The following is a 114,856-nucleotide window of genomic DNA, read 5'->3' on the forward strand; positions in this document are numbered from 1 at the left end:
CCTGCTGCTCGACACCCACCGCGAGCGCGGGCTCGACGCGATCGCCCAGGTCGACCTCGGCGTCCGCAAGCACCGTCACCGCACCCTGCGCGCGCTCGGGGCCACGGCGGCCGAGGTGCTCGACGCCGTGGTGCGCCGGTGCGTGCCCGGGCACCCGGGCGCGGACCCGCTCACGCAGTTCGTCCCCGTCGACGGTGACTGGCTCCCCGACGAGCGGACCGTCGCCACGACCGACCGCCCACCGCTCGCGACACTGCGGGCGACCGGGAGCTGACGGGGACCCTCGGACCCGGCACCTACGATCGGGTCCATGGGCAGTGCGCTGGTGTACGTCATCGTGGTCGGCCTCGTGGCCGCCGCGGTCTACCTGCTCGCTGCGTTCGTCTTCGGTCGTGGCGAGGAGCTGGCCCCGATGCCGCCCGGCGCGACGCCGACGCGGCTGCCCGCGCGGGACCTCACCGGCGGCGACGTGCGCGACCTGCGGTTCCAGCAGACCCTGCGCGGCTACAAGTGCAGCGAGGTCGACTGGGCGCTCGAACGCCTCGCCGCGGAGGTCGACGCGCTGCGGGCACGCGTGGACGCGATGGAGGGCGGCGAGGAGGCCCGCCCGGCCGTGGAACCGGCGGCGGTGTTGCGGACGAACGGGCACGCCACGGGGCAGGGCACGGGGCAGGGCACGGGGCACGACTCCGCGGACGCCGTCGTCGCGGACCCCTCGCCGACCGACCCGACCGTGCCGGCGGGGGCCGGCGGCCCCGCGACCGACGCCGACCGGCGGCACTGAGCGAGCACCCCCAGGATCGAGCGCGTGGCGATACGGACGTTGAGTGTCAGCGACGCCACGCCGCTGACATCGCAAGGAGAGACATGGCGCGACGCGAGATCACGGTGTCGGTGGACGTCGACGCGCCGGTCGAGACGGTGTGGCGCGAGGTCACCGACTGGGAGGCCCAGGGTGGCTGGATGCTCGGGACGTCGGTGAAGGTGACCCAGGGCGACGGCGTGAGCCTCGGGACGCGCCTGTCCGCGTTCACCGGCCTCGGTCCGGTGGGCCTCACCGACACCATGGAGCTGGTCGGCTGGGACCCGCCGCACCGGGCGACCATGCGGCACACCGGCAGCATCGTGCGCGGCAGCGGCGTGTTCACCGTGGTCGAGCGGGAGGGCGACGACGGCCGCGAGGGCTCGACGTTCACGATGAGCGAGCAGCTCGACCTGCCGCTCGGCCCGCTCGGGGCCCTGGGCTGGCCGGTGCTCAAGCCGGCGTTCACGTGGGGTCTGCAGCGGTCGCTCGGGACGCTGGCCCGGCGGTGCGAGAGCCGGCCGTGACCGCCGCGGTCGTCGGCACCGACGGCGTCGGGCGCTGCGCCTGGGGCGCGGGTGACGGCCTGCTCGCCGAGTACCACGACACCGAGTGGGGCCGGGAGCTGCGCGGCCGCGACGCGCTCTACGAGCGGATCAGCCTCGAGGCGTTCCAGTCGGGCCTGTCGTGGCTGATCGTCCTGCGCAAGCGGCCGGCCTTCCGCGCCGCGTTCGCGGGTTTCGACCCGGAGTCGGTCGCCCGTTTCGACGAGGACGACGTCACGCGCCTGCTCGCCGACGCGGGGATCGTCCGCAACCGCGCCAAGATCGAGGCGACGATCGCCAACGCCCGCGCCGTCCTGGGGCTCGCCGAGCGCGGCGAGGACCTCGACACCCTGCTCTGGTCGTTCGCGCCGCCCGCGCGGCAGGTGCCCCCCGCGGGGTTCGAGGACGTCCCCGCCACCACGCCCGAGTCGACCGCGCTGGCCAAGGCCCTGCGTGCCCGCGGCTTCCGCTTCGTGGGTCCCACGACGTGCTACGCGATGATGCAGGCGACCGGGATGGTCGACGACCACGTGGCCGGGTGCTTCCGCGCGATCGGCGCCGTGGGGGACGCGCAAGGCGCCTGACCGGGGCGGACACGCCCGGATGATCGCTCCGGTGTCGTGCCTGTCGGGTCCATAGGGAAGAATCGTCGCTTGTCACACGGCGCTCGCTCCCCGGCCGCCCTCGCGGGCGACACGGGGAACGAAGACGACCAGCTCGCGGAGGGAGCACGCTATGGCGGCCATGAAGCCCCGGACCGGTGACGGTCCCCTCGAGGTCACCAAGGAGGGGCGCGGCATCGTGATGCGCGTGCCGCTCGAGGGTGGGGGGCGCCTCGTCGTCGAGATGACGGCGGACGAGGCGGGCGACCTGCGAGAGGCTCTGCAGGGCGTGGTCGGCTGAGCACCCCGACCTCCGTGGGGCGCAACGGCGCCGACCCCGCCGACCCTGCGGTCGCCGCGCAGTACGCGGCTCCGGCGCTGCCCACCCCGCTCGCCGTGCTCACCACCGACGTCCCTCCCGGTGCCGCCGACATGGCGGCCACCGTGCGGTGGCGGCGGCGCGACGAGCGCACGTCCACCGACTCCACCGACTCCACCGACTCCACCGACTCCACCGACTCCACCGACTCCACCGACTCCACCGACTCCACCGGCGGCGACGATGCCGTCGAGGGTGCGCCGCCGGGCTGGCGCCCGTCGGCGGGGTCGCTCGCCGCGCTGCCCGGGGCCGCCCCGGCGAGCTGGCTCGTCGGCGTCGGTGAGGGCCGCGCGCAGGACTGGCGGGCCGCGGGCGCCGCGGCGGTCCGCGCCGTGCGTGACGCCCCGGCGAGCGCCGTGACCACCGGGGACGGGACCACCGGGGACGGGAGCGACGGCGACGAGCCACCCGAGCGCGTCGCGGTCCTGCGACCCGACCGGCCCGAGGACGCGCCGGGTTCCGCCGACGACTGGGCCGCTCTGGCCCTCGGCGTCGTCGTCGGGTCCCACCGCTTCACCCTCCGCTCCGACGCCACCCCGGCGCGGCTGCGGGTGCACGTCGACGTCCCCGCCGAGCACCACGACGCCGTCGAGCGCGCCGTCGAGCTCGCCACCGCCACCGCCCGCGCCCGGGACCTCGCGGACACGCCGTCGGGCGCGAAGTCGCCCGCCTGGTTCGCGGACACCGCGACGGCGCTGGTCGCCGACGCTGTGGACTCCGCGGGCCTCGAGGTCATCGTCCGGGACGAGGACTGGCTCGCCGCGGAGGGCTTCGGTGGTGTCCTCGCCGTCGGCGGCGGATCGTCCCGCCCACCCCGGTTCCTCGAGCTGCGCTGGTCGCCGGCCGGCGCAGGAGACCACGTCGTGCTCGTCGGCAAGGGCATCACGTTCGACACCGGCGGCATCTCGATCAAGCCGAACGCGGGCATGGCCGACATGCGCACCGACTGCGCCGGCGGCGCCGCGGTCGTGGCCGCCCTGCGCTCGATCGCCCGGCTGCGCGTGCCGGTGCGGGTCACCGGGCTCGTCCCGCTCGCCGAGAACCACGTCTCCGGGTCGGCGTACCGGCCCGGCGACGTCGTGCGCCACCGCGGCGGCACCACCACCGAGGTCACCAACACCGACGCCGAGGGGCGCATGGTGCTCGCCGACGCGATCGCCTACGCCCTCGAGGGACCCGCGCCCGACGTGGTCGTCGACGTCGCCACGCTCACCGGGGCGATGAAGGTCGCCCTCGGCGTGCGCACCGGCGGCGTCTTCGCCAGCGACCCGGGGCTGCGCGCGGCGATCGCCGCGGCCGGTGCGGTAACGGGGGAGGCGTGGTGGCCGATGCCGCTGACCGCCGACCTCGACCCGGACGTCGACTCCACGATCGCCGACGTCCGTCAGGCCCCGGGCGGGCCGGGCGGCATCGCGGCAGCCCTGTTCCTGCGCCGCTTCACCGACGGGCGGCCCTGGGCCCACCTCGACATCGCGGGCCCGGCGCGCTGCGACAGCCCGCACGAGGAGGTCGCCAAGGGCGCCACGGGCTTCGCGGCCCGCACGCTCGTCGAGTTCTGCGTCGGGCGCGCCTCAGGGGCTTCCGCAGGGGCTTCCGCAGGGGCTTCAGGGCGCTGAGGTCTCCCGCAGGGTCGCGCAGAGCAGACCCTCGGCGATCGGCAGCACGAGCGGCACGAGGCGCTCGTCCTCGCGGACCATCCGCACGGTCTCGCGCAGCGCGCCCGCCACGGCCTCGCGGCGCACCGGGTCGGCGAGCCGGCCCTGCCAGAGCACGTCGTCGACGACCACGACCCCGCCCGGGCGCAGCAGCCGCAGCGACGCCTCGAGGTCGCGGGGGAACTCGGTGGTCACGCCGTCGACGACGACGAGGTCGTAGCCGGTGTCCGAGAGCTTCGGCAGCACCTGGCGCGACGTCCCTTTGATCATCCGGACGCGGCCGGGCGCGAACCCGGCGTCCGCACACGCCGCGCGGGCCCGGACCTGACGCTCGCCGTCGGGGTCGATGCTGGTGAGCAGCCCGTCGGCGGGCATGCCGCGCAGGAGCGCCACCGTGCTCAGCCCGAGCCCCGTGCCGATCTCGACCACCGCGCGAGCCCGGGTCGAGGCGGCCAGGAAGGTCAGGGCCGCCGCGGTCGCGGGCGCGACCGGGACGACGCCCTCCGCGGCCGAGCGCTCGCGCAGCCCGGCGAGCAGCTCGTCCTCGACGAGGAAGGCCTCCGCCCGGTCGGCGATGCGGGTGCGCGCGCGAGCGGCGGCCTCGGACTCGTCGGGCCCGTCGGTGGCCACCGGGGCGCTCGCCTCCGGCTTGCGGACGGCCCGCAGCGGCCGGGACGTGCCGCGCACGCCCCCGCGCCCGCCATCACGCCCACCGGGGCGTCCCGTCGCCATTCGAGCAGGCTAGATCGAGTCGACCCCACGACGCGGCGTGCCGCGCCGACACGCCGACCACACGGTCGGGGTGAGGGTGGGATCACGCCCACCTGCGGAAACTCAGGGGCCTCTCAGCTCGACCTCACCCCTGTGACATGACGGCCCGCCAGAGTGGTGCCCACGCCGCCGGTACCCCGACCGGCCGCCGTCAGCCGAGCCGAGGAGCCCGCACCCCGATGCCCGACCGACCCGCCCCCGCCGCCGACACCGTCTCCCCCGGTCCGGTGCCCGATGGCTTCCGGTCCTCATCCGGCGTGTCCTCATCCGGCGTGTCCTCATCCGGCGTGTCCGTGCCGGGCGGGACGGCTCTCCTCGATCGTCCCGAGCACACCGCCACGTCCGACGACACCTTCGCGGCGGACACCGAGGCGTGGGTGCCGCCGACCTGGGACGACGTCGTGCGCCAGCACGCCGACCGGGTCTACCGCCTGGCCTACCGCCTCACCGGCGACGCCCACGACGCCGAGGACCTCACGCAGGAGACCTTCATCCGCGTGTTCCGGTCTCTCGCCGGCTACAAGCCCGGCACCTTCGAGGGCTGGCTGCACCGCATCACGACCAACCTCTTCCTTGACATGGTGCGCCGGCGCGCCCGCCTGCGGATGGAGGGCCTCCCCGAGGACACCGACCGTTTGCCCGGCGGGGGACCCGACCCCGAGCAGGTCTGGTCGGAGGCCCACCTCGATCCCGACCTGCAGGCCGCTCTCGACTCGCTGGCCCCCGAGTTCCGGGCCGCCGTCGTGCTCTGCGACGTGGAAGGTCTCTCGTACGAGGAGATCGCAGCGACCCTCGGTGTCAAACTGGGAACCGTGCGAAGCCGCATCCACCGCGGGCGTCAGGCCCTGCGCGCAGCGCTCGAGTCCCGTGACGTCTCACCACGGAGCTCGGCGTGATCTCCGCCCGTACCGGGGGCTCGGGCTGGTCGCGGCGGTTCACCGACGCCGGCCATCTCGCGCTCGACGCCGTCGTCGCGTTCGTCGACGACGAGCTGCCGCCCGGGCCGGCGCAGCGCGCCGCCGCGCACGTCGACCGGTGCCTGTCCTGCGCCGCCGAGGTCGCCGCCCAGCGGCAGGCCCGGCGCCGGGTCCGCGCCGCCGGCGGCCCCGCCGTCCCGAGCTCGCTGATCAGCACCCTGTGCAACATCCCCGACGCCGCCTCCGTCCCACAGGCCCCCGCGGGCCTCGCGGTGGGTCCCGACGGCGAGGTCGTCGTCGCCGCCGAGCCGGCGCGTGGCGACACCGGTCACCGTGGTCGCCGCCGGCCCCGGCGCCGGACGCTCGGCCTGCCCGTGGCCGTGAGCTCCGGGGTGGTCGTCGGCGCGGCCGCGCTCGCGGCGCTCGCCGGGCCGGCGGTCGTGTCCGGCACCGCGCCCTCCTCGGCCGCGACCGGAGCCGCCGTCCCCGCGCTGGGGGGCATCGCCCCGCACGTCACGCCCACGGTCGCGGCCGCCGACCTGGCCGTCCGCGACGACACGAGCACGTCCCCCGGTCTGCCGGGCCCCGGCGCCCCCTGACCGGACCTTCACCGCTGCGATCGCACGCTGTGACGGTGTCGACGCGTGCCGCGCCCCGAGGCTCTACGGTGGTGGGGCGATGAGCAGCACCCTCGAGCGGCCCGCCCGCCTGCCCACCCGGGACCCGCGATGACCGGACCCACTGACCCGCACGGGTCACAGCCCGACACCTCCGGCCACGACGGCGAGCAGGCGAACGCCGCCGCGTACGCCGACCGTCAGACCAACGGTCACACGAGCGGCGACGGCGCCGCCCAGGGGAACGGGCACGTGAACGGCCAGGGGAACGGGCACGTGAACGGCCAGACGAACGGGACCGCGAACGGGCCGGCGAACGGGCAGGCGAACGGGCAGGGCAACGGGCAGGGCAACGGGCAGGGCAACGGGCACCGCGCCGCCGACGAGCGCGAGCTCGCCGCGGTCTTCGGTCGCCCCTCGGGTGTCGAGGGCGGCTTCTCCGACCGCGAGAGCGGCCGCCCGCGCCCGCCCGGGCGCGGGGAGCCACCCGCCCCGGCGCTCGTCGCGGCGTTCGGACGACCGGAAGGCCCTGACGGGTCGTCGCTGCAGCGTCCCGAGCGCCGCCCGGACGCTGTGGATCCTGGCGACGAGCGCCCGGACGACTTCTGGGAGAACGAGACCGCCACCACCGATCCGTGGCGCGACCCCGACGCGGGCGCGGAGCTGGGCGGGCCGGCGCTGGGCGAGTCGCGTCGCGCCGAGTCCGCCCGGCCGGTGGGCCCGCGGCTCTCGGCCCGCGAGCTGGTGCTCGGCCGACGGGTGGCGCCCACCGCCCTCGCGCTGCTGGCCGCGGTGGCGCTGCTGCTCGGAGCGGTCGGCGGCGTGGTCGGCTGGGCCGTCGCGGGCGGCGCCGACAGCCTCGTGGACCCGGGCGCGACGCTCACCCCGGTCGAGGCCGGGCGGGAGCGCCCGCCGGGCTCGGTGGCCGACGTCGCCGGGCGCGTCGCCCCCGCCGTGGTCTCCCTCGAGCTGCAGGCCGGCAGCAGCGGCGGCACCGGTTCGGGCGTGGTGCTCACCCCGGACGGCTACATCGTCACCAACAACCACGTCGTCGAGCTCGCGGCCACCGATCCGCGCGCGAACCTCGAGGCCGTCTTCGCGTCCGGCCTGCGGGCGCCCGCGCGCGTCGTGGGACGCGACCCGCAGACCGACATCGCCGTCGTGAAGGTCGACATCGCCAATCCGGTCGTCGCGCAGCTGGGGCGCTCGTCGGACCTGCGCGCCGGCGACGGGGTCATTGCGATCGGGTCGCCGCTCGGCCTCGCCGGCACGGTCACCGAGGGCATCGTCAGCTCGGTCGACCGCCCGGTGCGTCTCGACGCCGAGTCCGCCGAGGCCAACCCCGTCATCGACGCCATCCAGACCGACGCGGCGATCAACCCCGGCAACTCCGGCGGTGCGCTGGTCGACACCTCCGGCGCCGTCGTCGGGATCAACACCGCCATCCGCACGCTCGGCGGGGGCGAGGGCGGCTCCATCGGCCTCGGCTTCGCCATCCCGATCGACGACGTCCGCGCGATCGCCCAGTCGATCATCCGCACCGGCGGCTACGCCCACAGCGACCTCGGCGTGAACGCGAAGTCGGTCACCGACGGCACCGCGGACGGCGCGCAGATCCTCAACGTTCGCGGGGGCGGGCCGGCGTCGCGGGCCGGGCTGCAGGAGGGCGACGTGGTGCTGCGGGTCGGCGACCGCCCGATCGCGTCCGCCGACGAGCTCGTCGTGGCCGTGCGCGAGCACCCGCCCGGCCAGACGATCAGCCTGGGCGTCGTGCGCGAGGGTCGCCCGCTGACGCTGCAGGTCACGCTCTAAGGGGGCCGGGATGTTCGACAACATCGGCTGGCCCGAGCTGCTCGTGCTCGCGCTGGTCGGGCTGTTCGTGCTCGGCCCCGAGCGGCTGCCCGCGGCCGCGTCCTGGGTCGCGAACACCGTACGGACGATCCGCGACTACGCGACCGGCGCGCGCGACCAGCTGCGCCAGGAGCTCGGTCCCGAGTTCGACGAGTTGCGCAAGCCCCTCGAGGACCTGCGCTCGGTCCGCGATCTGGACCCCCGCCGCGCCGTACGCCGGAACCTGTTCGCCGAGCCGCCCGCCGACGGCACGTGGAGCGGGTCGGCGACCCCCGGGACGGCGGCGCCCGCCACACCGACGGCGCCCACGAACGGCACGTCCGCCCCGGCCCCGCCGCGCAGCACGAGCCGGCCCCTGGGCCCCGGCGAGATCGCCCCGGTCGACCCGGACGCCACCTGAGACGCGTCCGTTCACCTGACCGCGCGCTGTTGTGCGAGACGATCTCGGCGCGGCGGAGGGAGTCGTCGGCCTCGAACGGGACCTGCATCATCGACTCCAGGGACGGCGCGGTGTGTCGAAACGGTCGACACCGAGATCAGCCGCGGGGGCGAGAGGTGGTCGTGTCACTGCTCACGACGGGGCTCCGCAGCTCGTACGCCGTCCGGGCCGGCTGTTACTTTCGGTAACATGCTTGCGCATCAGCGTGATCCGGTGCGCCGTCGGATGCTCGAGGCGGCCGGGCGGATCGACAGTGACCCGCGCCTGCTCGCCGCGCTCGAGTGGGCGCGCTCGCGCCTGCCCGGCGACCCCGCCTACGGCGACCCGCTCTCGACCGGCGACGACGCCGTGGGCCGTCTCGCGGCCCAGCTCGCCCCGCTGGCGGCGACCCGCCCGAGCGTGCTGCGCGAGGTCGGTCTCACCGCCCTGCAGGTCTGGCAGGCGCACGCGGGCATCGAGGAGCGCCACAGCGACGAGCACGTCGTCGTGCTGTTCACCGATCTCGCCGGCTTCTCCGACTGGACTCTCGAGGTCGGCGACGACGTCGCCGTGCACGCGCTGCGGCGCGTCGGTGCGGCGGTGGAGCCGCTCGTGCGCCGCCGCGGCCGCGTGGTCAAGCGACTCGGGGACGGGCTGATGGCCGTGCACCCGAGCGTCGCGGACGCCGTGGAGGTGGCGCTGGCCGCGCGCGACGCGGTGGGGGAGCTCGACGTCGAGGGGCACCGCCTGCATCTGCGCGCGGGGGTGCACATCGGCACCCCGCAGCAGCTCGGCGGGGACTATTACGGGCGCGACGTCAACATCGCCGCCCGGATCACCGACGCGGCCGGGCCGGGCGAGGTGTGCGTGTCGAGCCCGACCCGCGCGCTGCTGGACGGCGGGCAGTTCGCGACGTTCCCGTTGAGCCGGCGCCGCGGGAAGGGCGTGCCCGCCGACATCACCCCGTGGCGGGTCGGTCGGCGGGTTCCTGGGGGACCTCGCGGCTGAGGGGGTTCGCCCGCAGGCCCCCGGCGGGGTCGAGGCGGCCGAGGATCGCCGCGGTGACGCAGGCCAGGGACGCGACGCCTTCGCCGTCGAGCGCGTCGAAGATGAGCCGGCGGACCTCGGCGGCGTGGCCCGGCGCGGTCTGGCGGACCTTCTCCATGCCCGCGTCGGTGAGCCGTGCGACCGTGACGCGCCCGCTCTCCGGCGACGGCTCGCGCGTCACCCAGCCCTGCTGCTCCAGGCGCGCGACGACATGCGAGAGGCGGGAGAGCGAGGAGTTGACCGTGGCCGCGAGCGCGCTCATGGGCAGCGTGCGGTCCGGTGTCTCGGAGAGCATGGCCAGCGTGAGGTAGGAGAACTGGGTCAGCCCGGCGTCGCGCTGCAGTTGCGCGTCCAGCGCCGCGGGGAGGAGCGTCATCACCGCGGCGGTGCGCCGCCACGCGCGCTGCTCGTCGTCGTCCAGCCAGGGCCCCTCGTGCATGGCGCCCACATTACTTGATGCTTCAACTTATGTCAGGTACCGTCGGGAGTTGAAGGATCGAATTGTGACCGGGGAGTCGCCATGGATCCGTTCGCCACCGCCCACCCGGGTGCGGCGTTCGACGCCTACGAGCCGGCCGCCCGTGAGCGCGCCGCACTGCGCACGCCCTGGAGGCCCGAGGACGGCCCGCTGCCGGCGCTGTACGTCAGCCACGGCGCGCCGCCGCTGTTCGACGACGCGGAGTGGATGACCCGCCTCGGCGAGTGGGCCGACCGGCTGCCGACCCCGAAGGCGATCCTCATCGTCTCGGCGCACTGGGAGTCGGCCCCGCTGACGCTCTCGAGCCCCGAGGTCGGCACCCCGCTGGTGTACGACTTCGGCGGGTTCGCCGAGCGCTTCTACCGGATGACCTACACGACCCCCGACGCCTCGGCGCTCGCCGAGCGCGTGGCCGCGACCCTGCCCGACGGGCAGCCTGCCCACACGTCGCGCCGCGGGCTCGACCACGGCGCCTGGGTGCCACTGAAGGTCATGTACCCGCTGGGCGACGTGCCCGTCCTGCAGATGAGCCTGCCGACCGAGGACCCGGACCGCCTGCTCGCCGTCGGCGCGTGCCTGCGTGAGCTGCGCAGCGAGGGCGTGCTGGTCATCGGCTCGGGGTTCATGACCCACGGCCTGCCGTTCCTCACCCGCGAGATGCTCGCCGGGCAGGACACCCCGGGCTGGACCGGTGACTTCGACGCCTGGGCCGCCGAGGCCCTCGACCGCGGCGACCTGGAGACCCTGCACCGCTTCCGCGACGCCCCGGGCATGCCCTACGCGCACCCGACGGCCGAGCACTTCGTGCCGCTGTTCGTCACCCTCGGCGCCGCCACCGACCCCGAGGGCCCGGTGACCACGACGATCGACGGGACCATGTGGGGCCTGTCGCGGCGGTCGCTCCAGGTGGCCTGACGGTCACGGGAACGGGCTGGCGCGTGTCGACCCGGCGCACCATGCCGATCGGCGACCGGGGCGAGTGCCCCCGGGCTTGACCCGGGAACGACGTCGAGGAGTGAACGCCATGGCCGCCCTGGGCGGGGTGAGGCGCCGACACGCCAACTCTCGGTGACGCCGGCTGCGAGAACGCGGTACGGCGTCCTGCTCGAAGGGTCGTACCCCGCAGTGTTCTCGTCTTCTTCGTACACGACTCCGCCCTGGTCTCCTACGGCTGGGAGGACTTCTGGTCCCGCCTCTCCTCGCGGATCGCGACGCCCGGCTGCGTGGCCGGCCGCGTCGCGCGCGTCGACCGCGGTCGCGTCGCAGATCACCAAGGCCCAGCGCGCCGCCTACCGGGCGCGCTGGCGCTGAGGGCCGGGGAAGGGGAGCGAACGCGCTGTTCGCTGCTTCTAGGCGTATGAACAGCGCGTTCGCTCGGGGGATCGATCGCACGCCGGAGCGTCCGGCGGGCGCGAACGCGGACTTTGCGCGCTAAGAAGCAGCGAACGGCGCGTTCGCTGCATCAACGGCGCCGGCTGCGCGGCCGGGCGAGCGCAGCCTCTACCGGCCGGTCGGCGAGATGTTCAGCGACATCCCCGCGAGGCCGCGGGAGCGCACGGAGAGCTTCTCGGCGACGGCGCGCAGGGCGGCGCCGGCGGCCGACTCGGGCCGGCTCAGCACGAGCGGCACGCCGGCGTCGCCACCCTCGCGCAGGCGGGTGTCGATCGGGATCTGCCCCAGGAGCGGGACGTTGCCGCCGACGGACTTGGCCAGCGAGTCGGCGACGACCTGCCCGCCGCCCGAGCCGAACAGGTCGAGCTTGGAGCCGTCGGGCATGTCCATCCACGACATGTTCTCGACGACGCCGGCGAGGCGCTGGCGGGTCTGCAGGGAGATCGCGCCGGCGCGCTCGGCGACCTCGGACGCGGCCTGCTGCGGCGTGGTGACCACGAGCAGCTCGGCGTTCGGGATCAGCTGCGCGACCGAGATGGCGATGTCGCCGGTGCCCGGGGGCAGGTCGAGCAGCAGGATGTCGAGGTCGCCCCAGAAGACGTCGGCGAGGAACTGCTGCAGCGCGCGGTGCAGCATCGGGCCGCGCCAGACGACCGGGGTGTTGCCCGGGGTGAACATGCCGATCGAGATGACCTTCACGCCGTGGCTCTGCGGCGGCAGGATCATGTCGTCGACCTTGGTCGGCCGTTCCTCCGTGCCGAGCATGCGCGGCACCGAGTGGCCGTAGATGTCGGCGTCGACCACGCCGACCGACAGGCCCTTCTCGGCCATCGCGGCGGCGAGGTTGACCGTCACCGAGGACTTGCCGACCCCGCCCTTGCCGGACGCGACCGCGTACACGCGGGTGAGCGATCCCGGCTGGGCGAACGGGATGACGGGTTCGTCGGTGTCGCCGCGCACGGTCTTGCGCAGCTCGCGGCGCTGCTCGTCGTTCATGACGTCGAGCTCGACCGACACGGCCGTGACCCCGGACACCGCGGACACCGCGTCGGTGACCCGCTGGGTGATGGTCTCCTTCATCGGGCAGCCGGCGACGGTCAGGTAGACGGCCACCTCCACCTTGCCGTGGTCGAGGACGTTGATGTCCTTGACCATGCCCAGCTCGGTGATCGGCTTGTGGATCTCGGGATCCTCGACGCCGGCCAGGGCGGACCGGATCGCGTCGACGGATGGTGCTGCGGCCATCGGACCCTTCTCGGCTTCTCGGCGTAGGTCGGTCCCGGGGAGTCGGCGCCCCGCGCCGGGACCGGGGACGGGCCCTCCAGCGTGCACCGGAGCCCCGTCAGCTGCTCCCCATGCTACGTGTCGCCTCCCGCGCACCGGCGGGCCCGCGGAGCGTCGCCCGTCACTCCGGGGTCACACGTGCTTCACGCGGCGTGCACCCAGCTCGGGTCAGTGCCCGTTGCGGTGGGGATCCGGGTCCGGCGAGGTCCCGGTCCGGCTCTGGTCGAGCACCCGCGCGAGCGCCTGCTCCAGGTTGCGGGCCACGGCCCGGTCGACGGCACGGGCGACGGCCTTCTCCAGCGCCTTGTCGGTCTTGTCGGCGCGGTCGGGGTCGCGGGTGCCGTCCCGCACGCCACGGTCCTGCTCGAGCTCGCCGCGCAGGTAGTCGCGGGTGACGACCTCGCCGAGCTGCAGGCGCATCGACGCCAGCTCGCGGGCGAGGTACTCGGTCTCGGCCGAGAGGCGGGAGGCGCGCGTGCGATCCTCCTCGAGGGACACGCGGTCGCGGTCGTCCTGCCGGTTCTGCGCGAGCAGGATCAGCGGCGCGGCGTAGGCGGCCTGGGTCGAGAACGCCAGGTTGAGCAGGATGAACGGGTACGGGTCCCACCGCAGGCTGATCGCGAAGACGTTCAGCGCGATCCAGGTCGCGACGATGACCGATTGCCACAGCAGGAACGTGCCCGTCCCGAGGAAGCGGGCGAGGCTCTCGGCGACGCGCGCGAACCACTCGGTGTCGACGGTCAGGCGCAGGCGGCGGGTGCCCGCGGGCTGGTCGAGCCGCCGCCGGGAGGTCGCCTCAGGCACGGCCGCCTCCCGTCACCGGGGCGGGCGCGGAGGATGCCGCCGCCGGCGTCGGTTCGGGATCGGGCTGCGAGCGCCAGTCCTCGGGGAGCAGGTGGTCGAGGACGTCGTCGACGGTGACCGCGCCGACCAGGTGCCCGGCCTCGTCGATCACCGGGCCGCACACGAGGTTGTAGGTCGCGAAGTAGCGGGTGACCTCGGCGAGCGTCGCGTCCGGCCCGATGCGCGTGAGCTCGGAGTCGAGGACGCCGGCGACGAGGTCCGAGGGCGCTTCGCGCAGCAGCCGCTGGGAGTGCACGCAGCCGAGGTAACGCCCGGTCGGCGTGGCCGTGGGCGGGCGGCAGACGAACACCATCGAGGCCAGCGCCGGGGTGATGTCCGGGTTGCGGACGTGGGCGAGCGCCTCGGCGATCGTCGCGCCGGGCTGGAGCACGATCGGCTCGGGCGTCATGAGCCCGCCCGCGGTGTTCGACGAGTACGTCAGCAGGCGCCGAACCGGCTCCGACTCCTCGGGCTCCATCAGCCCGAGCAGCTCCTCGGACTCGGCTCCGGGGAGGTCGGCCAGCAGGTCGGCGGCGTCGTCCGGATCCATCTCCTCGAGCACGTCGGCGGCGCGCTCGGTGGACAGGTGGCGCAGCAGGTTCTGCTGCTCGGACGACGGGAGCTCCTCGAGCACGTCGGCGAGGCGCTCGTCGCCCAGGCCGTCGGCGACGTCGTGGCGACGGCGCTGCGGCAGGTCCATCAGAGCGTGCGCGATGTCGGCCGGGCGCATGTCCTCGAACGTGGACAACAGCTGCTCGGTGCCCTGCCCGGTCTCGTCGAGCGAGAGCCCGGAGATCGCCGGCCACGGCAGCACCTGGATCGGGCCACGACGGCCCAGGCGTCCCACCAGCTCCCGCACGGCCACGCGGGTGACGAGCCAGTCGCGGCTGCGCTGGTGCTCCATCAGCACGTCGACGACCTGCGCGTCCGCGTCGTGGTCGACCACCCGGACCCGCGCGTCGAGCATCTCGCCGACGACGAGCACCTCGTTCGGGCGCTGGGCGAACGCCCGCAGGTTGACCTGTCCGGTGGCGAGCGTGACCGCGGCCGCGTCGATGGCGGTGACCCGCAGCATCGGCACGAAGATGCGCCGGCGCGAGCCCACCATGACGACGAGGCCGAGCACGCGGGGCGGTCGCGGGCCGACCGACACCGCGCACACCGCGTCGCGCACGCGCCCGATCCGCTCCCCGTCCGGCCCCAGGACGGGCAGCCCGACCATGCGGGCCACGAACACCCTGGCCATGGCGGTAGTCACGTCAGCAGGCTAACCGCCATCGGGTGCCGAGCTGGATCGAGTCACCTCTGAGAGGGTCGCCACCTCGGTCGATGCGCCGCGGGATCGCGTGCCAGCATCGGCCGGTCCTGGACCGGAGTCGCCCTGCAGCCGTGGAGGTCAACAGCTCGTGAGTGTGGAGAACCGCCCCCGCCGGTCGTGTCTGGCGGTGCCCGGGTCGAGCCAGAAGTTCATCGACAAGGCCCGGACCCTGCCCGCTGACCAGATCTTCCTGGACCTCGAGGACGCCTGCGCCCCGCTGGTGAAGCCCGAGGCCCGCAAGACGATCGTGGCGGCGCTCAACGAGGGCGGCTGGGAGGGCAAGACGCGCGTCGTGCGCGTCAACGACTGGACCACCGAGTGGACCTACCGCGACGTCACCGAGGTCGTGGAGGGCGCCGGGGCCCATCTCGACGCGATCATGCTGCCGAAGGTGCAGACCCCCGAGCAGGTCCACGCGCTGGACTTCCTGCTCACCCAGATCGAGAAGACCATGGGCTACGAGGTCGGGCGCATCGGCATCGAGGCGCAGATCGAGAACGCCCGCGGCCTCAACAACGTCGTCGCGATCGCCGAGTCGTCGCCGCGCCTGGAGACGATCGTCTTCGGCCCGGCCGACTTCATGGCCTCGATCAACATGAAGTCGCTGGTCGTCGGCGAGCAGCCCCCCGGCTACACCGAGGGCGACGCCTACCACTACATCCTCATGCAGATCCTCATGGCGGCGCGGGCGAACGACCTGCAGGCCATCGACGGCCCCTACCTGCAGATCCGCGACGTCGACGGCTTTCGCCGCGTCGCGAACCGCGCCGCGGCCCTGGGCTACGACGGCAAGTGGGTGCTGCACCCCGGCCAGATCGACGCCGCGAACGAGACGTTCTCGCCGTCGCAGGAGGACTACGACCACGCCGAGAACATCCTCGACGCCTACGAGTGGTTCACCTCGGAGGCCGGCGGCGCCAAGGGCTCCGCGATGCTCGGCGACGAGATGATCGACGAGGCCTCGCGCAAGATGGCGCTGGTCATCGCGGGCAAGGGGCGTGCCGCCGGCATGACCCGCGGCGAGCGCTGGACGCCTCCGGAGAGCTGACCCGATACTCGTCGGTAACTTCTAGGACAGCAGGAGCACCACGCATGGCACGCCTCGCCCAGACCGCCGGCCTGACCGATGTGCAGTCCGAGATCCTCTCCACCGTCCGCGACTTCGTGGACAAGGAGATCATCCCGCACGCGCAGCAGCTCGAGCACGACGACGTCTACCCGCAGGACATCGTCGACGGGATGAAGGAGATGGGCCTGTTCGGGCTCATGATCCCGGAGGAGTTCGACGGTCTGGGCGAGTCGCTGCTGACCTACGCGCTGGTGGTGGAGCAGATCGCCCGCGGGTGGATGAGCGTCTCGGGCGTCATCAACACCCACTTCATCGTGGCCTACATGCTGCGCCAGCACGGGACGCCGGAGCAGAAGGCGCACTACCTGCCGAAGATGGCGACCGGCGAGATCACCGGCTCGTTCTCGATGTCCGAGCCCGATCTCGGCTCCGACGTGGCCGCGATCAAGACCAGCGCGAAGGCCGACGGCCCCGGACCTGAGGCTGACTACGTGGTCAACGGCGCCAAGATGTGGCTGACCAACGGCGGCTCGTCGAACCTGTCGGCGGTGCTGGTCAAGACCGACGAGGGCGCCGAGAAGCCCTACCAGAACCTGACGACGATCCTCGTCGACAAGGAGCGGGGCTTCGGCAAGGTCGCCGAGGGTCTCAGCATTCCCGGCAAGATCGACAAGATGGGCTACAAGGGCGTCGACACCACCGAGATGGTGTTCGACGGCTTCCGCATCCCGCGCTCGCAGGTGCTCGGCGCGGCGCCCGGCAAGGGCTTCGCGCAGATGATGGACGGCGTCGAGGTCGGGCGCGTCAACGTCGCCGCCCGCGCCTGCGGCATCGCGATCCGCGCCTTCGAGCTCGGCATCTCCTACGCCCAGCAGCGCTCCACGTTCGGCAAGCCGATCGCGCAGCACCAGGCGATCTCGTTCAAGCTCGCCGAGATGGCCACCAAGGTCGAGGCGGCGCACCACATGATGGTCAACGCCGCCCGGCTCAAGGACCGCGGCGAGCGCAACGACGTCGAGGCCGGGATGGCCAAGATGATCGCCTCCGAGTACTGCAAGGAGGTCACCGAGGAGTCGTTCCGCATCCACGGCGGCTACGGCTACTCGAAGGAGTACGAGATCGAGCGCCTCATGCGCGAGGCGCCGTTCCTGCTCATCGGCGAGGGCACCTCGGAGATCCAGAAGACGATCATCAGCCGCGGCCTGCTCAAGGACTACAAGCTGCGCTGACAGCGGTACCGTCCTTCGTCACACCGCCGACCGGCTCGGGCACTCCTGGGTCGCTCGCGGCGTTGAGCTGATCGAAGGACCGTACGAGGACAGCGAGGGATCGTCGTGACTGCGCCGTTCACCGGGAACCGCCCGGGCGCCCAGCCGGGGCTGCCCAACCTCCCCGAGCCGCCGTCGGGCTGGCCAGTGGGCTCCTACGCGAAGTACGAGGAGGCCCAGCGCGCGGTCGACCACCTCGCCGACAATGAGTTCCCCGTCGCCGACGTCACCATCGTCGGCGTCGACCTCATGCTCGTCGAGCGCGTCATCGGCCGTCTGACCTGGGGCCGCGTGCTCGCCACGGGCGCCGCGTCCGGCGCCTGGCTGGGCCTGTTCGTCGGCCTGGTGCTCTCGCTGCTCGCGCCCGCCGGCGGTATCGGCGGCCTCGGCGCGATCCTCACCGGCCTCGTCATCGGCATCGTGTTCGGTGTCGTCTCCGGCGCCATCACCTACGGCGCCTCCCGCGGCCGGCGGGACTTCACCTCGCAGAGCCAGCTCGTGGCCGGGCGCTACGACGTCCTGTGCCAGCCCCGCAACGCCGAGAAGGCGCGCGACATGCTCGGCAAGCTCGCGATGGGCACCGACGGCTGAACCCCCTCCGTGCGAGCGATGCGGCATCGCTGGCATGTGACGCCAGGATCGCCACAGTCTCGCTGGCGCGACACGCCGAGAGCATCCCGTGTCGGGACCTCGCACGTCGATCAGTCGCGGCGCGCAGGTCGCCGACGACGACGCCGAGGGGACGTGGCCGTGGGCCCAGCTCCGCTCTGTGGGCGTTCCCCGGAGGCGGCGCCGGTCAGGTCGTGATCGTCCGATCGCGGCGGTCGGCGGCAACCTCGCGATGGGCACCGACGGATGGGTCTCGCGCGTGCCGACACACGCTCACATCAGTCTGCCGCGGCGCGCAGATCCGTGGGGAGGTCCGCGACGCCGGGTTGCCCGCTCACACACACGAGCGGTGCGCACTCGGACCCGAGCAGGTCGGCGGACAGCGAGACCAGCACGGGACCCTCGCAGACCGACGACGGCGGCGTGGCAATCTCCTCGGGGTACGGCGATCATCTACCGGCGGCCGACTCCTACGTTCTGTCCGGATTCCCGTTACAGCCAGCGGTTCTTGCGGAACGTCCGCCAGAGGACGGCGCAGATCGTGAGGATCACGAGGATCGCGGCCGGGTAGCCGAACTCCCAGTGCAGCTCGGGCATGTAGTCGAAGTTCATGCCGTAGATGCCGGCGAGCATGGTCGGCACCGCAAGCAGCGCGGCGTAGGCGGTGATCTTGCGCATGTCGTTGTTCTGGCGCAGCGTGATCTTGGCGAGCACGGCGTCGACGAGCGTCGTGAGCAGCTCGTCGAACGAGGCGACGCGCTCGGCCACCGTCGCGAGGTGGTCGTCGACGTCGCGGAAGTAGCTGCGCACCTCCGAGGGCACGAGCGGCGAGTAGCCCTCGGTCAGCCGGCGCATCGGCGGGACGAGCGGGGTCACCGCACGCCGCAGCTCGAGCACCTCGCGCTTCATCAGGTAGATCTGCTCGGCGCCGACCTCGCTGTAGGGCGCGAAGACCTCGGTCTCCATGGTGTCGATGTCGCCCTCCACGCCGTGGGCGACCTCGAGGTAGGCGTCGACGATGTGGTCGGCGACGGCGTGCAGCACGACCGCGGGTCCCTGGGCGAGGTGCTCGGGATCGGCCTCGAGCAGGTGGCGCACGCGACGCAGCCCGGAGTGCTGGCCGTGCCGCACGGTGACGACGAAGTCCTTGCCGAGGAAGACCATGAGCTCGCCGGACTCGACGATCTCGTTGGCGGTGGTCGGCGACGCGTGCGCGACGTACCGCATGGTCTTGAACACCGAGAACAGCATGTCGTCGGCGCACCCCGAGGCGTTCGCCCCGCTGTAGCGCTCCATCTTCGGGCGCTGGTGGGCGTGCACGGCGTCCTCGACCGCCAGCGGGTGCAGCCCGAACACCTCGGCGATGTCCTGGATCTGCTCGGCGTCGGGCTCGTGCAGCCCGATCCACACGAAGCCCTCTTCGCGGCGGCGGACCTCCGCGATGGCGTCGCGGTGGTTCCAGCGGCCCTCGAGGCGCTTGCCGTCGACGTACACCGCGCAGTCGACGACGAACGCCGCGAGCGGCACGCGCGGCACCCGTGTCTCCTGCGCGCGGGGACGGCCCGGGCGAATCACGCGGGATCCGGCGTTGCGCAGCGTGGGCAGGGAAGGCATGGCGACCTCCGGGGACCGGACGGTGTGACGGGGGCTGTTGGCACCGTGCTGGCAGGCGCCACCGCGTCCCTCCCGGAGAACCCGCGGGCGCTCAGCGCGCGGTCGTCACCGGACAGGGGACGCGGCCCGTACTCGGGGGCAGGGCGTCGGCCCTGGTGCAGGAGTCGTCCACGTCTCACCTCCCTGGCCTCGCGCGACACGACCTCGGACGATCCGCCATCCTAACGACCGCCGTCGGCGCTGTCGGAACGAGGAGTCACACGTCTCGGGAGCGCCGACGTCGCGACCACCGACGTTCAGGAGGCGTTCCCGTGCAGTTCGGCCGGTACTTCGAGGAGTTCGAGGTCGGAGCGACGTACAAGCACTGGCCGGGCAAGACGGTCACGGAGTACGACGACCACCTCTTCTGCCTGATCACGATGAACCACCACCCGCTGCACCTCGACTCCCACTACGCCGAGGGCACCCAGCAGGGACGCAACGTCGTCGTCGGGAACTACGTCTACTCGCTGCTGCTCGGGATGTCGGTCGCCGACGTGTCGGGCAAGGCGATCGCGAACCTCGAGGTCGAGTCGCTGCGCCACGTCAAGCCGGTGTTCCACGGCGACACGATCTACGGCGAGTCCACGGTGCTGGACAAGAAGGAGTCGTCGTCGAAGAACGACCGCGGCGTCGTCCAGGTCGAGACGATCGGCTACAACCAGGACGGCGTCGTCGTGTGCATCTACCGCCGCAAGGTGATGGTGCCCAAGCGTCCCGCCGGGCCGGGCACCGACGGCGCCCCTTCCGCCGAGACCCTGGCCGAGGCCGAGCAGCCCCGCCGCCCCGTCCCGCAGCGGGACTGATCCCTCGCGCCAAGGAGTCGCGCCAAGGAGTCACGCCAAGGAGTCGCGCCGAGAGATGCGGCAGTCAGCGCTCCTCCCTCGCGCCACCTACCGATCGTCGGCCGATCTCCGGCGCAGCGTGCCGCGGCAGGCAGTCCCAGCCGCGCAGCGCGACGGTGAGCCCGGTGACGAGCTCGCCGTCCGCATCGAGCGCGGCGTAGGCGGCGCCGTCGACCCACCGCGCGTCGGCGGCGTCGTCGCCCGCCCGGGGCTCGGCCGCGGCGTCGCACTCGTCGGACAGCCGGCAGCGGAAGTCGTGGATCGCGAACGTGCGCCCGTCCGGCGCGGGCCGGCGCACCTGCCCGACCTCCTCGCCGACGACCACGTCGAGTCCGGTCTCCTCGGCGACCTCGCGTGCCGTGGCCTCGCGCACGGACTCGTCCGGCTCGACCCTCCCGCCCGGCAGCGACCAGCGCCCGGCCTCGGGGTCGTGGGCGCGGCGGATCAGCAGGAGACGGCCGCGCGGATCGGTGACGATCCCCCCGACGCACAGGACGTCGCCGGACCGGGGGATGGCGTCGGGGGGCGGGTCGGTGGGCGACGCGCCCGGGTCGGCACGGGGATCACCCATCGTCACACGAGATCACACTAGTATCACCCGGGACGTCGGATGACCGTCTCGGCTCGGACGATCCATACTGCCCACGACACAGCGACGACCATCGCGAGGGACACCTGGTGAACGCGAAGAAGATCGGCATCATCGCGGGCGTCGCGTTCGCGCTCTTCTTCGTCATCTCCCAACCCCAGGGCTCGGCGGATCTGGTGCTCAGCATCCTCACGATCCTGGGCGATGCGGCGGCATCGGTGGTGGAATTCATCCGCGCGCTGTTCTAGGTCCGGAGGTCCCGACGTGCTGGCACCCCGCGAGGTCGACGAGTACGTCCTGCCCACCGAGCGGCGGGTGATCCGTTTCCGGCGCCACTGGGCGGTCATCGTCAGCGAGGTGCTGCAGGCCGTCGTCCTGTTCGTCCTGCTCGCGCTCGGGGCGGCGTTCCTGCCGCAGAACGTCGTGCTGGACAACCTGTTCTGGTACGGCGCGCTGCTCGTGCTGCTCAAGACCAGCTACAAGGTCAGCGAGTGGTGGGTCGAGAAGGTCGTCGTCACCGACAAGCGCGTGATGCTCACCAAGGGGATCTTCACCCACCAGGTCGGCATGATGCCGCTGACCAAGGTCACCGACCTGACGTTCGAGCGCACCCTCAGCGGCCGCATGCTCGGCTACGGGACGATGGTCATCGAGTCCGCCGGTCAGATCCAGGCGCTCAACCGCATCGACTTCCTCCCGGACCCCGAGGAGGTCTACGAGGCGATCTCCGAGCTCGTGTTCGGCGACAAGCGCCAGACCCGCTCGTACACGCTGCCGGGGAGCGGTTTCGGCGGTGCCCGGGCCCGTCGGCGCTGACACCCGCCTCGTGACGATCGACCTCCACACCCACTCCACGGTCTCCGACGGCACCGAGAGCCCGGCCGAGCTCGTCGCGACGGCCGTCGCCGCGGGCGTCACGGTGCTGGCGCTGACCGACCACGACACCACCGCGGGCTGGGCGGAGGCCGCCGCGGCCCGGCCGCGTGGTCTGACGCTGCTGCGCGGCGCGGAGTTCTCCGCCGACAGCGCGGACGGGCGGGGCGGCACGGTCACCGCGCACCTGCTCGGCTACCTGTTCCGGCCGGACCACCCGGACATCGTCGCCGAGCAGGAGCGGGTGCGGGGCTCGCGGCGCGAGCGGGTGCGGGCGATGGGGGACCGGATGGCGGCGGGCGGTCTGCCGATCGACGGCGAGGCGCTGGTGGCGCGGTTGCCGGGCGACTCGCCGGCCGGCCGGCCGCACATCGGGCAGGCGCTCGTCGAGGCCGGGGTCGTGGGCTCGGTGCCGGAGGCGTTCGAGGAGCTGCTGCGCAAGGACGGCCCGTACTACGTCGAGAAGGACAACACGCCGATCGCGACGGCGATCGCCCTGGTCAAGGCGGCGGGCGGGGTCGCTGTCTTCGCGCACGCCTTCGCCCGCCGCCGGGGACCGTGCGTCGATGCCTCGGTGATCCGCGACCTGGCGGCCGCGGGCCTCGACGGCGTCGAGGTCGACCATCCCGACCACGCCCCGGAGGACCGCGCGGCCCTGCGCGCGCTGGCGGCCGAGGAGGGTCTGCTGGTCACCGGCTCGAGCGACTACCACGGCGCCAACAAGACGACGCCGATCGCCGTCGAGACGACCGCGCCGGCGGAGCTCGCGAAGATCGTCGGGCGCGCGACGGGCGTCGAGGTGCTCGCGGGCTGAGCTCGGCCCGGCCCCTAGGGTGGAGGCGATGAGCATGCAGCTGGGTCTGGACGGCATGCCCGCCCGCCTGGTCCGCGTGACCCCGTCGCGTCTCGCCACGTGGGAGGACTGCCGACGCCGGTATCGCCTGACCTACCTCGACCGCCCGGCAGTGCCGCGGGGTGGTGCGCGGGCGGCGAGCACGCTCGGCGCGGTGGTGCACAACGCGCTGCACGCGGTGTTCGGCGAGCCGCCGGCCCGGCGCAGTGGCGCCCGCGCCGCGGTCGAGGTCGACCACCGCTGGTCGTCGGAGGGCTTCCGCGACGACGACCAGGCCGCCGTCCACCGCGAGCGCGCCCGCACCTGGGTGGCCGACTACGTCGAGCGCCACGCCGTCCCGGAGGCCCCGGAGCCGATGGGCGAGGTCGTGGGGCTGGAGCGCTGGCTGTCGGCCCCGGCCGGCGCCATGGTGGCCGAGGGGCGCGCCGACCGCCTCGACCTCCGTGGGGACGAGGTGGTCGTCGTCGACTACAAGACCGGCCGCCACGTCCCCGACGCCGACGACGCCCGCGGCTCGCCCGCGCTGGCGCTCTACGCGCTCGCGGCCCGGCGCACGCTGCGGCGCCCGTGCCGTCGCGTCGAGCTGCACCACCTGCCGAGCGGCACCGTCGCGGCCGCCGACCACGACGAGGCCGGGCTCGCGGCCCACCGCGAGCGTGCCGAGTCCACCGCGGTGGCCCTGGGCGCCGCGGCCGATGCGTTCGAGGAGGATCCCCGGCGCGCCGAGGACCTCTTCCCCCCCGCACCCGGGCCGCGCTGCGGCGCCTGCGAGGTCCGGCGCCACTGCCCCGAGGGGCGCGCCGCGGCCCCGGCCGAGCCGGCGTGGTCGGGGCTGGCCCCGTGAGCTCCGCCGAGCGCGCCGATCCGGGCGAGCCCGACGACCTCGGCGACACCGGCGACGCTGGCGACGCCGGGCCCACGCCGCCCCGCTCGTGGTCGCCCCACGAGGCGCCGACCCCGCCGCGCGGCCGCGACGAGGTACCCGGCGTCACGTCGACGGGCTCCTGGGTGTCGCCGGAGCGCTGGACCTCGCCGGCCGGGGTGCCCCGCGCCGCGACGCGCCGGGAGCGCTCGCGCGGCGCCGGGCGCCCGACGCCCCCGGGCGGGTTCGCCACGGGCTCGTTCGCCCGCCGACCCGACCCTCCCGAGCGTCTCGTCGGCACCCGGCGGCGCCTGGTCGCGCTGGCCCGGGTGCTCGCGGGCGGGCTCGTCGTGCTCGCGGTGGTCGTCGTCGTGGCACCGTGGTTCCTCGGCGGACCGGGGCCGGGCGCGGACACCGTGATCGGGCACCTCGTCGGCGCCGCCGCGGCGGTCGCCGGTACGGCCGTCGCCGCCCACCGCCGCACCTCGCCGGTCGTGGCCCTCGTCGCGGCCGCCTCGGTGCCGGTGATCCTCTTCCTGGTGCTCGCGCTCGTCTGGTGGCGCTGAGCCGCCGGATCGAACGGGGACTTTGCGCGCCTAGAAGCAGCGAACAGCACGTTCGCTGCGAACCACGCCCGCTCAGGACGCGTGCTCGCGCTCGCGCGCCAGGGCCTCGCGGGCGAGCGGCCCGTGACGCCAGTGCTCGGGCAGGGCGAGGACGGCGGTGCGCAGGGCACGCAGGGTGAGGGTCGCGCCGAGGTCGGTGGTCGGCACGGCCGGGACCCCGTGCAGCCGGCGCGCCCAGCGCGGCTGGAGCGCGAAGCCCAGCGCGGCGACCGCGGTCCACGCCGGGCGGGCCGGGGTGGTCAGCGTGGTGCGCAGCGACATGGGCGGCACGAGCAGGCGCAGGGAGGCGGCGCGGCTGGTGGCCGACGCGCGCAGGTCGCGCCGGACCTCGGCGACGTAGTCGGCGACCTCCGCACGGCTCGCGGGGACGTCGCCCGCCCCCAGCAGCCGGGCGGCGACGACCTGCTCGCGGTAGAACGCGTCCGCCTCGGCGTCGCTGATCGCCGCCCCGGCGCGGCGCACCGCCTCGAGGAACGAGCTCACCTCGGTGACGTGCACCCAGCGCAGCAGCTCCTCGTCGCCCGCCGAGTAGGACCGCCCGGTGACGGGGTCGGTGCCCCGGACGAACTCGTGGGCGCGGCGCACCCGGGCCGCGGCGGCGTCGACGGCGTCGCGCGAGGCGAACGTCACCGTCATCACGTACTCGGCGGTGCGCTGCAGCCGGGGCCAGAAAGCGGTGTCGAAGTCCGAGTGCTCCGAGACCCCGGCCATGGCCAGCGGGTGCAGGGCCTGCAGGAACAGCGCGGACACCCCGCCCACGCCGGCGGCCGGGTCGGCGAGCACCCGCCAGGTCACGCTCCCCGGACCGAAGTACCCGTCGTCTCCCACCGGCCGTCCCACTAGCCGAGGATGTCGTCCCGCAGCCAGGTCCGCCACGTGGGGACGAGGACGTCGAGCAGCGCCGCCGGGTTCTCGACGTTGGGCGCGTGCGCGGCGTGCGGTACCGCGGCGAACTCCGCCTCGAGCCGGTCGGCCATCGTGCGCTGCATGCTCACCGGCCAGGCGTCGTCGTCGATGCCGCAGACGACCAGGCACGGCACCCGCCGCGCGCGCACGGCGGCGACGAGCTCGGCGGTGCGGTCGTCCTCGGAGCGCAGCGCGTCGCCCATCCCCAGCAGGCCGGCGACGGTGGACCGGCGCAGGCGCTCGCGCAGCAGCTCGACGACGTGCGGGTGGGTCGACGACCACTGACCCGAGGCGTCGCGCAGGGCGATCACCTCCTCGACGCCGCGGCGGCGCAGCACGGGCTCGAGCACGTCGAGGTCGGTGCGCCGTCGGCCCATGGGCAGCTCCCCGGGGCCGGAGTCCATGAGCGTCAGGCCGCGGACCGGAGCGCCGGCGAGGACGGCGGCGCGGGCGACGAGGCCGCCGTAGGAGTGCCCGAGCAGCAGCACCCGGCGTCCGTCCTCGGCCTCCGCGGTGACGATCTCGGCGACCACCGGCCCGAGGGCGGCGGGACGGTACTCGGTCTCGCTGTCGGGGCCCGGCGACTCGTACTGCCCGGGCAGGTCGAGCGCCAGCACGCCGATCCCGGCCGCGGCGATCGGGTCGATCAGCGGCGCGAAGTCCTCCTTCGAGCCCGAGTACCCGGGCAGCAGCAGGGCCGTGGCGGGCGGTCCGCCCACCGAGGCCGCCTCGTCGGCGTCGGCGCGCAGCCCGGCGAGCGGCCCGAGCGACGACGAGATCGTCACCGGGTGGGCGGCGTGGGGGTGGCGCTGCGCCTCGCCCCGACCGGCGGGGACGGCCGCCGGGGTGGCGTCGGGTGGCCGCGGCCCCGCGCCGCCCGACGAGCCACCGTCGTGATCAGCGGCGGTGCCGGGGGTCTCGGGGCGGGCCACCTCGGTCAGTCTGCCGTATCCGGCCTGGATCCGGGCGTGTGCGGAAGGTCGCGGCTCACCCCGGCGGACGGAGGGCCACCACGGTCGAGCCGCGCAGCTCGACCAGCGTGGTGCCCGTCGCGGCGACCGCGACCGGGGTGCCGGGCGCGAGGTCGCGCGCCACCGGCACGGTGGCCCCGCGGGGGGCGCCGGTGGCCGCGTCCAGGACGGCGAGGCCGTCGGGCACCGGCACGAGCGCGACGGCGGCCGGAGCGGTCCCGGGCCACGCCGCGCCGGCGCCGAGCGTCCCCTGGACCGTCCAGCGGGGCCGCAGGTCGCCCGCGTCGAGGCCGACGGTCGCCCGGCCCGTCCACCACAGCAGCACCGGCCCGACGGGGCGGACGGTGGCCGCGAGGTCGGGCGGGTCGGTGGTGGGGCCGGCCGCGGGGCCCAGTGGGAAGACGGTCTCCGGGACGATCGTCTCGGCGTCGGACGAGGTGCCGACGACGTGCAGCGTCCCGTCCGGCGCGGCCCAGGCGGCCCGCTGGTCGGTCAGCGCCACGAGCCGGGCGCCGCGCACGCCCAGCAGCGTGCTCGAGCGCTCCTCGGGCTCCTCCGAGCTCTGCGGGTCGGCGTCGAGGACGGTGAGGCGGTCGGAGTCGTCGCCGGGGCAACGCTGGATCATCCCGATCGTGCCGCCGCCGACGGCGATCGAGCCGTTGGTGCAGTCGGCGCGGGGCTGGGCGTCGGGCGGCTGCACCGGCGTCGGGATCCGGCCCACCTCGGTGGTGAGCACGAGGTCGGAGCGCCAGGTCTCGACGTGGTCGGCGCCGGTGCCCGTGACGTGGTCGCGGTCGGCGAGCAGCCGGGTGCCCTCGCGCAGGTCGGCGTTGCGGGACGGGCCGCGGGCGCCGGTGTCGGGCTCGAGGGCGGCGACGTCGGAGCACCAGGTGCCCAGCGCCCCGTCGGTGCGGTACACCGCGAGGACGTCGCCGAAGCCGGTGCCGACGGTGCACGGGGACTCCGGCCGCGCGTAGCGCCACGCCTCCCGACCCGTGACCGGGTCGTGGCCGACGACCCCGTCCGGCCCGCCGGTGACCACGGCCGGCCCCACGGCCAGCGGCGCCGGGGTGGCCGGGCTCTCGGCCCGCCACGCCTCGGTCAGCGCGGTGGGCACCGGACCCTCGGCACCCGGCTGCAACGGGGGGGCGGCGACCTGCAGCTCGGTGTCTTGCGCGTCCCCGGACGCGAGGACGAGCAGCGTGCCCACCACCGCGGCCACCGCGAGCATCGCGATCGCGACGAGATCGCCGCGGCTGCGGCGCTCCGGGCGCGGCAGCCGGCGGTGGGGCGGACGGTCGGGAGCCCCGTGCGGGTCCCTGCTCGGATGCGGGGACCCGGACGGGCGCGCCGACGTCGGCGAGCTCACCGCCCGGAAACTACCCGGTCGTGGACGCCGCGTCGGCGCTGGTGTCGGCGCTGGTGTCCGCACCGCGCGACGCGCCGGACCCACGACCGCCGCGACGGCGACGGCGACGGCGGCCGCCGTTCTCGGAGGACTCGCCGGCCGACTCCCCGGAGGCCTCCTCGTGGCGCTCGGCGTCGGCGTCGGTGCTCCCGGAGGTGGACTCGGAGGTGGACTCGGAGGTGGACTCGGAGGTGGACTCGGGGGACGATTCGGAGGACTCGGCGCCCTCCGGCCCGGACACGACCTCGCCGTTGCGCCGCCGGGTGCGCGAGCGCGAGCGGCGCTTGCGCCCGGAGCTCTCGTCGCTCTCGCCGTCGGCGGCCTCGTCGGCACTCTTGTCGGCGTTCTCAGCGGCGCCCTCGGCGGACCCGTTGCGGCCACCCCGCGAGCGACCTCGCGACCGGTCCCGGCCACTGTCGCGCTTGGGGCCGTCCTCGGCTTCCTCCTCGGCCGGGCGGCGCCGCCGGGCGATGCGCCCGGTGGCGCCCTCGGGGATGCCGAGGTCGGCGAAGAGGTGCGGCGAGCTGGAATAGGTCTCCGGTGGCTCCGGGGCACCGAGGCCCAGGTCGTCGGAGATCATCTTCCATTTCGGCAGATCGTCCCAGTCGACGAGCGTGACCGCCACGCCGGTGCGCCCCGCGCGGCCGGTGCGGCCGATGCGGTGGATGTAGGTCTTGGCGTCGTCCGGGCACTGGTAGTTGATGACGTGCGTGACGCCGGTGACGTCGATGCCGCGGGCGGCGACGTCGGTGCAGACCAGCACGTCGATGCGTCCCTCGCGGAAGGCGCGCAGCGCGTGCTCGCGGGCGCCCTGACCGAGGTCGCCGTGGACCGCGCCGACGGCGAAGCCGCGCTCGGCGAGCTCCTCGGAGACCTTGCTCGCAGTGCGCTTGGTGCGGGTGAACACCATCGTCGGGCCGCGGTCGGTGGCCTGGAGGGTGCGGGCCAGCAGCTCGATCTTGTCGAGTGCGTGGGCGCGGTACACGAACTGCGCGGTCTTCTCGCCGATCGCGCTGGCGTCGACCTGCTCGGCGCGGATGTGCGTGGGCTGTGTCAGGAACGTGCGGGCCAGCGTGATGATCGGCCCCGGCATCGTGGCCGAGAACAGCATGGTCTGGCGGCGCTCGGGCAGCATGCCGAGGATGCGCTCGACGTCGGGCAGGAAGCCCAGGTCGAGCATCTCGTCGGCCTCGTCGAGCACGAGGCCGCCGACCTTGGCCAGCACGAGGTGGCCCTGCTGGGCCAGGTCGAGCAGCCGGCCCGGCGTCCCGACCACGAAGTCGACGCCGCGCTGCAGCGCCGCGATCTGCGGCTCGTAGGGGCGACCGCCGTAGATCGAGGCGACGCGGGTGCCGAGGTCGGCGGCCGCGCCCTCGATGTCCTTGGCGACCTGCACGCAGAGCTCGCGGGTCGGGACGACGACGAGCGCCTTCGGCGTGCCGTCGCCCGGCGCGCCGAGCCGCTGCAGCAGCGGGACGCCGAAGCCGAGGGTCTTGCCGGTGCCCGTGCGGGCCTGGCCGATGACGTCCTCGCCGGCCAGCGCCAACGGCAGGGTCAGCTCCTGGATGGCGAAGGTGCGCTCGATGCCCACCTTCTGCAGCGCGCCGACGATGGCGGGGTCGACGCCGAGCTCGGCGAAGGTGGGGGAGTCCTCGGCGACGGGGGCGCCGGCCTGGAGCGGCTCGGCGACGGGCTCGGGGTCCGGGCCGGAGTCGGGACCGGAACGGGTGTCGGTGACGATGGTCAGGGGTCTGCCTCTCTCGCGTCTCGCGCGCGAGGCTTGCTAGCTGCTCGACCACGTCCAGGGTCGGCGACGATGCACGGTTGATGCCGGAGCCCGCTCCCTCGTCGGAGCGCGGCCCCACGTCACCGGACGCGGGAGAGCCGGCAGAGGCGCCCGCACGCTCGGGTGCGTTCCACGGCGCACGACGGCGACCGGGACGGTCGGCGACGGTGCATGCCACCGCGGGACGACGTCATGGTACCGGTCGACCCGCGACCGCCGTGTCACCGCCGGGGTCGTGCGCAGCCCCTAGGGTGGTCGGCCGTGACCGACCCTGGCTCCGACCCCGGTGCGCCGACCGTCGATCTGCTCGGCGCGGTCGCGTACGGCGCCCTGACGGCCTTCACCAGGCTCGCGGCCGACGCCGCGCTCGCCCCGGACATCGCCGGGCGCGCCGAGATGGCCGCGCTCGCGGCGGTGGAGATGGCGCACGTCGAGCGGATCCGCGCCCACCTCGAGGAGCGTGGTGTGGACCTCGTCACGTCGATGGCCCCGTTCGCGCCGGTGCTCGACTCCTTCGCGGCCCGCACCGCGTCCCGCGAGTGGGGCGAGGCGCTCGTCGGCGCGTACGTCGGGCGCACCCTGGCGGTCGACCTGGTGGCGGCCACCGGAACGGCGGCCACGAAGGAGTCGGAGGGCGCCCCCGACGGCGAGCTCCTGCGCGGTCCCGACGCGGGGCGGGAGGCCGGTGGGGAGAGCGGCTTCGACGCGTTCGCCGAGCGGGCCGTCCGCGAGATCGCCGTCGACGAGCAGACGCGCGGCCGCCTCGCGATGTGGGGCCGCCGGCTGCTGGGCGAGACCCTCGCCGCGGCCGCCGAGGTCCTCGACGCGCACCCGCAGGCCGCGTCGGCGCTGCTCGGGGGCACGTCGCGGGCCGCGGTCTTCAAGGCGCTGAAGTCGCGTCACACCAAGCGGTTGGCGGCGCTCGGGCTGTGAGGCCGACCCCGCGCCGCACGGTCGACTAGCCTCGCGCGGGCACAAGCACCGGGCCGAGCGGAGGAACGCGTGGAGGTCAAGATCGGCGTGGCGGAGAGCCCACGCGAGCTGGTGGTCGCGAGCGACCAGACGCCCGACGAGGTGCAGGGGCTCGTCGACGAGGCGCTGGCCTCGAGCGGCGGCACGCTCGTGCTCTCCGACGACAAGGGCCGCCGGTACGTCGTCCCCGCCGCGCGCATCGCCTACGTGGAGATCGCGCCCCAGGAGGGCCGCCGCGTGGGCTTCGGGGTCGGCAGCTAGGGATGTGTCGGGCGCCGGGGTCTCAGCGCCCCGGCGCCCACCCCTATCCCTCCTGGCGGGGGAAACCGCCGATGCCGCGCCACGCGAGCTGGGACATCAGCGTGATCGCGTCCTCGCGCGGTGGCGACTCGGCGTCGAGCCAGTAGCGTGCCGCCGTGGTCGACAGGCCCACCAGGCCCACGGCCAGCAGGCGTGCCCGCTCCGGCTCGAGGCCCGCGTCGGTGGTGACGGCCTCGGTCACCGCGTCGATGCAGTCCGACGTGGCGCGGTCGACGAGCCCGGCGATCTCCGGCGTCGCGCGCGTGTCGGTCTCGAACACCAGGCGCATGGCACCGTCGCGCGACGACACGACGTCGAAGTAGGCCTGGATCGTGGCCTGCACGCGCGCCTTGTTGTCGGTGGTCGAGCGGATGGCCGCGCGCACGGTGCGCACCATGTCGTCCGCGGCGCCCTGCACGAGCGCGCGGTAGAGGTCGAGCTTGCCGGGGAAGTGCTGGTAGAGCACCGGCTTGCTGACGCCCGCCCGCTCGGCGATCTCGTCCATCGCCGCGGCGTGGTAGCCCCGGCTGCCGAACACCTCGCGCGCGGCTTCGAGCAGCTGCGCGCGGCGCGCGGACCGCGTCATGCGCGGGCGGCCCGCGGCGATACCGGGGTTGTCCGGAAGTCGCGCCTGCCCGCTCATGCCCCCGCCCCCGCTCCAGCTCGACCGGCGGCACCGGTCTCGGCCGCCTCGAACGCACGACCCTACTCACCGGGTGACATCCCTGCGGGCGCCGCCACGCCCGCGTCGTCGACAACGGTCGCTGATGCCGTGCGTTCAGCCGGAGGTCACCGTGACGTCATCCGCGAGACACCGCATCATGGTGCCCGTGATCGTTCGCCGCCCCGTGCCCTCCACCGGTCTGTTCCGGTCCGTACGCCGCGACGACGTCTTCTCCTCGCCCGCCACCCCGGCGCCCCCACTGGCGCCCGCGACGGCACTCGGGCCGACGGGGACGGCCGCCGACCCGACGCCGTACTGGCCGGGCCGTGAGGTGACCGTCGGCGACGCCGCCGTCCACCTGCGCGAGACGCCCGGCCCGGCCGGCGAGACCGCCGTGTACGTGCACGGTCTCGGCGGCTCGTCGAACAACTGGACCGAGCTCGCCGGCGCGCTGTCCGGCCGTTGCCGCGGCCTCGCCGTCGACCTGCCCGGCTTCGGCCGCACGCCGCCCCCGGCGTCCGGCGACTACCGGCCCGCCGCCCACGCCGCGACGCTCACGGAGTACCTCGACGACCTGCGGCGCCAGGGCACCGGCCCGGTCCACCTGCTCGGCAACTCCCTCGGCGGGGCGGTGTCACTGCTCACGGCCGCGGTGCGCCCCGACCTCGTGCGCACACTCACCCTGGTCAGCCCCGCGATGCCGGACCTGCGGCCGCTGCCCTCCCGTCTCGGCGGGCGGCGCGCGGCGCTGGCCCTGCTGCCCTATCTGGGCGCCGGTGCCCGGGCGGAGCAGGACGCACGCACGCCGCGCGAGCGCCTCGCGTGCACGATGGCGCTGTGCCACGCCGACCCGCGTCGTGTCGGCGACCGCGCCTTCGCGATGGCCGCGCAGGAGGCCGAGGAGCGGGCCGCGCTCGCCTGGGCCCCCGAGGCCCTGCACCACTCCTTCCTCGGGCTCCTCGGCACCTGGCTCTCGCCCTCGCCGCGCTCGCTGTGGGCGGCGGCCGCGCGGGTCACCGTCCCGTCGCTGGTCGTGTGGGGTGAGCTCGACCGCCTCGTCGGGGTGGACCGCGCGTCGCGGACCGCGGCCGCCCTGCCCGCCGGGCGCCTGCTGCGACTGCCCGACGTCGGCCACGTCGCGCAGATCGAGCGCCCGCAGACCGTCGCCCGGGCCGTCCTGGGCCTGATCGACGCCGCCGCCGACGGGTCGTGGCCCGCCGCCGCTCCGGAGCCCGCCCCGGCGCGGGACGACGCCGCCCTGCACCGGTGGCGCCCCCGGCTGCCGCTGGGTGTCGCCCGGACGGGAGCGCGTGGCGCTGTGCCGGTGTGAAACAGTGCCCGTGTGACCCGGCCGGCCAGGCGTCCCGCCGATGGGGAGCAGGCACCGGCCGACTCCTCTCCTGACGCCTCTCCGAGGGGCGGCGAGAGCCGGGCGAATCGTCCTGGGCGGCCCGAATCCCCGGGTCGGACCGGGGTTCGCGACCGTGCCCGCTCCCCGTCCCGCGGGAGCGGGCCACCGCGTGGTCGGGAGGCTCCCGGGCCCGGGTGGGGCCGGACGCCGCCGTCGCGGGGTGGGCGCGGCGGCGGGGGCTCGTCGGTGCTGCGCTCGTGGCGCACGTGGGTGATCCCGGCGCTCGTGGTGCTCACCGTGCTCGCCGTCGTCGAGGCGGTGTCGCCCGACGGCGACGCGGGATCGGCGTCGCCGTTGCTCTCGCCGCCGTCCGCGAGCCCGTCCCCGGTGGTCACGGAGGCACCGCGCGGCGCGGGGGAGAACACCACCATCCCGTCGGCGGAGCTGCCCGCGGGCGGCGCGTTCCCGGTGACGGGCAACGGGACGTGGCACGTCGTCCCGGGCACCACGCCGCAGGCCGGCACCGGGCGCGTCTACACCTACACGGTGGAGGTCGAGGACGGCATCGTCGTCCCCGAGGGCGAGCAGGCCTACGCCACCGCCGTCGACGCCACCCTGACCGACCCGCGCAGCTGGGTCGGGTCGGGGCAGATCGCGGTCCGGCGCATCGACACCGGCGTCCCCGACTTCCGCGTCAGCCTCTCGGCCCAGATGACCATCCGCGGCCTGTGCGGCTACTCGCTGCGCTACGAGGCGTCGTGCTGGAAGTCCGACATCGGGCGCGTGCTCATCAACGGCTCGCGCTGGGTGCGCGGCGCCGCGGCGTTCGAGGGCCAGCTCGGCCTGTACCGCCAGTACGCCATCAACCACGAGGTCGGGCACGTCTTCGACAACCCGCACGTGCCGTGCCCCGAGAACGGCGGCCTCGCGCCGATCATGATGCAGCAGAGCTTCGGGACGGCGAACGACTACCTCGCGCAGCTCACCGAGGAGAACCCGCAGGGCCGCGAGATCCCCCGCGACGGGAAGGTCTGCCGTCCGAACGCGTGGCCGTATCCACAGGGTGCCGTGGCGCCCGCGGGCTGACGTGCGGCCGTCTGGCAGGGAACATGGCGGGGACCGCGGCGGTTGTGCGTCGTGAGACCGAGGAACGAAACCGATAGGGAGTTGAGTGCCGTCATGGCATCCCTGCCGCCCCTGGTGGAGCCGGCCGCGGAGCTGACCAAGGACGAGGTCGCCCGGTACAGCCGCCACCTGATCATTCCCGACGTCGGTGTCGACGGCCAGAAGCGTCTGAAGAACGCCAAGGTGCTCGTCGTCGGCGCCGGGGGCCTCGGCAGCCCGGCGCTGCTCTACCTGGCCGCCGCCGGGGTGGGCACGCTCGGGATCGTCGACTTCGACGTCGTCGACGAGTCGAACCTGCAGCGCCAGGTCATCCACGGCCAGTCGGACGTCGGGAAGTCGAAGGCGCAGTCGGCCAAGGAGTCGGTCGCCGAGATCAACCCGTTCGTGGCGGTCAACCTGCACGAGACACCGCTGGACTCGTCCAACGCGCTGGACGTCTTCCGCGACTACGACCTGATCCTCGACGGCACCGACAACTTCGCCACGCGCTACCTCGTCAACGATGCGGCCGTGCTGCTCGGCAAGCCGTACGTCTGGGGCTCGATCTTCCGGTTCGAGGGCCAGGTCTCCGTGTTCTGGGAGGACGCCCCGAACGGGCAGGGCCTCAACTACCGGCACCTCTACCCCGAGCCCCCGCCGCCGGGCATGGTCCCGTCGTGCGCCGAGGGCGGCGTGCTCGGCGTCCTGTGCGCCTCGATCGGCTCGATCATGGTCACCGAGGCCATCAAGCTGATCTGCGGCATCGGCGACCCCCTGCTGGGCCGGCTCAAGGTCTACGACGCGCTGGACATGGAGTACCGCGAGGTCAGGATCCGCCGGGACCCGAACGCGACCGAGGTCACCGAGCTCATCGACTACGAGGCCTTCTGCGGCACCGTCTCCGACGAGGCCCAGTCCGCCGCGGCCGGCCACACCATCACCGCGGTCGAGCTCAAGGAGAAGATCGACGCGGGCGACAAGTTCGAGCTCATCGACGTCCGCGAGCCGCACGAGTGGGAGATCGTCAAGATCCCCGGTGCGAAGTTGATCCCGAAGGACAAGATCCTCTCGGGCGAGGCGTTCGCCGAGATCCCGCAGGACCGCCAGACGATCCTGTACTGCAAGTCGGGCGTGCGTTCCGCCGAGGCGCTGTCCGCGCTGCACAACGCCGGGTTCTCCAACGCCGTCCACGTGGGCGGCGGCGTCACCGGCTGGGCGCAGCAGGTCGACACCTCCCTGCCGACGTACTGAGCTGCACGGGCCCTGAACGACACGAACGCGCCGTTCGCTGCGCTAGAAGCAGCGAACGGCGCGTTCGTTTCTCTCGGATGGCGGCCTAGTGCGCGCCGGCGGTGGCCGGGGTGCGGTCGGTCGAGGTGGTGTCGTCCTCCTCGTCGTCCCCGCGGTGGGTCTCCTGCTCGATCGCGTCGCGGACGAGCGACGGATCGTCCAGCGCCGCGTGGAAGCGCTCGTCGTCGCGCTCGCCGCACCAGCCCGCGATCACCATGGTGGCGACGGTGTTGCCGATGACGTTCGTCAGCGCCCGGCCCTCGCTCATGATGCGGTCGATGCCGGCGATGATCGCGATGCCGATCGCGATCGACTCGGTGGTGTAGAACTCGCCGCCGAACGCCTGCAGCGAGGCCGCCAACGTGACCAGCCCGGCACCGGAGACGCCCGCGGCGCCCTTCGACGTCAGCAGCATCAGCGCGACGAGGCCGAGCTGGACGCCCCACGGCAGGTCCTGCCCGCCGGCCTGGGCGATGAACAGCGCAGCCATGGTCAGGTAGATGCAGGTGCCGTCGAGGTTGAACGAGTACCCCGTGGGCAGCACCATGCTGACCGTCGATCGGGATGCGCCCGCCGACTCGAGCTTCGCCAGCAGCCGCGGCAGGACGGTCTCCGACGAGGACGTGCCCACGATGATGAGGATCTCGTCCTTGATCATCCGGATCAGCTTGAAGACGTTGAACCCCGAGATCGCGCAGACCGCGCCGAGCACGACGACCACGAAGATCAGGCACGTGCCCCAGAACGTCACCATGAGCGCCAGCAGGTTGCCCAGGCTCTCGCCGCCGAGGGCGCCGACCGTGTACGCGATGCCGCCGAACGCCGCGACCGGCGCGAGGAACATGATCAGGCGGATCATGCCGAAAATGACCTTGGCGAACAGGTCGACGCCGCCGACGACGCGCTTGCGCAGCGCCGGCGCCAGCATCGAGGTCGCCGCGGCGACCAGGATCGCCAGCACGAGCACGCGCAGGATCTCGTTCTCGACGAACGGCCCGACGAAGCTGTCGGGCAGCAGGGTGTTCTCGATGAACTCGAGCGCGCCGCCGCCCTCGGAGCCGCTGGCGACGTCGGCCTGCGCCTCGGCGAGCGTCTCGGGGTCGGGCGGGATCGGCGGGAAGCCTGCGCCGGGCTGGACGATGTTGACCACGATCAGGCCGAGGCCGAGCGCGACCAGCGTCATCAGCAGGAAGTACGCCAGCGCGCGGACGGCGATGCCGCCCGCGGTGGCGAGGCTCCCGATCGAGGCGATCCCGACGATCACGGTGCAGAAGATGACCGGCGCCGTGATCATCTTGATCAGCTGGATGAAGATGTCGGGCAGGAACTTCAGGTCCGAGGCGAAGTCGGGCGTCACCAGGCCGACGACGACGCCGGCCGCGATCCCGATCACCACCCAGAACCACAGCTGGGTCCAGACCGCGCTGCGCCGCGGGGCGGTACCGCCGCCCCCGGGTGGGGGCGCGGTCGCTTCCTGGGTCGACATCGTCGTCTCCTTCCGCGGCGAGGTGGCGTGGGTCTCACCTGGCGGGTGAGGTTAGGTGCGCGTCACCCTCCGTGCGAGACCGATGGCGCGGAGTTGGGCATCAGTTGAGGAAAGGGAACAGGCGTGAAGGTCGTGCTGGTCGAGGACAGCGAGGCGGTCCGCGACGCGCTGGGCGCGGCGCTGCGCGCGGCCGGCTACCGCGTCACGCCCGTCGGCTCCGGCGCCGCCGCCCTCGAGGCGGTGACGGGTCCCCCCGCCGCCGCCGACCCGCCGGACATCGTCCTGCTGGACCTCGGCCTGCCCGACCTCGACGGCGTCGAGGTGTGCCGGCGCCTGCGGGCCCGCTCGTCGGTGCCGATCATCGCCGTCACCGCCCGCGGCCACCAGCAGGCCCGGGTGCTGGGCCTGCGCAGCGGCGCCGACGACTACGTCGTCAAACCCTTCGCGATCGACGAGCTGACCGCGCGGATCGAGGCCGTCCTGCGCCGCAGCGCCGGACACGTCGTCGCCCCGGTGGTGGAGCTGGGCCCGCTGCGCATCGACCTCTCGCGGCGCGTCGTCGAGGTGTCCGGGCACGAGGTGACCCTGCGGCGCAAGGAGTTCGACCTGCTCGCGGCCCTCGCCCGCCGTGACGGGGCGGTCGTGTCGCGCGCCGACCTGCTCGACGACGTCTGGGGTCTCGCGCCCGACGACCCCGGGCTGGAGGCGGGCCTGCACTCGCTCGAGGTCCACGTCGCCGCCCTGCGCAGCAAGCTCGACGCCCCCGGCGCGGTCGTCACCGTGCGCGGGGTCGGCTACCGGTTGGCGGCCGGGGAGGGCTGAGGCCCGTCGTCCCGCGACGCCGGCACCAGCGGCAGCGTCACCGTGAACACGGTGCCGCGGCCGTCGTCCCCGGCGCCCACCTCGACACTGCCACCGCGCCGCTCGACGACCCGCTGTACGAGCGCCAGCCCGAGCCCCCGCTCGCCCGAGCCCCGGGACTTCGTCGACCATCCCGGCTGGAAGGCCGCCTCCGGGTCGGCGAGCCCGGAGCCGTCGTCGGCCACCCGGATGACCTCCGACCCCGCGGCCGCGTGCAGGTCGAGCTCCACGACACCGCCGGTGCCGGCGTGCGCGCTCTCCAGGGCGGCGTCGAGGGCGTTGTCGACCAGGTTGCCGACGACGGTGACGCGATCGGTCGACGCCTGCTCGTCGCCGGCCTCGGCCGTCGTGAGCGCGGTCTGCTCGCCGACCCGCAGCTCGAGGCCGCGGTCGCGGGCGTCGGCGGCCTTGTCGAGCACCAGGGCCGCGAGCGCCGGGTCGGCGAGCCGGTCGCGGAGCTCGCCGTCACCGGTGGCGAGCAGGTCGTGGCTCCAGCGCTGGGCGAGCTCGCGGGCGTCGTCCTGGGCGCCGAGCTCGATGAGCGTGGACACCGCCTGCAGGTGGTTGGCGTGCTCGTGGGCGGCGAAGCGCAGCGCGCGGGTCACCGAGCGGGCGTCGTCGAGCTCACGCGTCATCGCCTCGAGCTCGGTGCGGTCGCGCACCGTGAGCACCACGTCGGGTGCGGGGCCCGCGAGCTCGGTGCGGTTGAGCAGCAGCAGGCGCTCGCCGACCAGGATCGTCTCGTCGGTGATGGGGGAGGGGTCGGCGAGGCGTTCTCGCAGGGCGGGGTCGACGCCGAGCTCGTCGAGGGTGGGCCCGGCGGCGTGCGACGCCTCCAGCGCGGCGGGCAGGCCCAGCAGGCGCGCCGCCTCGGCGTTGAGCACGACGACCCGCCCCGAGTCGGCGCCGATCACCAGCAGGCCCTCGCGCATCGCGGCCATGACGGCCTGATGGTGGTGGTGCAGCGCGGTGATCTCGCGGGGTTCGAGGCCCAGGGTGTCGCGCTTGACCCGGCGCGCCGCGACCACCGCGAGTCCCACCCCGAGCGCGATCGCCACCGCGGCCGCGAGCGCGAGGATGCCCAGCTCCCGGGCGATCCGGTCGGCCACCTGCACCCGCAGCTGCCCGACGGCCACCATCCCGACGACCGACCCGCCGGGATCACGGACGGGGACGATCGCCCGCACCGAGAGCCCCAGCGTCCCCGGGAACGTCTCGACGAGCGTCTCGCCGGCGGCCGCGGGCAGGAAGGTGCCCTGGTAGGTCTCGCCGATCCGCGTCGGCTCCGGGTGGCTCAGCCGCGTGCCGGCCGGCTCCATGACCGTCACGAACGAGACGCCGGTGCCCGCGCGCGTGGTCTCGGCCGCCGCCTGCACCCGCGCGACGTCGCGGGCGGCCACCGCGTCCGCGAGGCCGGGCGACGACGCCAGCGCCACGGCCACCGCGACCATCTTGTCCGCGGCGTCGTGCTCGATGGTCTCCCGCGTGTTCCAGGCGCTCACCCCGCCCGCGATCACCGCGGCCAGCACGACCGTCGCGATCTCCAGGGCGAGCAGCCGGCGCACCAGCGACGAGCCGCGGAAGGGTGACATCACGCGCCGACCGTCTCCTCCCCGCACCCGCGGCGCAAGCAGGACCGTGCCGGCGCCCCCGTCGTCGCCCCGTCGTCCGTCGCACAGCGCGACTGCACAGCGCGACGATCACCCTCCGTCGCCGCCGGAGCCGGTACGAGGGCGCCCGGAGCCCGGCGTGGGGTGTCGTTCCCGGTGTGTCGCGGCGTGGTCGGGACGCCCGTCCGGGCGCCGGTCACGCGTGCCCCGTGGGGCGCCGGTGTGGCCATCGCCTCCCTGCTCGGGGGCGGTGCGGGAGACAGGGCGGCGAGATCCCCGGGACGAACCGGACGGCGCGGGACGGCGTGGCACGGACCCGGCGCGGAACGGGCTCCGGGAGCCCTGGGAAGGCACCCACGCCGCGTGACGGGCAAGCCTCCGCAGATATCGTCTGACACACGACGAGGTGACGTCCGGGACACGGTCGCACCGCCGTCGGCGGGAGGGGGCGACGCTCGGTGACCACGACGGGCGCGCGGAGGAGACGGCCGCCGCGACGCTGGGGCATCTGGACGATGACCGGTGTCCTCGCGGTCATGGTGCTCACCGTGCTCACGGTGTCGGGTCTGGTGAACGCGAGCATCGGCAACGACGCGCACGCCCGCGCCCCCGAGGGGCACGACGCCGTGCCGTCGAACGTCAGCAGCGGCGGCCCGATCATCGACGCGCGCACCGACCCGGTGCGCTCGACGCGCCTGCCCGAGCGCACGATCGCGCTGACGTTCGACGACGGTCCCGACCCCGCGTGGACGCCCGAGGTGCTCGCGGTGCTCGCGCGCCACCGCGTGCCCGGCACGTTCTTCGTCGTCGGGTCGATGGTCGCCCGCCACCCCGATCTCGCGCAGCGGGTCGTCGCGTCGGGCTCCGAGCTCGGCGTCCACACGTTCACCCACCCCGACCTCGCCGGGGTCTCCGACTGGCGCCGCGACCGCGAGATCGCCGACACCGAGCTGGCGATCGCCGGCGCCACCGGCATCTCGACCCACCTCGTGCGCCCGCCGTTCTCCTCCACCTCCGACGCCCTCGACGACCCGGGCTACGGCACCGTCGTCGCCGCCGGACACCAGGGCTACGTCACCGTCCTCACCGACGTCGACGGCGAGGACTGGCAGCGCCCGGGCGTCGGCGCGATCGTGCGCAACGCGACGCCGCAGAACGGCGCCGGTGCCACCGTGCTGCTCCACGACGCCGGCGGCGACCGCGCGCAGACCGTCGCCGCGCTCGACGAGCTCATCCCCCAGCTGCAGGCCCAGGGCTACCGGTTCACCACGGTCTCCGACGCCGCCGGCCTCGGCCCGCACGGGCAGCCCGCGCCCGCGCGCGACCGCGTCGTCGGCCAGGCGCTGCTCGCGACCGTCGGCGTCGCCCAGGGCCTCGTGACGCTCATGCAGGTCGCGCTGATCGGCGTCGGCGGGCTGGTGATCCTGCGGCTGATCGTGATGGTCGTCGTCGCCCGGCGGCACGCCCGGCGCCGCCAGGATCCGGCGTTCACCTGGGGCGATCCGGTGACCGAACCGGTGTCGGTGATCGTCCCGGCGTACAACGAGGCGGAGAACGTCGAGGCGACCGTCCGGTCGATCCTCGCGAACGACCACCCGCTCGAGGTCGTGGTCGTCGACGACGGCTCCACCGACGGCACCGCCGACCTGCTCGAGGACCTCGCCCTGCCCCGCGTGCGCGTCGTCCGGCAGGTCAACGCGGGCAAGTCCGCGGCGCTCAACCGCGGCGTCGCCGCGGCGAAGAACGACCTCATCGTCATGATCGACGGTGACACGATCTTCCAGCCGGACACCGTCGTGCAGCTGGTCGCGCCGTTCTCCGACCCGGACGTCGGCGCTGTCGCCGGCAACGTGAAGATCGCCGACCGCGACCGGCTCATCCCGCGGATGCAGCACCTCGAGTACGTGGTCGGCTTCAACGTCGACCGGCGTGTGCAGGACGCGTGGGGCTCGATCTCGACGATCCCGGGCGCGGCGGGCGCGTTCCGCCGCGAGGCCGTGCAGGAGGTCGGCGGGCTGTCGTCGGACACCCTCGCCGAGGACACCGACCTCACCATCGCCCTCGGCCGGGCGGGCTGGCGCGTCGTCTACAACGAGCGCGCGCTGGCGTGGACCGAGGCGCCGGTGACCGCCGGGCAGCTGTGGCGCCAGCGGTTCCGCTGGAGCTACGGGACGATGCAGGCGCTGTGGAAGCACCGCCGCGCCCTGCGCGAGCGCGGCGCGTCGGGGCGGATGGGCCGGCTCGGGCTGGCCCACATCGGGATCTTCCATGTCGGCCTGCCGCTGGCCGCGCCGCTGGTCGACCTGCTGTTCGTCTACGGCCTGCTCTTCGGCGACCCCGCGGTGGCGCTGATGCTGTGGGGCTCGATGCTCCTGCTCCAGCTCATCGCGGGCGGGCTCGCGTTCGGGATGGACGGCGAGCCGCTCGGCCCGCTGTGGGCACTGCCGGTGCAGCAGCTGATGTACCGCCAGCTGATGTACGTCGTGCTCGTGCAGGCGGTGATCAGCGCGCTGACCGGCGCCGGCGTGCGCTGGCAGAAGCTGCAGCGCACCGGGGCGGTGGCCGAGCACCTCGCGGCGCCCCCGGTCGCCGACGGCCGCTCCCGCCCGGCCGCCGACCGGCTGCCCGCACCGGCGGTGGCGCGGGGCCCGGCGCCGGACGCGGAGCCGGCCGCTCCGGTGGAGAAGCCCCGGGGCGGCGGGCGCGAACGCTGGCTCGACCTGCTGCGGGCGATCGCCCTGCTGCGCGTCGTCACCTATCACGCGTTCGGCGGCGGATGGATGAGCATGGTGTTCCCGTCGATGGGCGTGATGTTCGCGCTCGGCGGGTCGCTCATGGTCCAGTCGCTGCGCCGCGGCAGCGCCGGTGGAGCCCTCGACGTCATCGGCCACCGCCTGCGCCGCCTGCTGCCGCCGCTGTGGTTCTTCGGGCTGCTGGCCGTGCCGGTGATGCTCTGGCACGGGTGGGCCGGACAGGACGCCGACGGCACCGTGGAGTCGCCGCTGGTGTGGTCCAACCTCCTGTACTGGCTCTTCCCGCTGGTCGACCCGCCGGGCAGCGACTGGGGCGCCGACGCGGTCGTCGGCCTCTGGTACATCCGCGCCTACCTGTGGTTCGTGCTGCTCACCCCGGTGATGCTCTGGGCGTTCCGCCGCCGGCCGATGGTGGCGCTGGCCGTGCCGGTGCTCGTCGTCGGCCTCGACGCCGTCCTCGGGTCGCCGATGGGCGAGTGGGGCGCGATCGGCCCGGCCCTCGTCGACGGCGCGACGTTCGCGGCGTGCTGGATGCTCGGCTTCGCCCACCGCGAGGGCACCCTGCGCCGGATTCCGGTGCTGGCGGCGTGGGGCGCGGCGGCGGTGCTCGTCGCCGGCGGTCTGTACTGGGCGTTCACCCACCCGGCCGGGGACGACGGTGTCGACCTCAACGACATCCCGCTCGCCCAGGCGCTCGTGTCGTTCGGCGCCGTGCTGCTCGTGCTGCGCCTGAACCCGCAGGTCGCCTGGCTGGAGCGCGTGCCGTTGCTGGGGCGGCTCGTGACGGTCGTCAACGCCCGGGCGATCACCATCTACCTCTGGCACAACGTGGCGATCGCGTTCGCGCCGTCGATCGGCGACCTGATCGGCTGGAACTCCGAGGGCCAGCACTTCCTCATCGCCGTGTGGCTGATCGTGGTGGCGGTGCTCGCCTTCGGGTGGGTCGAGGACCTGGCCGCGGGACGCTCCTCGTCCCTGCTGCCCGACGGTCGCGGCGCGGCGCGCCCCGCTCGTCGGCCCGCGGAGGGGCCCCGGCCACCGGTGATCCCCACCGACGTCGAGAACGGCGAGACCTCGGCGCTGTCGCAGGGTTCGCTGCGGGCCCGTTTCGCGCGGTTCACGGGCGCGGCGCCGGAGCCCGGGCCGCCGGCCGACCGCGTCGCCGCGGTGGTGCCGCGGCGGACCGGACGTCCCCCCGTTCCCACGTCGGCTCCGACCGGGGTGCCCATGAGTCCGGGCACCGGCCGGTACACGCGCGTTGCCGCGGGGGCCGTGCCCGGAGGGCCTTCGGGTGCTCCTGGTGGCGGGACTGGTGGCGGGACTGGTGGCGGGACTGGTGGCGGGACTGGTGGCGGGACTGGTGGCGGGACGTGGACCGGGGGGCGCGTGCCGTCTCCGGGTCCGGCCCCCGTGCCTGCTCCGCCGCCCCCGCTGCCGTCACCGACGCCCGCACCGACGCCCACCCCGACGCCCACCCCGACGCCCACACTGCCCCGGCCGTCCCGTCCTGCTCGCCCCCGTTCTGCTCGCCCGGCTGCTCCGCCGCGAACGAGCGGCCGGCCGGATCCGACGCGAGCTCCCGACGGCCCGGTGCTCTCGTTCGCCGAGGACGCGCCGAGGCCCACCGGCCGGCACGCCCGCCGCGACCAGTCGACCTGACCCCGCGACGCCCCTGACCCCGCGACGCCCCTGACCCCGCGACGCCGCGGTCTCGGCGAGCATCGTGTGCACGAGGTCGTGGTCGACGTCCTCGTGCCTGGCCATGGCGCTCGTCCTACGACGCCGTGGAGGACCGGACCAACGGCAGCGGTGTGAGGCCCGCGCGCTCGACGGCGCTCACCCCGCTCCCCGAGCCAGGAGGTCGTCGAGAGACAGTGCTCGGTGTCCCGTGAGCGTCGGGATGGCGTCGGTGACCCCGTCGAGCTCGCCGGCGGCGATGGCGGTGTAGGTGCTGACCCAGGCGTCGAGCTGCCAGCCCGGGGCCTGCCCGGCGCGGGAGGCGTACGCCTCGTCGACGGTCTGGTTCCGGAACGTCACGGACCGGCCGGTGTGGCGGGCGATGACGTGGGCGGCCTGGTCGAGGGTGATCGCCTCGGGGCCGGTCAGGCCGTAGGTCGCGCCGTCGTGGTCTCCGGGGTGCTCGAGGACCGCGGCGGCGGCCTCGGCGATGTCGTCCTGGGCGACGGCGGCCACGCGCCCGTCGCCGGCCGGTCCGCGGATGACGCCGTCGGCCTCGACGAGCTCGGGCAGGAAGTCGAGGTAGAAGTTGTCGCGCAGGATCACCGGGGTCAGCCCGCTCGCGCGGAGGTGCTCCTCGGTGGCCCAGTGGTCGCGGGCGAGCGTGAACGTCGCGTCGGGCGAGGCGCCGAAGAAGGAGATGTAGACGAGCCGGTGCACCCCGGCGGCCGCGGCGGCGTCGATGAACGTGCGGTGCTGGTCGACGCGGTCGGGGGTCTCGGAGCCGGAGACCATGAGGACGGTGTCGATCCCGTCGAGCGCGGTCCTGACCTGCTCGGGGTCGTGGTAGGCGCAGGGGACCGCGGTGGCGCCGGGGAGCCGCGGGGCGCGGTCGGGACTCCGGACGGCGAGACGCTGGGCGACGCCGCGCTCGGCGAGGATGCGGGCGACCCGACCGCCGAGGCGGCCGGTCGCTCCGGTGACGGCGATCGTCGGGGCCACGGGGTCAGTAGTACCAGGGTCACGGGTCGGGGGAGAGCCGCCACCGCGGCTCGGTATCTCAGCGAGGGTCGAGCAAGCAGAACTCGTTGCCTTCCGGGTCGCGCATCACGATGCACTCCGCGTCGGCCGGCTGGCCGATCTCGGCGCGCGTCGCCCCACGATCGATGAGAGCGGCCACGGTCGCGCTCTGGTCGTCGGCGTACATGTCGAGGTGTAGCCGGTTCTTGCCCTCCTTGGCCTCCGGCACGGTCAGGAAGAACAGCGAGGGCGACTGCTGTCCGGGCTGGCGCACCTCGACGCCGGCGGGAAGCCAGTCGACCACCTCCCAACCGAGCGTCTGCGCCCACCACTGCGCCTGCGACTCGGGGTCGTGGGCATCGATGGTCAGCGCCTCCCAGCGAATCGCCATGATCCGGACTTTACGGGCGGTGGAGCCCGTACCGGGCTCGGCGTTCGACGGCCTCGTTGTCCTCGACCTCGGCCCACTCAGCGTGTGTTCCGGTGGCGAGGCCGACGAGAGCGCATGTCGGGGGTCTCCAACCAGAGCGGCGGTGCGTCGGACGCTCCCGTTAACGGAGGGTGTCTGAGCTGCGACGACGCCGCCGGTTCAGTAGTGCCAGGGGAACGGGCTCCAGTCGGGCGCGCGCTTCTGCAGGAAGGCGTCCTTGCCTTCCACGGCCTCGTCGGTCATGTAGGCCAGCCGGGTCGTCTCGCCGGCGAAGAGCTGCTGGCCGACCAGGCCGTCGTCGGGGAGGTTGAACGCGTACTTCAGCATCCGCTGCGCCTGCGGCGACTTGCCGAGGATCTCGCGGGCCCACTGGATCGCCGTCGTCTCGAGCTCGGCGTGCGGGACGGCCTCGTTCACCGCGCCCATGTGGTGCATCTGCTCGGCGGTGTAGGTCCGGCCGAGGAAGAAGATCTCGCGGGCGAACTTCTGGCCGACCGCGCGGGCGAGGTAGGCCGAGCCGAACGCGGCGTCGAAGCTGCCGACGTCGGCGTCGGTCTGCTTGAAGCGGGCGTGCTCGGCGCTGGCGAGGGTCAGGTCGGCGACCGCGTGCAGCGAGTGCCCGCCGCCCGCGACCCACCCGTTGACCACGGCGATGACGACCTTCGGCATGAACCGGATCAGCCGCTGGCACTCCAGGATGTGCAGGCGCCCGGCGCGGCCCTTCTCGTCGGCGGACACCTCGGTCTCCGACTCCGCGTACTGGTAACCGGTGCGCCCGCGGATGCGCTGGTCGCCGCCGGAGCAGAAGGCGTGCCCGCCGTCCTTGGCCGACGGGCCGTTGCCGGTGAGGAGCACGGCGCCGACGTCGGCGCTGGTGCGGGCGTGCTCGAGGGCGGCGGCGAGCTCGTCGACGGTGTGGGGGCGGAAGGCGTTGCGAACCTCGGGGCGGTCGAACGCGATCCGCACGCAGCCCAGCTCGACGTGGCGGTGGTAGGTGATGTCGGTGAAGTCCTGATCGGGCACCTCCCGCCACTGGGCCGGATCGAACAGCGGAACGGCGGTGTCGACCATGGCCGCGAGCCTAGGAGGTGCTGCTCGCGGTGGCCGTGCCGTGGGTTCTGAGCGAGCTGTGGGTTCTGAGCGAGCTGTGGGTTCTGACCGAAGGGCACCTTCGGTCGGGTAGATGGGCGAGGGGCCCCCTTCGCCGGAACGTGGTCGGCCGAGAGGTGCCTCCCGCATGATCATCGAGCTGGTTGAGCTGGGGGAGGTGCTTCTCGTGGGGGCTGCTGGGCCGGGGTCGGTGCAGCGACCCTCCGGTGACGCGGGTGTCGCCGCTGTCGCCGGTGGGTGGTAGGATCGAACACATGAGCGAACCGATGGGTGGCGTGGAGCGGGAGGTGTTCGACCGTGCCCGCGCCCACCTGATCGTTCAGCGACGCGGCTACTACCAGCGGCTGCAGGACATCGCCGCCCTCGCCGCCCTCGCCGCCCTCGATGAGCTCGGGGTGGTCGCGGCCACGGGGTATCGCAGCCTGCCCAACCTGGTCGCCGACCGCGACAACGTCGACCGTCCCGAGGCCAAGCGGCTGGTGGCCGAGGCCGAGGACTTGTGCGCGCGCACCTCTCGGCAGGGTGAGGTGCTGCCGGCCCGGCTGCCCTGTACGGCGGATGCGCTGGCGGCGGGGTTGATCGACCCGGCCCACGTGAAGATCGTCCGCGAGGCGATGCGGCACCTGGGCGGGCTGGCGGACCCGCCGCCGCCCGGGGAGTTGGCGGGGGTGGAGGCGACGCTGGCCGAGAAGGCCCAGATACTGCCGCCGAAGATGCTGCGCCGGCTCGCCCAAGCGTTCGTGGACTTCTTCGACCCCGACGGGGCCGCCCCGCCCGACGGGGAGGGCGACTTCGACGAGCTGCGGATGCTGCGCCGCACGGACGGCTCGCTGGTGTTCAAAGGCCGGCTCGGGGACCCGCTCGAGGCGCAGAAGATGGTCGAGGTGTTCGGGGTGCTGGCCGCCCCCGCCGGCCCCGAGGACCAGCGTGGCCTCGAGACCCGCCACGCCGACGCGCTCAAAGACCTCATCGACGACGCCCGCGGCCCCCACGGCATCGCCACCACCCGCGACGAGCAGATCGACGAGCTCGACACCGCCGCCGACGCGAGCGACGCCGACCTCGGCGAGCCGGGCAACGCCGCGCCCGAGGAGCGATCCGAGGAGCGATCCGAGGAGCCGGCCGAGGAGCCGGCCGAGGGCCAGGCGCCGCCGGCGTTGATCCCCGCACCCCGCCGCCCCCGGGCGGGTCGCGGGGGTTGGACCGAGCGGCCCGGGCGGGTCCTGCTCACCGTCACCATCGACCACCGCTGGCTCTGCCAAGCCCTCCAGGACAAGGGCGGCTACGGCACCCTGGACTCCGGGCACCACGTCGACGCCGCCACCGTGCGACGCCGCCACCGTGCGACGCCGCCACCGTGCGACGCTGGGCCTGCGACGCCGAGATCATCCCCATGATCCTCGGGTCGAAGTCCGAACCCCTCGACGTCGGGCGCCGCCGGCGCACCGCCCCCGACGCGATCCGCCGCGCCCTCAACCTGCGCGACGGCGGCTGCGCGTTCCCCGGCTGCGACCGACGCCCGAGACGCTGCCAGGCCCACCACGTGCGCCCCTGGATCCACGGCGGGATCACCGCGGTGGACACCATGTGCCTGCTGTGCCGGTATCACCACCAGCTCGTCCACCACGGCCACTGGACCATCGAGATGATCGACGGCCGACCCTGGTTCACCCCACCCAGGTACATCGACACCCAACGACAACCCCGGCTCGGCGGACGAGCCCGCATCCCCACCTGACCCGCGTGCCCCGGGGCCGCCGGGACGACGACGCCCGGCACGGCCCGGATCTCGGTCATACTCCGCGCGTGGCCTACGACGAGGAGCTGGCGGAGCGGCTGCGGGACGTCCTCACCGGGCGCGACGGGATCACCGAGAAGCGCATGTTCGGCGGGCTCGCGTTCCTGCTGCACGGGAACATGGCCGTCTGCGCCGGCAGCGGCGGGGCGCTCATGGTCCGCATCGACCCGGCGCGCGCCGACGCGCTCCTCGCGCAGGACGGCGTCGAGCGCATGGTGATGCGCGGGCGCCCGCTGAAGGGCTGGCTGCTCGTCGACCGGGCCGCTCTCGACGACGCGAGCCTGCCGGGGTGGGTCGAGGAGGGCCTGTCCTTCGTCGAGTCGCTACCGGTCGAGTAGCAGCCGGCGCGCCGCGGCGCGTCCGGCCGCGGGTGCGTCGTAGCCGTAGACCCAGGACAGGTCTCCGACGGGACTGCTGTCGCCTCCGGAGAAGCGCTCGCCGTTGCGCCGGGACTGGTCCTGGATCCGGTCGGTGCGCGGTTTGCGGGTGGCCTCGTAGGCGGCGAGGCGCTCGGTCACCTCGGCCGCGCCCATCCCGCCGAGCAGGGCCGCGAGGACCGCGGCGTCCTCGATCGCCTGGTTGGCGCCCTGTCCCATGTGGGGCAGCATCGGGTGCGCGGCGTCGCCGAGCAGCACGACACCGGCTCGCGTCCAGGGAGCGAACGGGTCCCGATCGGCCAGGTCGTAGCGGTAGACGTCGGTCGCTCGGGCGAGGATCGCGGCGGCGTCGGGGTCCCAGCCCGCGTACGCGTCGCGCACCAGCTCGGGGTCGGCGCGGAACGACCACTCGTCGGCGGTCCCGGCCGGCCGGGGCACGAACGCCGCGAAGTTCAGGGTCCCGTAGCGGTCGACGGGGTAGCAGAGCAGGTGGCGGTCGGAGCCCAGCCAGGCGTTCTGGCCGGTGGACAGGTGCTCGGGCAGGCCGTCGCTGTCGACGAAGCCGCGCAGCGCCGACATCCCCGAAGGGCGCAGCTCCGGCGGAGCCGCGACGACCGTGGCGCACCGGGAGCGGAGACCGTCGGCGGCGACGACGACGTCGACCTCCGCGGAGGACCCGTCGGCGAAGCGGACGACGGGCCGCGCAGCGCCGTTCCCGGCGACGTCGACACCGACGCACTCCCGGCCGTGGTGCACGACGCCCGGTCCGAGGCCGTCGAGGACGACGCGGATCAGGTCCGCCCGGCGCGTCCCCAGCAGCCGGCCGGAGTCGTAGTGCGCGATCTCTGCGCCGTCCGCGCCGAGCAGACGCATGGTGGAGATCGGCGCACCCGTCTCGTCGAGGGCGGGCCCGAGCCCGAGCCCGGCCAGGACCCGGTAGCCGTTGCCGGCGAGCCCGAGGCCGGACCCCACCGGCGGCACGGTCTCCCGCCGCTCGTACACCGCGACGTCGACGCCCTGGCGCCGCAGTGCCAGGGCGACCGTGGCGCCCCCGATGCCGCCGCCGACGACGGCCACGCGCAGCCCCGTCACGGCGTGGGCGGACCGTCGGCGAGCAGGGCGCGCACCGCGGCGCGGTCGGGCTTGCCGATCCCGCGCAGCGGCAGGGCGTCGACGACGGCCACCGTGCGCGGCGTCGCCCGCCCGAGGCCGGGCGCGACGGCCGCCCGGAGCGCGTCGGCGTCGACACCGTCGCCGACCACCGCCGCGACGACCCGCGCCCCCCACTCGGCATCGGGCACCCCCACCACGCAGGCCTCCCGGACCCCGGACTGGGACAGCAGCACGCGCTCCACCGTCGCCGGCGCGACCTTCTCGCCGCCGGTGACGATGACGTCGTCGGCGCGGCCGAGGACCTCGAGGCTCCCGTCGGCGCGCCAGGCGCCCAGATCGTTCGTGCGGAACCCCTCCGCCAGGAAGGCCGCGCGATCGGACGCCGAGACCGCCCCCCGGTATCCCGCCGCCAGCGTCGCCCCGCCCAGACGGATGCGCCCGTCCTCCTCGAGCGTCACCGTGACCCCGTCGAGCGGGCGGCCGTCGTAGACGCAGCCGCCGCAGGTCTCGCTCATGCCGTAGGTGGTCACCACCGGCACACCTTCCGCCGCAGCGCGGGAGAGCAGGTCCGCGTCCGCCGCCGCCCCGCCGAGCAGGACGGCGGTGAGGCCGCGCAGGGCGTCGTGCGCCGCGCCGCCCGCGTCGAGGAGCCGTCGCAGCTGCGTGGGGACGAGTGAGGTGTAGGCGACGCCCGCAGCGAGAGACGCGAACGCCTCCGCGCGGAAGCCCGCGCGCAGGTCCATGGCCACGGCGGGCAGCCCGGCACGCGCCGAGCGCAGGAGCACCTGCAGGCCCGCGATGTGGTGCGCGGGCAGCGCGAGCAGCCAGCGCCCCGGCGGCCCGAGGCGCGCGTACGTCGCGTCAGCCGACGCGGCCAACGCGGCGGCCGGCAACAGGACGGCTTTCGGATCCCCGGTCGACCCGGTCGTCGTCACCACCGCGGCGATGTCGTCGTCGACCGGGGCGAGCAGGTCGGCGCGGGACGCGGGGTCGCCGGGTCCGGTCGGGAGGACGGCGGGTGCGCGGCCCCCGAGCGCCGCGAGCGCCGCGTCGCCCAGCGCGGTCGCCGCCTCGGGGCTCCCGTCGGTCGGGACCGTCTGGACCGCGCGCACCCGCTCTAGGCTAGACGCGATGACGGAAGTGAGAGTGGCCGCGCTGCCGCTGCGCACCCGCTTCCGGGGCATCACCGTGCGCGAGCTCGCGCTGGTGGAGGGCCCGGTGGGCTGGGGCGAGTTCTGCCCGTTCCCCGAGTACGACGACGCCGAGGCGCTCGCGTGGTGGCGTTGTGCCCGCGAGGCCGCGCACGATCGGTGGCCCGCGCCGCTGCGCGACCGCGTCGAGGTCAACGTCACCGTCCCGGCCGTCGCCCCCGAGCACGCGCACCGGATCGTGACGGCGTCGAAGGCGCGGACCGCCAAGGTCAAGGTCGCCGAGAAGGGTCGCGACACGGCCGAGGATCTCGCCCGCGTCGAGGCCGTCCGCGACGCGCTGGGGCCCGACGGGCGCGTGCGCGTCGACGCCAACGGCGGCTGGGACGTCGACGGGGCGGTCGCGGCGATCGGTGCGCTGACCCGGGCCGCCGGCGGGCTGGAGTACGTCGAGCAGCCGTGCGCGTCGGTCGACGAGCTCGCCGCGGTCCGCCGCCGCGTGGACGTGCCGGTGGCCGCCGACGAGTCGATCCGCCGCGCCGAGGACCCGCTGCGCGTCGTGCGCGCCGAGGCCGCCGACGTCGCGGTGCTCAAGGTGGCGCCGCTGGGCGGGGTCCACGCGTCGCTGCGCATCGCCGAGGCGATCGGGCTGCCGTGCGTGGTGTCGTCGGCGGTCGAGAGCTCGGTCGGCCTGGCCGCGGGGCTCGCTCTCGCCGGAGCACTGCCGGAGCTGCCGTTCGCGTGCGGGCTCGGGACCGCGGACCTGCTCGCCGCCGACGTCGTCGACGAACCCCTGCATCCGGTGGCGGGCTTCCTCGACGTCCCGCGCCGGCCGCCGGAGCCCGACCCCGCGTTGCTCGCGCGTTACGCGGCGGATCCGGCGGCCCGCGACTGGTGGACCGCCCGCCTGGCCCGGGTACAGGGACTCGCATGAGCGACAAGGACGACCGTCTCGATGCCGGCCGCGAGATCGTGCGCGCGAAGCAGGCGCACGGGGTGAGCTGGGCCGAGCTCGCGAAGGCCCTCGACCGGTCCCTGGTGTGGACCACCTCGGCCCTGCTCGGCCAGCAGCCCCTCGACGCCGAGCAGGCCGGGACGATCGGCGCGCTGCTCGACCTCGACGAGGAGACCGTCGAGGCGCTGACCTTCCCGCCGGTGCGCGGCGACGCGGCGCTCGACCCGACCGAGCCCGTCACCTACCGTCTCCAGGAGGCGTTGCAGGTCTACGGGTCGAGCCTCCACGAGCTCATCCGCGAGGAGTTCGGCGACGGCATCATGAGCGCCATCGACTTCACCCTCGACTTCGAGCGCGTCGAGGATCCGAAGGGCGACCGCGTGAAGCTGACCTTCAACGGCAAGTTCCTGCCCTACAAGGTGTGGTGACAACACCCGGACACGCCGGTCGGAGCTGAGGTGGTTGCCCCCTGCGTCCGAGTAGCGTGCGCAGCGTGACCGCCGCGCCCACGCAGAACTCGGCGCCCTCGTCCGGCCCGTCGGCCGGGAAGGACGAGGACGCCGCAGCGAGCGCGGCCGGACCCGACCCGCGCCTCGAGCACGGGCCGCCCGAGCACGTCCGCACCGCGTTCGGCGTGCGCGAGTCGGTGCCGCGCCCGCGCCCCGACCTCCCGGGCCCCGCCTGGCGCTGTGACGGGCTCGTGCTGCGCCCGGTCGCCGACACCGTGCTCGCCGCGTGGTCGGCGGGCGCGATCGAGGACCTCGCCGCGATCGGCGTCGACGGTCTGCGCCTCGCGCGGCCGGTGCGGGCCAGCGACGGCCGCCGGGTGGTCGCCGGGTGGGCCGCGAGCCACGACGTCGCCGGCCGCGTCGAGCCGCGCCACGACGACGTCGTCGCCGCCTCGCTGCGGCTGCACCGAGCCACCGCGCGCCTGGAGCGCCCGCGACTCGTCGACGACCGCGACGACCTGCTGGCCCGCGCCGATCGGGCCGCATTCGGCGAGCGCACGATCGCGCTCGACGCCGAGACCGGCGGCACCCTGTTCACCGAGCTCGCCCGCCGGCGCCGTCCGTTGGAGCGTCCGTCGCAGCTCGTGCACGGCGACCTGTTCGGCACCGTGCTGTTCGACCCGTCCGACCCCGGCGTTCCGCCCGCCGTGCTCGACCTCGTGCCGTTCTGGCGCCCGACCGAGTGGGCGGCCGCGGTCGTGGTGATCGACGCGCTGGCCTGGGGCGGCGCCGACCCGGGCATCATCACGCGCTGGGCGCACCTCTCGGCGTGGCCGCAGATGCTGCTGCACGCGCTGCTCTTCCGGCTCGCCGTGCACGCGCAGCACCCGTCGTGCACCCGCGAGTCCCTGCAGGGCCTGGAGCACGCCGCGCGTCTCGTCGGCAGCGTGCTCCCGCCCGCCTGAGCGCGCACGGCGGCTCGCGCCGCGCGTGACGCGTCCCGCAGGCGGGGTTCGCGTCCTCGCAACACGTGGTCATCACGGCGTAACACGCGCTTCCTAACGTCCGCCGCGAACGAGGGGTCGACGCGACGGCCCCCGCGCGGCGCGGCCGGATCTCATCCGCCGTCGCCCTCCACCACCACCGGTCGTCCGCGCGGGCACCGGGTGAGGAGGCGAGATCATGACCGCAGCGCCGGCCCAGCCGCGAGGCAGCCTGCTGCGCGGACGCTGGATCGACGACTGGCGTCCCGAGGACGAGTCGTTCTGGCGGAGCACCGGTAAGAAGATCGCCAACAGGAACCTGTGGTTCTCGGTGTTCTCCGAGCACATCGGGTTCTCGATCTGGACGTTGTGGTCGGTCCTCGTCCTCTTCATGCCGAACGCGGAGTTCGGCCTCGACGTGGCCGGCAAGTTCTTCCTCGTCGCCATGCCCACGCTCGTCGGCTCCGTGCTGCGCCTGCCCTACACGATGGCCGTCGCGGTCGTCGGAGGCCGCAACTGGACGATCATCTCGGCCGCGCTGCTGCTGGTGCCGACGGTCCTCGCCGCGGCGATCGTCGAGCCGGGCGTCAGCTACACGACGCTGATGATCCTGGCCGCGATCGCCGGGGTCGGTGGCGGCAACTTCGCCTCGTCGATGACCAACATCAACGCGTTCTTCCCCGAGAAGGCGAAGGGCGCGGCGCTGGGGATCAACGCCGGCGGCGGCAACCTCGGCGTGGCGGTGATCCAGCTCCTCGGCCTGCTGATCCTGGCCACGGCGGGCCCCGGCGTCACCGGCATCCGGATCCTGCTCGGGATCTACATCCCGCTGATCGTCGTGGCGACGCTGCTGTCCGCGCTCTACATGGACAACCTGTCCTCGGTGCGCAACGACACCGGCGCACTCAAGGAGGCCACGCGCGACGCGCACACGTGGATCCTCTCGTTCCTCTACATCGGGACGTTCGGGTCGTTCATCGGCTACAGCTTCGCGTTCGGTCTCGTGCTGCAGAACCAGTTCGGGCGGGACCCGGTCGGCGCGGCCGCGCTGACCTGGATCGGGCCCCTGCTCGGGTCGCTGATCCGGCCGGTCGGCGGCTGGCTCTCCGACCGCCTCGGCGGCACCAAGGTGACGTTCTGGAACTTCGTCGCCATGGCCGTCGCCGCGCTGATCTGCATCTGGGCGTCGAGCATCGAGTCGCTGCCGGTGTTCGTCGCCGGCTTCGTGCTGCTGTTCATCACCTCGGGCATCGGCAACGGCTCGACCTACAAGATGATCCCGGCGATCTTCCGGACGAAGGCGCTGTCGGAGGCGGGGAGCGACGTCGAGGCGGCCCTGCTGCGGGCGCGGCGCGTGTCCGGCGCGGTGATCGGCATCGCCGGCGCGATCGGCGCCTTCGGCGGCCTGCTGATCAACCTCGCGTTCCGCCAGTCGTTCCTGACGGTGCAGAGCGGCGTGCCGGCGTTCTGGGCGTTCCTCGCCTTCTATGCGGTCTGCTTCGTCGTCACCTATGTCGTCTACCTGCGTAGGGCGAGGTCGGCGATCGACCCGAAGACCGGCGCCCGGCTCTCCTACGCGGAGGTGTGATGGGCTCCCGCACGGTGGTCGTCGTCGGCCACGGGATGGTCGGTCACCGGTTCGTCGAGAGCCTGCGGCGGCGTGACTCCGAGGGCCGCTTCCGGGTCGTGCTGCTGGCCGAGGAGTCCCGGCCCGCGTACGACCGGGTGGCGCTGTCGTCGTACCTCGGCGACGCGTCGGAGGACGATCTGGCCCTCGCGGACGAGCAGTTCCTCACCGACGACCTCGTCGACGTGCACCTCGACGACCGCGCCGTCGACGTCGACCGCGCGGCGCAGGTCGTGACGACCGCGAGCGGGCGGCGTGTGCCCTACGACGAGCTCGTGCTCGCCACGGGCTCGGTGCCGTTCGTGCCGCCGGTGCCCGGTCGCGACCTCGACGACGTCTTCGTCTACCGGACCCTCGACGACCTCGACGCGTTGCGTGAGGCCGCCGAGCGGGCGACCGCCCGCGCCGGCGCCGGGCGGCGCGCGGGGGTGGTCGTCGGCGGCGGGCTGCTCGGGCTGGAGGCCGCGGACGCGCTGCGCACCCTCGGCCTCGTCCCGCACGTGGTGGAGATGGCGCCGCGGCTGATGCCGGTGCAGGTCGACGAGGGCGGGGGAGCGCTGCTGCACCGGCTCGTCGGCGACCTCGGGCTGCGGGTGCACACGGGCGTCGGTACGTCCTCGATCGTGCGAGACCACCGCGGTGGGCTGACCGTCACGCTCTCCGACGGCACCGAGCTGGACGCCGCGGTCGTCGTGTTCTCCGCCGGCATCCGTCCGGCCGACCAGCTGGCGCGCGACATCGGGCTCCCGGTGGCCGAGCGCGGCGGGGTGCTGGTCGACGGCCGGTGCCGCACGCAGGACGAGCGCATCTGGGCGGTCGGCGAGGTGGCCGCGGTCAGCCAGGAGGGGTCGCCACCGCGCACCTACGGGCTGGTGGCGCCCGGGTACGCGATGGCCGAGGTCGTCGCGGACCGGCTCACCGGCGGCGACTCCCGGTTCACCGATGCCGACCTGTCCACGAAGCTCAAGCTGCTGGGCGTCGACGTCGCGAGCTTCGGCGACGCGCACGCCGCGGCCCCCGGGGCGCTCGAGGTGCGGCTCGACGACCCGGTGACCGGGACGTACGCCAAGCTCGTCGTCTCCGACGACGCCCGGACCCTGCTGGGCGGCGTCCTCGTCGGTGACGCGTCGAACTACGAGACGCTGCGCGGGTTCCTCGGCGAGACGCTGCCCGGGGACCCGATGGCGCTGATCGCGCCCGCGTCGGACGGAGCGGTCGGCGTGGGCGTCGACGCCCTGCCCGACGGTGCCCAGATCTGCTCCTGCAACGCGGTGAGCAAGGGCGCGCTCGTCGAGGCGATCCGCTCCGGCGAGGCGTCGACGGTGCCCGAGCTCAAGGCGTGCACGCGCGCCGGGACGACGTGCGGGTCGTGCGTACCGACGCTGGGCAAGGTGCTCACGGCGTGCGGCGTCGAGGTGTCCACGGCGCTGTGCGAGCACTTCTCGCAGTCGCGCGCGGAGCTCTACGAGATCGTCATGGCCACGGGGCTGACGACGTTCTCGTCGATCGTCGGGGCCTACGGTCGGGGACGGGGCTGCGACGTCTGCAAGCCCGCGATCGCCTCGATGCTCGCGACGCTCGCAGGCGGGCACGTCCTCGACGGCGAGCAGGCCGCCCTGCAGGACACCAACGACCACTTCCTCGCGAACCTGCAGCGCAACGGCACCTACTCGGTGGTGCCGCGGCTGCCCGGCGGCGAGGTCAGCGGCGAGGGCCTCATCGTCATCGGCGAGATCGCCCGCGACTTCGGGCTCTACACGAAGATCACCGGTGGGCAGCGGATCGACATGTTCGGTGCGCGCGTCGAACAGCTGCCCGCCATCTGGCGCCGGCTCGTCGACGCGGGGTTCGAGTCGGGGCACGCGTACGGGAAGGCGCTGCGCACGGTGAAGTCGTGCGTCGGGACCGACTGGTGCCGCTACGGCGTGCAGGACTCGGTGTCGCTGGCGGTCGCCCTGGAGCTGCGCTATCGGGGGCTTCGGTCGCCGCACAAGCTCAAGAGCGGCGTGTCCGGATGTGCCCGCGAGTGCGCGGAGGCCCGGTCGAAGGACTTCGGGGTGATCGCCACCGAGACCGGATGGAACCTCTACGTCGGCGGCAACGGCGGCTTCACCCCGCGGCACGCGGAGCTGATCGCGTCGGACCTCGACACCGCGACCCTGGTGCGCACGATCGACCGGTTCCTCATGTTCTACGTGCGCACCGCCGACCGGCTGCAGCGCACGGCGTCGTGGGTCGAGGGGCTCGAGGGCGGCCTCGACCACCTCCGCGAGGTGATCATGGAGGACTCGCTGGGCATCTGCGCCTCGCTCGACGAGCAGATGGCGCGGCACGTCGACAGCTACGCCGACGAGTGGGCGGCGGTGCTCGACGACCCGGCGAAGCTGGCGCGGTTCACCTCGTTCGTCAACGCGCCCGGCGCGCCCGACCCGAGTGTCGAGTTCGTCGACCACCGCGGGCACCGCGTCCCGGCCGGCATGAAGGACGGCCAGCCGACGACGGTGCCGGAGCTCGGCTTCGGGCCGCAGGTGATCGCGGGCCCGCGTCTCCCCGTGCGGGACGCGGAACGAAGCGGAGCCGGACCATCGAGGCGTCCTTCCCAGGAGGTGGGCGTGTGACCGAGCTGCAGGACCGCACCTGGACCGCCGTGTGCCCGCTCGAGCGGATCCAGCCCGAGCGTGCGGTCGGGGCACTGGTGGACGGCGAGCCCGTCGCGATCGTGCGCACCCACGACGACCGCGTGTTCGCGGTGCACAACGTCGACCCGTTCTCGGGGGCGTCGGTGCTCTCGCGCGGCATCGTCGGCGACCTCGGCGGCCGGGCCGTCATCGCCTCGCCGCTGTTCAAGCAGCACTTCGCGCTCGAGGACGGCCGGTGTCTCGAGGACGACGGTGTCGCCGTGGCGACCTATCCTGTGCGGGTGGTGGACGGCGTCGTACAGATCGGGCATCCGTGACCGCCCCGTTGTCGGGGTGGCGCGTCGGGGTCACGGCCGACCGGCGCGCGGACGACCAGGTCGACCTGCTGCGGCGCAAGGGCGCCGAGGTCGTGCACGGCCCGACGATGCGGATCGTGCCGCTGGAGGACGACGCCCAGCTCGCGGAGATCACGCGCGGGCTGGTGGCGGACCCGCCGGCGGTCGTCGTCGCCACCACCGGGCAGGGGTTCCGGGGGTGGCTCGAGGTGGCTGCGTCGTGGGGACTCTCGGAGGATCTGCATCGGGTGCTGGGGTCGGCGACGCTGCTGGCGCGCGGCCCCAAGGCGCGCGGCGCGATCCGCGGGGCCGGGCTGCGCGAGGCGTGGTCGGCGGACGAGACGGAGTCGTCGCCGGAGGTGCTGGCGCACCTGCTGGCCTCGGGTGTCGACGGGGAGCGGATCGCGGTGCAGCTGCACGGCGACCCGATGACCGACTTCCTCGCGTCGTTGCGCACGGCCGGCGCGGACGTCGTCACCGTGCCCGTGTACCGGTGGGAGCCGCCGCCGGACCTGCCCGCGGTCGACGCGCTGATCGACGCGATCGTCGGGCGGGACATCGACACCGTGACGTTCACCAGCGCGCCGTCGGTCGAGGGGCTGGTGCACCGGGCCTCGGCGCGGGGGCTGGGTGACGAGGTGCTCGCGGCGCTGCGGTCGGGGGACGTGCTGGCCTGCTGCGTGGGTCCGGTGACGGCCGCGCCGCTGGAGCGACTCGGCGTCGTCGGCATCAGCCCGGAGCGCTTCCGGCTCGGGGCGATGGTGAAGCGGCTGGAGGAGCACGCGCGCGCGGTGGGGTCGGCGGCGGGCGCGTGAGGGCTCCCGCACTGCTGCTGCTCGCCCACGGGACGAACGACGCCGCGGGGTGGGCGACGATCGAGCGTCTCGTCGCGGCGGTCTCGGAGTCGCTGCCCGGGGTCGAGGTGCGTCTGGGCTACGCCGGCGTGGTGGGACCGTCGTTGTCCGACGTGCTGGCGGGGTTGCCGGGGCCCGTGGTCGTCGTGCCCGCGTTCCTGGCGTCGGGGTACCACGTGCGCGTCGACGTCCCCGAGCAGATCGCGGCGATCGGCCGGGACGACGTCGTCGTCGCCGAGCCCCTCGGGCCGGACCCGGAGCTGGTCGGCGCACTGCTCGACCGTCTCGCGGAGGCCGGGTCGCGGCCGGGCGACACGGTGGTCCTCGCGGCGGCGGGCTCGACCGATCCCGCCGCGCAGGAGGACCTGCGCACCGCCGCCGCGCTGTTGACCGCGCGCGTCGGGCACGAGGTGCCGGTCGGCTACATCGCGGGCGGCGAGCCACGCGTGGCGTCGGTCGTCGCGTCGACCTCGGCGCGCGGGCCCCGGGTGGTGCTCGCGACCTGGCTGCTCGCGCCCGGCGCGTTCCACCGGTGGCTCGCCCGGGCGGGCGCCACGGTCGTGGCCGAGCCGCTGGGCGACCACCCGGACGTCGTCGCCGTCGTCGTCGACCGGTACCGGGCGGCGGCATGAGCGCCCCGGCCGGCATGGCCGTGCACCTCTACGCCTCCGACGGGCGCTGGATCGCCTGGTACCGGCCGGGGCTGCCGTACGTGTGGAGCACACGGGACCGCTGGATCGGATGGTTCCCGTGGTCACGGGAGCCGACGCCGGAGCCGCGCGACGACATCCTCGACCCTGCCGACACCTACCTCGGCACGGTCGTCGGTGACCGTCTGCTCGCCCGCGTCGTGCGGAGACCGCGCGCGTTCCCGTCGCGGGTCCCGGAACCGCAACGTCCGGTCGGTCCGCCGGATGTGGAGCGTGCGCAGGCCGTCGCTCCGCCGATCGGGTTCGTCGACGTCGATCCATGGTGGCTGTTCGGCGACTGAGCGCCACCCCGGTGTTTACGAACCGTCACGATGGGGTGATGCTGTCTCCATGCTCGCCCGCGTGATCGGCACGATCGTGATCATCCTTGTGCTGTTCGCGATCATCTCGAACCCCCAGGACTCGGCGGCGACGACCCGCAACGGTGTCGAAGCGCTCGGCGACGTGGGCTCCTCGATCACCGTGTTCCTGACGAGCGTGGTCGACAGCATCGCGGTCAGCACGGGCTCGGCGCCGGCAGGCTCGTACAACTCGACCGTCCCCGCCGGCGGCGTGGAGACGGGCGACGGTTCCACCCCCACCGTCCGCTGAGTTCTCGGGGTCGTCGGACACCGGGTCGTGCGCCGGTAGTGCGAGCACCGGCGGTGCGAGCGATGCGGCATCGCTGGCATGTGACGCCAGGATCGCCACATCCTCGATATGCGACACGCCGTGTAAGGGGTGCTCAGGCTCCGCGCTCGAGGTCGTCCACGTAGATCACGTCGGGGGAGGGGAGGAGTGCGGCGACGGCGAGGCCGTCGTTGACGTCCTTCTCCACGCCGTCCGGGTCGTCCCGTGTCTGGGTCGGTCGGCTGCTCACGACCACCAGGCCGGCATCACGGAGCGATCGCCGGCGACGTGCCGTGACCTCGACCTGCTCGGAGGTCGCGAAGTGCTGCTCGACCGAGTCGATCTCCCACACGAAGCCGACCTCCTCGACGCAGGCGTCCACGACCGCGAGCAGGCGGCCGTCGGGGCGCAGGACCCGCACGTTGAACCGCGCGGGCGGTAGCCCACGAGACAGCCACCACTCGCGGCCGTCGAACTCCGCGGCCGATCGGACGCCAGCCCGGAGAGCCCGCAGGACCGATCGCGGCGCCGCCGTTCCCTTGCGGCACCCGGCCTCGAGCTCCTCCTCGAGCTGCTCGACGAGGATCATCTGTCGTTGCACGGGCTCGGCCATCAGGGCGGCGATGCTCGTCGGCTCACGCCGGCGCCGCGCCTCGTCGAGAACGGCCCGGACCAGCGGGGCGACCGCGAGGCCGTTCCGCTCCAGCGACCGCGGCGGGCGCGTCGTCCGTTCGACGAGGACGAAACCGACGCTGCGCACCTGGCGGCGTGCCGGCACCAGGACGTGGACGATGTCGTCGTCAGGCACGCGCCGCAGGCCGTGGTGCCGCTGCGCCGAGGTCCCCGTGAGCATCGCCCCGGGCCCGCAGTAGAGCAGCGCGGCGATCTCCCGCTCGCGCCGCGTCGGCGTGCCGTTGTGCAGCAGGATGGTCCCTGGCAGGAGGCGCTGCCAGGGGCCGGCGTGCCGGCACCGGCGGTAGACCGTCGTCTCGTCGATCCCCAGCGCGACGAGGGTGCGCACGGCGATCACGCCCTCGACGCTCGCCTCCATCAGCCGTTCGAGATTCCAGTCGCCGGGTCGCATGGCGTCGAGCGTCGTGTGCGGGTGTCCAACGGCGTGAGCGGGCGGTCGCGTGCTGTGGATGAGCGCCGGGGGTGGGGATGCACGGAGAACGTCGTGACCGGTTCGTTCGACCGGACGTCTCAGCGACCCGCTCCGGTTGTCCTCAGGGCTCATGGCCGGGTTCCTCGCGCTTCGCCCGGCGTGTCGCGCACCGAGGATGTGGCGATTCTGGCGTGAGACGCCAGCGATGCCGCATCGCTCGCAAAGCCCGCAGGGCCGCCGTTCGGCGGGCGAGTCACCGCGGTGAAACACGACGCGAAGGACGACCCGCTCTCGTAGTCACGAGGAAACACTTCGGAAATGGGCGGTTGGTGTGCTCGATCGCAGCGCGAGGTCGGCGAGGACCTCGCTGCTTCCCCCGCATCCCGACCGTCGGTCGGTCGCCGCCGTCGGCGGTGAACACCACTCGAGGAGAACCAGCATGACGAGCACCGAGCTCTCCGACGTCGAGAAGAAGAGCCTCGAGGAGATCCCGCACCCCTCGCTGCCCGAGGGCTCGAGCATCTACGGCGGGACGAAGGTCTTCCCCGACCTGCAGGCCGAGAGCGGCGAGTCCTACTTCACGCTCGTGCACGGCATCGCGCACGAGTCGTCGGTCAGCTTCGTCGCCGTCCTCCAGGCCACCCGCGCGCTGCGCAAGGGCTTCGATTCGGCGATGTACTTCTACGGGCCCGGCTCCCTGAACTGCCTGGCCACGCGCGGTTTCCCCACCACGGGCACCTCGGCGTTCCCCGGTGAGCACAACATCAACGACCAGCTCAAGACGTTCATGAGCGAGGGCGGCAAGGTCTACTGCTGCCGCTTCGGGCTGTCGCTGCACGGCGCCCGCGAGGAGGACCTCATCGAGGGCGTCATCCCGACGCACCCGCTCGACGTCCAGGACGCGCTCATCTACTACGCCCGCAAGGGCGCGATCATCAACTCGACCTACCAGCTCTGACGCGCCGCGGCCGGTGCGGGGCCACCCGCACCGGCCCGTGCCAGCCCCGCGTCGAGAGCCCAGGAGGTCCGCACATGTCGTCTCCGCACGATCTCGGGCTGCCGATCCGTTCCACCGTGGCCGCCCGCTCCGAAATGGCCGTCCGCGGCGTCGCGCTCGACCTCCCGTCCGACACGCCGACCACCACGACGGACCTCGGGACGACCATCCCCCTGCGCCGCCCCGGTGGCGCCGGGCCGTCCGCCGACGGCCACGTGCTCGTCGACGGCCTCAAGACCACGGTCCCGATCGACCCGGCGAGCCCCTACCGCCTGCGCAACGGGCGGCTCGTCCGGATCGGCCCCGACGCCGGCGTCACCGACCTCGGCGTCGAGGTCGACACCGTCGCCCGCCCCGCGTTCTACGACCTCGTGACCGCGGACGGCATCGCCTACGAGAAGATCGCCCGCCTGCACGGCAACGACGTCCTCGCGACGACGGTCGTGCAGACCTGCGTGCGCTACGGCGAGCAGGACCGGTGCCGCTTCTGCGCCATCGAGCAGTCGCTGGGCAGTGGCGCGACGACGGCGGTGAAGACGCCCGCCCAGCTCGCGGAGGTCGCCGAGGCCGCGGTCCGCCTCGACGGTGTGAAGCAGATGGTCCTGACCACCGGAACGAGCAACGGCCGCGACCGCGGCGCCCGTCACCTCGCGCGCTGCGTGCGCGCGATCAAGGCCGCGCTGCCGAGCCTGCCGATCCAGGTGCAGTGCGAGCCCCCGGCGCCGGAGGACCTGGCCGCGCTGCGGGAGCTCAAGGACGCCGGCGCCGACGCCATCGGCATCCACGTCGAGACGCTCGACGACGCCGTGCGCGCCCGCTGGATGCCAGGCAAGGCGACCGTTCCGCTCTCCCAGTACTGGCTGGCCTGGGACGAGAGCGTGCGTCTGTTCGGCGCGAACGCCGTGTCGACCTACCTCATCGTCGGCCTCGGCGAGGACCCCGACGAGCTCGTCGCCGGCGCCGCCGAGCTCGTCGAGCGCGGCGTCTACCCCTTCGTCGTCCCCTACCGCCCGATCCCCGGCACGCTCGCGTTCGCCGACGGCGACCCCGCGCCCGACCCGGAGCTGCTCGCCGAGGTCACCGCGCGCGTCGCCGAGGTCCTCGTGGCCGCGGGAATGCGCGGCGCCGACCAGGCCGCCGGCTGCGCGGCGTGCGGCGCGTGCTCGGCGCTGCCGGCGGCGGGGGGCTGAGCACGATGTCGCTTCTCGACGACCACTCGCTCGGACTGTGGGCCGCCGACGAGATCCTCGGCGGCCGCGCCCCCCGGCCCGCTCGCGACGTCACCATCGCCGAGGCGCCCGCCATGGACGCCCGGCACCCCGACGTCACTGCTCACCGGGCCCTGCGCCGTGCGGTGTTCGTCGACGACCAGGGCCTGTTCCGCGACTCGATCCACGGGGCCGCCGGCGACCTCGACGAGCACGACCACGACCCGCGCGCCGTCGTCCTGGTCGCCCGCGACGGCGCCGGCGAGGTGCTGGGTGGGGTCCGCCTCGCGCCCGTCGACCCGGACGCCACGCGCCCCGACCTCGGCTGGTGGACGGGCAGCCGCCTCGTCGTCGCCCCGACCGCACGGCGACGCGCCGGCGTCCGCGTCGGGGCCACGCTGGTCCGGGCGGCCGTCGCCCGCGCCGAGGCGGCCGGAGTGCTCCGGTTCGAGGCCGACGTGCAGACGGCCAACGAGACGCTCTTCCGCCGGTTGGGCTGGCAGCGCGTCCGCGACACCACGGTCGCCGAGCGCCCGCACGTCCGCATGCGCCGGCCGATGGGGCGCTTCGCCGACCTCGTCGCGGCGACGAAGGCCCCGCTCGGCGAGCTCGTGGCCGGGCTGGCCGGGTCGGGCATGCACGTCGGCGACGACGGGGCACCGGTGCCCGGCAGCGACGTCGTCGCGGCGTGCGACGCGATCCTGCCCGCCATGGTCGAGCGCGACCCGGAGTGGGCCGGGTGGTGCGGGGTGCTGGTCAACGTCAACGATCTCGCCGCCATGGGCGCCGTGCCGACCGCGCTGCTCGACGCCGTCGGCGCGCGCGACGCGTCGTTCGCCCACCGGGTGCTCACCGGGCTGCGCGCCGCCGCCGATGCCTACGGCGTGCCGGTGATCGGTGGGCACACCCAGCTCGAGGTGCCCGCCTCGCTCGCCGTCACCGCGCTCGGTCGCACGTCGACACCGGTTCCCGCGGCCGGCGGGCGTCCCGGGATGCCGGTGCGGCTCACCGCCGACCTCGGCGGCATGTGGCGTCCCGGCTACACGGGACGGCAGTGGGACTCGACGTCGACGCGCGCGCCCGCCGACCTGCGGGCGATGGTGGCGGCGATCGGCCCCGACGCGGTCGCACGGAATCCGGGCACCCGGCCGGCGGCCGCGAAGGACGTCTCGATGGCCGGGGTCGTCGGCACGCTCGGGATGCTCGCCGAGGCGTCGGGCACCGGCGCGGTGCTCGACGTCGCTGCGGTACCCCGGCCGGGCGGGGTGACCGTCGCCGACTGGCTGACCTGCTTCCCCGGCTTCGCGCTGCTCACCGCCGACGAGCCGGGCGCGCCCGCCCCGTCGGCGGGTCCGGCGACGAGCGCCGTGTGCGGGGAGCTGACGAACACCGCCGGGGTGGCCCTGCGCTGGCCCGACGGCGAGCTGACCGAGGCCGTCGCGGGCGGCGTGACGGGGCTGGGTGCTGCGCCGATGACCGAAGGGAACCACCGATGACCGTGAGGACGTTCGCCGCCGCCGCGGCGGAATTCGGCCGCGACATCGAGCAGAGCTTCGCGACGATCTCGACGCTCCTCGGGCAGGCGCGGACGGCGGGCGCCGATCTGCTGGCGCTGCCCGAGGCCGCGCTCGGGGGCTACCTGTCGTCGCTGCACGACGATCCGGCCGAGAACGATCCGGCCGGCGTGCCGCCGCAGCTCGATCTCGACGGCCCCGAGATCCGCCGGCTGGTCGAGCTGGCCGGCGACACCGTCGTCACCGCGGGTTTCTGCGAGCGCGGCGACACGGCCTCGGGCGGGCGCCCGTACAACAGCTGCGTCGCGGTCACCGGCGACGGCGTGCTCGGGCACCACCGCAAGGTCCACCAGCCGCTGAACGAGGACGCCTCGTACGCCGCGGGCGACCGCTTCGCCGCGTTCGACACGCCGATCGGCCGGCTCGGCATGATGATCTGTTACGACAAGGCGTTCCCCGAGGCGGCGCGCGCCCTGGCGGTCGACGGGGCCCGGATCGTGGTGTGCATGTCGGCGTGGCCGGCGGCGCGCACCGATCCGGCGCCGGTGCTCGCCGACGACCGCTGGACCCGCCGGTTCGATCTCTTCGACCGCGCGCGGGCGCTGGAGAACCAGATCGTGTGGGTCTCGGCGAACCAGGCCGGGACGTTCGGCGACATGCAGCTCGTGGCGAGCGCGAAGATCGTCGACCCGGGCGGCGAGGTGCTGGCCACCACCGGCACCGCGGCGGGCCTGGCCGTCGCGTCGGTGGACGTCGACGCCGCCGTGGACGCCGCGCGCCGCTTCATGGGGCACCTGCGCGACCGGCGTCCCGCGTCGTACTCCACCGCGCCGGCCGTGCCCGTCACCGCGCGGGCCAGCTAGGTCCGACGCGTGGTCCGCCTCGCCGCCGCCGCGGCCCACTTCACCCGCGACATCGGGTTCGACCTCGACCGCATCAAAATGATCATCTCGCACGCGCGGGACGCCGGCGTCGCCTTGCTGGCGCTGCCCGACGGGGCGCTCGGCGGGTACCTCACCGACCTGCGCCGCCCGGACGAGGAGTGCCTGCCGCCGCTGCTCGAGCCGAACGGCGACGAGGTGCGCTCCGTGATCGACATCGCCGGCGAGATGGTGGTCTGCCTCGGGTACAGCGAGCTGGGTCCCGACGAGGGCGCCGGGCCGGTGCGCTACGACGCGGCGGTGTGCCTGTCCGGGGACGGGATCCTCGGCCGGCACCGCAAGGTGCACATCCCCGCGGGCGTCGCGCCGCTGTTCCGGGCCGGCGACGGGTTCTCGGCGTTCGACACCCCGGTCGGGCGGATGGGCCTGCTCATCGACCACGACAAGACGTTCCCGGAGGCGCCACGGACGCTCGCGGTGGACGGCGCGGAGATCATCGCGTGCCTCTCCGCGTGGCCGACGTCGCTGACCAACCGCGCGCCGCGGATGGCGCAGGACCGCCAGGCGCGCCTGTTCGACCTCTACGACCAGGCGCGGGCGGCGGAGAACCAGGTGGTCTGGTTGTCGTCGAACCAGAGCGGGCGGCACGGGGCGCTGCATTTCCTCGGGCGGGCCAAGGTCGTCGGACCGGGCGGGGAGATCCTCGCGCGCACGTGGTCGAAGGGCGGGCTCGCGGTGGCCGAGGTCGACCTGCAGGGCATCGTCGGTGCGGCCCGTTCGGTGCTGCACCACCTGTCCGAGCGGCGGCCCGAGACGTACGGGGCCCGATGACCCCGATGACCCCGATGACCCCGATGACCCCGATGACCCCGGTGACGATGTCGTGGCACCTCCACGGCGCGGAGGGCTAGCGTGCGTGTCGCCCTGCTGACGTACTCGACCAAGCCGCGCGGGGGCGTGGTGCACACGCTCGCGCTGGCGGAGGCGTTCGCTCGGGCCGGGCACGCGGTGACGGTGTGGGCGCTCGCGCGAGGCGGCGACACGGGCTTCTTCCGGGCGGTCTCCCCCGACGTGACCGTACGCCTGGTGCCGGTGCCGGAGATCGACGGCGAGGCGGTGGGGGAGCGGATCCTGCGGTCGATCGCGTTGCTGTCGGAGGCGTTCGAGGGTGCGTACGACGTCGTGCACGCGCAGGACTGCCTGACGGCGAACGCGGTGGGTCGCTCCCGTGGCTATGGAGATCTCTGGCGGACCGTGCACCACCTCGACAGCTTCACGACGCCCGAGCTCGCGGCATGCCACGAGCGCGCGATCGTCGAGCCGGCCGGGCTGGTGTGCGTGTCGGAGGCGGTGGCGTCCGAGATTCGCTCGGGCTGGGACCGGGCTCCGACGGTGATCGGCAACGGGGTGGACGCGGCGCGCTTCGTGTCGGCGGCCGAGGCCGGGGCCGGGGAGCCGTGGCGCGCGAAGCACGGGCGCTACGTGCTCGCCGTCGGGGGCATCGAGCCGCGCAAGGGGACGGTGGAGCTGGTCGAGGCGATGGCGCGTCTGCCGGGCGTGCCGCTGCTCGTGGCGGGCGGGGACACGCTGTTCGACTACCGGGGGTATCGCGAGGAGGTCTTCGCGCGCGCCGCGGAGCTGGGCGTGGAGCCGGTCGTGCTCGGGCCGGTCGACGACACCGAGCTGCCGGGCCTGGTGGCCGGTGCGGCGGTGTTCGCGTTCCCGTCGACGAAGGAGGGGTTCGGGCTCGCGGCGATGGAGGCGCTCGCGGCGGGTGTGCCGCTGGTGACGCGCGACCTGCCCGTCCTGCGCGAGGTGTTCGCGGGCGCGGCGCGCTTCGCCGACGGCCCCGAGGGCTTCGCGCGCGAGATCGGGCGGGTGATCGAGGGCGGGGACGCCGACCTCCCGGCGCGCGCGACGGTGGGTCGCGCGCTGGCCGCGTCGCACACCTGGGACGCCGCGGCCGCCGCGCACCTGGACCTCTACCGCCGGGGTGGCGGTCCGGGCGACTGAACCGGGGTTGATGCGAGCGATGCGGCATTGCTGGCGTCTCACGCCAGGATCGCCACATCTTCGCTACCGCGACACGCCGGTGTCGGCGTGGCGCGGGACATCGCAGCCTGGCGGCCACGCCGACGTTCAACGTCAGGAACGGTGCGTCGATCATGACGTCCCGGGTCCCCGACGGACGCGGGCTGTGCTGGACTCCTTGTCGTGGACGAGGCCCGGCACGAGCGGATCCGCGCGGCGGTCGCGGCGATCCCGGAAGGTCAGGTGGCGACGTACGGCGACGTCGCGGCCGAGGCGGGTGAGCGCTCCGCGCGCCTGGTCGGGCATGTGCTGCGCGAGGACGGCGCCGATCTGCCGTGGCACCGGGTGCTGCGCGCCGACGGGTCGAGTGCGCCGCAGATCCTCGACGAGCAGCACGCCCGCCTGCGCGAGGAAGGGGTCGAGATCCGCGACGGGAAGGTCGTGCTCGCCAACCACCGCGCCGCGAGCGGGTGGAACTCCTGACGTTCGACGTCAGCGTGGCCGCCACGCTGAAGCCGCCACGCTGAACAGCCCCGCACCACGCCGACACCGGCGTGTCGCGGTAGCGAGGATGTGGCGATCCTGGCGTGAGACGCCAGCAATGCCGCATCGCTCGCAGACCCGTGCGCATCTCCCGCCGGCCACCCTCCACGCCCTTGTCGGGGGGACATGGTGGAGTGGTGCGCGTGAGCCTCCCGATGAGCGCCGAGCGCGTGCCCGAGCTCCGCCGCGCCGCGGCGTGGGTGCCGGGCGAGCTGGTGCTCGACGACGCCGCGCGGCGGGTCCTCGAGCACGACGTGGGGTTCCTGCGCGTGCTCGGCGGCCCGGGGACGGGCAAGACGACGCTGCTCGCCGAGCGCGTGGCGCGCCTGCTCCACGCCGAGCCCGACGCGCGTCCGCTCGTGCTCGTCGGCGACCGGCGGGCCGCGGCCTCGCTGCGCGAGCGCATCGCGGCCCGCAGACGGGCGCTCGACGACCAGGACGGCAACGCCCGCGCCGTCGCCGAGCCCCTGGTGCGCAGCGTGCACTCCTACGCCTTCGCCGTCCTGCGCCGCCACGCCGAGCGCCGGGGCGAGGCGCCGCCGCGCCTGCTCCCCGGCGCCCAGCAGGACGCGATGGTGCGCGAGCTGCTCGCCGGCGAGGTCGCGGGCGCCGGGGTGGCGTCGGGCTGGCCGCTGCGCATGCAGCCCGCGCTGGAGGCGCCCGCGTTCGCCGGCGAGGTGCGCGATCTCCTCCTGCGAGCCGCCGAGCGAGGCCTCGGGCCCCGCGAGCTCGCCGACCTCGGCAAGCGCCACGGCGTGCCCGCCTGGATCGCCGCCGGGCGCTTCTACCGCACGTACGAGGAGGTCACGCTCCTGCGCGCGGCGGCGGGCTCTGCGAACCCCCTGGCGAGCGCGCCCCCGCTCGACGCCGCCGAGCTGGTCGCCGCCGTGCTCGACGCCTTCGTCACCGACCCCGACCTGCTCGAGGCCGAGCGCGCCGCGGTGCGCCACCTCGTGGTCGACGACGTCCAGGACATGGACCCCCAGCAGATCGAGCTCGCCCGCGCCCTGGGGGCGGCCGCCGACGACTGGGTGCTCGCGGGCGACCCGGACTCCTCGGTGCTCGGGTTCCGCGGCGCCGACCCGGCGCTGCTGCGCGACGCCGACCCGGGCGGGCTCGCCACCGTCGTCCTGCCCGTCGACCACCGCAGCCGCCCCGCGCTGCGCGACGCCGTCGCCCGGGTCGTCGCGGCCCTGCCCGGCGCCGGCCCCGGACGCACCCGACGCGCGCCAGCAGCAGAGGAGGACGAGCGCGGCCGCGTCACCGTCGACGTCTACGCCACCGCCGGGCGCCAGGCCGCCGCGGTCGCCGACCGGCTGCGCCGCGCCCACCTCACCGACGGCGTCCCGTGGTCGCGGATGGCGGTGCTCGTCCGCAGCGTCTCCGGCTCCCTGCCGCCCCTGCGCCGCGCCCTGCTCGCCGCCGGCGTCCCCCTCGCCGTGCCCGCCGACGACACCCCGCTCGCCGCCCTCCCGGCGGTGGCCCCGCTGCTCACCGTCCTGCGCTGCGCCGCCGACCCCCAGCGTCTCGACGCCGACACCGCGCTCACCCTGCTCGCCTCCCCCCTCGGCGGCGCCGACCCCCTGGCCGTGCGCCGCCTGCGCCGCGGGCTCCTGCGCCGCCACGAGGCCGGCGGCGGCGCGGCCGACACCCCGAGCGACGCGCTCATCGTCGACGCCCTGCTCGACCACGTGCGCCAGGAGCTCAACCCCCTCGCACTGCTCAGCCCCTCGGAGGCCGCGCCGCTCGACCGCGTCGGCGGGCTCCTGGCCACGGCCGCCAAGGCCATCGCCGAGGGTGCCTCGGTGCCCGACGTGCTGTGGGCCGTGTGGGACCGCAGCGGTCTGCAACGACGGTGGGTCGCCGCCAGCGAGCGCGGCGGGGTCACCGGCGCGCAGGCCGACCGCGACCTCGACGCCGTCGTCGCCCTCGTCGAACGCGCCGCCCGCTTCGTCGAGGACCTGCCCGGCGGCACCGTCGCCGGCTTCGTCGCCCAGGCCGACGACCAGCGCATCCGCGCCGACACCCTCGCCCCCCGTGCCCCCGACGGCGAGGCCGTCGCCCTGCTCACCGCCCACGCCTCGCGGGGGCGGGAGTGGGACGTCGTCGTCGTCCCCGACGTGCAGGAGGGCGTGTGGCCGGATCTGCGACGCCGCGGCACCCTGCTCGGCGTCGAGCGGCTCGTCGACGTCCTCGCCGGCGTCCCCGACGACCCGGCGGTCTCCGGGCAGGCGCCCCTGCTCGCCGAGGAGCGCCGGCTGTTCGCGGTCGCGCTGTCGCGCGCACGGCGCGCGGTGCACGTCAGCGCGGTCGAGGCCGAGGACGTCACGCCCTCGCGATTCCTCGACGACGTCGACGGCGGCCCGCTCACCGGCGACCCCGCGGACGCGACGAGACCCCGCAGCCGCCCCGGTCGCGCGCTGGTCCTCGCCGAGCTGGTCGGCGAGCTGCGCCGCGCCGTCACCGACCCCGAGGCCGCCCCGGCGCAGCGCGACCGCGCCGCGGCGGGCCTCGCCCGCCTCGCCGACGCCGGCGTCCCGGGCGCCGATCCCGACGAGTGGTACGGCCTGCTCGCCCCGTCCACCGAGGCCCCGCTGCGCCCGCCCGGTCCGGTCGCGGTCAGCCCCAGCGCGGTCGAGACGATCTTGACCTGCCCGCTGCGCTGGGCGCTGCAGACCCACGGCGGCGACGACGGCGACTCGCTGGCGTCGGTCACCGGGTCCCTCGTCCACGCCCTGGTCCAGCGCGCCGCCGAGGGCGCCGAGGCCGGCGAGCTCGAGGAGGCCCTCGACGTCGCGTGGGCGTCGGTCGACGCGGGTGCCCCGTGGTTCTCGCGGCGCGAGCTCGCCAACACCCGGCGCATGCTCGCGAGCTTCCTGGCCTGGCGGGAGCAGACGCGCGCCCAGCTCACCGAGGCCGCGGTCGAGCGCGAGCTCGAGGTCACGGTGGCCGAGGGCGTGCGGGTGCGCGGGCGGGTCGACCGCCTCGAGATCGATCCTCACGGCCGCCCGGTGATCATCGACGTGAAGACGGGCAAGACGCCGATCTCGAAGGCCGACGCCCAGGCCCACCCCCAGCTCGCGGTGTACCAGCTCGCCACCGCGCTCGGCGCGTTCGCCGAGACCCTCGCCGGCCCCGACCGCACCGCCGCGCGCACCACACCCGGCGGTGCGCGTCTGGTCTACCTGTCCCGGGCCGGGACGCCCGCGAAGGAGCGCGTGCAGGAGCCCCTCGACGACGAGGGACTCGCCGAATGGCGCGAGCACGTCGGCGCCGCCGCCCGCGCCACCGAGGGGCCGCTGTTCGTCGGGCGCGAGAACGACGCCTGCCCGCGCTGCCCGGTGCGCACGGCCTGCCCGGTGCACGTCTCGGGGAGGCAGGTCCCGTGACGTCGATCGCGCCCGCCCGGCAGCGGGCCCCGTTGATCGACCCCGTCGAGCTCGCCGACCGCCTCGGGCTGCGCCGCCCCACCGAGGAGCAGGCCGCCGTGATCGGCGCGCGGTGGGAGCCCGCGCTGGTCACCGCGGGCGCCGGGTCCGGCAAGACCGAGACGATGGCCGCGCGCGTGGTGTGGCTGGTGGCCAACGGCCTCGTGCGCCCCGAGCAGGTGCTGGGCCTGACTTTCACGCGCAAGGCCGCCGGGCAGCTCGCCGACCGGGTGCGGCGCCGGCTGCGTGTGCTCGGTGCGTCGACGCTGCTCGACGAGCTCGACCCGACCGGCGACCGGCGCCTCGCCGCCCGCGCGGGGGAGCCGACGATCTCGACGTACCACGCCTACGCGGGGCGCCTGCTCACCGAGCACGGCCTGCGCCTGCCCGTCGACCCCGGCGCGCGCCTGCTCGCGCCGACCGCCTCGTGGCAGCTCGCCCACCGCATCGTCTCCACCTGGGCCGCGGACCTCGACACCGACCGGGTGCCCGCCACCGTGACGGCGCTGGTCCAGGCCCTGGCGGGCGAGCTCGGCGAGCACCTCGCCGACCCCGAGGTCCTGCGGGTCCACGCCGAGCGCTTCGCGCGCGCGGTCGAGGACGCGCCGCGCGCCAGGGGGCAGAAGGCCGCGCTGCCGCAGACGCTCGCCACCAAGGTCGCCGCCCAGCGCTTCCGCGCCGCCCTGCTGCCGCTGGTCGAGGAGCTGGCCGCGCGCAAGCGCGCCGAGCGCTGCCTCGACTTCGCCGACCAGATGGCCGCCGCCGCACGCCTCGCCGAGGGCCACGAGGAGGTCGGGGCCGCCGAGCGGGAGGCGTTCCGGGCGGTGCTGCTCGACGAGTACCAGGACACCGGGCACGCTCAGCGCGTCCTGCTGCGCTCGTTGTTCGCGGGCCGCAGCGGAGATCGCGAGGACACCACGGTCACCGCGGTCGGCGACCCCTTCCAGTCGATCTACGGCTGGCGCGGGGCGAGCGCGGCCAACCTGCCGCGCTTCGTCACCGACTTCCCGCGCGCCGACGGCAGCGGCGAGTGGGTCGCGGCCGCCCGCCACGGCCTGCTGACCAGCTTCCGCAACCCGCCCGAAGTCCTCGCGCTGGCCAACGGGATCGCCGAGCCACTCAGGGCGACGGGCGTCCCCGTCGACGAGCTGCGGCCCCGGCCCGGCGCGCCCGCGGGCGACGTGCGGGTCGCGCTGCACACCGACGTCGAGGTCGAGCGCGCGTGGGTCGCGGACGCGATCGCCGACCGCTGGCGTGCCGCCGCCGACGCCGGCACCGAGCCTCCGACCTCGGCGGTGCTGGTCCGCCGCCGCGCCGACATGAGCGCGCTCGCCGCCGTGCTGCGCGCCCGGGACCTGCCCGTCGAGGTCGTCGGGCTGGGCGGCCTGCTCGACGAGCCCGAGGTCCGCGACGTGGTGTCGGCGCTGCGTCTGGTGGTCGACCCGCTCGCGGGCGGTGCCGCGGTCCGGCTGCTCACCGGCGCGCGCTGGCGCATCGGCGGCGCCGACCTCTCGGCCCTGTGGCGGCGTGCGCGCGAGCTCGCGGCACCCGCGAACGATCACGCCCACCCCGCGGCGGTGGGCAGCACCGTCAGCCAGGCCGTCCCCGACCCGGTCGCCGCCGCGCTGCCCGGCGAGCACGCCGAGCGGGCCGGCCTGGTCGACGCGCTCGACGACCCCGGCCCGGCGGCGCGCTACTCCGCCGCCGGGTACGAGCGGATCCGCCACCTCGCCCGCGAGCTGAGCATGCTGCGCCGTCGGGTCACCGCCCCGCTGGTCGACCTCGTCGCCGACGTGGAGCGCGTGCTCCTGCTCGACGTCGAGACCGCCGCGCGCCCCGGGCCGACCGGGCGCGCGCACCTCGACGCGTTCGCGGAGGTCGTCGCCGACTTCGGCGCGGGCGCGGTGGCCTCGGGCGGCACGGCGACGGTCACCGCGCTGCTCGCCTACCTCGACGCGGCCGAGGACGCCGAGGACGGCCTGACGCCCGGGGAGGTCGACCCCGTGTCAGCGGCCGACCCCGCGAGCGGCGGCACCCGCGTGCAGGTGCTGACGGTCCACGCCGCGAAGGGCCTCGAGTGGGAGCTCGTGGCTCTGCCGCACGTCGTCGACAAGGTGTTCCCGGCGGCGAAGCGCTCCGGGTCGTGGCTGACGTCGGTGGCCTCGCTTCCGGTGCACCTGCGCGGCGACCGGCCCGACCTCCCCGAGCTCGACCTCGACGGCGCCGAGGACCGCAAGGAGATCCAGGACCGGCTCGACGCCCACGAGCGCGCCTTCGACGAGCGCCGCCTCGTCGAGGAGCGGCGCCTGTTCTACGTGGCGCTCACCCGCTCCGAGCGCGCGCTGCTGGTCTCGGGCCACTGGTGGGGCGAGACGGGGGACACCCCACGCGGGCCGTCGGATCTGTTGAGCGAGGTCGGAGAGCTGGTCGCGACCGGCCGCGGCGGGGTCGTCGACACCTGGGTCGAGGCGCCGGAGGAGGGGGAGCCCAACCCGATGGCCGCGGCCGTGCACGAGGCGGTCTGGCCGCTCGATCCCCTCGGGGCGCGGCGGGCGGCGGTCGACGAGGGCGCGGCACTGGTCCGGGCCGCGCGGGCGCGACACGCCGAGCCGACGGACGAGGATCCCGAAGGCTGGGCCGCCGACATCGAGGTCCTGCTCGCCGAGCGCGCCGCCGCCCGCGACCGGCACGCGCGCGTGCTGCTGCCACCGCAGCTCTCGGTCAGCCAGCTCGTCGACCTCGCCGCCGACCCCGGCGCGCTGGCCCGCCGGCTCCGCCGCCCCGTGCCGCGCCCACCCGATCCGCGCGCCCGGCGCGGCACCGAGTTCCACGCCTGGCTGGAGCGCTGGTTCTCGGCCACCGAGCTGCTGGAGTTCGACGAGCTGCCCGGCGCCGCCGACGAGGACGCCGACGCCGCCGCCGACCCCGTCGGGGCCGCGGACGCCGCCGAGCTGCGCGAGCGGTTCACCGCCAGCCGGTGGGCCAACCGCACGCCGGTGGCGGTCGAGGTGCCGTTCGAGACCGAGGTCGCCGGCACGCTGGTCCGCGGCCGCATCGACGCGGTGTTCGCCGACGCCGACGGGGGCGCGACCGTCGTCGACTGGAAGACCGGCGCCCGCCCGCGCGAGGAAGCCCTCCCGGCGCTCGCGGTGCAGCTCGCGGCGTACCGGCTGGCGTGGTCGTCGCTCTCCGGCGTCCCGGTCGAGCGGGTCCGGGCGGCGCTGCACTACGTGCGCCACGACGAGACCGTCAGCCCGGCCGACCTGCTCGACGCCGCCGGCCTGCGGGCGCTCGTGGCCGCCGTGCCCGAGGAGCAGCGCGCGCCCGAGGGCGACCCGGAACCCCCGCCGGGGACCGCCTCGGCACACGACCCGGACGCCGACCCCGACCGCGACGACGGCCCGCCGCCGGACGTCGACCCAGACCCGCGGTGAGACCCAGACCCGCGGTGAGACCCAGACCCGCGGTGAGACCCAGACCCGCGGTGAACGGGGGCATCATCGAGACGTGAGCAACACCGAGACCGCGCCGCCCGAGGTCCACTGCGTGCCGGGCGGGGCGGTGCCGCAGGTCGAGGTCCTGACGCCGCGGGAGGTGCCACTGGGCGGCCCGCGGGCGATGACCGTGCGGCGCACGCTGCCGCAGCGGCGGCGGTCGCTGATCGGCGCGTGGTGCTTCGTCGACCACTACGGCCCCGACGCCACCTCGACCAGCGGCGGCATGGACGTCCCACCCCACCCGCACACCGGCCTCGCGACGGTGAGCTGGCTGTTCACCGGCGAGGTCGAGCACCGCGACAGCCACGGCGTCCACGCCCGTGTGCGTCCCGGCGAGCTCAACCTCATGACCGCCGGGCACGGCATCGCGCACTCCGAGGTCAGCACCCCGGGAACGACCGTCCTGCACGGTGTGCAGCTCTGGGTCGCCCTGCCCGAGGACGCCCGCGACGGGCCGCGGGACTTCGCCCACCACGCCCCCGAGCCGGTCGCGCTGGACGGCGGCACCGCCCGCGTCTTCCTCGGCGCGCTGGCCGGTGCGGCGTCCCCGGTGGTCACCGCCACCCCCCTGCTCGGCGCGGAGCTGCTCCTCGAGCCCGGCGCCACGATCGAGCTCGCGGTCGACGACGCCTTCGAGCACGGCCTGCTCGTCGACGGCGGCCGCGTGACGTTCCAGGGGCGGCCCCTCGAGCCGGGCGAGCTCGGCTACCTGCGCACCGGCCACAGCACGCTGGAGATCACGGCCGGCGCCGATCCGGCGCGCCTCGTCCTGCTCGGCGGCCCGCCGTTCGGCGAGCAGATCGTCATGTGGTGGAACTTCGTCGGCCGCAGCCACGACGAGATCGTCGCGTTCCGCGCGGCGTGGGAGGCCGGGGAGCGGTTCGGCGAGGTCGACGGCTACGTCGGCCGGGACGGCCGCACCGGCGCCCGGCTGCCGGCGCCGGCACTGCCGCAGGCCACCATCCGGCCACGGGGCAACCCGCAGTGACCCCCCGAAAGCGCGGAGAGTAGCGATCACGCCACTAGAACCGGTCTTGTTTCACTCTCGGTAGCTGACTACCGTCGGACGCTCCCGTAAGGACCGATGATCGTGCCGTCGCAGTGCCGCCGCAGTGCCGTCGCGGGGCGAGTCCTCGGCCCGGAGGACGTCGGGCTGGTCACCGAGCTCGCGGGATTCGACCTCGCCCTCGACCTCGCCCTCGAGCACGCCCCGCTCGCGGTGGTCGGTGCGACGAGCGCCGAGGGCACGGGTGTGGGCGGGAACGGTCGGGGACCGGGACCGGGGGGAGTCGGGGAGGGCCCGCGGGGCCGGCGTCAGCCGGCCTCGCGGTGCACCCGCAGCGCGTGCGCGATCATCGGCACCTGCAGCGGCAGGCGCCCGAACGCCACCGCGCGCCACGGCCACGGTCGGCGCCGCCAGTCCCACGCCATCTGCACGTTCGCCGGGAACACCGCGACGAACAGGGCGGCCGCCGCCAGCGCACCCGCGCGGCGCGTCCGCGGTGCCGCGACCGCCGCGCCGACCGCGAGCTCCGCGACACCGCTCGCGTACGTCCAGAGCCGGGCCGAGCCCGGCAGCCACGGCGGGACGATCGTGTCGAACGGCTGCGGCGCGACCCCGTGCAGCACGCCCGTGGTCAGCAGTGCGCCGGCGAGCACAGCGGATCGGGAGCGGATCATGGGGCCACCCTCGCAGAGCCGGCGCCGCACCGCCCGCCGGCTCACCGTCCCACCGCGTACCCCTGCATCCCCCGTGGGTTCGCGGCGGCCCATCGCACCCCGCGGGCCCGGTCGATCCCGACCGCCGACAGACGCCCCAGCGACCACGGCCCGGTGCGCGTCACCCGGTGCCCACGGCGCTCCAGCCCGTCGACGACCGCGGCGTCCATCCGGTCCTCGACCACCGCGCCCGCGGGCTCGCGTCCGCGCGGCCAGAACGAGCTGGGTGACGACGTCGTGTGCAGCGCGGGCGCGTCGATCGCCTGCTGCGGATCGTAGCCGCCGACGAGCGTGCGCAGCAGGTAGAGCAGCTGCCATTGGTCCTGCTGGTCGCCGCCGGGCGTGCCGAGCGCGGTGACGGGGCCGCCGTCGTCGAGCACGAGCGTCGGCGACAGCGTGGTGCGCGGCTTGCGTCCGGGCGTCAGCGTCGCGGGCAGGCCGTCCTGCAGCCAGCTCATCTGCAGCCGGCTGCCCAGGGCGAACCCCAGCTCGGGGATCGTCGGGGACGACTGCAGCCACCCGCCGGACGGGGTCGCGGAGACGATGTTGCCGGCGCGGTCGACGACGTCGAGGTGGCAGGTGTCGCCCTTCGTCTCACCGGCGAGGGTGACGGTCGGCTCGCCGATGGTGCCGTCGACGGTGACGCCGGCGTCGGCGCCGGAGACCGCGAGCTCCGGGAGCACCGGGTCGCGACCACCGAGGCGCCCGGGGCGCAGGTCGGGCGAGGCGACGTCGGAGATCAGCGCGCGGCGCCCGGCGACGTAATCGGGGGTGAGGAGGTCGGCGACGTCGAGCAGGTCCGCCGACTCGCCGAACCACGCCTCCCGGTCGGCGTGCGCGAGCTTGATCGTCTCGAGCACGAGGTGCGCGCCGGGGTCGCCGACCGGATCGAGGTCGGCGTCGTCGAAGCCGTCGAGCACCGCGAGCGCGGCGAGCAACGCCGGCCCCTGGCCCCACGCCGGGGTCTTGGCGACCCGCCGCCCGCGGAACTCGCCGATGACCGCGTCGCACTCCCGCGCCCGGTAGCCCGCCGTGTCGGCGACGGTGAGCACGCCCGCGTGGACGGTGCCCGACGAGTGCCGGTGGGGCGCGCGGCACGACGCGGCGACCGCCTCGCCCACGAACCCCTCGCCCCACACGGTGCGCACCGCGTCGATCCGGGCCTCGCGGTCGGGCCCCTGCGCGGCCGCGGCGAGCCGCTCGAGGGTGTCGGCCCAGGCCGGGTTGCGCACGACGTCGCCGGGCCGCGGCGGTCGGCCGCCGGGCAGCCACAGCGCGGCCGAGGTCGGCCAGTGCTCGCGGAAGAGGTCGGCGACTCCTGCGATCGTCGACGCCAGGCGCGGGACCGCGGGCACGCCGTCGCGGGCGGCGCCGATCGCCGGCGCGAGGACGTCGCCGACATCCCACGTCCCGCGGTCGCGCAGCAGCAGGAACCAGGCGTCCACCGCGCCCGGGACCGCGGCCGCCAGCGCGCCCGAGCCCGGCACCCGGTCCAGACCCTCGGCCCGGTAGGCGGCCGCGGACGCACCCGCCGGGGCCGGGCCCTGCCCGTCGAGTACCCGCGGCGTGGGGTCGTCGGCCGTCGCGAACACGGCGGTGAGATCGCCCCCCGGCCCGTTGAGATGGGGCTCGGTGACGTGCAGGACGAACGCGGCCGCCACCGCGGCGTCGAACGCGGTCCCGCCCCGCTCCAGCACACCCATCGCGGTGGTCGCGGCCGCCCAGTGCGTCGCCGCTGCCATCCCCACCGTGCCCTCGAGCACCGGCCGCGTCGTGAACTCCGGGGGCGGGGTCCATCCCGCGGGCACGCGCATCTGTCACAGCGAAACCGAACGGTCACGGCCGAGGCAAGTACGGAGAAACAACGAGAAAGTATTGACGTAGGAGTTCTACGTGGGCAGGCTTCTCCGCAACGCCCCGAGCCCAGGAGGACCCGATGACCACCGCGACCGGCACCACCACCACCCGCACCCGCCCGGCCACCGTCGCGCTGTGGACCCTGCAGGTCCTGCTCGGGCTCATGTTCGTCGTCGGCTCCGGGGCGCCGAAGCTGTTCGGCGACGCTTACGCCATCCAGATCTTCGCGGACCTCGGCACGGGCCAGTGGCTGCGGGTCGTCGTGGGCGTCCTCGAGGTCGCCGGCGGCATCGGCCTGCTGGTGCCCCGCCTCGCCGGGCTCGCCGCCTCGTGCCTGATCGCGCTCATGGTCGGCGCCACCGGCGCGCAGCTGTTCTTCCTGTCCGAGGGTTTCTGGTACACGCCGGTGATCCTCGGAGTCCTGCTCGGGGTCGTGGCCTGGGTGCGCCGCGCCGAGATCCTGCCCCGTCGCTGACCCGCACACGTCCCGCCCGGTCACCGAACACGGTGGCCGGGCGGTGACGTGTCTGGCCTACCGTCTCCCGACGTGACCAGCACCGAAGCGACCGCCGTCCGTGCCCGCGCCGAGGATTTCGTCGCCGATCTCCAGGAGTGGCTGCGCATCCCGTCGATCTCGGCCGATCCCGGCCACCACGACGACGTGGCGCGCTCGGCGGCGTGGCTGGCGGAGCGCCTGCGCGCCGAGGGCTGGCCGCAGGTCGAGGTGTGGGACGACACCGACGCCCTGCCCGCGGTGTTCGCGTCGTGGCCCGCCGCCGACGGGCGGGTGGGCGACTCGTCAGCGCCGACGGTGCTCGTCTACGGCCACCACGACGTCCAGCCCGCCGACCTCGCCGACGGCTGGTCTCATCCGCCGTTCGAGCCCGAGGTCGTGGGCGAGGAGCTGCGCGGGCGCGGCGCCTCCGACGACAAGGGCCACCTCGCGATGGTGCGCCTGGGCGTCGCCGCCCACCTCGCCGCGACCGGCGCGGACGGACCCGCCGTCCACCTCAAACTGCTCGCCGAGGGCGAGGAGGAGTCCGGCTCGGCGCACCTCGGGTCCCTGCTCGCCGCGCACCGCGACGCGCTGGCCTGCGACGCGATCGTCGTCACCGACACCGGGATGGTCGACCGGGACGCGCCGACCGTCTGCACCGGGATGCGCGGCATGGTCGACATCGAGATCGTCTTCCGCGGCGCCTCGGTGGACCTGCACTCCGGGCAGTTCGGCGGCGCCGTGCCCAATCCGGTCACCGAGCTCGCCCGCCTCGTCGCGGCGCTGCACGACGGCCAGGGGCGCGTGCAGGTGCCCGGGTTCTACGACGACGTCCGCCCGCCGACCGACGCCGAGCGCGCCGCCTGGGCCGCGCTGCCCTTCGACGAGCCCGCGTGGCTCGCGCACTCCGCGGCGGGCGCGCAGGCCACCGCGGGTGAGGCCGGCTGGAGCACCTACGAGCGGCTGTGGGCGCGCCCGACCGCCGAGGTCAACGGCCTGCACGGGGGCTACGGCGGCCCCGGGCACAAGACGATCGTCCCGCACTCGGCGACCGCGAAGCTGACGTTCCGGCTGGTCGCCGACCAGGACCCGGCGCGGATCCTCGACGGCGTCCGCGCCTTCGTCGCGGCGCACACCCCGCCCGGCATCACCGCCGAGGTCGTCGCCGGCGGCCCCGGCGTGCCGCCGCTGATCTGCGACGTCGACTCGACTTTGGTGACGACGATCCGCGAGGCGATGGGCGCCGCGTTGGGCGCCGAGGTGCTGCCGGCACGCGAGGGCGGCAGCGGCCCGGAGGCGCTGCTGTCCACCGAGCTCGCCGCCCCGCTGGCGTTCCTCGGGGTCATGCTGCCCTCCGACCGCATCCACGCCCCCGACGAGCGCGCCGTCCTCCCGCTGCTGCTGGCGGGTGCCGAGGCGACCGCGCACCTGTGGCGGCTCCTCGGGGAACGTGGTTTGCGTTAGAGCGCGCTCGACGCCCTAGCGTCGATGACGTGACCGCAGCAGCACAGCACCCGATCGGCTCCGGCTTCGGGGCGCACACGACCGCCGCCGAGGTCCTCGAGGGCCTCGACCTCACCGGCCGCCTGGCCGTCGTCACCGGCGGCTACTCGGGGCTCGGACTCGAGGCGACCCGCGCGCTCTCCGCGGCGGGCGCGCACGTGGTCGTCCCCGCTCGCCGCCCCGACGCCGCCAAGGAGGCACTCGACGGCATCGCCATCGACGGTTCCGGCCGCGTCGAGACCGACGCGCTCGACCTCGGCGACCTCGAGAGCGTCGCCGCCTTCGCCGACCGCTTCCTCGCCTCCGACCGCGCGATCGACATGATGATCGACAACGCCGGGATCATGGCGACGCCCGAGACCCGCGTCGGGCCCGGGTGGGAGGCGCAGTTCGCGACCAACCACCTCGGGCACTTCGCCCTGGTCAACCGCCTCTGGCCGGCGATCGCGCGCGGGCGCGACGCCCGCGTCGTGTCCGTGTCCTCCCGCGGGCACCACCGCTCGCCGGTGCGATTCGACGACCTCGACTGGCGCGCCGAGCCCTACGACAAGTGGCGCGCCTACGGCCAGGCCAAGACCGCCAACGTCCTGTTCGCCGTGCAGCTCGACGCCCTCGGCGCCTCCCACGGCGTCCGCGCCTTCTCGCTGCACCCCGGCGGCATCCTCACGCCGCTGCAGCGCCACCTCCCGCGCGAGGAGATGGTCGGCCTGGGGTGGGTCGACGAGGACGGCAACCCGACCGCGCAGACGGCGGCGACCTTCAAGACCCCCGAGGCGGGAGCGGCCACCGAGGTGTGGGCGGCGACGTCGCCGCAGCTGGCGGGTCGCGGCGGGCTGTACCTCGAGGACTGCGAGGTGGCCGAGGTCGCCACCGGCGATGCGGGGGGCGGCGTCCGCGACCACGCGATCGACCCCGAGGCCGCCGTGCGCCTCTGGGCCGTCTCGGCGGAGCGGACGGGCGTGGACGCGTTCCACTGATCGTGTGACGATGCGGGGCGGCGTGTCGGGTCGATGAGCAAGATCACCCGCTCGGCGGCCTCAAGGCGCTCGCGCCGTCGCTCTCCGGTGCCACCGGGCGTCGTCCGGCGGCGACGCCCGGTGGACCGGAGTGCCCGGAACGCCGTAGCAGACGCCGATTCGCGTGAGTGCTGCCTACCTCGATCGTGCGACGGTCCGGGGTGTTTGAATCCCGACCGTGTCGTTCACGGGGACTGCGGCGAAGACGGATCTGGATCGTTCCCACCTGGTGCGGGGTGGGGGCCGGCCGGTGAGTCGGTCGCCGCGGCGCGGTCCGGTCCTCGGCGTGCTCCTGGCACTCGCGCTCGGCGCGGGCGTCGCCCTCTGGCTGATCCTCGGCGCCGGCCCGGTCGGTGCCCGCGGGGGCGGGTCGGACGGCGGCGCCGAGGCCGCGCCGGCGCCCGTCGAGACCGTCGGTGCCGCGACGGTCGTCGCCACCGCGTCCTGCGTCGGCGAGGACCCGCACGACACCGTCGCGGTCGACGGTCCCGGCGGGCGGCGGTTGCTGCCGCTCGACGGCTGCGGCACGCCGACCGGGAGCCGGGTGCAGGTCCGGATGGCGTTCGTCGGCACCGAGCCGGCCGCGGACACCCGGGCCCGGGTGCTCGGCACCGGGTCGTCCGCGGCGCTGTCCGCCACCGAGCCCGCCGAGTCCCCGCTCACGAACCGGCTCGCGATCCTGCTCACCGGTGTCGCCGGGCTCGGGATGGCCGCGCTGCTCGTCGCCGTCGCCCGCGACCGTGCACACCGTCGCCCGGCGCCCGCGGCGCCCCGGGGCGCCGGCCGCACCGGGCGCAGCACGACGACGACGGCGGCCCCGCGCCCCGCGCCCGCCCGCCGCACACCCCATCGCCCCGCGGCCCGCCCGGGCCGTACCGCCCGTGCCGGCCGCCCCGCCGCCCTCGAGGCCGGGCGCCGCCGACACGGCGGCGGTCCGGCCCGGAACGGGCGCGCGCGGGACCGCGGCACGACCGGCGGGCCGCGCCGTCCGGCCGCCGGTCCGCACCGCGATTAGGTTGGGGCGTGTGACCTCCAGCGTGACCGCCCCGGGCCGGGCTGACAGAGCTGACGGTGGCCTGCACCGCCGGGTGCTCGACAACGGGCTGCGGGTGCTCCTCGTGCCCGATCCGGCGGCCCCCGTGGTGGGCGTCGCCGTCCACGTCGACGTCGGGTTCCGCTCCGAACCCGAGGGCCGGACCGGGTTCGCGCACCTCTTCGAGCACCTCATGTTCCAGGGCTCGGAGAGCCTGGACAAGCTCGCCCACTTCCGGCACGTCCAGTCGTCGGGCGGGGTGTTCAACGGCTCGACGCACCAGGACTACACGAACTACTTCGAGGTCCTGCCCTCCGCGGCACTCGAGCGCGCGCTCTTCCTCGAGGCCGACCGGCTGCGCGCCCCGCGCCTGACCGCGGAGAACCTGCGCAACCAGGTCGACGTGGTCAAGGAGGAGATCCGCCTCAACGTCCTCAACCGGCCCTACGGCGGCTTCCCCTGGATCCTGCTGCCGCCGGTGCTGTACGACACCTACCCGAACGCCCACAACGGCTACGGGGACTTCACCGACCTCGAGCAGGCCGACCTCGACGACGCGGCGGCGTTCTTCGACGCCTACTACGCGCCGGGCAATTCGGTGCTCACCGTCGTCGGTGACCTCGATCCCGACGAGGCGGCCACGCTCGTCGAGAAGCACTTCGGCGACATCCCCGCGCGCCCGGTCCCCGTGCGGCCGAGCTTCGCCGAACCACCACCCGACGGCGTGCGGCGCGAGAACGTCACCGACGCGCACGCCCCGCTGCCCGCTCTCGCGCTCGGTCACCGCCTGCCCGACCCGGGCACCGACCTCGACGGCTACCTCGCCCACGCGGTGCTCGCGAGCCTGCTCACCGACGGCGAGGCCGCCCGGCTCACCCAGCGACTGGTGTACGGCGACGCGCTCGTCACCGACGTCTCCGCGTCCTGCGGACTCATGGGCGCGCCGCTCGACGCGCGCGACCCCGACACGTTCACGGTGACCGCGGTGCACCCGGCGTCGGTCGACCCGGACCGCGTCGTCGCCGCCGTCGACGACGAGCTCGCCGCTCTCGCGGCCGAGGGACCGGACCCCGAGGAGCTGCGCCGCGTCACCGCGCGCTGGGCGTCCTCGCTGCACCGCGAGCACGACCGGCTGATGAGCCGCATGCTCGCCCTCGGGTCCGCCGAGCTGGTGCAGGGCCGCGCCGAGCTCGCCGACGAGCTGCCCGGGCTCATCGCCGCCGTCGAGCCCTCCGCCGTCGCCGCGGCCGCCGGGAAGCTCCAGCCCGGGGCCCGCGCGATCCTCACGATCACGCCGGGGGGTGCGGCATGACCGGGACGCGCAGCAGTGTGGGGAGCACGCCGCGAGGGGAGCCGGACCTCCTCGGGCCAGCCCCCACCCGTCGCAGCGCCGACGAGATCGGCAGCACCGCCACCGGGCCCCGCCCGCTGCCGGCCCTGGGCCCGCAGCGTGCGGTGCCCGCGCCCGACGAGGTGGACACCGTCCTCGACTCCGGCCTGCGGGTGATCGCCGTCCGGCGCGCCGAGGTGCCGATGGTCGAGGTGCGGCTACGGGTGCCGTTCGCCGACGTGACCGGCGCCGAGAACTCGGACCACGCCGCGGTCGCCGAGCTGCTCTCGACCACGATCCTGTCGGGCACGTCGAGCCGCAGCCGCGTCGGTATCGACGACGACCTGGCCGGAGTCGGCGGCGAGATCGGGTTCGCGGTCGACCCGGAGCGCCTCGCGGTCTCCGGACATGCGCTGGCCGAGGGCCTCGACACGCTGCTCGAGGTGCTCGCCGACCTGCTGCTCCACGCGACCCACCCCGACGACGAGCTGGCCCGCGAGCGCGAGCGTCTCGTCGAGCGCATCGAGATGGCCTCGGCGCAGCCCTCGGTCATCGCCCGGCGCGCGCTGCAGGAGCGCCGCTACGGCAGCCACCCGGTGACGCGCGAGATGCCGCGCCCGGGGGAGGTGTCCGCGGTCCCGGCCGACGCGGTCCGCGCGCTGCAGGCCGCGGCGCTGCGCCCGGGCGGCGCGGTGCTCGTGCTCGTCGGTGACCTCGACCCCGCCGACGCGGTGCGCCGCGTGGAGTCCGCGCTCACCGACTGGACCGGCGGCGAGGCGGCGGGGATCCCGGCGCTGCCCGCGCTCACCGCCCGCGACCTGCTGCTGGTGGACCGGCCGGGCTCGGTGCAGTCGCAGCTGCGTCTCTCGGCGCCGGCCGTGGGCCGCACCGACCCGCGCTACGCGGCGTTGCAGCTGGCGAACCTCTCGCTCGGCGGCTACTTCTCGTCGCGCCTGGTGGAGAACCTGCGCGAGGACAAGGGCTACACCTACCACGCGTCGTCGAGCCTGGAGCTCGATCCGCACGGGGCGGCGCTGCTGGTGGAGACCGACGTCGCGTCGGAGGTCACCGCGCCCGCGCTGCTCGAGCTGCGGTACGAGCTCGGGCGCCTCGCGGTGCTGCCGCCGTCGGCCGACGAGGTCGAGTCGGCGCGGCGCTACCTCGTCGGTTCGCTGCTGATCTCCATGACGACCCAGGCGGGCTACGCGTCCACGGTCGCCTCCCTCGCGGCACACGGCCTGGACGCCGCCTGGATCCGCGAGCACCCGGCCCGGGTCGAGGCGGTCACGGTCGACCAGGTCGCGGCCGCGGCGGAGGAGTTCTTCGCGCCGACGCACTTCACCGGGGTCGTCGTCGCCGACGCCGCACGAGCCGCCGACGGATTGCGCGCGCTCGGTGGCGTGGAGGTGGGTTCGTGAGCACGGCGGGTCCCGACCTGCGCGCCGCGTTCCACCTCGACGATCTCCCGTCGCTGTCGCGTTCCACGGTCGACCGCCGCGAGCAGCTGCGCGTCGACCCCGACCACGCCCGCGCGCTGTGGCCCGACGCGCGTGTCGTGCTCGTCGACCCGCACGGCCGCACGCCGGTCGGTCGCGGTGCCGACGGGACGATGTCGCTCGCGTTCGCCCCCACGTCGGTGCTCGGTGAGGTGATCCCCGACGGCGCGGTCCTGCTGGGCGAGGAGAGCGGCACCGCCTTCTGGGCGGTGCGCGTGCCCGACCCGGCCGAGGCGGAGTCGAACGACGCGGGCTCCGGGTTCATGACCGCCGACCAGTGGTCGCGCGCCGGCGGCAGCCCCGACCACGAGAACTGGACCGACCTGCGCAGCTCCGGCGCCGACCTCGACGCCCGCAGCGCCGGCCTGCTGACCACCGCGGTGTCGCTGCTGAACTGGCACGACCGCGCCCGGTTCTGCGCCCGCGACGGGTCGGAGATGGACGCGATCAAGGCGGGCTGGGCGCAGCTGTGCCGCGCACACCAGCACGAGGAGTACCCGCGCACCGACGCGTCGATGATCTGCCTGGTGCACGACGGCGCGGCGGGTGAACAGGCTCAGGTGCTGCTCGCGCGCCAGCCGATCTGGCCGGAGGGGCGCTACTCGGTGCTCGCCGGGTTCGTCGAGGCGGGTGAGTCGCTGGAGGCGTGCGTGACCCGCGAGTGCGCCGAGGAGGTCGGCGTCGACGTGCACACGATCTCGTATCTCGGGTCGCAGCCGTGGCCGTTCCCGCGCTCGCTCATGATCGGGTTCGCGGCCGTCGCCGACCCCGCCCAGCCGCTGAGACTGCAGGTGGGCGAGATCGAGGGCGCCCGCTGGGTCACCCGCGCCGAGCTCAAGGACGCGCTCGACGCCGGCGCCTGGTCGCACCGCGACGGCGCAGGGTCGGGCGAGCGACGGCACAGCGTCGGCGGCGTCGGTGGGACGAACTTCGAGGCCGGCGCCGGTCGCGACCTCATCCTGCCCGGCGGTGTGTCCATCGCCCGGGCGATGCTCGAGGCGTGGGCCGCCGCCGGCTGAGGCCCGGGGTACGCAGCGAACGAGCTGTTCGCTGCTTCTATGCGCGCGTAGTCCCCGTTCGCGACCTCAGGAGGCGGCCTCGACACGTGCCAGCGTCTCCTTGACCTCGGCGAAGCTGGGGTTGGTGGCTGCGCTGCCGTCGGGGTAGACGACGGTCGGCACGGTGCGGTTGCCGCCGTTGACCTTGGTGACGATCTCGGCGGCCTCGGGCTCGCGCTCGATGTCCACCTCGTCGTAGCCGATGCCCTCGCGGTCGAGCTGCGTCTTGAGTCGACGGCAGAAGCCGCACCAGCTGGTCGTGTACATCGTCATCTGTGCCACGTCCGGTGCAACGCGGCGAGATCGCTCAGGCTTCCACGTGCCCGAACCGGTGACGGGTCACACTGACGGCCTGCTCGCGCAGCACGGTGAGCATCTCCCGCCGCCCGTCGGCCACCACCGGCGCGTCGACCAGGGACGCGCCGACCGCCGCGGCCTCGCGCCGCAGGACGTCCGAGGGCATGCCGATGACACGCAGCCTCTCGCCGGGCTCCGGGGACCCCGGGTCGTCGACGACCGGCACGCCGGCGCAGGCCGCGGCCAGGCGGACCCGCAGGACGTCGCGCTCGGCCGCGTCGGGGCCGACGACCAGGCGCAGCGCGGGCAGGGGGCGGTACCGGAAGACGTTGGCCTCCGCCCGCAGGCCGGTCGGGTCGTGCTCGACCGAGAACTCGTCGCGCCAGGCCGCGGCGTCCGACGCGGCGGCGGCCCGCAACCACACGAGGTCGTCGGGGTCCAGGCGCGGTGCCGCCGACGCGAGGAGCTCCGCGGCCGCGGCCTCGAGCGGCGCGGAGGGCAAGCGGTCGAGGGGCCCGTCGTGCCAGGTGCCGAACTGGGCGACGTAGTTCGGCCCGCCGGGCTTGGCGCCGGGGCCCACGACCGAGCCCTTCCACCCCCCGAACGACTGGCGCTGCACGATCGCCCCGGTGATGTGGCGGTTGACGTAGGCGTTGCCGACCTCGACGCGCTCCATCCAGTGACCGATCTCGTCCGGGTCGAGTGCGTGCAGACCGCCGGTGAGGCCGTAGCCCGTCGCGTTCTGCAGCGCGATCGCCTCGTCGAGGTCCGCCGCGTGCATCAGCCCGAGCACCGGCCCGAAGCACTCGGTGAGGTGGAACCACGAGCCCGGCGCGACCGGCTCCTTCACGCCGGGGGTCCACAGGGTCCCGTCGAGGTGGCGGGGCTTCACGAGCCAGCGCTCGCCGTCGTCGAGGCGGGTCAACGCCCGCTCGAGCTTGTCGTCCGGCGGCCCGATCAGCGGGCCCGTCGTCGTCGACGGGTCGCTGCCGTGGCCGACGCGCAGGGTGCGGACGGCGTCGGCGAGCTGGCGGTGGAACCGCGCCCCGGCCGCGGTGCGCTCCGAGCGCATCGAGCCGACGAGGATCGCCAGCGACGCCGCCGAGCACTTCTGCCCGGCGTGCCCGAACGCCGAGCGCACGAGGTCGGCGACGGCGAGGTCCGGGTCGGCGCTCGGGGTGATCACGAGCGCGTTCTTGCCGCTGGTCTCCGCCACCAGGCGCAGGTCGGGACGCCACGACCGGAACAGCGCCGCGGTCTGCGACGCCCCGGTGAGCACGACGTGGTCGACCGCGGGGTGCGTGACCAGCCGCCGCCCCGCCGTGTCGTCGGTGGAGCCCTCGTCGGTGTGGACGAGCCGCAGCGCGTCGGCGGGGATCCCACCGCGGTGCAGGGCGGCGACGCCGACCTCGGCGCACGCCCGCACCTGCGGCGCCGGCTTGATGACGACCGACGCCCCGGCCGCGAGCGCGGCGACGCAACCGCCGAGCGGGATCGCGATCGGGAAGTTCCAGGGCGGGGTCACGACGACGACGCGGTCCGGGGTGAACGGCGCGTCCGCGAGCTCCTCGGCCCGGTCCGCGTAGTACGCCGCGAAGTCGATCGCCTCGGAGATTTCGGGGTCCGCCTCGGCGATCGTCTTGCCGGCCTCGCCGACCATGACGGTGAGCAGGTCCCCGCGCGCCGCCGCCAGGGCCCGCGCGGCGTCGCGGAGCACGGCGGCGCGCTGGCGGGCCGGCCGGGCGCCCCAGCCCGACGCGGCGGCGCGCTCGACGACGGCGTCCACGGCGGCGGGGTCGGTGAGCTCCGGCTCGGCGACGGGCGGGGCAGGGGTTCGGATCGCCGCCATCGCCCACGCCCGGTTGGCGGCCAGGGAGGGGTCGGTGTCGGGCTCGTTGCGGAAGCGGTCCGGGATCATCGGGGTCTCGGTGGCACGGTCCTGCGTCCGCCGCGGGGTCGCCGGCACCGCGTCGCGGTCGCGCACCGACGCCCGGAACCGGTCGACGTACGACGTGGGCCCGGCGTCGGAGAACAGCGCGTAGAGGTAGTTCTCCGGCGACGCGTTCTCCTCCAGGCGCCGCACGAGGTAGGAGACGGCGGCGTCGAAGTCGCCCCTGTGCACCACGGGCGTGTACAGCACCAGCTTGCCGAGATCTTCGGAAACACGGCGGACGTCGCGCGCGACGACCCGCGCCTGGGCGGGCGCCATACCCTGCAGCATCTCCACGTCGAGCTGGCGCTCGGCCCCGCGCGCCGCGGCGAGCTCGACGGCGAGGGCCACGTGGTGCAGGTGGTGGCTGGCGACGCCGAGGCGCAGCGCGTCGACGAGGTCGCCGCCGATCGCGCGGTCGAGCAGCCGCACGTAGTTGGCGTCGACCTCCGCCTTGGTGGGGTAGGGCGCCTGCGGCCAGTCGTGCAGCGCGGCGTCCACCTGCTCCATCGCGAGGTTCGCGCCCTTGACCAGCCGCACCTTGATCGGCGCCCCGCCCGCGGCGACCCGTCGGCGCGCGAAGGCGGCGAGCTCGGTGAGCGCCCCGAGCGCGTCGGGCAGGTAGGCCTGCAGCACGATTCCCGCCGGCAGGTCCGCCAGCTCGGGCCGGTCGAGCAGCGCGGTGAACACCGCGACCGTGAGGTCGAGGTCCTTGTACTCCTCCATGTCGAGGTTCACGAACGAGCCGGTGTCGCGGGCGAGCACCATCAACGGCGTCAGGCGCTCGACGAGCCGCTCGCGGTTGCCCTCGAGGTCCCAGGGCACCAGCTGGCTCGCCACCGACGACGCCTTCACCGACACGTAGTCGACGTCGTCGCGGCGCAGCAGGTCCGTCGTGCGCTCGAGGCGCCGGTCGGCCTCGTCCTCGCCGAGGACCGCCTCGCCGAGCAGGTTGAGGTTGAGCCGGAACCCCTCCTGCTTCGCCTCGGCGAGCCGACGGCGCAGCGCGCGCCCGTCCGCCCGATCGTCGAGGGAGACGATCAGATGGCCCACCATCGCCTTCAGCCGCTTCCGCGCGAGAGGGACCACGACCCTCGGCAGGCGCGGCGCCGCGAGCCCCCCGGCCCGGAGCAGTGCCGCGTCGCGCCGGCCGACGAACGCCGGCAGCGGCGAGCGGCGTCCCGCCAGCCGCGCCAGCTCGCGGGCGGCGACGTCGTCGTCGGCGGGCCGGGCGACGCGGTCGACGAACCGCAGCGTGAAGTCGATACCGGCCGGGTCGTGCACCAGGGCGGCGAGCTGCGCCGACGGCCCCGTCGCCGTGCCCGCGGTGTTCGCCGCGCCGGCCCGTGCCCACTGGTCGGCGCGGATCACCGCGCGCTCGACGAGGTCGTCGGGGATGCCGCCGGCCTCGAGCACCTCGGAGTCGCGGGGGACGAGCTGCTCGGTCATGCCTCCATGGTGGCCCCGTCCGCGGCGATCAGGTGCGGGTGCGCAACGCCCACACCGCCAGTGGCCCGAAGACGGCGGCGAAAGCGATACCCCAGAGCAGCGTGGCGACCGCGTTGGCCGCCACCGGCCCGCCGACCAGCAGGCCGCGCAGCGCGTCGGCCATCCGGGTGACCGGGTTGATCGACACCCAGGCCTGGAGCCAGCCGGGCATCGTCTGGGTGGGTGCGAAGGCGTTGCTCGCGAAGGTCAGCGGGAAGAGCACCGTGAACCCGTAGATCTGGACCTTCTCCGGGTCGCGCGCGAGCACCCCGAGCAGCACCGACGTCCACGAGAACGCCAGGGTGAACGCCACCAGCAGGCCGAACGCGGCGAGCACGGCCACCGGGCTCGTCGTGATGCGGAAGCCGAGCACCACGCCGATCGCGAGCAGCACGACCAGCGACCAGAGCTGGCGCAGGACGTCGCCGAGGATGCGCCCGGTCAGCGGCGCCGACCGCGCGATCGGCAGGCTGCGGAACCGATCGAACGTGCCCTTCTGCAGGTCGGTCGCCAGCCCGGTGGCCGTGTAGATCGTCAGGAACAGGGCGTTCTGCGCGATGAGCCCGCCGAGCGCGAACTGGAGGTAGTCGTCGGTGGAGCCGCCGATCGCACCGCCGAACACGAACGTGAACAGCAGCACGAACATGATCGGCTGGATCGACAGGTCGAGCAGCTCGGAGGGGTTGTGCTTGATCTGCACCAGGCTGCGCCACGCCATGGTCAGCGACTGGCTCGCCCACTGCCCCGGAGAGACGCGGCGCGACGGTGCCGTTCCCGTGTCGGGGGCGACGGCGGGCCGCGCGGGGGCCGTGCGGTCGAGGGTCACGCGGACTCCTGGAGCTCGTCGGTGGGACCTGTCTCGACCGCGCGGTGGCCGGTGAGGGCGAGGAAGACCTCGTCGAGGGTGGCGCGCCGCAGCGTCAGCTCGGCGAGGCTCACTCCGACGTCGTCGAGCCGGCGCACCACGGCGGGCATGAGCGCGTCGTCGGCGGCGGCCACCGCGACCGTGCCGTGCTCGACGGTGGGCTCCGCGCCCGCCAGCTCGCCGGCGATGCGGCGCACCACGTCGAGCTGCTCGGGACGGGTCGGGCGCATCTGGAGCACGGCGGCGCCGGCGCGGGACTTGAGGTCGAGCGGCGTGCCCGTCGCGACGACCGTGCCGCGGTCGATGACGACGATGTCGTCGGCGAGCTGGTCGGCCTCCTCGAGGTACTGCGTGGTGAGCAGCACGGTGACGCCGTCGTCGGTGAGCCCTCGGACCATGTCCCACAGCTCGTTGCGGCTCGCCGGGTCGAGCCCGGTGGTCGGCTCGTCGAGGAACAGGATGCGCGGGCGCCCGACCAGCGACGCCGCGAGGTCGAGGCGGCGCCGCATGCCGCCGGAGTAGGTGCGCGCGGCGCGGCCCGCGGCGTCGGTGAGCCCGAACTGGGCGAGCAGCTCCGCGGCGCGCGCCCTGGACGTCGCCCGGCTCTGACCGAGCAGGCGGGCGATGAGCACGAGGTTCTCCGTGCCGGTGAGCGCCTCGTCGACCCCGGCGTACTGCCCGGTGAGCCCGATGAGCGTGCGCACCCGATGCGGCTCGGCGACGACGTCGAACCCGCCGACCAGCCCCCGACCCTCGTCGGGCGCGAGCAGGGTGGCGAGCACGCGCGTCGCGGTGGTCTTGCCGGCGCCGTTGGGCCCGAGCACGCCGAGGACGGTGCCCTCGGTGGCCGAGAAGCCGGCGCCGGCGAGCGCGGTGGTGGCGCCGAAGCGCTTGACGAGACCGTCGGCCTCGATGGCAGGTGGCACGAGGGAGACAGTGTCACGGGGGTCCGACACCGGTCATGACGTTTTCCGACCCGTACCGCCCCCGGCCGTCGGCGTGGATTGAGACCATGGGGCCGTGGGTGGCAGCGACGGGGACAGGGTGACGTCAGGGCTCGATCCCGAGCAGCGGGCGGCGGTCCTGGCCCCCCGAGGTCCGGTCTGCGTGCTCGCGGGCGCGGGCACCGGCAAGACCCGCACGATCACGCGGCGCATCGCCCACCTCGTCGCCGCGGGCCACGTCCAGTCCGGGCAGGTCCTGGCGGTCACGTTCACGGCGCGCGCGGCGGGGGAGATGCGCACGCGGTTGCGCGACCTCGGCGTCGGCAGCCCCGGGCAGCCGCCGGTGCAGGCGCGCACGTTCCACGCCGCGGCCCTGCGCCAGCTGCGCTACTTCTGGCCGCGCGTGGTGGGCGGCGCGCCGTGGGAGGTGCTCGAGGGCAAGCTGCGCCTCGTCGGGCAGGCCGCGCAGCGCGCCGGGGCGCCCACCACGCGCGAGTCGCTGCGCGACCTCGCGAGCGAGATCGAGTGGGCGAAGGCGTCGCTCGTGCCCGCGTCGGACTACGCCGCGGCGGCGGGCAAGGCGGCCCGCGACGTCCCCGCGCCGGTCGAGCAGGTCACCGCGGTGTACGAGACCTACGAGACGCTCAAGAACCGTGCCGAGGTGCTCGACTTCGACGACCTCCTGCTGCACACCGCGGCCGCGCTCGAGGAGCACCCCGAGGTCGCCCACGAGTTCCACGAGCGCTACCGCTGCTTCGTCGTCGACGAGTTCCAGGACGTCACCCCCGCGCAGCACAGGCTGCTCCGGGCCTGGACGGGCGGTCGCGACGACCTCACCGTCGTCGGCGACGCCAACCAGACGATCTACTCGTTCGCCGGTGCCAGCCCGTCGTACCTGCTCGACTTCCCGCGGGTCTTCCCCGAGGCCACCGTCGTGCGCCTCGTGCGCGACTACCGCTCGACGCCCCAGGTCGTCACGGCCGCCAACACGGTGATCGGCGCGGCCCGCGGGCGCGCCGCCGGGTCGCGGCTGCGCCTCGAGGGCCAGCGCCCGCCCGGTCCGGACCCCGACTTCGCCGAGCACGACGACGAGCCCGCCGAGGCCACGGCCGTCGCGACGGCGATCCGCGAGCTGATCGACGACGGCGTGCCGCCCGCCGAGATCGCGGTGCTCTACCGCGTCAACGCGCAGTCGGAGGTCTACGAGACCGCGCTCGGGGACGCCGGCATCGCCTACCAGGTGCGCGGGGGCGAGCGGTTCTTCCAACGCACCGAGGTCCGCACGGCCGTCGCCGCCCTGCGCACCGCCGCGTCGCGGGCGCCCGAGGAAGCCCGCGGCGAGGGCATGGTCACGGTGGTGCGCGCCGTGCTGGGCGAGCAGGGGCTCACGGAGTCCGCGCCGGCGGGTACGGCCGGGCAGGGTGCCGCGCGCCAGCGGTGGGAGTCGCTGCGGGCGCTCGCCGAGCTCGCCGAGGAGCTCGTCGCCGCGGTGCCCGACGCCGACCTCCCCGCGTTCCTCGCCGAGCTGCAGACCCGCGCGCAGGCGCAGCACCCCCCGACCGTCCAGGGCGTCACGCTCTCCTCGCTGCACGCGGCCAAGGGTCTCGAGTGGGACGCGGTCTTCCTCGTCGGCCTCACGGACGGCACCCTGCCGATCCAGCACGCCGACGGCGACGACGACGCGATCGAGGAGGAGCGGCGCCTGTTCTACGTCGGCGTCACACGCGCGCGCGTGCACCTGCGGCTGTCGTGGGCGCTCTCGCGCAACGCCGGCGGGCGTCGCTCACGGCGGCGCAGCCGCTTCCTCTACGGGCTCGTGCCCGACGAGCACCCGGCGGCGCGCCGTCCCACCGGTCGCGAGAACGGCGCGTCCCGGGGCACGCCGGTGTGCCGGGTCTGCGGCAAGCCGCTGCCCGATCCGGCGTCGGCGAAGCTCGGCCGGTGCAGCAGCCACCCCTCGGACATCGACGAGACGCTGCTCGAGGCGCTCAAGGCCTGGCGCTCGGCGGAGGCGAAGTCGCGCTCGGTGCCCGCGTACGTCGTGTTCACCGACGCGACGCTCATCGCGCTGGCCGAGCAGCGCCCGCACGACCCCTCCGGCCTCGTCGCGATCCCGGGCATCGGCTCGTCGAAGCTCGAACGCTACGGCGACGACGTCCTCTCCCTGGTCCGCGAGCACGCGTCGTAGGGGGCGCGCGGCCGCCTGGTGATCGAGGAGTGCGCTGTGCACCCCGCACCCTGCGCACCCCGCCGGTCTCCGGAGGTGCACCAGGTGCCCCTGACCTCCGCGCCGGCTCGGTCGTCCGTGTCCGATGCAAAGATCTTCGGAGAACTTCCCGAAAATGCGTTGCCCGAGTCCCGGGGCGCCCCTACGGTCGATCACACACCGGCGCACGAGGCTGCCGGTCGGGCGGTTCTCCGCTCCGTGGTGACCCAGGAAGGGGGCTCGTGACGATGACCATCGTGACTCTCGCGGGCACCGGTCGCCACGGCGCGAGCTGGCGCTCCGTCATGGGCACGGCGTCGTCGAACGATGCCGTCGTCGCCTGCGAGCAGCAGGGGATGCCGAAGACGCGGCGCCCCCGCATCCGCCAGCACGATGACAACCTCCCGACCTTCGTCCCGCAGCGACCGTCCGCAGCCTCGCGGTGGAGTCCCTGAAGACCAGGAACCCCACCGACACGACTCACGAGGCCGCGGACCCGCAACCAGGGACCGCGGCCTTCGTCGTTCTCACGCACGACGCGAACCTCGCGGTCCCGGCCCTCGCCGACCCGCCCACCGGAGGTAGACCGTGTCCCCCGCCGGACTCGCCGTTCGTCCGACCGCCCCCGAGACCGGAATCGAGACCCCCGACGTCGACCTGTTCGACGCCCTGGCCACCGTCGACGACCTCCCGTGCCGGATCTCCGGTGAGGACCTCTGGTTCTCCGACCTGCCCGCCGACCTCGAGCGGGCGAAGGTCCTCTGTGCCGACTGCCCCATCCGGCGCACCTGCCTGGCCGGCGCGCTGGAGCGGCGGGAGTACTGCGGCGTGTGGGGCGGCGAGATCTTCGATCGGGGCGCCGTCATCGCCCGGAAGCGGCCCCGGGGCCGGCCGTCCAAGGCCGACCTCGCCCGCGACGCCGAGCTCGCCGCGGCCCGGGCCGCCGCCGGGGTCGCCTGACCCACCGGCGCGCCGGGTCTCCGTGGGGGGGCGAGGGTCACCCCGACTGCGTCCCACGCAGCGAGGGCGACCCTCGCTCGACTCCACGGGACCCGGCCCCGGACCCCGCGAGGGGAGAGGGGGCCCGGTGCGCACCGGACGCGCACCGGGCCCCGGTGGACCCGGTGGACCCGGAGGAGGAGCTCAGCCGGCGAAACCCGGCTGCCACTCCTCGAAGACACCGCGCAACGGGATCTCCGCGTCGAGCTGGCAGAGCACCGCGACCGACGCGAGCGTCACGCGGTGCACGAGCAGGTACTGCGGGGGCAGGTTCAGCCCGCGCCCGGTGGTGAACTCCGGTCGGCGCAGGTCGCCGAGCCGGTCCGCCTGCCCCCGCAGCCACGCGCGCGTGAAGTGGAACTTCTCGGTGCGCAGGGGGTCGGTCAGCGGCCCCAGGTACGCGATCGCCTCGTCGGCCGACATGTCGACGCCCGGCAGGACGAAGTTCAGCTCGCGCAGGAGCCCGAGCAGCTCGTCCGAGCGGTCCTCGACCGCCAGCCGCAGCATGACGCCGAGCTCGCGCGGTACGCCGTCGGGCAGGCGCGCGATCGCCCCGAAGTCGATCACGCACAGGCGCCCGTCGGGCAGGATCTGGAAGTTGCCCGGGTGCGGGTCGGCGTGAAGCAGCCCCACCCGTGCGGGCGAGGAGAAGTGGAACGTCGAGAGCAGCAGCCCGACGCGGTCGCGCTCCTCGGGCTCACCGGCGCGGATGACCGCCGACAACGGCGTGCCCGTCACCCACTCCGAGATCATCGCCTTCGGTGCCGACGCCACCACCCGCGGCACGACGACGTCCGGGTCGCCCTCGTAGGCCGCGGCGAACGCGCGCTGGGCGTCCGCCTCGTCGCGGTAGTCGAGCTCCTCGGCCATGCGGTCGCGCAGCTCGGCGAGCAGCGGCTTGATCTCCATGCCCGGCACGAGCGGCTGCACCATCCGGCTGAAGCGCTGCAGCTGGCGCAGGTCGGCCATGACGGCCTCCTGGGCGCCCGGGTACTGCACCTTGACCGCCACCTCGCGCCCGTCGTGCCACACCGCGCGGTGCACCTGCCCGATGCTCGCGGCGGCGGCCGGGGTGTCGTCGAACTCCTGGAACCGGTCGCGCCAGCCGCGCCCGAACTGCTCGGCGAGCACGCGGTGGGTGCGCGCGGCGGGCATCGGCGGCGCCGCGGTCTGCAGCCGGGTCAGCGCCTCGCGGTACGGCTCGGCGAGCTCGTCGGGCACCGCCGCCTCGAACACGGACAGGGCCTGACCGAACTTCATCGCGCCGCCCTTGAGCTCCCCGAGCACCGCGAAGAGCTGCTCGGCGCCGCGGCGCGCGACGTCGGCGGAGATCTGGCCCTGGTCGCCTCCGGCGAGCCGGCGGCCCCAGCCCGCGGCGGTGCGCGAGGCGAAGCCCAGCGGCAGGGAGGCCAGCCGTGCCGACCGCTGGACCGACCGGCGGGGGATGTCATCGGTCACGGGTCCGATTCTCCCCCGTGCCGAGCGTGACGGCGCGATCAGGTCACGCAGCTCCAGCCCTGGTGGGGTCGTCCACTCCCGTGACCAGGAGGGTCGCCGGCGGCGTGACGCCGCCCCCATCCGTGGCGCGCCCGCGCCGCCCCGCGAGACCGCCGCAGCCACAGGCCGGATGGCGCCGGACGGGACGGCGCCGCCAGGAGCCGTCCGCGGCGAGCGTGAGGACCGCGCCCCGCGAGTCGGGGGCGCCGTCGTCGAACAGCGCGAGGATCTCGGTGACCGCGAGCGCGGCGGTGGCCGCGGCGAGCGCGACGGGCACGGGGCCGCGCCGGCCGACCAGCTCGGCGGCGACCCGCGGCCAGGCGTCGTCGGCGTCGGCGCGCACGAGGTCGTCGCAGCGCAGGCACGGCGTTGCCCCCGGCACGACGAGAGGGCCGACGCTGCCGGTGCCGTCGAGCGCCGCGACCGGGAGATGCGCGCGGCCGTCGAGGACGAGCCGCTGGGCGGCGAGCGGGTCGGGCCGGGCGCCGTCGGCGAGGACGACGAGATCGGCCCGCGCGGCGAGCCACCGCCGGGCCGCAGGCGCGGCGGGCGACGACGCGCCGGCGCGCGCGACGGCCTCCTCGGCGGCGCGCCCCGCCGGGCGGCCCACGTCGTCGGGGAGCAGCCCGGTGCCCAGGTCGTCCCGCGTCACGGTGCCCCCGGCCTCGACGAGCACCCGCCCGACACCGGACGTCGCGAGCAGGCACGCGACCGACACCGCGACGCGGCCGGTGCCCCGGACCACGACCCGCCGGCCCGAGGGCGGGGCCGCCGGAGCGGCGAGCAGCCCGGCGGCGTGCAGGCGCTCGAGGAGGTCGCGCGCGGCGACGGGGGAGGAGCCGGCCGCCACGGCCTCGGCCAGCACCCGCGGGGTCGGGCGGGTGCCGTCGAGGGCCTCGACCATGCGGGCGAGCGGTGGCGTCAGGCCGTCGACGACGAGCACGTCGGAGGGCCCGGCGCCGAACTGCAGGACGTCGGCGGCCCGGTGCAGCGCGGGGACGCGCAGACGGGGCCGGTCGGGGAGCGGGGGGACGAGTTCGGGGAGCACACCTGGTTCGACGCACCGGCAGGCCGTTCGGATCCGCCTTCTACGCTCGGATCCGTGCCCGAGCCCCGTCCTGACGTCGAGGTGCGTCGTAGCAGGCGCCGCAAGCGCACGGTGGACGCGCACCGGGAGGGGTCGACGGTGATCGTCAACATCCCGGCGTCGATGTCGCGTGCCCAGGAGCAGCACTGGGTCGACGAGATGCTGCGCCGACTCGAGCGCGCCGACGCCCGTCGCCGGCCCGGTCGCGGCGCGGGCGACGCGGACCTCGCGGCGCGCGCCGAGAGGCTGGCGGCCGCGCACCTCGACCCGATCGCGCCGGAGGGCGCCTGGCCGCGCCCGGCGTCGGTGCGCTGGACGAAGCCGATGCGGACGCGCTGGGCCTCGTGCACGCCCGCCGACGCGACGATCCGGCTCAGCGAGCGGCTGCGCGAGGTGCCGGGGTGGGTGCTCGACCATGTCCTGGTGCACGAGCTGGTGCACCTGCGCGAGCCGCACCACGGCCCGGCGTTCCGACGCGCCGAGGCGGCCTACCCGCGCAGCGAACGCGCGATCGGCTACCTCGAGGGCCTCGCGGCGGGCGCCGGCCTGCCGATCACCGACACCGACGGTGACGGCGAGGCCGACGACTAGGGCTTGCCGCCCCCGGAGCCACCGGACTCGTCGGGCTTCTCCCGCGCCTCCTGCTCGGCCTTCATCTCGGCCTCGAGGCGGGCCAGCGGGTCGTCGAGGTCGGTGAAGCTCTCGCCGCTCTTCGGGGCGGCGCCTTCCTCGGAGGGCGCGACCGAACGGCGCTCGCCGACGAACGCGGTCGGGTCGTCGAGGTCGTCCGCGGTCGGCATGAGGTCGGGGTGCGCCCACACCGCGTCGCGGCCATCGATGCCGCGCTCGTCGGTGAGCGTGCGCCACAGGGCCGCCGCGTCGCGCAGCCGGCGCGGCCGCAGCTCGAGGCCGACCAGCGTCGCGAACGTCTGCTCGGCGGGCCCGCCGGAGGCACGGCGGCGGCGCAGCGTCTCGCCGAGGGCGACGGCACCGGGCAGGCGGTCGCCGACCGCGTCGGCGACGACGACGTCCACCCAGCCCTCCACCAGTGCGAGCAGCGTCTCGAGGCGCCGCAGCGCGGCCTGCTGCGCCTCGGTGGTCTGCGGCTCGAACATCCCGGAGCTCATGAGCTCCTGGAGCGAGGCGGGGTTGGTGGGGTCGACCTCGCGGGCGAGCTCCTCCATGCGGGAGGTGTCGATCGAGATGCCGTGGGCGAACTCCTCCACCGTCGCGAGCAGGCGCTGGCGCAGCCACGGTACGTGCCCGAACAGGCGCTGATGCGCGGCCTCGCGCGCGGCGAGGAACACGAGCACCTCGCCCGCCGGTCGGTCGAGGCCCTCGGTGAATGTCGCGATGGCGGCGGGCAGCAGCGCCGCGGTGCCCTCCGGGCCGAGCGGCAGGCCGACGTCGCTGGAGGTCAGCACCTCCTTGGCCAGCTGCGCGAGGCCCTGGCCGAGCTGCGAGCCGAAGGCCATGCCGCCGACCTGCGAGATCATGCCGAGCATCGGGCCGGCCATCTGCCGGGCCTCCTCGGGCAGCCCCTCCACCCAGGCGCCCGCCACCCGCCGCGCGACCGGGTCGCACAGGCGCTGCCAGGTCGGCATCGTCGTGTCGATCCACTGCGCCGGCGACCAGACGACGACCTGCGAGGCGCCCGAGGGCAGCGTCGTCGCGTCCTCGAGCCACAGCTCGGCGAGGCGCACGGACTCCTCGGCGGCGCGCTGCTGCTCCGTGGTCGGGGCCGTCTTGCCGTCGGCACCGAGCTGCTGGTGGGCCATCTGCGCCGCCAGCTTGTAGTTCACGGGCCCCTCGGCGCCCGGCCCGGACGACTGGCTGAGCATCTGCCCGAGCTGGGTGAGCATCTGGCCCAGCTGGCCCATGTCGAAGCCGCCGGCGCCCCCGGCGCCTCCCGGCAGACCCATCCCGGGGCCGAAGCCGGAGCCGCCGGCACCTCCCTGGCCGCCGCCGGAGCCCCCGGAGCGGCGTGACTCGTCGTCGGGGTCGGACGGCCCGAAGCCGAAGGGCAGGTCACTCATGGTGTCGACGGTACGCGGCCCCGCTGTTGATCGGGGGGTCGAGCGCGCCCCGCGGGCACGCTCACGGCGAACACCCAGCAAGCTCCCAGGAAGAGCGCAGGAATCGGACACCCGACGTCCCCGCACGGCGGGCACACCACCGATCACTACCCTGTCCGGCCGTGACCCGGTTGCGCGCGACGTTGGCGCTCGGACTCGTGCTGGCCGGGGTGCTGGGCCTGCTGGGCGCGACGGTGCGCGTCCCGTTCGTGGCGCTCGGTGACGGGCCGACGTTCGACGTCCTGGGCACCGGGCAGGACGGGCGGACCGTCGTCGACATCTCCGGGCCGGCGCCCGTCTACCCGACCAGCGGGCAGCTGCGGATGACCACCGTCGCGGTCACGACGCAGGTGACGCTGTTCGGCGCGATGGCCATGTGGGCCTCGGGGAACGAGCAGGTGCTGCCGCGCGAGTCGGTCTACCCGCCCGGGCGCTCCAGCGAGCAGGTCGACCAGGAGAACACGCGCCAGTTCGCGCAGTCGGAGACCGACGCGGAGGCGGCGGCGCTGCGCCACCTCGGCTACCCGACGGCCGTGCAGGTCGGCTCGGTGCTCGACGACTCCCCGTCGGCGGGCCTGCTCGCACCCGGCGACCGGATCGTCGCCGTGAACGGGCGCCCGGTGACGACGCCGCAGGAGGTCGTCGACGCGCTGGCCCCCACGCGCCCGGGGCAGGCGGTCACCGTCGCGATCCAGCGCGGCCCGCTCGGCGCCCCCGGACCGCGCACCGACGTCACGGTCGTCGCCGCGGCCCGCCCGGACGGCGACCCGCGCGGTTTCCTCGGCGTCACGCCCACCAACATCGTCGACTCCCCGGTCGACGTGCGCATCAGCCTCGGCGACATCGGCGGGCCGTCGGCGGGCCTGATCTTCGCGTCGGCGATCGTCGACAAGCTGACCCCGGGTGACATCACCGGCGGCCACGTCGTCGCCGGCACCGGCACGATCGACGCTCTGGGGCGGGTCGGCGACATCGGCGGGATCCGCTTCAAGATGGACGCCGCCCGCCACGACGGCGCGACGGTGTTCCTCGTGCCCGCGGGCAACTGCGCCGAGGCCGTGGCCGACGCGCCCGACGGCCTCACGCTCGCCCGCGTGGGGACGCTGACCGAGGGGATCACGGCCCTCCAGGCGGTCCGCGAGGGCCGTCCGCCGGTGTCGTGCTGAACCGGTCGCTGAACCCGTGACGTCCCTGGTGAGCGCCCGGCTCGATGGTCGAGATCCGCTCCGCGTCGTCTCCGAGCAGGGCGTGAGCAGATCCGGACATGCCGGGCCACGGCAACCCCACACCCTGTTCGTAGAGTGGCGGCTGGATAACTGCGCACGCCCGGGTCCGCCCGCGCGTGGACGACCCATCAAGCCAGGAGTGTGACCCCGTGGCCAACCGGCCCCCGACAGCCACCCCACAGCTGTCGCGACGCACGAAGACGCTGCTGATCGTCGGCGTGGTGGCGCTCGTCGTGCTGCTCGGAGGGGCGCGTCTGGTCGACGTCTACGTCGACTGGGCCTGGTTCGGCGAGGTCGGGTTCCGCGGAGTCTTCACGACGATCCTGTGGACCCGCGTGCTCCAGTTCGTCGTCGCGGCCGTGCTCATGGGCGGCCTGCTCGCGCTGAACCTCGTCATCGCCTATCGGGTGCGCCCGGTCTTCGTGCCCGTCGCGGCCGCCGGTGCGGCAGAGGACCCGGTGGCCCGCTACCGCACGGTGGTGCTCGCGCGGCCGCTCTGGTTCGCGGTCGGCATCCCCGCGGTGGTCGCGCTGATCGCCGGGCTCTCGGCACAGGCCGACTGGCAGACCGCGCAGCTGTTCCTCAACGCCACGCCGTTCGGCGTCGCAGACCCGGTCTTCGGGAACGACATCTCGTTCTACGTCTTCGAGCTGCCGTTCTACCGCTGGCTGCTGAGCTGGCTGTTCGTCGCGATCGCGGTGAGCTTCATCGCCGCGCTCGTCGCCCACTACCTCTTCGGCGGCATCCGGCTGGCCGGACGCAACGGTGCCGTCGCGCCGCCGGCGCGGGCGCACCTCGCCGTCCTCGCCGGCACGTTCGTGCTGCTCAAGGCCGTGGCGTACTTCTTCGACCGCTACGAGCTGCTGTTCTCCGATCGCAAGGCGGCCGAGGGCGGCGCCAACTTCTTCGGCGCCACCTACACCGACCTCAACGCCGCGATGCCGGCCAAGCTCATCCTGCTGATCATCGCGGTGATCTGCGCCGCGGCGTTCTTCTCCGCGGTCGTGCTGCGCAACCTCCAGATCCCGGCGATCGCGCTGGCCCTGCTGGTGCTCTCGAGCGTGCTCGTCGGCGCCGCGTGGCCCGCCGTGCTCGAGCAGGTCTCGGTGCGCCCGAACGCGATCGACCGCGAGGCCCAGTCGATCTCCTGGAACATCGAGGCGACCCGCCAGGCGTTCGGGCTCACCGACGTCGGCGTCATCCCGTACGCCCCTCAGGTCGCGTCCGCCGCCGGCAGCGCCGCGGTACCCCCGCAGGACGTCGCCAACAGCCAGGCGACGCTGGACAACATCCGCATCCAGGACCCGTCGCGGCTCAACCGCACGTTCGCGGTGCAGCAGCAGCTGACGAACTTCTACAGCTTCTCGCCCGACCTCGACATCGACCGCTACACGGTCAACGGGCAGCGCCAGGACTACGTGCTCGCCGCGCGCGAGATCAACCCCGACGCCCTCATCGGCAACCAGCAGGACTGGATCAACCGCCACCTCGTCTACACGCACGGCCAGGGCCTCGTGTCCGCCCCGGCGGACCGGGTCAACGCCCCGGCGAACGCCGAGGCGAGCCAGGGCGGCCTGCCCCAGTTCGAGGTCAGCGACTCGTCCAATCCCGGGCCGTTCGGTCTGAGCCCCGACGGCGCGCGCATCTACTACGGCGAGTTCCTCGGCGGCACCGACGACTACGCGATCGTCGGCGGCAACCCGGGCTCGGCACCGCGGGAGTTCGACGGCCCGGGCCGCCCGGCCACCGCGTACACCGGTCCCGGCGGCGTGCCGCTGGGCAACTGGGCGCAGCGCCTGATCTTCGCGGCGGCCTACGGCGAGCGGAACATCCTGTTCAACGGCTCGATCGGCTCCGAATCGCGCATCCTCTACAACCGGACGCCGATCGAGCGGGTCCAGAAGGTCGCGCCGTGGCTGCGCACCGACGTCGACCCGTACCCGGCGGTCGTCGACGGCCGGATGCAGTGGATCGTCGACGGCTACACGACGCTGCCGCGCTACCCGTACGCCCAGCAGGTCGGTCTCGGTCAGGCCACCGCGGACTCGCTGCGTCCCTCCGGTTCGCCCGGCTCGGTCGGCTACATGCGCAACTCGGTGAAGGCCACCGTCGACGCCTACAGCGGCCAGGTCACGCTCTACCAGGTCGACGAGCAGGACCCCGTGCTGCGGACCTGGATGAACGCCTTCCCCGACGTCGTGCGTCCCGCGGCCGAGGTGCCGGACGCGCTGCGCGCGCACTTCCGGTACCCGGAGGACATCTTCAAGGTCCAGCGCGACCTGCTCACGCGCTACCACGTCGAGAACCCGCGCGACTTCTTCTCCACGCAGAACTTCTGGACCGTCCCGGAGGACCCGACGCGCGAGAGCAACGCGTCGATCCCGCCGTACTACCTGCTCGCGGGCGACCCCCGGCCGGGCGCGGCGCCGGACACCCAGTTCCAGATGACGAGCACGCTGCTCGCGCTGTCGCGGCCGAACCTCTCGGCGTACCTGTCGGTGAGCTCGGAGCCGGAGAACTACGGGCGCATCACGGTGCTGGAGCTCCCGGCGCAGCTCACCGGTGACCAACGCGGTCCACAGGGACCCCAGCAGGTGCAGGCCGAGCTGCTGACCAGCCAGTCGGTCAACGGCGGTCTGTTCACCTTGCGGCAGTCGGGCACACCGGTGCAGGTGCAGTACGGCAACCTGTTGACGCTCCCGGTCGCGGGCGGGCTGCTCTACGTCGAACCGATCTACGTCGAGCGCAACGCGCAGACATCGTTCCCGCAGCTGTTCGGCGTGATCGCCCGGTTCAACAACGGCGACATCGGCTACGCCCCGACGCTGCAGGGGGCACTGGAGGCGGCGTTCCAGGGCGTTCCGCTGCCGCCGGGTCTCAACGTCCCGGGGCTGGGCACCGCCCAGCAGTCGCCCACCCCGTCGCCGGGGGTCAACACCGGCTCGGGCCCGCTCCCGAGCGGGGCGCCGGGGCAGACGCTCAGCCCGCAGCTGACGCAGGCCGTGACGGCGATGAACGACGCCCTCGACCGCCTGGGTCAGGCCCAGGCCGCCCGGGACTTCCGGGGTATCGGGGACGCCGAGGCGGCGCTCGACGCCGCGATCGAGCAGTTCCGCTCGGCCACCGGTGCCACCTCGACGACGCCGGCCACGACCGGAGGCTGACGAGTCCCGCGGCACGACGCGGAGCCCGAGCTGCCGCCGTCGGCCGGACACCGGCGCCCACCCCCCTGACGAGGGCGGGGTGGGCGCCGGTGTACCGTAGGGGACACAACGCAGCGCGGGGTGGAGCAGCTCGGTAGCTCGCTGGGCTCATAACCCAGAGGTCACAGGTTCGAATCCTGTCCCCGCTACGACACCGGCGTCGGAGCCTTCTCCGGTCGTCGGGAACCCCCGGCCCGGGGCGAAGGGCATCCGACGCGGGGTGGAGCAGCTCGGTAGCTCGCTGGGCTCATAACCCAGAGGTCACAGGTTCGAATCCTGTCCCCGCTACGCGCGACACGGCCCCCCGACCGGTACTCCGGTCGGGGGGCCGTCCTCGTTCCGGGCGCGCGCGGGCGTTCCGGCCGGGGTTTCCCCTCGCTCGTCTACCCGACCGAGAGGGCCCTTCGGTCGGAATCAGGCGCGGCCCGGGTCGGCCAGCCCGGCAGGTGGACGGAAGGAGCCGTCGGGTTCGGGCGCCAGGTCGTGCACGGCCACCACGGCGTCGAGGGACAGCGGACCGTAGACGTGCGGGAACCATGGCCCCCGGGGGTCCTCGGCGCCGGCCGCACTCACGCCGGGCTCCCAGCGCACCGGCACGTCCAGCAGGGACGGGTCGACGACGAGCACGACGACGTCGGTGCGGCCCGCGAACAGCCGGCCGGCGGGCAGGTGCACGGTGCCGGGGTCCGAGCAGTGCACGAACCCCACGTCGTCGAGCGACGGGGGGCGACGGGCGCCGTCGAGGCGCGCCGCCGCGAGCTCGGTCCGCGTACAGAGGTGCACGATCACGAATGGCTACCCCGTCGGCGCGTTGGCGCGGGTCGGGCGGTGGGCCTCCCAGCGCCACACCTTGACCCGGCGCGCGCCGTTCGGTCCCGACTCGTCGCGACGGCGCGACTGCACCCGGACCAGGCCGTTGGCGGTCAGCACGCTCGCCGCGGGCGCCCGCTCCGGCAGGGTGTGGGCGACGACCGTCTGGACGTCCGGGTCGGAGAACGCGCGCGCGACGAGCGCCCGCGTCATGGCCGTCGCCCAGCCGCGGCCCTCGAACGGCGGGAACGTCCAGAAGGCGATCTCCAGCCGGCCGCCGCGCAGGGGCCCGCTGAACCCGCAGGTGCCGACGACCTGGTGGTCGCGCGGATCGATCGCCAGGAAGGTGCGCGGATGCATGACGGCCGGGATGCCGCCGGCCGGGGTGTCGCAGGCCGCCGGCGCGCCGAACGAGGCGCCGTCGCCGCTCTCACTGCGCAGCACCGCGTCCACGAGCGGCTCGACGCCGTCGGTGCGCAGCTGCGACAGGCCGGGTGCTCCGGGGCCCGTCAGCCGTTCGTCGACGGGCACCAGGACGACCACCGAACCTCCACCCGAGCACGCGACGACATCCGACAGCGACGCTCGACCGTAGCCAATACCGGTGGCGCGTGGGAGCGGACCCACCTCGTCCGGACGCGGAGCACCCGGGCCGTGACCGATCTTCCGGGCCGATCAGGCACTCTGGAGGCATGGAGCTCGCCCGCATGCTGGTGTACTACGCGTTGTTCGTGCTGTGGCTGTTCATCGTGGGCCGGCTCGTGGTCGAGATCGTCCGCAGCTTCGCGCGCGACTGGCATCCCGCGGGCGGCACCGCCGCCGGTCTCGAGGTGCTCTTCATGGTCACCGACCCGCCGGTGAAGGTGCTGCGGCGCCTCATCCCCGCGGTGCGCATCGGCAACATCAGCCTGGATCTGTCGATCATGATTCTGCTGTTGGTGACCTTCATCCTCATGCGGGTCGTCGACCCGCGCTGAAATACTCGGTGGTGCCCGCCGAACGGCGCACCACCACCGGAGCTGCCACTGTGTCCCCCGTGAGCCCCGTGCGCGACCTCGTCACGTTCCTCTCCTCGGCGGTCCGTGCGCCGTCGGTCATCGGCGCGGTCGCCCCCAGCGGCCGCGCCCTCTCCGACCTGCTCGCCTCCGTGGCCCCGTCCGAGGGCGAGCCGGTGGTCGTGGAGCTCGGTCCCGGCACGGGGGTCGTCAGCGCCGCCCTGCGCCGCCGCCTGCCCGAGGGCGCCCGCCACATCGCGGTCGAGATCGACCCGGGCATGGTCGAGCACCTGCGCCGCACGCGCCCGTGGCTCGAGGTCCTCCAGGGCGACGCCGCGGACCTGCAGAAGCTGCTGGCCGACACCGGTGTCGACCGCGTCGACGCCGCCGTCAGCGGCCTGCCGTGGACGCTGTTCGCGGAGTCGGCGCAGCGGGGGATCATCGAGCAGGTCACGCGGGTGCTCGCCCCCGGCGCGGCGTTCACGACGTTCGCCTACAGCCACGTCACGCGCTTCCCCACCCAGCGTCGCTTCCGCGGGGTGCTCGAGGAGGCGTTCACCGAGGTCACCGTCACGCCGACCGTGTGGCGCAACCTGCCGCCCGCGCTGGCCTACCAGTGCCGGCACCCGCGCGCGACGGACTGAGTCACCCCGCCCGCGCGGCCACCCGCGGTCCGATGCTCTCGACCGAGAGGTGGGTGGAGGGCGAGGTGTCGCAGAAGTCGGTGAGCAGCGGCCGGCGGATGTCGTCCGTCGCGGCGTGTCCTGACGGTGCCTTCCGGCATGGGGCGGTCATCGATGATCATCCTGTCCTGGGCGGACCCGACGGGCCTCCAGGTGCCCGTCGGCGTTCCGGCACAATCCCGACACGATGTCCGGAGCCCGCCGCGCCCCCGTCCGTGCCAGGACGGGTCTGCCCGCCGTCCTGACGACGGTTCTCGCCCTCGCCGCGTGCGGTGGGCAGCCGGTCACCGCGCCGACCGTCCCCGCGCCCGCCGAGTCGACGCAGACCCCGAGCGCGCGCTCGGCGCCACCGGCTCCCGCCGACCCCGCCGCGGTCTGCGTCCAGCGGATCCTCGACGGTCTCGACACCCGCGAGCGGGCCGCGCAGCTGATCATGGCCGGGGTGCCCGCCGACGGGCTGACCGGCGCCGGGCGCGCCGCGCTCGCCGCGGGCGTCGGCGGGGTGATCCTGACCGACGCCGCGGGCGGCGAGGCCTCGGCCGCCCAGGTGACCGCGACGACGCGTACCGTGCAGCAGGCCGCGCAGCTCCCCGTCACCGTCGCCACCGACCAGGAGGGCGGCAAGGTCCAGGACCTCAAGGGCGACGGGTTCACGCGTATCCCGTCGGCGACCGCGCAGGGCCGCGACGTCGCCGGGCTGCGCGGCGACGCGGAGCGCTGGGGACGCGAGATGTCCGAGGCCGGCGTGACGCTCGACCTCGCACCCGTCGCCGACGTCGTCGACCCCGCCCTCGGCGAGTCCAACGAGCCCGTCGGCGCTCTCGACCGCGGCTTCGGCACCGACCCGCGCCGGGTCGGCCAGGCGGTCACCGCCTTCGTCGAGGGCCTCGACGCGGGCGGCGTCGACACGACGCTCAAGCACTTCCCGGGGCTCGGACGGGTGCGGGAGAACACCGACTTCGCGGGCGCGGCCGACAGCCGCACGAGCGTCGACGACCCGGGCCTCGCGTCCTTCCGCGCCGGCCTCGCCGCCGGTGCGCCCGTCGTCATGATGTCCTCGGCGGTCTACGAGCGGATCGACCCGGACAACCGGGCCCTGTTCTCCCGCGCGGTGGTCACCGACCTGCTGCGCGGGCGGCTCGGGTTCACCGGCGTCGTCACCACCGACGACGTGGGGGCCGCGCGGGCGGTGGCCGACGTGCCGGTGGGCCAGCGGGCCGTGCGGTTCGTGGAGGCGGGCGGCGACCAGGTGCTGACGATCGAGCCGAGCGACGTCGAGCCGATGGTGGACGCGCTGGTCGCGGCGGCCGACGACCCGGCGTTCGGCGAGCGCGTCACCGAGAGCGCGCGCCGGATCCTCGCGCTGAAGGCCGCCCGCGGCGTCCTCACCTGTGAGGGGCCCCCTACCGGCCGGTAGCCCCTCCTGCGCGCGACGGGGCCGCATGCCACAGTGGCGCCCGTGGACCTGAGCTACACCGCGGAGGAGGAGCAGTTCCGCACCGAGCTGCGGGACTGGCTCTCGGCGAACATCCCGGTCGCGTGGGGCGAACCCGGCTTCTGGCGCTCCCTCGGCGACGCGGAGTCCTTCCGCCTGCGTCGCGAGTGGGAGGCGTCCAAGACGGCCGCCGGCTTCTCCGGCATCCAGTGGCCGATCGAGTACGGCGGTCGCGGCGGGACGCCGGGCATGAAGGCCATCTACGACGAGGAGATGGTCCGCGCCCACGCGCCGCAGACCGTCAACACCCTCGGGCTGACCTTCCTCGCGCCGACGGTGATGGCCATCGGCACGCCGGAGCAGAAGGCCGGGATCATCGGGCCGATGCTGCGCAACGAGGTCATCTGGTGCCAGGGCTTCTCCGAGCCCGGCGCCGGGTCCGATCTCGCCGCGGTGTCGACCCGCGGGGTCCGCGACGGCGACGACTACGTCGTCAACGGCCAGAAGATCTGGACCACCAACGCCGTGCACGGTGACAAGATCTTCACGCTCGTGCGCACCGAGCCCGGCTCGGAGCGGCACAAGGGCCTGTCGATGATGCTCATCGACATGAACCAGCCGGGCGTCGAGGCCCGCCCGCTCAAGCAGATGAGCGGGGCCAGCGAGTTCGGCGAGGTGTTCTTCACCGACGCCCGCGTCCCCGTGACGGACTGCCTCGGCGACATCGGCGAGGGCTGGCGCACCGCGATGTTGCTGCTCTCCTTCGAGCGCGGGGCGTCCGGCGTCGGCCAGTACACGGAGTTCCGCCGCCAGTACGACGAGATCGTCGAGCAGATGCGCCATTTCGGGCGCTCGGACGACCCGGTGGCCCGCCAGAAGCTCGCGCACTGCCTCGTCGAGCTCGAGTGCCTGCGCTACCACGCGATGCACATCCTCACCCAGGTCGAGCAGGGCCGTGACCTGGGCTCGGAGTCATCGATGACGAAGCTGCAGTGGTCGGAGACCTTCCAGGACCTCTGGGAGGCCTTCGACGACGTCCTCGGCCCCGAGTCCTCGCTGGAGCGGCCCCGCCCCGACGTCGACCTCGCGCCGTTCCAGGCCCAGGCCATGTGGTCGCGGTCGGTCACCATCTGGGGCGGCTCGTCCCAGGTCCAGCGCAACATCGTCGCCGAGCGCGTGCTCGGCCTGCCGCGGTAGAGGAGCCCTGACCCCGTGTTCTTCGCGCTGACCGACGAGCAGCAGGCGTTCGCGGAGACGGTCCGCGACTTCGTCGCGGACCGGTTCGACCTCGACGCCGTGCGCGCCGTCGTGGAGGACCCCGACGGTGACGGCCACCCGCTGACGCTGTGGAAGGGCCTCGCCGACCAGGGAGCGCTCGCCGTCCTCGTGCCCGAGGAGCACGACGGGCTGGGCCTCGGACTGCTCGACGCCCAGGTCATCGCCCGCGAGCTCGGGCGCGCGGTCGTGCCCGGCCCGTGGACGACCTCCGTGCTCGCCGCCGAGGCCCTGCGCCTGGCCGGGTCGCCCGCGCAGCAGGCCGCCTGGCTGCCGCGACTGGCCGCCGGCGAGACCGTCGGCACCGTCGCACTGCGCGGCGAGGCCGGGTCGTGGGACGGCCGTGGCATCACGGTCGACGCCTCGGACTCGTCCGATCTCCGGCGGCTCTCGGGGACGGCCTCGCCGGTCGACTACCCGGCGGTGGCCGGGCTCCTCGTCGTCGCCGCGACCGACGCGCAGGGCGCGCCCGGTCTCTACCTCGTCGAGCCCGGCGCGCAGGGCCTCTCGCTGCGCGACCAGCGGACCTACGACGGCACCGCGCGGGTCGGGGCGGTCGAGCTCGCCGACACCCCGGGCGAGCTTCTCACCGGCGGGACGCTCGCCGGCGGCGACGCCGTGGCCGCGCTGATGGCCCGCGGTGCCGTGCTCACGGCGGCGGACCTCGTCGGCGGCGCTCGCGAGGCCCTGACCCGCACCGTCGACTACGACCGCGACCGCAAGCAGTTCGGCGTCCCGGTCGGCTCGTTCCAGGCCATCAAGCACACGATGGCCGACCTCCACGTCGGCGTGACGATGGCGGAGCACGCGGTGCTGTTCGCCGCGCACGCCGTCGACAACCAGGATCTGGCCGACACACACGACCCCGGCGCCGACATCGCCGTCGCGGTGGCCAAGGCCAAGGCGGCGGACGCCGCGTGGAACGCGACCGGCGCGATGATCCAGTTCTTCGGCGGCATCGGCTTCACCTGGGAGCACGAGGCGCACTTCTTCTACAAGCGTGCCCGCCGCCGGGCGGCGCTGTTCGGCTCTGCGGACGAGCACCGGGAGCGACTCGCGGTGCTGACCATGGACCAGCCCTTGCCGTGATCTCGGTCACTCGGGTGGACTGACGGTGTCGGCGCGACGACGCGCCGGCGTCGGGTCCCGGGTGCGCGAGGTGATCGTCATGAGTGGTGCGAAGGCGGGCGACTCAGCCCGGAGAGGACGCAACGGGCGGGCGGGGAGCGAGCTGGCCCCGGACGACCCGGCCGCCCTGCGCTCGGTCGCGATCGTCGGCCCGACGGCCGCGGGCAAGACGACGCTGGTCGAGGAGCTGCTGGCCGCGGCCGGCGCGATCCCGCGGGCCGGGTCGGTCGCCGCGGGCACCACGGTCACCGACCACGACCCGGACGCCCGCCGCCAGCAGCGGTCCGTGGCGCCTGCCGTCGCGTCGCTCGCCCACCGCGACGTGAAGATCAATCTCGTCGACACTCCCGGGTGCCCCGACTTCCTCGCCGAGGTCCGCGCCGGGCTGCGCGCGGCGGACGCCGTGCTGTTCGTCGTCGGGACCGCCGACGCGGCCGACGGGGTCGCCGCGCCGACCTCCGCCCTGCTCGCGGAGTGCCGGCGCGCCGGTCTGCCCGCGATGCTCGTGCTCAGCCGTCTCGACCACGCGCGCGCCGACGAGGCCGCCGCGCTGGCCACCTGCCGCGAGGTCGCCGCGGGGTCGGGCGAGGTGCTCGTCCCTGTCACCCGTACCGAGCGCGGCTCCGACGGCACCCTCACCGTCCGCCCCCTGCTGGCCGGCGACGACCCCACCGCCGAGGACCCCGAGGAGCTCGATCCGTCTGGCTGCCGGCGCGAGCTCGTCGAGACCCTGATCGAGCAGAGCGAGGACGAGGCGCTGCTGGAGTCCTGGATCGGCGGCGAGCCCGTGGCGCTCGACGCGCTGCGCACCGACCTCGCCACGGCGGTGGCGCGTCGCTCGCTGATCCCTGTGGCCGGGGTGTGCGCGCCGACCGGCGCCGGGCTCGACGCGCTGCTCGACCTCGTGGTCGACGCCGTCCCGCCGCCCACGGCCCACCAGCCGCTGCCGGCCCACGCCCCGGACGGCGCCGGGCACGCCCCCGTCGACCCCGACCCGGACGGCCCGCTGGTCGCCGAGGTCGTGCACACGGGCACCGACGCGCAGGGCAGCCGGGTCTCGCTGGTGCGCGTGTTCTCCGGCCGCCTGCGCCCGGACACGGCCCTGACCGCGTGCCGCGACCCGCTGCGGGTGCCGGCACCGCGCGACGGCGAGGACCCCACGGGCGTCGAGACGCGGGGCAGCGAGACCGTGCGCGTCAACCGCGTCTACGCCCCGCTCGGTGCGACGCTGCGCGAGGTGCCGTCGTGCGTCGCGGGCGACCTGTGCGCGCTGACCCGGCTGGGGTCGGTCGCCACCGGCGACACCCTGTGCGCCGCCGAGGATCCCGTCGGGCTCGACGGCTGGGAGCTGCCCGAGGCGCTGCTGCCGGTGGCCGTGACCGCCGCCGACCGTTCGGCCCAGGACGCGATGGCCCGGGGGCTCGCGCGCCTCGCCGCCACCGAGACGACGCTGCGCGTCGAGCGCAACTCCGACACCCAGCAGATCGTGCTGTGGTGCACCGGCGAGGCGCACGCCGACGTCGTGCTCGCCCGGCTCCGCGCGTCGGGGGCGAGCGTCGAGGTCACCGACGTCGCCGTGCCCGAGCGCGAGACCGTCGCGGGGCCCGCCACCGGACTCGGGCGGCACGTCAAGCAGTCCGGCGGGCACGGCCAGTTCGCCGTGTGCCGCATCGAGATCGAGCCGCTGCCGCGGGGCTCGGGCGTGGAGTTCGTCGACAAGATCGTCGGTGGCGTGATCCCGCGGGCCTACATCCCGGGGGTCGAGAAGGGCGTGCGCGCCCAGCTCGAGTCCGGCGTCACGCCCGGCCGGCCCGTGGTCGACGTCCGTGTGACGCTGGTGGACGGCAAGGCGCACAGCGTCGACTCCTCGGACCAGGCCTTCCAGACCGCGGGCTCGCTCGCGATCAAGGAGGCGGTGGCGTCCGCGGGGACGGTGGTCATGGAGCGGCTCTACGAGGTCGAGGTGGAGGTCGACGACGGGCAGCTCGGCGCGGTGCTGGGCGATCTCGCCTCCCGCCACGGCCGGGTCCTGGGCACGGAGCCGGGCGAGGCCGGCCACACCCGCGTGCGGGCGGACGTCCCGGAGCAGGCGCTGCTGCGCTACGCCGTGGACCTGCGCGCGCTGACGTCGGGGACGGCGAGCTTCACCCGGCGGTTCAGCCGCTACGAGCCGGTGGCGAGCGGCTGACCCTTCCCCGATGCGTAGGCGTCTGGCTACCGTCCGCGCATGACGCAGACCCCGCCCAGCGCGTCCACGACCGAGCCGTCGCCGGCCGCGGTGCGGCGGGTGGCGATCGCGAGCCTCGTCGGCACGACGGTCGAGTGGTACGACTTCTTCATCTACGCCAGCGCGGCGGGGCTGGTGTTCGGTCAGCTGTTCTTCACCGCGCTCGATCCGACGACCGCGCTGCTGGCGTCGTTCGCCACCATCGGGGTCAGCTTCGTCGCCCGCCCGCTGGGCGGGGTGATCGCGGGACACCTCGGCGACAAGCTCGGGCGCAAGGGCATGCTCGTCGCCACCCTGCTGATCATGGGGTTGGCGACGACCGGCGTCGGCCTGCTGCCCACCTACGCCTCGATCGGCGTGGCCGCGCCGATCCTGCTGCTCGTGCTGCGCCTGCTGCAGGGCCTGTCCGCCGGCGGTGAGTGGGGCGGGGCGGCGCTCATGGCCGTCGAGCACGCGCCGCCCGGGCGGCGCGGGTTCTTCGGCACCTACCCGCAGGTCGGCGTGCCGATCGGCCTGATCATGGCCAACCTCGTCTTCCTCGCGGCGTCCACGTCCACCACGCGCGAGCAGTTCCTCGCCTGGGGCTGGCGGATCCCGTTCCTGCTCTCGATCGTGCTGGTCGGGGTGGGCTTCTTCGTCCGCATGAAGGTGGACGAGAGCCCGGTGTTCGAGCAGCTGCGCGACCAGCGGGCCCGGCGCTCGTCGCCGATGCTCGCCGTGCTGCGCGACCAGCCGCGCGCGCTGCTCGTCGCGATCGGGCTGTTCGTCGCCAACAACATGATCGGCTACCTGCTGATCGCCTTCATCACGTCCTACGGCACCCGCGTGCTGGGCCTGTCGAGCGCCACGATGCTCGCCGTCGGGATCGTCGGCGCCGTCGTGTGGGGCGTCGCGATCGTCGGGAGCGGGGCGTGGTCCGACCGTGTCGGCCGCAAGCGCGTGTACCTCATCGGCACGGTCGCGCTGCTCGTCTGGTCGTTCCCGTTCTTCCTGCTGCTGGACACGGCGTCGCTGCCCTGGATGCTGCTCGCCGTCGTCGGGCTCGGCGTCGGGCTCGGGATGACCTACGGCCCGCAGGCCGCGGCGTACGCCGAGCTCTTCCCGGCCGCGGTGCGCTACAGCGGCGCCTCGTTCGCCTACGCCGTCGGCGCGGTGCTCGGCGGCGGGTTCGCCCCGCTGGTCGCCCAGGCGCTCATCGGCGCGACGGGCACCTCGCTGTCGGTCTCGGTCTACATGGTGGTCGTCTGCCTGATCACGCTCGCCGCCGTCCTCGCGATGCGCGAGGGGTCGGCGGCCGAGCGGGAGGCGTTCGTGGTGGGGACCTGAGCGCGGGGTGATGAGAGCAGTGCTCTCGTCCTGCTCGCGCCGTGTCTCGGGGCGCGCCGCACCGGGCGATTACGCTGGGGGAGTGGACGACACGACCGCGACCGAGCTGAAGGACCTCGCCGCCTCCCTGGACAGCGTCGAGGCGGCGATGGACCTCGAGGGTCTGCGGCGTGAGGTGGCCGAGCTCGAGCAGCAGGTCGCCGCCCCGGACCTCTGGGACGACGTCGAGACCGCCCAGAAGCTCACCAGCGACTTCACGCACAAGCAGGCCGACCTGCGCCGCGCCGAGTCTCTGCGCTCGCGCCTCGACGACCTCGGCACGCTCTACGAGATGGCCGACGAGTCCGAGGGCTCGGACGCCACCGAGCTGCGCGCCGAGGCCGACGGCGAGCGTGAGTCGCTCAAGAACGACGTCGACGCGTTCGAGGTCCGCACGCTGCTCTCCGGCGAGTACGACGAGCGCGACGCGCTGGTCACCGTCCGGGCCGAGGCCGGTGGCGTCGACGCCGCCGACTTCGCCGAGATGCTCATGCGGATGTACCTGCGCTGGGCCGAGCGCCACGGCTACCCGACCGAGGTCTACGACACCTCCTACGCCGAGGAGGCCGGCATCAAGTCGGCGACGTTCAAGGTCTCGGCGCCCTACGCGTACGGCACCTTGAGCGTGGAGCAGGGCACCCACCGGCTGGTGCGCATCTCGCCGTTCGACAACCAGGGCCGTCGCCAGACCAGCTTCGCCGGCGTCGAGGTCGCGCCCGTCGTCGAGTCCACCGACCACGTGGAGATCGACGAGAAGGACCTGCGCGTCGACGTCTACCGCTCGTCGGGCCCCGGCGGCCAGGGCGTCAACACCACCGACTCGGCGGTGCGCCTGACCCACCTGCCGACCGGCATCGTCGTGTCCTGCCAGAACGAGCGCTCGCAGCTGCAGAACAAGGCGTCCGCCATGGCCGTGCTCGCGGCGAAGCTGCTGGCCCGCCGCCGCG

Annotated in this window: 103 protein-coding genes, 2 tRNA genes and 2 pseudogenes (2 of these 107 cut by a window edge); 74 read left to right on the top strand and 33 right to left on the bottom strand. The window is 74.7% G+C overall.

Translation table 11 applies throughout. From position 1 onward, the window contains the following. The 6 genes and pseudogenes from AC2A1K_RS03135 to AC2A1K_RS03160 all read left to right on the top strand — a co-directional run. Positions 1 to 274: the 3' portion of a glucosyl-3-phosphoglycerate synthase gene (locus AC2A1K_RS03135; RefSeq protein ID WP_483894860.1), read on the top strand. Its footprint begins 692 nt before the window's first position; the window shows 274 of its 966 coding nt (coding positions 693-966); its start codon lies off the left edge, out of view; its stop codon occupies positions 272 to 274. A 36-nt stretch (positions 275 to 310) separates the two neighbouring features. Beyond that, positions 311 to 607 (top strand): annotated as a pseudogene (locus AC2A1K_RS03140) (DivIVA domain-containing protein); the annotation flags it as partial. A gap of 260 nt (positions 608 to 867) precedes the next feature. After that, on the top strand, positions 868 to 1,329 hold the full coding sequence (locus tag AC2A1K_RS03145) for an SRPBCC family protein (protein WP_483894861.1): 462 nt from the start codon (positions 868 to 870) through the stop codon (positions 1,327 to 1,329). Further along, entirely contained in the window at positions 1,326 to 1,931 is a 606-nt protein-coding gene (locus AC2A1K_RS03150; RefSeq protein ID WP_483894862.1) for a DNA-3-methyladenine glycosylase I, read from the top strand. The genes AC2A1K_RS03145 and AC2A1K_RS03150 overlap by 4 nt, the downstream gene beginning before the upstream one ends. A 151-nt stretch (positions 1,932 to 2,082) precedes the next feature. Further along, a complete protein-coding gene (locus AC2A1K_RS03155) occupies positions 2,083 to 2,250 on the top strand; it encodes a DUF3117 domain-containing protein (RefSeq protein WP_133827309.1) in 168 nt (55 codons plus the stop codon). Between the two features lie 14 nt (positions 2,251 to 2,264). Beyond that, positions 2,265 to 3,944 carry a leucyl aminopeptidase family protein gene (locus AC2A1K_RS03160; protein WP_483894863.1) on the top strand — a complete coding sequence of 560 codons (1,680 nt, stop codon included), beginning with the start codon at positions 2,265 to 2,267 and terminating at the stop codon, positions 3,942 to 3,944. Here the strand turns inward: AC2A1K_RS03160 and AC2A1K_RS03165 are convergent. Next, positions 3,933 to 4,715, bottom strand: coding sequence for an O-methyltransferase (locus AC2A1K_RS03165; RefSeq protein WP_483894864.1), 783 nt, complete (start codon positions 4,713 to 4,715; stop codon positions 3,933 to 3,935). The two genes, AC2A1K_RS03160 and AC2A1K_RS03165, sit on opposite strands and share 12 nt — an antisense overlap. A 326-nt stretch (positions 4,716 to 5,041) precedes the next feature. On the opposite strand from AC2A1K_RS03165, the gene sigE reads away from it, so the two are divergent. From sigE to AC2A1K_RS03190, 5 genes are all read left to right on the top strand, one after another. Further along, positions 5,042 to 5,650 carry an RNA polymerase sigma factor SigE gene (sigE, locus tag AC2A1K_RS03170; protein ID WP_483894865.1) on the top strand — a complete coding sequence of 203 codons (609 nt, stop codon included), beginning with the start codon at positions 5,042 to 5,044 and terminating at the stop codon, positions 5,648 to 5,650. Next, complete coding sequence (locus tag AC2A1K_RS03175) at positions 5,647 to 6,270, top strand: zf-HC2 domain-containing protein (RefSeq protein ID WP_483894866.1); 624 nt, start codon at positions 5,647 to 5,649, stop codon at positions 6,268 to 6,270. The genes sigE and AC2A1K_RS03175 overlap by 4 nt, the downstream gene beginning before the upstream one ends. Positions 6,271 to 6,399: 129 nt before the next feature. Continuing rightward, the gene (locus AC2A1K_RS03180; protein ID WP_483894867.1) at positions 6,400 to 8,100 is read left to right on the top strand and encodes a S1C family serine protease; all 1,701 of its coding nucleotides are present in this window, start codon (positions 6,400 to 6,402) and stop codon (positions 8,098 to 8,100) included. Positions 8,101 to 8,110: 10 nt separating this feature from the next. After that, positions 8,111 to 8,539, top strand: a complete 429-nt coding sequence (tatB, locus tag AC2A1K_RS03185; protein WP_483894868.1) for a Sec-independent protein translocase protein TatB — start codon at positions 8,111 to 8,113, stop codon at positions 8,537 to 8,539. 228 nt (positions 8,540 to 8,767) lie between these two features. Continuing rightward, on the top strand, positions 8,768 to 9,565 hold the full coding sequence (locus AC2A1K_RS03190; RefSeq protein ID WP_483894869.1) for an adenylate/guanylate cyclase domain-containing protein: 798 nt from the start codon (positions 8,768 to 8,770) through the stop codon (positions 9,563 to 9,565). Here AC2A1K_RS03190 and AC2A1K_RS03195 read toward each other — a convergent pair. After that, positions 9,516 to 10,043 carry a MarR family winged helix-turn-helix transcriptional regulator gene (locus tag AC2A1K_RS03195; protein WP_483894870.1) on the bottom strand — a complete coding sequence of 176 codons (528 nt, stop codon included), beginning with the start codon at positions 10,041 to 10,043 and terminating at the stop codon, positions 9,516 to 9,518. The two genes, AC2A1K_RS03190 and AC2A1K_RS03195, sit on opposite strands and share 50 nt — an antisense overlap. Before the next feature lie 81 nt (positions 10,044 to 10,124). On the opposite strand from AC2A1K_RS03195, the gene AC2A1K_RS03200 reads away from it, so the two are divergent. Next, positions 10,125 to 10,997 (top strand): dioxygenase family protein, encoded by an 873-nt coding sequence (locus tag AC2A1K_RS03200; protein ID WP_483894871.1) that lies wholly within the window; start codon positions 10,125 to 10,127, stop codon positions 10,995 to 10,997. Between the two features lie 585 nt (positions 10,998 to 11,582). On the opposite strand, the gene AC2A1K_RS03205 is transcribed toward AC2A1K_RS03200, so the two are convergent. The 3 genes and pseudogenes from AC2A1K_RS03205 to AC2A1K_RS03215 form a co-directional block, all read right to left on the bottom strand. Then, the gene (locus tag AC2A1K_RS03205) at positions 11,583 to 12,719 is read right to left on the bottom strand and encodes an Mrp/NBP35 family ATP-binding protein (protein ID WP_483894872.1); all 1,137 of its coding nucleotides are present in this window, start codon (positions 12,717 to 12,719) and stop codon (positions 11,583 to 11,585) included. Positions 12,720 to 13,112: 393 nt separating this feature from the next. After that, positions 13,113 to 13,562 (bottom strand): annotated as a pseudogene (locus AC2A1K_RS03210) (DUF1003 domain-containing protein); the annotation flags it as partial. Then, positions 13,555 to 14,847, bottom strand: coding sequence for a magnesium transporter MgtE N-terminal domain-containing protein (locus AC2A1K_RS03215; RefSeq protein WP_483895090.1), 1,293 nt, complete (start codon positions 14,845 to 14,847; stop codon positions 13,555 to 13,557). The gene AC2A1K_RS03215 and the pseudogene AC2A1K_RS03210, both read right to left, overlap by 8 nt. A 160-nt stretch (positions 14,848 to 15,007) precedes the next feature. Here AC2A1K_RS03215 and AC2A1K_RS03220 point away from each other — a divergent pair, with 160 nt between their 5' ends. From AC2A1K_RS03220 to AC2A1K_RS03230, 3 genes are all read left to right on the top strand, one after another. Next, on the top strand, positions 15,008 to 15,967 hold the full coding sequence (locus AC2A1K_RS03220) for an HpcH/HpaI aldolase/citrate lyase family protein (RefSeq protein WP_483894873.1): 960 nt from the start codon (positions 15,008 to 15,010) through the stop codon (positions 15,965 to 15,967). A gap of 44 nt (positions 15,968 to 16,011) precedes the next feature. After that, positions 16,012 to 17,217, top strand: a complete 1,206-nt coding sequence (locus tag AC2A1K_RS03225; RefSeq protein ID WP_483894874.1) for an acyl-CoA dehydrogenase family protein — start codon at positions 16,012 to 16,014, stop codon at positions 17,215 to 17,217. A 99-nt stretch (positions 17,218 to 17,316) separates the two neighbouring features. Beyond that, positions 17,317 to 17,847 (top strand): YflT domain-containing protein, encoded by a 531-nt coding sequence (locus AC2A1K_RS03230; RefSeq protein ID WP_483895091.1) that lies wholly within the window; start codon positions 17,317 to 17,319, stop codon positions 17,845 to 17,847. A 296-nt stretch (positions 17,848 to 18,143) separates the two neighbouring features. On the opposite strand, the gene AC2A1K_RS03235 is transcribed toward AC2A1K_RS03230, so the two are convergent. Both AC2A1K_RS03235 and AC2A1K_RS03240 read right to left on the bottom strand, forming a co-directional pair. Next, entirely contained in the window at positions 18,144 to 18,296 is a 153-nt protein-coding gene (locus AC2A1K_RS03235) for a DUF2399 domain-containing protein (RefSeq protein WP_483895092.1), read from the bottom strand. 61 nt (positions 18,297 to 18,357) lie between these two features. After that, entirely contained in the window at positions 18,358 to 19,479 is a 1,122-nt protein-coding gene (locus AC2A1K_RS03240; protein WP_483894875.1) for a magnesium and cobalt transport protein CorA, read from the bottom strand. Positions 19,480 to 19,790: 311 nt separating this feature from the next. Between AC2A1K_RS03240 and AC2A1K_RS03245 the strand changes: the two genes are divergently transcribed. Next, positions 19,791 to 20,324 (top strand): MaoC family dehydratase, encoded by a 534-nt coding sequence (locus AC2A1K_RS03245; protein ID WP_483894876.1) that lies wholly within the window; start codon positions 19,791 to 19,793, stop codon positions 20,322 to 20,324. Between the two features lie 64 nt (positions 20,325 to 20,388). Here AC2A1K_RS03245 and AC2A1K_RS03250 read toward each other — a convergent pair whose 3' ends face one another. After that, a complete protein-coding gene (locus tag AC2A1K_RS03250) occupies positions 20,389 to 20,934 on the bottom strand; it encodes an NUDIX domain-containing protein (protein ID WP_483894877.1) in 546 nt (181 codons plus the stop codon). A 107-nt stretch (positions 20,935 to 21,041) separates the two neighbouring features. Here AC2A1K_RS03250 and AC2A1K_RS03255 point away from each other — a divergent pair, with 107 nt between their 5' ends. Genes AC2A1K_RS03255 through AC2A1K_RS03275 form a run of 5 tightly spaced genes read left to right on the top strand, consistent with a single transcriptional unit; the run spans position 21,042 to position 24,106 of the window. Further along, positions 21,042 to 21,200, top strand: coding sequence for a hypothetical protein (locus AC2A1K_RS03255; protein WP_337706238.1), 159 nt, complete (start codon positions 21,042 to 21,044; stop codon positions 21,198 to 21,200). 16 nt (positions 21,201 to 21,216) lie between these two features. Further along, complete coding sequence (locus tag AC2A1K_RS03260) at positions 21,217 to 21,768, top strand: PH domain-containing protein (protein WP_483894878.1); 552 nt, start codon at positions 21,217 to 21,219, stop codon at positions 21,766 to 21,768. Next, on the top strand, positions 21,746 to 22,639 hold the full coding sequence (locus AC2A1K_RS03265) for a PHP domain-containing protein (RefSeq protein WP_483894879.1): 894 nt from the start codon (positions 21,746 to 21,748) through the stop codon (positions 22,637 to 22,639). Before AC2A1K_RS03260 ends, AC2A1K_RS03265 begins: the two co-directional genes overlap by 23 nt. Positions 22,640 to 22,667: 28 nt before the next feature. Beyond that, entirely contained in the window at positions 22,668 to 23,522 is an 855-nt protein-coding gene (locus AC2A1K_RS03270) for a RecB family exonuclease (RefSeq protein ID WP_483894880.1), read from the top strand. Continuing rightward, positions 23,519 to 24,106 (top strand): hypothetical protein, encoded by a 588-nt coding sequence (locus AC2A1K_RS03275; protein ID WP_483894881.1) that lies wholly within the window; start codon positions 23,519 to 23,521, stop codon positions 24,104 to 24,106. The genes AC2A1K_RS03270 and AC2A1K_RS03275 overlap by 4 nt, the downstream gene beginning before the upstream one ends. 72 nt (positions 24,107 to 24,178) lie before the next feature. On the opposite strand, the gene AC2A1K_RS03280 is transcribed toward AC2A1K_RS03275, so the two are convergent. From AC2A1K_RS03280 to AC2A1K_RS03295, 4 genes are read right to left on the bottom strand one after another with little or no spacing between them, the layout of a single operon-like run. After that, positions 24,179 to 24,994 carry an oxygenase MpaB family protein gene (locus AC2A1K_RS03280; protein WP_483894882.1) on the bottom strand — a complete coding sequence of 272 codons (816 nt, stop codon included), beginning with the start codon at positions 24,992 to 24,994 and terminating at the stop codon, positions 24,179 to 24,181. 11 nt (positions 24,995 to 25,005) lie between these two features. Beyond that, positions 25,006 to 26,004 (bottom strand): alpha/beta fold hydrolase, encoded by a 999-nt coding sequence (locus AC2A1K_RS03285; protein WP_483894883.1) that lies wholly within the window; start codon positions 26,002 to 26,004, stop codon positions 25,006 to 25,008. 55 nt (positions 26,005 to 26,059) lie between these two features. Continuing rightward, positions 26,060 to 27,412, bottom strand: a complete 1,353-nt coding sequence (locus AC2A1K_RS03290; protein WP_483894884.1) for an Rv3212 family protein — start codon at positions 27,410 to 27,412, stop codon at positions 26,060 to 26,062. 10 nt (positions 27,413 to 27,422) lie between these two features. Continuing rightward, complete coding sequence (locus tag AC2A1K_RS03295) at positions 27,423 to 29,198, bottom strand: DEAD/DEAH box helicase (RefSeq protein WP_483895093.1); 1,776 nt, start codon at positions 29,196 to 29,198, stop codon at positions 27,423 to 27,425. 300 nt (positions 29,199 to 29,498) lie between these two features. Between AC2A1K_RS03295 and AC2A1K_RS03300 the strand changes: the two genes are divergently transcribed. Together AC2A1K_RS03300 and AC2A1K_RS03305 are read left to right on the top strand one after the other, a co-directional pair. Next, a complete protein-coding gene (locus AC2A1K_RS03300; protein ID WP_483894885.1) occupies positions 29,499 to 30,170 on the top strand; it encodes a ferritin-like fold-containing protein in 672 nt (223 codons plus the stop codon). A 69-nt stretch (positions 30,171 to 30,239) separates the two neighbouring features. Continuing rightward, positions 30,240 to 30,470, top strand: a complete 231-nt coding sequence (locus tag AC2A1K_RS03305; RefSeq protein WP_483894886.1) for a DUF3107 domain-containing protein — start codon at positions 30,240 to 30,242, stop codon at positions 30,468 to 30,470. A gap of 43 nt (positions 30,471 to 30,513) precedes the next feature. Here the strand turns inward: AC2A1K_RS03305 and AC2A1K_RS03310 are convergent, their stop codons facing one another. After that, positions 30,514 to 31,152 (bottom strand): TetR/AcrR family transcriptional regulator, encoded by a 639-nt coding sequence (locus AC2A1K_RS03310; protein ID WP_483894887.1) that lies wholly within the window; start codon positions 31,150 to 31,152, stop codon positions 30,514 to 30,516. A 187-nt stretch (positions 31,153 to 31,339) separates the two neighbouring features. On the opposite strand from AC2A1K_RS03310, the gene AC2A1K_RS03315 reads away from it, so the two are divergent. The 3 genes from AC2A1K_RS03315 (at position 31,340) to moeZ (ending at position 34,879) form a co-directional block, all read left to right on the top strand. Then, positions 31,340 to 32,503: an alpha/beta fold hydrolase gene (locus AC2A1K_RS03315; RefSeq protein ID WP_483894888.1), complete on the top strand. Its 1,164-nt coding sequence runs from the start codon at positions 31,340 to 31,342 to the stop codon at positions 32,501 to 32,503. Positions 32,504 to 32,770: 267 nt separating this feature from the next. Beyond that, on the top strand, positions 32,771 to 33,610 hold the full coding sequence (locus AC2A1K_RS03320) for a DUF3152 domain-containing protein (RefSeq protein WP_483894889.1): 840 nt from the start codon (positions 32,771 to 32,773) through the stop codon (positions 33,608 to 33,610). A gap of 93 nt (positions 33,611 to 33,703) precedes the next feature. Continuing rightward, positions 33,704 to 34,879 (top strand): adenylyltransferase/sulfurtransferase MoeZ, encoded by a 1,176-nt coding sequence (gene moeZ / locus AC2A1K_RS03325; protein ID WP_483894890.1) that lies wholly within the window; start codon positions 33,704 to 33,706, stop codon positions 34,877 to 34,879. An 85-nt stretch (positions 34,880 to 34,964) separates the two neighbouring features. Here moeZ and AC2A1K_RS03330 read toward each other — a convergent pair whose 3' ends face one another. Continuing rightward, complete coding sequence (locus AC2A1K_RS03330) at positions 34,965 to 36,404, bottom strand: cation:dicarboxylate symporter family transporter (RefSeq protein WP_483894891.1); 1,440 nt, start codon at positions 36,402 to 36,404, stop codon at positions 34,965 to 34,967. A gap of 123 nt (positions 36,405 to 36,527) precedes the next feature. Here AC2A1K_RS03330 and AC2A1K_RS03335 point away from each other — a divergent pair, with 123 nt between their 5' ends. Beyond that, on the top strand, positions 36,528 to 37,226 hold the full coding sequence (locus tag AC2A1K_RS03335) for a response regulator transcription factor (protein ID WP_483894892.1): 699 nt from the start codon (positions 36,528 to 36,530) through the stop codon (positions 37,224 to 37,226). Here the strand turns inward: AC2A1K_RS03335 and AC2A1K_RS03340 are convergent. Beyond that, a complete protein-coding gene (locus AC2A1K_RS03340) occupies positions 37,199 to 38,857 on the bottom strand; it encodes a sensor histidine kinase (RefSeq protein WP_483895094.1) in 1,659 nt (552 codons plus the stop codon). The two genes, AC2A1K_RS03335 and AC2A1K_RS03340, sit on opposite strands and share 28 nt — an antisense overlap. Positions 38,858 to 39,390: 533 nt before the next feature. Here AC2A1K_RS03340 and AC2A1K_RS03345 point away from each other — a divergent pair. Further along, positions 39,391 to 43,287 (top strand): glycosyltransferase, encoded by a 3,897-nt coding sequence (locus AC2A1K_RS03345; RefSeq protein ID WP_483894893.1) that lies wholly within the window; start codon positions 39,391 to 39,393, stop codon positions 43,285 to 43,287. A 177-nt stretch (positions 43,288 to 43,464) separates the two neighbouring features. On the opposite strand, the gene AC2A1K_RS03350 is transcribed toward AC2A1K_RS03345, so the two are convergent. The 3 genes from AC2A1K_RS03350 to AC2A1K_RS03360 form a co-directional block, all read right to left on the bottom strand. Then, positions 43,465 to 44,307, bottom strand: coding sequence for an SDR family oxidoreductase (locus AC2A1K_RS03350; protein ID WP_483894894.1), 843 nt, complete (start codon positions 44,305 to 44,307; stop codon positions 43,465 to 43,467). A 58-nt stretch (positions 44,308 to 44,365) separates the two neighbouring features. Further along, complete coding sequence (locus AC2A1K_RS03355; RefSeq protein WP_483894895.1) at positions 44,366 to 44,716, bottom strand: VOC family protein; 351 nt, start codon at positions 44,714 to 44,716, stop codon at positions 44,366 to 44,368. Positions 44,717 to 44,914: 198 nt separating this feature from the next. After that, a complete protein-coding gene (locus tag AC2A1K_RS03360) occupies positions 44,915 to 45,826 on the bottom strand; it encodes a 1,4-dihydroxy-2-naphthoyl-CoA synthase (RefSeq protein ID WP_483894896.1) in 912 nt (303 codons plus the stop codon). A gap of 293 nt (positions 45,827 to 46,119) precedes the next feature. On the opposite strand from AC2A1K_RS03360, the gene AC2A1K_RS03365 reads away from it, so the two are divergent. From AC2A1K_RS03365 to AC2A1K_RS03375, 3 genes are all read left to right on the top strand, one after another. Continuing rightward, on the top strand, positions 46,120 to 47,262 hold the full coding sequence (locus tag AC2A1K_RS03365) for a DUF222 domain-containing protein (RefSeq protein WP_483894897.1): 1,143 nt from the start codon (positions 46,120 to 46,122) through the stop codon (positions 47,260 to 47,262). After that, complete coding sequence (locus tag AC2A1K_RS03370) at positions 47,259 to 47,603, top strand: HNH endonuclease signature motif containing protein (RefSeq protein ID WP_483894898.1); 345 nt, start codon at positions 47,259 to 47,261, stop codon at positions 47,601 to 47,603. The genes AC2A1K_RS03365 and AC2A1K_RS03370 overlap by 4 nt, the downstream gene beginning before the upstream one ends. Before the next feature lie 68 nt (positions 47,604 to 47,671). Continuing rightward, entirely contained in the window at positions 47,672 to 48,001 is a 330-nt protein-coding gene (locus AC2A1K_RS03375) for a TfoX/Sxy family protein (protein ID WP_483894899.1), read from the top strand. Here AC2A1K_RS03375 and AC2A1K_RS03380 read toward each other — a convergent pair. Beyond that, positions 47,987 to 49,132: an FAD-dependent monooxygenase gene (locus tag AC2A1K_RS03380; RefSeq protein WP_483894900.1), complete on the bottom strand. Its 1,146-nt coding sequence runs from the start codon at positions 49,130 to 49,132 to the stop codon at positions 47,987 to 47,989. The genes AC2A1K_RS03375 and AC2A1K_RS03380 overlap by 15 nt on opposite strands. Further along, complete coding sequence (gene menE / locus AC2A1K_RS03385) at positions 49,129 to 50,265, bottom strand: o-succinylbenzoate--CoA ligase (RefSeq protein WP_483894901.1); 1,137 nt, start codon at positions 50,263 to 50,265, stop codon at positions 49,129 to 49,131. The genes AC2A1K_RS03380 and menE overlap by 4 nt, the downstream gene beginning before the upstream one ends. A gap of 19 nt (positions 50,266 to 50,284) precedes the next feature. Between menE and AC2A1K_RS03390 the strand changes: the two genes are divergently transcribed. From AC2A1K_RS03390 to AC2A1K_RS03435, 10 genes are all read left to right on the top strand, one after another. Then, entirely contained in the window at positions 50,285 to 51,235 is a 951-nt protein-coding gene (locus AC2A1K_RS03390; protein WP_483894902.1) for an o-succinylbenzoate synthase, read from the top strand. Beyond that, on the top strand, positions 51,232 to 51,684 hold the full coding sequence (gene cynS / locus AC2A1K_RS03395; protein ID WP_483894903.1) for a cyanase: 453 nt from the start codon (positions 51,232 to 51,234) through the stop codon (positions 51,682 to 51,684). The genes AC2A1K_RS03390 and cynS overlap by 4 nt, the downstream gene beginning before the upstream one ends. Before the next feature lie 65 nt (positions 51,685 to 51,749). After that, entirely contained in the window at positions 51,750 to 52,670 is a 921-nt protein-coding gene (locus tag AC2A1K_RS03400) for a TIGR02569 family protein (protein ID WP_483894904.1), read from the top strand. 217 nt (positions 52,671 to 52,887) lie between these two features. Then, entirely contained in the window at positions 52,888 to 54,276 is a 1,389-nt protein-coding gene (locus AC2A1K_RS03405) for a nitrate/nitrite transporter (RefSeq protein WP_483894905.1), read from the top strand. Next, on the top strand, positions 54,276 to 56,933 hold the full coding sequence (gene nirB, locus AC2A1K_RS03410; protein ID WP_483894906.1) for a nitrite reductase large subunit NirB: 2,658 nt from the start codon (positions 54,276 to 54,278) through the stop codon (positions 56,931 to 56,933). Before AC2A1K_RS03405 ends, nirB begins: the two co-directional genes overlap by 1 nt. Next, a complete protein-coding gene (gene nirD / locus AC2A1K_RS03415) occupies positions 56,930 to 57,271 on the top strand; it encodes a nitrite reductase small subunit NirD (RefSeq protein ID WP_483894907.1) in 342 nt (113 codons plus the stop codon). Before nirB ends, nirD begins: the two co-directional genes overlap by 4 nt. Further along, positions 57,268 to 58,104, top strand: a complete 837-nt coding sequence (locus AC2A1K_RS03420; protein WP_483894908.1) for a uroporphyrinogen-III synthase — start codon at positions 57,268 to 57,270, stop codon at positions 58,102 to 58,104. The genes nirD and AC2A1K_RS03420 overlap by 4 nt, the downstream gene beginning before the upstream one ends. Then, the gene (locus tag AC2A1K_RS03425; protein WP_483894909.1) at positions 58,101 to 58,775 is read left to right on the top strand and encodes a sirohydrochlorin chelatase; all 675 of its coding nucleotides are present in this window, start codon (positions 58,101 to 58,103) and stop codon (positions 58,773 to 58,775) included. Before AC2A1K_RS03420 ends, AC2A1K_RS03425 begins: the two co-directional genes overlap by 4 nt. After that, positions 58,772 to 59,134 (top strand): hypothetical protein, encoded by a 363-nt coding sequence (locus AC2A1K_RS03430; RefSeq protein ID WP_483894910.1) that lies wholly within the window; start codon positions 58,772 to 58,774, stop codon positions 59,132 to 59,134. Before AC2A1K_RS03425 ends, AC2A1K_RS03430 begins: the two co-directional genes overlap by 4 nt. A gap of 61 nt (positions 59,135 to 59,195) precedes the next feature. After that, on the top strand, positions 59,196 to 59,444 hold the full coding sequence (locus tag AC2A1K_RS03435; protein ID WP_483894911.1) for a hypothetical protein: 249 nt from the start codon (positions 59,196 to 59,198) through the stop codon (positions 59,442 to 59,444). Positions 59,445 to 59,577: 133 nt separating this feature from the next. On the opposite strand, the gene AC2A1K_RS03440 is transcribed toward AC2A1K_RS03435, so the two are convergent. Next, positions 59,578 to 60,546, bottom strand: a complete 969-nt coding sequence (locus tag AC2A1K_RS03440; protein ID WP_483894912.1) for a hypothetical protein — start codon at positions 60,544 to 60,546, stop codon at positions 59,578 to 59,580. Between the two features lie 460 nt (positions 60,547 to 61,006). Here AC2A1K_RS03440 and AC2A1K_RS03445 point away from each other — a divergent pair, with 460 nt between their 5' ends. From AC2A1K_RS03445 to AC2A1K_RS03490, 10 genes are all read left to right on the top strand, one after another. Next, complete coding sequence (locus tag AC2A1K_RS03445; protein WP_483894913.1) at positions 61,007 to 61,525, top strand: MSMEG_0572/Sll0783 family nitrogen starvation response protein; 519 nt, start codon at positions 61,007 to 61,009, stop codon at positions 61,523 to 61,525. A gap of 74 nt (positions 61,526 to 61,599) precedes the next feature. After that, positions 61,600 to 62,754 (top strand): MSMEG_0568 family radical SAM protein, encoded by a 1,155-nt coding sequence (locus AC2A1K_RS03450; protein WP_483894914.1) that lies wholly within the window; start codon positions 61,600 to 61,602, stop codon positions 62,752 to 62,754. Further along, positions 62,724 to 64,268, top strand: a complete 1,545-nt coding sequence (locus tag AC2A1K_RS03455) for an MSMEG_0567/sll0787 family protein (RefSeq protein ID WP_483894915.1) — start codon at positions 62,724 to 62,726, stop codon at positions 64,266 to 64,268. The genes AC2A1K_RS03450 and AC2A1K_RS03455 overlap by 31 nt, the downstream gene beginning before the upstream one ends. Continuing rightward, positions 64,265 to 65,149: a carbon-nitrogen hydrolase family protein gene (locus AC2A1K_RS03460; RefSeq protein WP_483894916.1), complete on the top strand. Its 885-nt coding sequence runs from the start codon at positions 64,265 to 64,267 to the stop codon at positions 65,147 to 65,149. Before AC2A1K_RS03455 ends, AC2A1K_RS03460 begins: the two co-directional genes overlap by 4 nt. A 9-nt stretch (positions 65,150 to 65,158) precedes the next feature. Next, the gene (locus tag AC2A1K_RS03465; protein WP_483894917.1) at positions 65,159 to 65,998 is read left to right on the top strand and encodes a carbon-nitrogen hydrolase family protein; all 840 of its coding nucleotides are present in this window, start codon (positions 65,159 to 65,161) and stop codon (positions 65,996 to 65,998) included. 81 nt (positions 65,999 to 66,079) lie between these two features. After that, positions 66,080 to 67,180 carry an MSMEG_0565 family glycosyltransferase gene (locus AC2A1K_RS03470; RefSeq protein ID WP_483894918.1) on the top strand — a complete coding sequence of 367 codons (1,101 nt, stop codon included), beginning with the start codon at positions 66,080 to 66,082 and terminating at the stop codon, positions 67,178 to 67,180. 201 nt (positions 67,181 to 67,381) lie between these two features. Continuing rightward, a complete protein-coding gene (locus AC2A1K_RS03475) occupies positions 67,382 to 67,681 on the top strand; it encodes an MGMT family protein (RefSeq protein WP_483894919.1) in 300 nt (99 codons plus the stop codon). A 203-nt stretch (positions 67,682 to 67,884) separates the two neighbouring features. Continuing rightward, positions 67,885 to 71,130: an ATP-dependent helicase gene (locus AC2A1K_RS03480; protein WP_483894920.1), complete on the top strand. Its 3,246-nt coding sequence runs from the start codon at positions 67,885 to 67,887 to the stop codon at positions 71,128 to 71,130. Next, entirely contained in the window at positions 71,127 to 74,603 is a 3,477-nt protein-coding gene (locus tag AC2A1K_RS03485; RefSeq protein ID WP_483894921.1) for an ATP-dependent helicase, read from the top strand. Before AC2A1K_RS03480 ends, AC2A1K_RS03485 begins: the two co-directional genes overlap by 4 nt. A gap of 73 nt (positions 74,604 to 74,676) precedes the next feature. Then, on the top strand, positions 74,677 to 75,654 hold the full coding sequence (locus AC2A1K_RS03490; protein WP_483894922.1) for a pirin family protein: 978 nt from the start codon (positions 74,677 to 74,679) through the stop codon (positions 75,652 to 75,654). Between the two features lie 326 nt (positions 75,655 to 75,980). On the opposite strand, the gene AC2A1K_RS03495 is transcribed toward AC2A1K_RS03490, so the two are convergent. Continuing rightward, positions 75,981 to 76,346 carry a DoxX family protein gene (locus tag AC2A1K_RS03495; protein WP_483894923.1) on the bottom strand — a complete coding sequence of 122 codons (366 nt, stop codon included), beginning with the start codon at positions 76,344 to 76,346 and terminating at the stop codon, positions 75,981 to 75,983. Positions 76,347 to 76,387: 41 nt separating this feature from the next. After that, positions 76,388 to 78,199 carry a gamma-glutamyltransferase family protein gene (locus AC2A1K_RS03500; protein ID WP_483894924.1) on the bottom strand — a complete coding sequence of 604 codons (1,812 nt, stop codon included), beginning with the start codon at positions 78,197 to 78,199 and terminating at the stop codon, positions 76,388 to 76,390. A gap of 122 nt (positions 78,200 to 78,321) precedes the next feature. Between AC2A1K_RS03500 and AC2A1K_RS03505 the strand changes: the two genes are divergently transcribed. From AC2A1K_RS03505 to nudC, 7 genes are all read left to right on the top strand, one after another. Next, positions 78,322 to 78,717: a DoxX family protein gene (locus AC2A1K_RS03505; RefSeq protein ID WP_483894925.1), complete on the top strand. Its 396-nt coding sequence runs from the start codon at positions 78,322 to 78,324 to the stop codon at positions 78,715 to 78,717. A gap of 72 nt (positions 78,718 to 78,789) precedes the next feature. Continuing rightward, a complete protein-coding gene (locus AC2A1K_RS03510) occupies positions 78,790 to 80,202 on the top strand; it encodes a M20/M25/M40 family metallo-hydrolase (protein ID WP_483894926.1) in 1,413 nt (470 codons plus the stop codon). Between the two features lie 29 nt (positions 80,203 to 80,231). Next, entirely contained in the window at positions 80,232 to 81,218 is a 987-nt protein-coding gene (locus AC2A1K_RS03515; protein WP_483894927.1) for an SDR family NAD(P)-dependent oxidoreductase, read from the top strand. Between the two features lie 325 nt (positions 81,219 to 81,543). After that, a complete protein-coding gene (locus AC2A1K_RS03520) occupies positions 81,544 to 82,272 on the top strand; it encodes a hypothetical protein (RefSeq protein WP_483894928.1) in 729 nt (242 codons plus the stop codon). Positions 82,273 to 82,282: 10 nt separating this feature from the next. Continuing rightward, on the top strand, positions 82,283 to 83,602 hold the full coding sequence (locus AC2A1K_RS03525; RefSeq protein WP_483894929.1) for a M16 family metallopeptidase: 1,320 nt from the start codon (positions 82,283 to 82,285) through the stop codon (positions 83,600 to 83,602). Further along, a complete protein-coding gene (locus AC2A1K_RS03530) occupies positions 83,599 to 85,038 on the top strand; it encodes a M16 family metallopeptidase (RefSeq protein WP_483894930.1) in 1,440 nt (479 codons plus the stop codon). Before AC2A1K_RS03525 ends, AC2A1K_RS03530 begins: the two co-directional genes overlap by 4 nt. Further along, positions 85,035 to 86,135 (top strand): NAD(+) diphosphatase, encoded by a 1,101-nt coding sequence (gene nudC, locus AC2A1K_RS03535; protein WP_483894931.1) that lies wholly within the window; start codon positions 85,035 to 85,037, stop codon positions 86,133 to 86,135. Before AC2A1K_RS03530 ends, nudC begins: the two co-directional genes overlap by 4 nt. A gap of 66 nt (positions 86,136 to 86,201) precedes the next feature. Here nudC and AC2A1K_RS03540 read toward each other — a convergent pair whose 3' ends face one another. From AC2A1K_RS03540 to AC2A1K_RS03555, 4 genes are read right to left on the bottom strand one after another with little or no spacing between them, the layout of a single operon-like run. Further along, entirely contained in the window at positions 86,202 to 86,447 is a 246-nt protein-coding gene (locus AC2A1K_RS03540) for a mycoredoxin (protein WP_378024439.1), read from the bottom strand. 34 nt (positions 86,448 to 86,481) lie between these two features. Continuing rightward, a complete protein-coding gene (locus AC2A1K_RS03545) occupies positions 86,482 to 89,850 on the bottom strand; it encodes a bifunctional proline dehydrogenase/L-glutamate gamma-semialdehyde dehydrogenase (protein ID WP_483894932.1) in 3,369 nt (1,122 codons plus the stop codon). A gap of 28 nt (positions 89,851 to 89,878) precedes the next feature. Continuing rightward, positions 89,879 to 90,715 (bottom strand): ABC transporter permease, encoded by an 837-nt coding sequence (locus AC2A1K_RS03550; protein ID WP_483894933.1) that lies wholly within the window; start codon positions 90,713 to 90,715, stop codon positions 89,879 to 89,881. Continuing rightward, positions 90,712 to 91,680, bottom strand: coding sequence for an ATP-binding cassette domain-containing protein (locus AC2A1K_RS03555; RefSeq protein ID WP_483894934.1), 969 nt, complete (start codon positions 91,678 to 91,680; stop codon positions 90,712 to 90,714). The genes AC2A1K_RS03550 and AC2A1K_RS03555 overlap by 4 nt, the downstream gene beginning before the upstream one ends. Before the next feature lie 94 nt (positions 91,681 to 91,774). Here AC2A1K_RS03555 and AC2A1K_RS03560 point away from each other — a divergent pair, with 94 nt between their 5' ends. The 3 genes from AC2A1K_RS03560 (at position 91,775) to AC2A1K_RS03570 (ending at position 94,864) form a co-directional block, all read left to right on the top strand. Then, complete coding sequence (locus AC2A1K_RS03560) at positions 91,775 to 93,886, top strand: ATP-dependent helicase (RefSeq protein WP_483894935.1); 2,112 nt, start codon at positions 91,775 to 91,777, stop codon at positions 93,884 to 93,886. Between the two features lie 266 nt (positions 93,887 to 94,152). Continuing rightward, the gene (locus AC2A1K_RS03565; protein ID WP_483894936.1) at positions 94,153 to 94,359 is read left to right on the top strand and encodes a hypothetical protein; all 207 of its coding nucleotides are present in this window, start codon (positions 94,153 to 94,155) and stop codon (positions 94,357 to 94,359) included. Positions 94,360 to 94,540: 181 nt separating this feature from the next. Continuing rightward, complete coding sequence (locus tag AC2A1K_RS03570) at positions 94,541 to 94,864, top strand: WhiB family transcriptional regulator (RefSeq protein WP_483895095.1); 324 nt, start codon at positions 94,541 to 94,543, stop codon at positions 94,862 to 94,864. A gap of 183 nt (positions 94,865 to 95,047) precedes the next feature. On the opposite strand, the gene AC2A1K_RS03575 is transcribed toward AC2A1K_RS03570, so the two are convergent. Further along, positions 95,048 to 96,361 (bottom strand): ABC1 kinase family protein, encoded by a 1,314-nt coding sequence (locus tag AC2A1K_RS03575; RefSeq protein ID WP_483894937.1) that lies wholly within the window; start codon positions 96,359 to 96,361, stop codon positions 95,048 to 95,050. 43 nt (positions 96,362 to 96,404) lie between these two features. After that, positions 96,405 to 97,448 carry a TOMM precursor leader peptide-binding protein gene (locus AC2A1K_RS03580; protein WP_483894938.1) on the bottom strand — a complete coding sequence of 348 codons (1,044 nt, stop codon included), beginning with the start codon at positions 97,446 to 97,448 and terminating at the stop codon, positions 96,405 to 96,407. Positions 97,449 to 97,502: 54 nt separating this feature from the next. On the opposite strand from AC2A1K_RS03580, the gene AC2A1K_RS03585 reads away from it, so the two are divergent. Next, positions 97,503 to 98,078: a M48 metallopeptidase family protein gene (locus AC2A1K_RS03585; protein WP_483894939.1), complete on the top strand. Its 576-nt coding sequence runs from the start codon at positions 97,503 to 97,505 to the stop codon at positions 98,076 to 98,078. Here the strand turns inward: AC2A1K_RS03585 and AC2A1K_RS03590 are convergent. After that, a complete protein-coding gene (locus AC2A1K_RS03590) occupies positions 98,075 to 99,523 on the bottom strand; it encodes a zinc-dependent metalloprotease (protein WP_483894940.1) in 1,449 nt (482 codons plus the stop codon). The two genes, AC2A1K_RS03585 and AC2A1K_RS03590, sit on opposite strands and share 4 nt — an antisense overlap. A gap of 161 nt (positions 99,524 to 99,684) precedes the next feature. On the opposite strand from AC2A1K_RS03590, the gene AC2A1K_RS03595 reads away from it, so the two are divergent. From AC2A1K_RS03595 to AC2A1K_RS03610, 4 genes are all read left to right on the top strand, one after another. Further along, the gene (locus tag AC2A1K_RS03595; RefSeq protein WP_483894941.1) at positions 99,685 to 100,728 is read left to right on the top strand and encodes a YlbL family protein; all 1,044 of its coding nucleotides are present in this window, start codon (positions 99,685 to 99,687) and stop codon (positions 100,726 to 100,728) included. A gap of 209 nt (positions 100,729 to 100,937) precedes the next feature. Then, positions 100,938 to 103,952 (top strand): UPF0182 family membrane protein, encoded by a 3,015-nt coding sequence (locus AC2A1K_RS03600; protein ID WP_483894942.1) that lies wholly within the window; start codon positions 100,938 to 100,940, stop codon positions 103,950 to 103,952. A 114-nt stretch (positions 103,953 to 104,066) separates the two neighbouring features. Further along, positions 104,067 to 104,140, top strand: a tRNA-Met gene (locus AC2A1K_RS03605). 65 nt (positions 104,141 to 104,205) lie between these two features. Beyond that, positions 104,206 to 104,279, top strand: a tRNA-Met gene (locus tag AC2A1K_RS03610). Between the two features lie 126 nt (positions 104,280 to 104,405). Here the strand turns inward: AC2A1K_RS03610 and AC2A1K_RS03615 are convergent. Then, the gene (locus AC2A1K_RS03615) at positions 104,406 to 104,780 is read right to left on the bottom strand and encodes a DUF952 domain-containing protein (protein WP_483894943.1); all 375 of its coding nucleotides are present in this window, start codon (positions 104,778 to 104,780) and stop codon (positions 104,406 to 104,408) included. Between the two features lie 6 nt (positions 104,781 to 104,786). Continuing rightward, positions 104,787 to 105,344 (bottom strand): GNAT family N-acetyltransferase, encoded by a 558-nt coding sequence (locus tag AC2A1K_RS03620; RefSeq protein ID WP_483894944.1) that lies wholly within the window; start codon positions 105,342 to 105,344, stop codon positions 104,787 to 104,789. A gap of 149 nt (positions 105,345 to 105,493) precedes the next feature. Between AC2A1K_RS03620 and AC2A1K_RS03625 the strand changes: the two genes are divergently transcribed. Together AC2A1K_RS03625 and AC2A1K_RS03630 are read left to right on the top strand one after the other, a co-directional pair. Continuing rightward, entirely contained in the window at positions 105,494 to 105,778 is a 285-nt protein-coding gene (locus AC2A1K_RS03625) for a YggT family protein (RefSeq protein WP_483894945.1), read from the top strand. Between the two features lie 59 nt (positions 105,779 to 105,837). Further along, positions 105,838 to 106,440 carry a class I SAM-dependent methyltransferase gene (locus tag AC2A1K_RS03630; protein ID WP_483894946.1) on the top strand — a complete coding sequence of 201 codons (603 nt, stop codon included), beginning with the start codon at positions 105,838 to 105,840 and terminating at the stop codon, positions 106,438 to 106,440. A 1-nt stretch (position 106,441) separates the two neighbouring features. On the opposite strand, the gene AC2A1K_RS03635 is transcribed toward AC2A1K_RS03630, so the two are convergent. Next, positions 106,442 to 106,591, bottom strand: coding sequence for a hypothetical protein (locus tag AC2A1K_RS03635; protein ID WP_483894947.1), 150 nt, complete (start codon positions 106,589 to 106,591; stop codon positions 106,442 to 106,444). A 75-nt stretch (positions 106,592 to 106,666) separates the two neighbouring features. Between AC2A1K_RS03635 and AC2A1K_RS03640 the strand changes: the two genes are divergently transcribed. The 6 genes from AC2A1K_RS03640 to prfB form a co-directional block, all read left to right on the top strand. Beyond that, the gene (locus tag AC2A1K_RS03640) at positions 106,667 to 107,896 is read left to right on the top strand and encodes a glycoside hydrolase family 3 N-terminal domain-containing protein (protein WP_483894948.1); all 1,230 of its coding nucleotides are present in this window, start codon (positions 106,667 to 106,669) and stop codon (positions 107,894 to 107,896) included. Between the two features lie 42 nt (positions 107,897 to 107,938). Then, entirely contained in the window at positions 107,939 to 109,111 is a 1,173-nt protein-coding gene (locus AC2A1K_RS03645) for an acyl-CoA dehydrogenase family protein (protein WP_483894949.1), read from the top strand. Positions 109,112 to 109,126: 15 nt separating this feature from the next. Continuing rightward, complete coding sequence (locus AC2A1K_RS03650; protein WP_483894950.1) at positions 109,127 to 110,278, top strand: acyl-CoA dehydrogenase family protein; 1,152 nt, start codon at positions 109,127 to 109,129, stop codon at positions 110,276 to 110,278. A 79-nt stretch (positions 110,279 to 110,357) separates the two neighbouring features. Further along, entirely contained in the window at positions 110,358 to 112,505 is a 2,148-nt protein-coding gene (locus AC2A1K_RS03655) for an elongation factor G (RefSeq protein ID WP_483894951.1), read from the top strand. Between the two features lie 39 nt (positions 112,506 to 112,544). Beyond that, complete coding sequence (locus AC2A1K_RS03660) at positions 112,545 to 113,870, top strand: MFS transporter (protein ID WP_483894952.1); 1,326 nt, start codon at positions 112,545 to 112,547, stop codon at positions 113,868 to 113,870. 82 nt (positions 113,871 to 113,952) lie between these two features. Then, positions 113,953 to 114,856, top strand: the 5' portion of a protein-coding gene (prfB, locus tag AC2A1K_RS03665) for a peptide chain release factor 2 (RefSeq protein WP_483894953.1). The gene runs 209 nt beyond the window's last position; the window shows 904 of its 1,113 coding nt (coding positions 1-904); its start codon is at positions 113,953 to 113,955; the stop codon falls past the right edge of the window.

This window comes from Actinomycetospora sp. 2LY8.5, assembly GCF_057180585.1.

Bases quoted from the DNA above. Each gene is read 5' to 3' on its own strand.
- AC2A1K_RS03145 (WP_483894861.1), top strand. From the start codon at position 868: ATGGCGCGACGCGAGATCACGGTGTCGGTGGACGTCGACGCGCCGGTC.
- AC2A1K_RS03155 (WP_133827309.1), top strand. From the start codon at position 2,083: ATGGCGGCCATGAAGCCCCGGACCGGTGACGGTCCCCTCGAGGTCACC.
- AC2A1K_RS03165 (WP_483894864.1), bottom strand. From the start codon at position 4,715: ATGGCGACGGGACGCCCCGGTGGGCGTGATGGCGGGCGCGGGGGCGTG.
- AC2A1K_RS03180 (WP_483894867.1), top strand. From the start codon at position 6,400: ATGACCGGACCCACTGACCCGCACGGGTCACAGCCCGACACCTCCGGC.
- tatB (WP_483894868.1), top strand. From the start codon at position 8,111: ATGTTCGACAACATCGGCTGGCCCGAGCTGCTCGTGCTCGCGCTGGTC.
- AC2A1K_RS03190 (WP_483894869.1), top strand. From the start codon at position 8,768: ATGCTTGCGCATCAGCGTGATCCGGTGCGCCGTCGGATGCTCGAGGCG.
- AC2A1K_RS03195 (WP_483894870.1), bottom strand. From the start codon at position 10,043: ATGCACGAGGGGCCCTGGCTGGACGACGACGAGCAGCGCGCGTGGCGG.
- AC2A1K_RS03200 (WP_483894871.1), top strand. From the start codon at position 10,125: ATGGATCCGTTCGCCACCGCCCACCCGGGTGCGGCGTTCGACGCCTAC.
- AC2A1K_RS03205 (WP_483894872.1), bottom strand. From the start codon at position 12,719: ATGGCCGCAGCACCATCCGTCGACGCGATCCGGTCCGCCCTGGCCGGC.
- AC2A1K_RS03215 (WP_483895090.1), bottom strand. From the start codon at position 14,847: ATGGCCAGGGTGTTCGTGGCCCGCATGGTCGGGCTGCCCGTCCTGGGG.
- AC2A1K_RS03225 (WP_483894874.1), top strand. From the start codon at position 16,012: ATGGCACGCCTCGCCCAGACCGCCGGCCTGACCGATGTGCAGTCCGAG.
- AC2A1K_RS03240 (WP_483894875.1), bottom strand. From the start codon at position 19,479: ATGCCTTCCCTGCCCACGCTGCGCAACGCCGGATCCCGCGTGATTCGC.
- AC2A1K_RS03250 (WP_483894877.1), bottom strand. From the start codon at position 20,934: ATGGGTGATCCCCGTGCCGACCCGGGCGCGTCGCCCACCGACCCGCCC.
- AC2A1K_RS03270 (WP_483894880.1), top strand. From the start codon at position 22,668: ATGAGCATGCAGCTGGGTCTGGACGGCATGCCCGCCCGCCTGGTCCGC.
- AC2A1K_RS03310 (WP_483894887.1), bottom strand. From the start codon at position 31,152: ATGAGCGGGCAGGCGCGACTTCCGGACAACCCCGGTATCGCCGCGGGC.
- moeZ (WP_483894890.1), top strand. From the start codon at position 33,704: ATGGCATCCCTGCCGCCCCTGGTGGAGCCGGCCGCGGAGCTGACCAAG.
- AC2A1K_RS03330 (WP_483894891.1), bottom strand. From the start codon at position 36,404: ATGTCGACCCAGGAAGCGACCGCGCCCCCACCCGGGGGCGGCGGTACC.
- AC2A1K_RS03340 (WP_483895094.1), bottom strand. From the start codon at position 38,857: ATGTCACCCTTCCGCGGCTCGTCGCTGGTGCGCCGGCTGCTCGCCCTG.
- AC2A1K_RS03345 (WP_483894893.1), top strand. From the start codon at position 39,391: ATGACCGGTGTCCTCGCGGTCATGGTGCTCACCGTGCTCACGGTGTCG.
- AC2A1K_RS03355 (WP_483894895.1), bottom strand. From the start codon at position 44,716: ATGGCGATTCGCTGGGAGGCGCTGACCATCGATGCCCACGACCCCGAG.
- AC2A1K_RS03360 (WP_483894896.1), bottom strand. From the start codon at position 45,826: ATGGTCGACACCGCCGTTCCGCTGTTCGATCCGGCCCAGTGGCGGGAG.
- AC2A1K_RS03365 (WP_483894897.1), top strand. From the start codon at position 46,120: ATGAGCGAACCGATGGGTGGCGTGGAGCGGGAGGTGTTCGACCGTGCC.
- AC2A1K_RS03370 (WP_483894898.1), top strand. From the start codon at position 47,259: ATGATCCTCGGGTCGAAGTCCGAACCCCTCGACGTCGGGCGCCGCCGG.
- AC2A1K_RS03390 (WP_483894902.1), top strand. From the start codon at position 50,285: ATGACGGAAGTGAGAGTGGCCGCGCTGCCGCTGCGCACCCGCTTCCGG.
- cynS (WP_483894903.1), top strand. From the start codon at position 51,232: ATGAGCGACAAGGACGACCGTCTCGATGCCGGCCGCGAGATCGTGCGC.
- AC2A1K_RS03405 (WP_483894905.1), top strand. From the start codon at position 52,888: ATGACCGCAGCGCCGGCCCAGCCGCGAGGCAGCCTGCTGCGCGGACGC.
- nirB (WP_483894906.1), top strand. From the start codon at position 54,276: ATGGGCTCCCGCACGGTGGTCGTCGTCGGCCACGGGATGGTCGGTCAC.
- AC2A1K_RS03430 (WP_483894910.1), top strand. From the start codon at position 58,772: ATGAGCGCCCCGGCCGGCATGGCCGTGCACCTCTACGCCTCCGACGGG.
- AC2A1K_RS03440 (WP_483894912.1), bottom strand. From the start codon at position 60,546: ATGCGACCCGGCGACTGGAATCTCGAACGGCTGATGGAGGCGAGCGTC.
- AC2A1K_RS03445 (WP_483894913.1), top strand. From the start codon at position 61,007: ATGACGAGCACCGAGCTCTCCGACGTCGAGAAGAAGAGCCTCGAGGAG.
- AC2A1K_RS03450 (WP_483894914.1), top strand. From the start codon at position 61,600: ATGTCGTCTCCGCACGATCTCGGGCTGCCGATCCGTTCCACCGTGGCC.
- AC2A1K_RS03460 (WP_483894916.1), top strand. From the start codon at position 64,265: ATGACCGTGAGGACGTTCGCCGCCGCCGCGGCGGAATTCGGCCGCGAC.
- AC2A1K_RS03495 (WP_483894923.1), bottom strand. From the start codon at position 76,346: ATGATCCGCTCCCGATCCGCTGTGCTCGCCGGCGCACTGCTGACCACG.
- AC2A1K_RS03500 (WP_483894924.1), bottom strand. From the start codon at position 78,199: ATGCGCGTGCCCGCGGGATGGACCCCGCCCCCGGAGTTCACGACGCGG.
- AC2A1K_RS03505 (WP_483894925.1), top strand. From the start codon at position 78,322: ATGACCACCGCGACCGGCACCACCACCACCCGCACCCGCCCGGCCACC.
- AC2A1K_RS03530 (WP_483894930.1), top strand. From the start codon at position 83,599: ATGACCGGGACGCGCAGCAGTGTGGGGAGCACGCCGCGAGGGGAGCCG.
- AC2A1K_RS03540 (WP_378024439.1), bottom strand. From the start codon at position 86,447: ATGACGATGTACACGACCAGCTGGTGCGGCTTCTGCCGTCGACTCAAG.
- AC2A1K_RS03545 (WP_483894932.1), bottom strand. From the start codon at position 89,850: ATGACCGAGCAGCTCGTCCCCCGCGACTCCGAGGTGCTCGAGGCCGGC.
- AC2A1K_RS03565 (WP_483894936.1), top strand. From the start codon at position 94,153: ATGACCATCGTGACTCTCGCGGGCACCGGTCGCCACGGCGCGAGCTGG.
- AC2A1K_RS03590 (WP_483894940.1), bottom strand. From the start codon at position 99,523: ATGAGTGACCTGCCCTTCGGCTTCGGGCCGTCCGACCCCGACGACGAG.
- AC2A1K_RS03625 (WP_483894945.1), top strand. From the start codon at position 105,494: ATGGAGCTCGCCCGCATGCTGGTGTACTACGCGTTGTTCGTGCTGTGG.
- AC2A1K_RS03635 (WP_483894947.1), bottom strand. From the start codon at position 106,591: ATGACCGCCCCATGCCGGAAGGCACCGTCAGGACACGCCGCGACGGAC.
- AC2A1K_RS03640 (WP_483894948.1), top strand. From the start codon at position 106,667: ATGTCCGGAGCCCGCCGCGCCCCCGTCCGTGCCAGGACGGGTCTGCCC.
- AC2A1K_RS03655 (WP_483894951.1), top strand. From the start codon at position 110,358: ATGAGTGGTGCGAAGGCGGGCGACTCAGCCCGGAGAGGACGCAACGGG.
- AC2A1K_RS03660 (WP_483894952.1), top strand. From the start codon at position 112,545: ATGACGCAGACCCCGCCCAGCGCGTCCACGACCGAGCCGTCGCCGGCC.